The sequence below is a fragment of the Thioalkalivibrio sp. XN279 genome, assembly GCF_011089885.1.
GTDB lineage: Bacteria > Pseudomonadota > Gammaproteobacteria > Steroidobacterales > XN24 > XN24.
Window position 1 is genome coordinate 54,657 of the sequence record NZ_JAANBD010000028.1, and the last position, 114,263, is coordinate 168,919.

102 protein-coding genes, 2 pseudogenes and 2 riboswitches (2 of these 106 cut by a window edge) are annotated in these 114,263 nt (G+C 64.5%); of the genes and pseudogenes, 36 read left to right on the forward strand and 68 right to left on the reverse strand.

Features of this window, described 5'->3' with window-relative positions; translation table 11 throughout:
• The 15 genes from rnhB to rpsB all read right to left on the reverse strand — a co-directional run.
• Nucleotides 1-506, reverse strand: partial view of a ribonuclease HII gene (gene rnhB / locus G8346_RS09925; RefSeq protein WP_166051862.1) — the 5' portion only. Its footprint begins 67 nt before the window's first position; the window shows 506 of its 573 coding nt (coding positions 1-506); it begins with the start codon at nt 504-506; its stop codon lies off the left edge, out of view.
• Between the two features lie 29 nt (nt 507-535).
• The gene (gene lpxB / locus G8346_RS09930; RefSeq protein WP_206202687.1) at nt 536-1,756 is read right to left on the reverse strand and encodes a lipid-A-disaccharide synthase; all 1,221 of its coding nucleotides are present in this window, start codon (nt 1,754-1,756) and stop codon (nt 536-538) included.
• An 11-nt stretch (nt 1,757-1,767) separates the two neighbouring features.
• The gene (lpxA, locus tag G8346_RS09935) at nt 1,768-2,538 is read right to left on the reverse strand and encodes an acyl-ACP--UDP-N-acetylglucosamine O-acyltransferase (RefSeq protein ID WP_166050786.1); all 771 of its coding nucleotides are present in this window, start codon (nt 2,536-2,538) and stop codon (nt 1,768-1,770) included.
• The gene (gene fabZ, locus G8346_RS09940) at nt 2,535-2,993 is read right to left on the reverse strand and encodes a 3-hydroxyacyl-ACP dehydratase FabZ (protein WP_166050788.1); all 459 of its coding nucleotides are present in this window, start codon (nt 2,991-2,993) and stop codon (nt 2,535-2,537) included. The genes lpxA and fabZ overlap by 4 nt, the downstream gene beginning before the upstream one ends.
• Nucleotides 2,986-4,014: a UDP-3-O-(3-hydroxymyristoyl)glucosamine N-acyltransferase gene (gene lpxD, locus G8346_RS09945; RefSeq protein ID WP_166050790.1), complete on the reverse strand. Its 1,029-nt coding sequence runs from the start codon at nt 4,012-4,014 to the stop codon at nt 2,986-2,988. Before lpxD ends, fabZ begins: the two co-directional genes overlap by 8 nt.
• A 15-nt stretch (nt 4,015-4,029) precedes the next feature.
• Nucleotides 4,030-4,551 carry an OmpH family outer membrane protein gene (locus G8346_RS09950; protein ID WP_166050792.1) on the reverse strand — a complete coding sequence of 174 codons (522 nt, stop codon included), beginning with the start codon at nt 4,549-4,551 and terminating at the stop codon, nt 4,030-4,032.
• 60 nt (nt 4,552-4,611) lie between these two features.
• Nucleotides 4,612-6,993, reverse strand: coding sequence for an outer membrane protein assembly factor BamA (gene bamA, locus G8346_RS09955; RefSeq protein WP_166050794.1), 2,382 nt, complete (start codon nt 6,991-6,993; stop codon nt 4,612-4,614).
• A gap of 7 nt (nt 6,994-7,000) precedes the next feature.
• Nucleotides 7,001-8,368, reverse strand: a complete 1,368-nt coding sequence (rseP, locus tag G8346_RS09960) for an RIP metalloprotease RseP (protein ID WP_166050796.1) — start codon at nt 8,366-8,368, stop codon at nt 7,001-7,003.
• Between the two features lie 53 nt (nt 8,369-8,421).
• Complete coding sequence (ispC, locus tag G8346_RS09965; RefSeq protein ID WP_166050798.1) at nt 8,422-9,603, reverse strand: 1-deoxy-D-xylulose-5-phosphate reductoisomerase; 1,182 nt, start codon at nt 9,601-9,603, stop codon at nt 8,422-8,424.
• 10 nt (nt 9,604-9,613) lie between these two features.
• Entirely contained in the window at nt 9,614-10,414 is an 801-nt protein-coding gene (locus tag G8346_RS09970) for a phosphatidate cytidylyltransferase (RefSeq protein WP_166050800.1), read from the reverse strand.
• The gene (uppS, locus tag G8346_RS09975; protein WP_370520596.1) at nt 10,408-11,154 is read right to left on the reverse strand and encodes a polyprenyl diphosphate synthase; all 747 of its coding nucleotides are present in this window, start codon (nt 11,152-11,154) and stop codon (nt 10,408-10,410) included. The genes G8346_RS09970 and uppS overlap by 7 nt, the downstream gene beginning before the upstream one ends.
• A gap of 27 nt (nt 11,155-11,181) precedes the next feature.
• On the reverse strand, nt 11,182-11,739 hold the full coding sequence (gene frr / locus G8346_RS09980; RefSeq protein ID WP_206202730.1) for a ribosome recycling factor: 558 nt from the start codon (nt 11,737-11,739) through the stop codon (nt 11,182-11,184).
• Nucleotides 11,740-11,758: 19 nt separating this feature from the next.
• On the reverse strand, nt 11,759-12,499 hold the full coding sequence (gene pyrH, locus G8346_RS09985; RefSeq protein WP_166050803.1) for a UMP kinase: 741 nt from the start codon (nt 12,497-12,499) through the stop codon (nt 11,759-11,761).
• A 137-nt stretch (nt 12,500-12,636) separates the two neighbouring features.
• Nucleotides 12,637-13,512, reverse strand: a complete 876-nt coding sequence (tsf, locus tag G8346_RS09990) for a translation elongation factor Ts (RefSeq protein WP_166050805.1) — start codon at nt 13,510-13,512, stop codon at nt 12,637-12,639.
• Between the two features lie 3 nt (nt 13,513-13,515).
• The gene (rpsB, locus tag G8346_RS09995; RefSeq protein WP_166050807.1) at nt 13,516-14,403 is read right to left on the reverse strand and encodes a 30S ribosomal protein S2; all 888 of its coding nucleotides are present in this window, start codon (nt 14,401-14,403) and stop codon (nt 13,516-13,518) included.
• A 254-nt stretch (nt 14,404-14,657) separates the two neighbouring features.
• Between rpsB and map the strand changes: the two genes are divergently transcribed.
• The 4 genes from map to dapD are packed head-to-tail and all read left to right on the forward strand — an operon-like array spanning nt 14,658 to nt 20,169.
• Nucleotides 14,658-15,428, forward strand: coding sequence for a type I methionyl aminopeptidase (gene map / locus G8346_RS10000; protein WP_166051868.1), 771 nt, complete (start codon nt 14,658-14,660; stop codon nt 15,426-15,428).
• A 5-nt stretch (nt 15,429-15,433) separates the two neighbouring features.
• Entirely contained in the window at nt 15,434-18,103 is a 2,670-nt protein-coding gene (gene glnD, locus G8346_RS10005; RefSeq protein ID WP_166050809.1) for a [protein-PII] uridylyltransferase, read from the forward strand.
• On the forward strand, nt 18,100-19,299 hold the full coding sequence (gene dapC / locus G8346_RS10010; protein ID WP_166050811.1) for a succinyldiaminopimelate transaminase: 1,200 nt from the start codon (nt 18,100-18,102) through the stop codon (nt 19,297-19,299). The genes glnD and dapC overlap by 4 nt, the downstream gene beginning before the upstream one ends.
• Before the next feature lie 45 nt (nt 19,300-19,344).
• Nucleotides 19,345-20,169, forward strand: a complete 825-nt coding sequence (dapD, locus tag G8346_RS10015; RefSeq protein WP_166050813.1) for a 2,3,4,5-tetrahydropyridine-2,6-dicarboxylate N-succinyltransferase — start codon at nt 19,345-19,347, stop codon at nt 20,167-20,169.
• 507 nt (nt 20,170-20,676) lie between these two features.
• Here the strand turns inward: dapD and phoU (G8346_RS10020) are convergent.
• From phoU (G8346_RS10020) to G8346_RS10040, 5 genes are all read right to left on the reverse strand, one after another.
• Nucleotides 20,677-21,423: a phosphate signaling complex protein PhoU gene (gene phoU, locus G8346_RS10020; protein WP_166050815.1), complete on the reverse strand. Its 747-nt coding sequence runs from the start codon at nt 21,421-21,423 to the stop codon at nt 20,677-20,679.
• Between the two features lie 19 nt (nt 21,424-21,442).
• A complete protein-coding gene (gene pstB / locus G8346_RS10025) occupies nt 21,443-22,255 on the reverse strand; it encodes a phosphate ABC transporter ATP-binding protein PstB (protein ID WP_370520642.1) in 813 nt (270 codons plus the stop codon).
• 106 nt (nt 22,256-22,361) lie between these two features.
• Complete coding sequence (gene pstA, locus G8346_RS10030) at nt 22,362-23,672, reverse strand: phosphate ABC transporter permease PstA (protein WP_370520597.1); 1,311 nt, start codon at nt 23,670-23,672, stop codon at nt 22,362-22,364.
• Entirely contained in the window at nt 23,656-25,044 is a 1,389-nt protein-coding gene (pstC, locus tag G8346_RS10035) for a phosphate ABC transporter permease subunit PstC (protein ID WP_166050818.1), read from the reverse strand. The genes pstA and pstC overlap by 17 nt, the downstream gene beginning before the upstream one ends.
• A gap of 118 nt (nt 25,045-25,162) precedes the next feature.
• Entirely contained in the window at nt 25,163-26,209 is a 1,047-nt protein-coding gene (locus G8346_RS10040; RefSeq protein WP_370520643.1) for a PstS family phosphate ABC transporter substrate-binding protein, read from the reverse strand.
• A gap of 207 nt (nt 26,210-26,416) precedes the next feature.
• Here G8346_RS10040 and dapE point away from each other — a divergent pair, with 207 nt between their 5' ends.
• On the forward strand, nt 26,417-27,544 hold the full coding sequence (gene dapE, locus G8346_RS10045) for a succinyl-diaminopimelate desuccinylase (protein WP_166051874.1): 1,128 nt from the start codon (nt 26,417-26,419) through the stop codon (nt 27,542-27,544).
• A gap of 384 nt (nt 27,545-27,928) precedes the next feature.
• Here dapE and G8346_RS10050 read toward each other — a convergent pair whose 3' ends face one another.
• Both G8346_RS10050 and phoU (G8346_RS10055) read right to left on the reverse strand, forming a co-directional pair.
• On the reverse strand, nt 27,929-28,435 hold the full coding sequence (locus G8346_RS10050; RefSeq protein ID WP_240901430.1) for a disulfide bond formation protein B: 507 nt from the start codon (nt 28,433-28,435) through the stop codon (nt 27,929-27,931).
• Nucleotides 28,428-29,150, reverse strand: a complete 723-nt coding sequence (gene phoU, locus G8346_RS10055; RefSeq protein ID WP_166050820.1) for a phosphate signaling complex protein PhoU — start codon at nt 29,148-29,150, stop codon at nt 28,428-28,430. Before phoU (G8346_RS10055) ends, G8346_RS10050 begins: the two co-directional genes overlap by 8 nt.
• A 101-nt stretch (nt 29,151-29,251) precedes the next feature.
• On the opposite strand from phoU (G8346_RS10055), the gene G8346_RS10060 reads away from it, so the two are divergent.
• Entirely contained in the window at nt 29,252-29,722 is a 471-nt protein-coding gene (locus G8346_RS10060; protein WP_166050822.1) for a CYTH domain-containing protein, read from the forward strand.
• A 9-nt stretch (nt 29,723-29,731) separates the two neighbouring features.
• On the opposite strand, the gene phoR is transcribed toward G8346_RS10060, so the two are convergent.
• The 7 genes from phoR to G8346_RS10095 all read right to left on the reverse strand — a co-directional run bounded on the left by phoR (nt 29,732) and on the right by G8346_RS10095 (nt 37,899).
• Nucleotides 29,732-31,024 (reverse strand): phosphate regulon sensor histidine kinase PhoR, encoded by a 1,293-nt coding sequence (gene phoR, locus G8346_RS10065; RefSeq protein WP_370520598.1) that lies wholly within the window; start codon nt 31,022-31,024, stop codon nt 29,732-29,734.
• A complete protein-coding gene (gene phoB, locus G8346_RS10070) occupies nt 31,021-31,719 on the reverse strand; it encodes a phosphate regulon transcriptional regulator PhoB (protein WP_166050824.1) in 699 nt (232 codons plus the stop codon). The genes phoR and phoB overlap by 4 nt, the downstream gene beginning before the upstream one ends.
• A gap of 79 nt (nt 31,720-31,798) precedes the next feature.
• Nucleotides 31,799-32,473, reverse strand: coding sequence for a tRNA (adenosine(37)-N6)-threonylcarbamoyltransferase complex dimerization subunit type 1 TsaB (gene tsaB / locus G8346_RS10075; RefSeq protein ID WP_166050826.1), 675 nt, complete (start codon nt 32,471-32,473; stop codon nt 31,799-31,801).
• Nucleotides 32,470-34,416: an ATP-dependent DNA helicase gene (locus tag G8346_RS10080; protein ID WP_370520599.1), complete on the reverse strand. Its 1,947-nt coding sequence runs from the start codon at nt 34,414-34,416 to the stop codon at nt 32,470-32,472. Before G8346_RS10080 ends, tsaB begins: the two co-directional genes overlap by 4 nt.
• Complete coding sequence (locus G8346_RS10085; RefSeq protein WP_166050828.1) at nt 34,413-34,895, reverse strand: hypothetical protein; 483 nt, start codon at nt 34,893-34,895, stop codon at nt 34,413-34,415. The genes G8346_RS10080 and G8346_RS10085 overlap by 4 nt, the downstream gene beginning before the upstream one ends.
• 44 nt (nt 34,896-34,939) lie before the next feature.
• Nucleotides 34,940-37,327 (reverse strand): penicillin-binding protein 1B, encoded by a 2,388-nt coding sequence (gene mrcB, locus G8346_RS10090; protein ID WP_166050830.1) that lies wholly within the window; start codon nt 37,325-37,327, stop codon nt 34,940-34,942.
• Nucleotides 37,324-37,899, reverse strand: a complete 576-nt coding sequence (locus G8346_RS10095; protein ID WP_166050832.1) for a hypothetical protein — start codon at nt 37,897-37,899, stop codon at nt 37,324-37,326. The genes mrcB and G8346_RS10095 overlap by 4 nt, the downstream gene beginning before the upstream one ends.
• Before the next feature lie 81 nt (nt 37,900-37,980).
• Between G8346_RS10095 and G8346_RS10100 the strand changes: the two genes are divergently transcribed.
• Entirely contained in the window at nt 37,981-38,496 is a 516-nt protein-coding gene (locus G8346_RS10100) for a phasin family protein (protein WP_166050835.1), read from the forward strand.
• 62 nt (nt 38,497-38,558) lie between these two features.
• Here the strand turns inward: G8346_RS10100 and G8346_RS10105 are convergent, their stop codons facing one another.
• Together G8346_RS10105 and G8346_RS10110 are read right to left on the reverse strand one after the other, a co-directional pair.
• Nucleotides 38,559-39,464, reverse strand: coding sequence for an adenylate/guanylate cyclase domain-containing protein (locus G8346_RS10105; protein WP_166050837.1), 906 nt, complete (start codon nt 39,462-39,464; stop codon nt 38,559-38,561).
• Nucleotides 39,465-39,573: 109 nt separating this feature from the next.
• The gene (locus G8346_RS10110) at nt 39,574-40,575 is read right to left on the reverse strand and encodes a class I SAM-dependent methyltransferase (RefSeq protein WP_240901431.1); all 1,002 of its coding nucleotides are present in this window, start codon (nt 40,573-40,575) and stop codon (nt 39,574-39,576) included.
• 116 nt (nt 40,576-40,691) lie between these two features.
• Here G8346_RS10110 and G8346_RS10115 point away from each other — a divergent pair, with 116 nt between their 5' ends.
• Nucleotides 40,692-42,119 (forward strand): M28 family peptidase, encoded by a 1,428-nt coding sequence (locus tag G8346_RS10115; protein ID WP_166050839.1) that lies wholly within the window; start codon nt 40,692-40,694, stop codon nt 42,117-42,119.
• 62 nt (nt 42,120-42,181) lie between these two features.
• Entirely contained in the window at nt 42,182-42,640 is a 459-nt protein-coding gene (locus G8346_RS10120) for a bacteriohemerythrin (protein ID WP_166050841.1), read from the forward strand.
• 10 nt (nt 42,641-42,650) lie between these two features.
• Here G8346_RS10120 and dusA read toward each other — a convergent pair whose 3' ends face one another.
• Genes dusA through G8346_RS10135 form a run of 3 tightly spaced genes read right to left on the reverse strand, consistent with a single transcriptional unit; the run spans nt 42,651 to nt 44,565 of the window.
• Entirely contained in the window at nt 42,651-43,634 is a 984-nt protein-coding gene (dusA, locus tag G8346_RS10125; RefSeq protein ID WP_206202731.1) for a tRNA dihydrouridine(20/20a) synthase DusA, read from the reverse strand.
• The gene (locus G8346_RS10130) at nt 43,634-44,200 is read right to left on the reverse strand and encodes a hypothetical protein (RefSeq protein WP_166050845.1); all 567 of its coding nucleotides are present in this window, start codon (nt 44,198-44,200) and stop codon (nt 43,634-43,636) included. Before G8346_RS10130 ends, dusA begins: the two co-directional genes overlap by 1 nt.
• A gap of 14 nt (nt 44,201-44,214) precedes the next feature.
• A complete protein-coding gene (locus G8346_RS10135) occupies nt 44,215-44,565 on the reverse strand; it encodes a helix-turn-helix domain-containing protein (RefSeq protein WP_166050847.1) in 351 nt (116 codons plus the stop codon).
• Nucleotides 44,566-44,812: 247 nt separating this feature from the next.
• Here G8346_RS10135 and G8346_RS10140 point away from each other — a divergent pair, with 247 nt between their 5' ends.
• The 3 genes from G8346_RS10140 to G8346_RS10150 all read left to right on the forward strand — a co-directional run bounded on the left by G8346_RS10140 (nt 44,813) and on the right by G8346_RS10150 (nt 46,786).
• Nucleotides 44,813-45,352 carry a hypothetical protein gene (locus tag G8346_RS10140; RefSeq protein ID WP_166050849.1) on the forward strand — a complete coding sequence of 180 codons (540 nt, stop codon included), beginning with the start codon at nt 44,813-44,815 and terminating at the stop codon, nt 45,350-45,352.
• A gap of 24 nt (nt 45,353-45,376) precedes the next feature.
• A complete protein-coding gene (locus G8346_RS10145) occupies nt 45,377-46,000 on the forward strand; it encodes a hypothetical protein (RefSeq protein WP_166050852.1) in 624 nt (207 codons plus the stop codon).
• Nucleotides 46,001-46,207: 207 nt separating this feature from the next.
• Nucleotides 46,208-46,786, forward strand: a complete 579-nt coding sequence (locus G8346_RS10150; protein ID WP_166050854.1) for a DUF4136 domain-containing protein — start codon at nt 46,208-46,210, stop codon at nt 46,784-46,786.
• 32 nt (nt 46,787-46,818) lie between these two features.
• Here G8346_RS10150 and G8346_RS10155 read toward each other — a convergent pair whose 3' ends face one another.
• The 4 genes from G8346_RS10155 to typA all read right to left on the reverse strand — a co-directional run bounded on the left by G8346_RS10155 (nt 46,819) and on the right by typA (nt 54,322).
• Complete coding sequence (locus tag G8346_RS10155; protein WP_166050856.1) at nt 46,819-47,955, reverse strand: carboxylate-amine ligase; 1,137 nt, start codon at nt 47,953-47,955, stop codon at nt 46,819-46,821.
• A gap of 1 nt (nt 47,956) precedes the next feature.
• Nucleotides 47,957-48,817 (reverse strand): N-formylglutamate amidohydrolase, encoded by an 861-nt coding sequence (locus G8346_RS10160; protein WP_206202689.1) that lies wholly within the window; start codon nt 48,815-48,817, stop codon nt 47,957-47,959.
• Between the two features lie 43 nt (nt 48,818-48,860).
• Nucleotides 48,861-52,409, reverse strand: a complete 3,549-nt coding sequence (locus G8346_RS10165; RefSeq protein ID WP_166050858.1) for a PAS domain S-box protein — start codon at nt 52,407-52,409, stop codon at nt 48,861-48,863.
• 86 nt (nt 52,410-52,495) lie between these two features.
• The gene (gene typA, locus G8346_RS10170; protein ID WP_166050860.1) at nt 52,496-54,322 is read right to left on the reverse strand and encodes a translational GTPase TypA; all 1,827 of its coding nucleotides are present in this window, start codon (nt 54,320-54,322) and stop codon (nt 52,496-52,498) included.
• 296 nt (nt 54,323-54,618) lie between these two features.
• On the opposite strand from typA, the gene galE reads away from it, so the two are divergent.
• The 7 genes from galE (at nt 54,619) to G8346_RS10205 (ending at nt 61,674) form a co-directional block, all read left to right on the forward strand.
• Nucleotides 54,619-55,605 carry a UDP-glucose 4-epimerase GalE gene (gene galE, locus G8346_RS10175; RefSeq protein ID WP_166050863.1) on the forward strand — a complete coding sequence of 329 codons (987 nt, stop codon included), beginning with the start codon at nt 54,619-54,621 and terminating at the stop codon, nt 55,603-55,605.
• A gap of 480 nt (nt 55,606-56,085) precedes the next feature.
• Nucleotides 56,086-56,691: a PEP-CTERM sorting domain-containing protein gene (locus G8346_RS10180; protein WP_166050865.1), complete on the forward strand. Its 606-nt coding sequence runs from the start codon at nt 56,086-56,088 to the stop codon at nt 56,689-56,691.
• A 177-nt stretch (nt 56,692-56,868) separates the two neighbouring features.
• Nucleotides 56,869-56,954, forward strand: a riboswitch (cyclic di-GMP riboswitch).
• Nucleotides 56,955-57,107: 153 nt separating this feature from the next.
• Nucleotides 57,108-57,195: riboswitch (cyclic di-GMP riboswitch) on the forward strand.
• Nucleotides 57,196-57,369: 174 nt separating this feature from the next.
• The gene (locus G8346_RS10185; protein ID WP_166050867.1) at nt 57,370-59,232 is read left to right on the forward strand and encodes a putative Ig domain-containing protein; all 1,863 of its coding nucleotides are present in this window, start codon (nt 57,370-57,372) and stop codon (nt 59,230-59,232) included.
• A 438-nt stretch (nt 59,233-59,670) separates the two neighbouring features.
• Nucleotides 59,671-60,225, forward strand: coding sequence for a PEP-CTERM sorting domain-containing protein (locus G8346_RS14645; RefSeq protein WP_206202690.1), 555 nt, complete (start codon nt 59,671-59,673; stop codon nt 60,223-60,225).
• Between the two features lie 378 nt (nt 60,226-60,603).
• On the forward strand, nt 60,604-60,987 hold the full coding sequence (locus G8346_RS10195) for a fibronectin type III domain-containing protein (RefSeq protein WP_166050870.1): 384 nt from the start codon (nt 60,604-60,606) through the stop codon (nt 60,985-60,987).
• Nucleotides 60,988-61,101: 114 nt separating this feature from the next.
• Complete coding sequence (locus G8346_RS10200) at nt 61,102-61,356, forward strand: plasmid stabilization protein (protein ID WP_166050872.1); 255 nt, start codon at nt 61,102-61,104, stop codon at nt 61,354-61,356.
• 6 nt (nt 61,357-61,362) lie between these two features.
• Nucleotides 61,363-61,674: a PIN domain-containing protein gene (locus G8346_RS10205; protein ID WP_166050874.1), complete on the forward strand. Its 312-nt coding sequence runs from the start codon at nt 61,363-61,365 to the stop codon at nt 61,672-61,674.
• A gap of 65 nt (nt 61,675-61,739) precedes the next feature.
• Here the strand turns inward: G8346_RS10205 and purU are convergent, their stop codons facing one another.
• The 3 genes from purU to G8346_RS10220 all read right to left on the reverse strand — a co-directional run bounded on the left by purU (nt 61,740) and on the right by G8346_RS10220 (nt 64,607).
• The gene (purU, locus tag G8346_RS10210; RefSeq protein WP_166050876.1) at nt 61,740-62,606 is read right to left on the reverse strand and encodes a formyltetrahydrofolate deformylase; all 867 of its coding nucleotides are present in this window, start codon (nt 62,604-62,606) and stop codon (nt 61,740-61,742) included.
• Nucleotides 62,607-62,702: 96 nt separating this feature from the next.
• Nucleotides 62,703-63,509, reverse strand: coding sequence for a PEP-CTERM sorting domain-containing protein (locus tag G8346_RS14650; RefSeq protein WP_206202691.1), 807 nt, complete (start codon nt 63,507-63,509; stop codon nt 62,703-62,705).
• A 213-nt stretch (nt 63,510-63,722) separates the two neighbouring features.
• Nucleotides 63,723-64,607 carry a glycosyltransferase family 32 protein gene (locus G8346_RS10220; protein WP_166050878.1) on the reverse strand — a complete coding sequence of 295 codons (885 nt, stop codon included), beginning with the start codon at nt 64,605-64,607 and terminating at the stop codon, nt 63,723-63,725.
• 172 nt (nt 64,608-64,779) lie between these two features.
• Between G8346_RS10220 and G8346_RS10225 the strand changes: the two genes are divergently transcribed.
• Nucleotides 64,780-65,577, forward strand: a complete 798-nt coding sequence (locus tag G8346_RS10225) for a WecB/TagA/CpsF family glycosyltransferase (RefSeq protein WP_166050880.1) — start codon at nt 64,780-64,782, stop codon at nt 65,575-65,577.
• A gap of 29 nt (nt 65,578-65,606) precedes the next feature.
• Here the strand turns inward: G8346_RS10225 and G8346_RS10230 are convergent, their stop codons facing one another.
• Nucleotides 65,607-66,236: a hypothetical protein gene (locus tag G8346_RS10230; RefSeq protein WP_166050882.1), complete on the reverse strand. Its 630-nt coding sequence runs from the start codon at nt 66,234-66,236 to the stop codon at nt 65,607-65,609.
• A gap of 449 nt (nt 66,237-66,685) precedes the next feature.
• On the opposite strand from G8346_RS10230, the gene G8346_RS10235 reads away from it, so the two are divergent.
• Nucleotides 66,686-67,663: a glycosyltransferase family A protein gene (locus G8346_RS10235; protein ID WP_166050884.1), complete on the forward strand. Its 978-nt coding sequence runs from the start codon at nt 66,686-66,688 to the stop codon at nt 67,661-67,663.
• Here G8346_RS10235 and G8346_RS10240 read toward each other — a convergent pair.
• Both G8346_RS10240 and G8346_RS10245 read right to left on the reverse strand, forming a co-directional pair.
• Nucleotides 67,611-69,116: a radical SAM protein gene (locus G8346_RS10240; protein WP_166050886.1), complete on the reverse strand. Its 1,506-nt coding sequence runs from the start codon at nt 69,114-69,116 to the stop codon at nt 67,611-67,613. The two genes, G8346_RS10235 and G8346_RS10240, sit on opposite strands and share 53 nt — an antisense overlap.
• Nucleotides 69,117-69,414: 298 nt before the next feature.
• On the reverse strand, nt 69,415-70,284 hold the full coding sequence (locus G8346_RS10245) for a glycosyltransferase family 32 protein (protein ID WP_166050888.1): 870 nt from the start codon (nt 70,282-70,284) through the stop codon (nt 69,415-69,417).
• A gap of 603 nt (nt 70,285-70,887) precedes the next feature.
• On the opposite strand from G8346_RS10245, the gene G8346_RS10250 reads away from it, so the two are divergent.
• The 3 genes and pseudogenes from G8346_RS10250 to G8346_RS10260 all read left to right on the forward strand — a co-directional run bounded on the left by G8346_RS10250 (nt 70,888) and on the right by G8346_RS10260 (nt 73,777).
• On the forward strand, nt 70,888-72,054 hold the full coding sequence (locus G8346_RS10250; protein ID WP_166050891.1) for a polysaccharide pyruvyl transferase family protein: 1,167 nt from the start codon (nt 70,888-70,890) through the stop codon (nt 72,052-72,054).
• Nucleotides 72,055-72,442: 388 nt separating this feature from the next.
• Nucleotides 72,443-72,610, forward strand: coding sequence for a Coenzyme F420 hydrogenase/dehydrogenase, beta subunit C-terminal domain (locus G8346_RS15145; protein WP_166050893.1), 168 nt, complete (start codon nt 72,443-72,445; stop codon nt 72,608-72,610).
• A 47-nt stretch (nt 72,611-72,657) separates the two neighbouring features.
• Nucleotides 72,658-73,777: pseudogene (locus G8346_RS10260) on the forward strand (IS3 family transposase).
• A 160-nt stretch (nt 73,778-73,937) separates the two neighbouring features.
• On the opposite strand, the gene G8346_RS10265 reads toward G8346_RS10260, so the two are convergent.
• The 6 genes from G8346_RS10265 to larE are packed head-to-tail and all read right to left on the reverse strand — an operon-like array spanning nt 73,938 to nt 80,221.
• A complete protein-coding gene (locus G8346_RS10265) occupies nt 73,938-74,957 on the reverse strand; it encodes a glycosyltransferase family 2 protein (RefSeq protein WP_166050895.1) in 1,020 nt (339 codons plus the stop codon).
• Nucleotides 74,958-74,979: 22 nt separating this feature from the next.
• Nucleotides 74,980-76,329, reverse strand: a complete 1,350-nt coding sequence (locus tag G8346_RS10270) for a lactate racemase domain-containing protein (protein WP_166050897.1) — start codon at nt 76,327-76,329, stop codon at nt 74,980-74,982.
• 23 nt (nt 76,330-76,352) lie between these two features.
• Entirely contained in the window at nt 76,353-77,543 is a 1,191-nt protein-coding gene (locus G8346_RS10275) for a hypothetical protein (RefSeq protein WP_166050899.1), read from the reverse strand.
• On the reverse strand, nt 77,540-78,745 hold the full coding sequence (gene larC / locus G8346_RS10280) for a nickel pincer cofactor biosynthesis protein LarC (RefSeq protein ID WP_166050901.1): 1,206 nt from the start codon (nt 78,743-78,745) through the stop codon (nt 77,540-77,542). The genes G8346_RS10275 and larC overlap by 4 nt, the downstream gene beginning before the upstream one ends.
• Entirely contained in the window at nt 78,720-79,397 is a 678-nt protein-coding gene (gene larB / locus G8346_RS10285; RefSeq protein WP_206202693.1) for a nickel pincer cofactor biosynthesis protein LarB, read from the reverse strand. Before larB ends, larC begins: the two co-directional genes overlap by 26 nt.
• Nucleotides 79,397-80,221: an ATP-dependent sacrificial sulfur transferase LarE gene (gene larE, locus G8346_RS10290; RefSeq protein ID WP_166050903.1), complete on the reverse strand. Its 825-nt coding sequence runs from the start codon at nt 80,219-80,221 to the stop codon at nt 79,397-79,399. The genes larB and larE overlap by 1 nt, the downstream gene beginning before the upstream one ends.
• 919 nt (nt 80,222-81,140) lie before the next feature.
• On the opposite strand from larE, the gene G8346_RS10295 reads away from it, so the two are divergent.
• Nucleotides 81,141-82,088 (forward strand): hypothetical protein, encoded by a 948-nt coding sequence (locus G8346_RS10295; RefSeq protein ID WP_166050906.1) that lies wholly within the window; start codon nt 81,141-81,143, stop codon nt 82,086-82,088.
• 13 nt (nt 82,089-82,101) lie between these two features.
• On the forward strand, nt 82,102-83,271 hold the full coding sequence (locus G8346_RS10300) for a glycosyltransferase family 4 protein (RefSeq protein ID WP_166050907.1): 1,170 nt from the start codon (nt 82,102-82,104) through the stop codon (nt 83,269-83,271).
• A gap of 690 nt (nt 83,272-83,961) precedes the next feature.
• Here G8346_RS10300 and G8346_RS10305 read toward each other — a convergent pair.
• The 4 genes and pseudogenes from G8346_RS10305 to G8346_RS10325 all read right to left on the reverse strand — a co-directional run bounded on the left by G8346_RS10305 (nt 83,962) and on the right by G8346_RS10325 (nt 88,486).
• Nucleotides 83,962-84,123 (reverse strand): hypothetical protein, encoded by a 162-nt coding sequence (locus G8346_RS10305; protein ID WP_166050911.1) that lies wholly within the window; start codon nt 84,121-84,123, stop codon nt 83,962-83,964.
• A gap of 268 nt (nt 84,124-84,391) precedes the next feature.
• Nucleotides 84,392-85,735: a hypothetical protein gene (locus G8346_RS10310; protein WP_166050913.1), complete on the reverse strand. Its 1,344-nt coding sequence runs from the start codon at nt 85,733-85,735 to the stop codon at nt 84,392-84,394.
• 307 nt (nt 85,736-86,042) lie between these two features.
• A pseudogene (locus G8346_RS14825) lies at nt 86,043-86,541 on the reverse strand (transposase); the annotation flags it as partial.
• A 151-nt stretch (nt 86,542-86,692) separates the two neighbouring features.
• The gene (locus G8346_RS10325) at nt 86,693-88,486 is read right to left on the reverse strand and encodes a hypothetical protein (RefSeq protein WP_166050920.1); all 1,794 of its coding nucleotides are present in this window, start codon (nt 88,484-88,486) and stop codon (nt 86,693-86,695) included.
• A gap of 494 nt (nt 88,487-88,980) precedes the next feature.
• On the opposite strand from G8346_RS10325, the gene G8346_RS10335 reads away from it, so the two are divergent.
• On the forward strand, nt 88,981-89,607 hold the full coding sequence (locus tag G8346_RS10335) for a hypothetical protein (protein WP_206202694.1): 627 nt from the start codon (nt 88,981-88,983) through the stop codon (nt 89,605-89,607).
• Nucleotides 89,570-89,851: an integrase core domain-containing protein gene (locus G8346_RS15150; protein WP_370520601.1), complete on the forward strand. Its 282-nt coding sequence runs from the start codon at nt 89,570-89,572 to the stop codon at nt 89,849-89,851. The genes G8346_RS10335 and G8346_RS15150 overlap by 38 nt, the downstream gene beginning before the upstream one ends.
• On the opposite strand, the gene G8346_RS10340 is transcribed toward G8346_RS15150, so the two are convergent.
• Nucleotides 89,848-90,420 (reverse strand): serine O-acetyltransferase, encoded by a 573-nt coding sequence (locus G8346_RS10340; RefSeq protein ID WP_166050922.1) that lies wholly within the window; start codon nt 90,418-90,420, stop codon nt 89,848-89,850. The genes G8346_RS15150 and G8346_RS10340 overlap by 4 nt on opposite strands.
• A gap of 223 nt (nt 90,421-90,643) precedes the next feature.
• On the opposite strand from G8346_RS10340, the gene G8346_RS10345 reads away from it, so the two are divergent.
• Nucleotides 90,644-91,240, forward strand: coding sequence for a GNAT family N-acetyltransferase (locus G8346_RS10345; protein WP_166050924.1), 597 nt, complete (start codon nt 90,644-90,646; stop codon nt 91,238-91,240).
• Here G8346_RS10345 and G8346_RS10350 read toward each other — a convergent pair.
• From G8346_RS10350 to G8346_RS10380, 7 genes are read right to left on the reverse strand one after another with little or no spacing between them, the layout of a single operon-like run.
• Nucleotides 91,208-92,218 (reverse strand): NAD-dependent epimerase/dehydratase family protein, encoded by a 1,011-nt coding sequence (locus G8346_RS10350; RefSeq protein ID WP_166050926.1) that lies wholly within the window; start codon nt 92,216-92,218, stop codon nt 91,208-91,210. The two genes, G8346_RS10345 and G8346_RS10350, sit on opposite strands and share 33 nt — an antisense overlap.
• Nucleotides 92,215-93,330 (reverse strand): Gfo/Idh/MocA family protein, encoded by a 1,116-nt coding sequence (locus tag G8346_RS10355; RefSeq protein ID WP_166050928.1) that lies wholly within the window; start codon nt 93,328-93,330, stop codon nt 92,215-92,217. The genes G8346_RS10350 and G8346_RS10355 overlap by 4 nt, the downstream gene beginning before the upstream one ends.
• Complete coding sequence (locus G8346_RS10360) at nt 93,323-94,444, reverse strand: GNAT family N-acetyltransferase (protein ID WP_166050931.1); 1,122 nt, start codon at nt 94,442-94,444, stop codon at nt 93,323-93,325. Before G8346_RS10360 ends, G8346_RS10355 begins: the two co-directional genes overlap by 8 nt.
• Nucleotides 94,416-95,516: a peptidoglycan bridge formation glycyltransferase FemA/FemB family protein gene (locus G8346_RS10365; protein WP_166050933.1), complete on the reverse strand. Its 1,101-nt coding sequence runs from the start codon at nt 95,514-95,516 to the stop codon at nt 94,416-94,418. Before G8346_RS10365 ends, G8346_RS10360 begins: the two co-directional genes overlap by 29 nt.
• A gap of 45 nt (nt 95,517-95,561) precedes the next feature.
• Nucleotides 95,562-96,686 carry a DegT/DnrJ/EryC1/StrS family aminotransferase gene (locus tag G8346_RS10370; protein ID WP_166050935.1) on the reverse strand — a complete coding sequence of 375 codons (1,125 nt, stop codon included), beginning with the start codon at nt 96,684-96,686 and terminating at the stop codon, nt 95,562-95,564.
• A complete protein-coding gene (locus tag G8346_RS10375; RefSeq protein WP_166050936.1) occupies nt 96,674-97,612 on the reverse strand; it encodes a glycosyltransferase family 2 protein in 939 nt (312 codons plus the stop codon). The genes G8346_RS10370 and G8346_RS10375 overlap by 13 nt, the downstream gene beginning before the upstream one ends.
• Nucleotides 97,609-98,568, reverse strand: coding sequence for a polysaccharide deacetylase family protein (locus tag G8346_RS10380; protein ID WP_166050938.1), 960 nt, complete (start codon nt 98,566-98,568; stop codon nt 97,609-97,611). The genes G8346_RS10375 and G8346_RS10380 overlap by 4 nt, the downstream gene beginning before the upstream one ends.
• A gap of 282 nt (nt 98,569-98,850) precedes the next feature.
• Between G8346_RS10380 and G8346_RS15155 the strand changes: the two genes are divergently transcribed.
• Entirely contained in the window at nt 98,851-100,140 is a 1,290-nt protein-coding gene (locus G8346_RS15155) for a glycosyltransferase family 4 protein (protein ID WP_206202695.1), read from the forward strand.
• A gap of 29 nt (nt 100,141-100,169) precedes the next feature.
• Here the strand turns inward: G8346_RS15155 and G8346_RS10390 are convergent, their stop codons facing one another.
• Both G8346_RS10390 and G8346_RS10395 read right to left on the reverse strand, forming a co-directional pair.
• Nucleotides 100,170-100,964, reverse strand: a complete 795-nt coding sequence (locus G8346_RS10390) for a hypothetical protein (protein WP_166050944.1) — start codon at nt 100,962-100,964, stop codon at nt 100,170-100,172.
• Nucleotides 100,955-101,908 carry a polysaccharide deacetylase family protein gene (locus G8346_RS10395; protein ID WP_166050946.1) on the reverse strand — a complete coding sequence of 318 codons (954 nt, stop codon included), beginning with the start codon at nt 101,906-101,908 and terminating at the stop codon, nt 100,955-100,957. The genes G8346_RS10390 and G8346_RS10395 overlap by 10 nt, the downstream gene beginning before the upstream one ends.
• A gap of 228 nt (nt 101,909-102,136) precedes the next feature.
• On the opposite strand from G8346_RS10395, the gene G8346_RS10400 reads away from it, so the two are divergent.
• Nucleotides 102,137-103,954, forward strand: coding sequence for an ABC transporter ATP-binding protein (locus tag G8346_RS10400; RefSeq protein ID WP_166050948.1), 1,818 nt, complete (start codon nt 102,137-102,139; stop codon nt 103,952-103,954).
• A gap of 19 nt (nt 103,955-103,973) precedes the next feature.
• On the opposite strand, the gene G8346_RS10405 is transcribed toward G8346_RS10400, so the two are convergent.
• Nucleotides 103,974-105,491, reverse strand: a complete 1,518-nt coding sequence (locus G8346_RS10405; protein WP_166050950.1) for an exosortase C-terminal domain/associated protein EpsI — start codon at nt 105,489-105,491, stop codon at nt 103,974-103,976.
• Between the two features lie 171 nt (nt 105,492-105,662).
• Between G8346_RS10405 and rfbB the strand changes: the two genes are divergently transcribed.
• Genes rfbB through G8346_RS10430 form a run of 5 tightly spaced genes read left to right on the forward strand, consistent with a single transcriptional unit; the run spans nt 105,663 to nt 110,473 of the window.
• Nucleotides 105,663-106,733 (forward strand): dTDP-glucose 4,6-dehydratase, encoded by a 1,071-nt coding sequence (gene rfbB, locus G8346_RS10410; protein ID WP_166050952.1) that lies wholly within the window; start codon nt 105,663-105,665, stop codon nt 106,731-106,733.
• Nucleotides 106,730-107,608, forward strand: coding sequence for a glucose-1-phosphate thymidylyltransferase RfbA (gene rfbA, locus G8346_RS10415; RefSeq protein ID WP_166050954.1), 879 nt, complete (start codon nt 106,730-106,732; stop codon nt 107,606-107,608). The genes rfbB and rfbA overlap by 4 nt, the downstream gene beginning before the upstream one ends.
• Nucleotides 107,605-108,144 (forward strand): dTDP-4-dehydrorhamnose 3,5-epimerase, encoded by a 540-nt coding sequence (rfbC, locus tag G8346_RS10420; protein ID WP_166050957.1) that lies wholly within the window; start codon nt 107,605-107,607, stop codon nt 108,142-108,144. Before rfbA ends, rfbC begins: the two co-directional genes overlap by 4 nt.
• Nucleotides 108,141-109,070, forward strand: a complete 930-nt coding sequence (rfbD, locus tag G8346_RS10425; RefSeq protein WP_166050959.1) for a dTDP-4-dehydrorhamnose reductase — start codon at nt 108,141-108,143, stop codon at nt 109,068-109,070. The genes rfbC and rfbD overlap by 4 nt, the downstream gene beginning before the upstream one ends.
• Complete coding sequence (locus G8346_RS10430; protein ID WP_166050961.1) at nt 109,067-110,473, forward strand: undecaprenyl-phosphate glucose phosphotransferase; 1,407 nt, start codon at nt 109,067-109,069, stop codon at nt 110,471-110,473. Before rfbD ends, G8346_RS10430 begins: the two co-directional genes overlap by 4 nt.
• A gap of 36 nt (nt 110,474-110,509) precedes the next feature.
• Here the strand turns inward: G8346_RS10430 and G8346_RS10435 are convergent, their stop codons facing one another.
• The 3 genes in view from G8346_RS10435 to G8346_RS10445 are tightly spaced (each overlapping or abutting the next) and all read right to left on the reverse strand, a layout consistent with a single transcriptional unit that may run on beyond the window.
• Nucleotides 110,510-111,940, reverse strand: coding sequence for a TIGR03016 family PEP-CTERM system-associated outer membrane protein (locus G8346_RS10435; RefSeq protein WP_166050963.1), 1,431 nt, complete (start codon nt 111,938-111,940; stop codon nt 110,510-110,512).
• Nucleotides 111,903-112,991, reverse strand: coding sequence for an XrtA-associated tyrosine autokinase (locus tag G8346_RS10440; RefSeq protein ID WP_166050965.1), 1,089 nt, complete (start codon nt 112,989-112,991; stop codon nt 111,903-111,905). Before G8346_RS10440 ends, G8346_RS10435 begins: the two co-directional genes overlap by 38 nt.
• Nucleotides 112,988-114,263 carry the 3' portion of an XrtA system polysaccharide chain length determinant gene (locus tag G8346_RS10445; RefSeq protein WP_166050967.1) on the reverse strand. 275 nt of this gene lie beyond the right edge of the window, so 1,276 of the gene's 1,551 nt are visible here — the last part of the coding sequence; its start codon lies off the right edge, out of view — the gene reads right to left on this strand; its stop codon occupies nt 112,988-112,990. Before G8346_RS10445 ends, G8346_RS10440 begins: the two co-directional genes overlap by 4 nt.

Consider the following 114,263-nt stretch of genomic DNA (forward strand, 5'->3'; position numbering starts at 1 on the left):
CCGAGCCTGCGCAATGCGTCCCGGTGTGCCGCTGTGGGATAGCCCTTGTGCTGGGCGAAACCGTAGCCCGGGTAGCGAGGTTCGAGGCGCTCCATCCAGGCGTCGCGCCAGGTCTTGGCGAGGATGGACGCAGCGCTGATGGCCGGCACGCTCGCGTCACCGCCGATCACCGCCTCGACCCGCAGCGTGGCCGCAAAGCGCGGGCAGCGGTTGCCATCCACCATCACGTGCTGCGGCGCCGGCGCCAGCCGCTCCACGGCCCGGCGCATGGCCAGCAGGCTCGCGGCAAGGATGTTCAAGGCGTCGATCTCCGCGCTGTCGGCCCACGCGATGGCCCAGCCGGCCGCACGCGCCCGGATCAAGGCGGCGAGCTCGATGCGATCCGCGGCGGCGAGGCGCTTGGAATCGGCGAGCCCGTCGATCTCGCACTCCGGGTGCAGGATCACCGCCGCCGCCACCACGGGCCCCGCCAGCGGTCCCCGGCCCGCCTCGTCGACGCCGGCCATGCGCCGCGCAACAGCCTGCAGCGGCACGCTCACGGGCTCGTCTCCGGCGCCGTGGGCGGCCACCGTCCTGCCATCGCCAGCACGGCCTCGGCCGCCTGGCGGTCCGCATCGCGGCGCAACAGCTGGTGCAGGTCGGTGAAGCGGGCCTCCAGCCGCGCCCGGCGCGGCGCGTCGTCCAGCAGCGCTTCGGCCTCGCCCGCGATCCGCTCCGGCGTAGCGGCGTCCTGGATCAGCTCCGGCACCAGCATCTCGCCGGCGAGGAGGTTCGGCAGCGCAAAGCGCTCCGTCTTCATCAGCCGCAGCCCGCGCACGATCCCGGCCGTCAGCGGTGCCACCCGGTAAGCGACCACCATCGGCCGCTTCAACAGGGCCGCCTCCAGGGTGGCCGTGCCGGAGGCCAGCAGCACGATATCGGCGGCCGCCATCACCGTGCGCGAGCGCCCTTCCACCAGGCGCACCTCCACGCCCGGGGCGTGCGCCGCAAGTTGCGCGCCGAAACGCGCGCGCAGTGACGGCGAGGCCATGGCCGCGATGAAGCGGATTCCGGGCCGGCGCGCTGCGAGCAATCCGGCGGCCGCAGCCAGCAGCCCGCCGACGCGTTCCACCTCGCCGTGGCGGCTGCCCGGCAGCAGCGCCACCAGGGGCCCCTGCCCGGCCTGGTCGACACCCAGTTCGAGCCGCGCCGCCGCGTGGTTCGGCTGCAACGGGATGTCGTCCGCCATGGGGTGGCCGACGAAGCGGGCCGCCACCCCGTGGGCCGCGTACAGCTCCGGTTCGAAGGGCAGCAGGCACAGCACCTCGTCGACGGCGCGCGCGATGGCGTGCACGCGCCCGGGGCGCCAGGCCCAGATGGAGGGACTGACGTAGTGCATGGTGCGCACGCCGCGCGCACGCAGGCGCCGCTCCAGGCCGAGGTTGAAGTCGGGCGCGTCGATGCCCACCACGACGTGGGGGCGAAAGCGCTCGAAGGCGCCTAGGAGCCCGCGTCGCAACGCCAGCAGGCCAGGCAGGTGGCGCAGGACCTCGGCCAGGCCCATGACGGAAAGCTGCTCCATCGGCGCCCAGCTCCGTACGCCCGCGGCCTGCATGGCCGGCCCCGCGATACCCTCCAGCCGGGCATCCGGATAGCGTCGGAGCAGCGCCCGCGCGAGGCCAGCGCCGAGCAGGTCGCCGGACGCCTCGCCCGCGACCAGGCCGATGCGCAGCCCGCCGGGCGGCCAGGAAGATGATTGAACGCCGTGGCCAGGCATTGCGCGCCCGGCTAGCGAACGATACTGCGGTTGGAATCGCGGATCGAGGCGACGAAGATCTCGAGCTCGGGCTGCTCCGCGGCGAGCCGTTCCAGCTCCGCCAGCGCCTCCGCCAGCTTCAGCCCGCTGCGATAGAGCACCTTGTAGGCGTGCCGGATGTTGGCGATCTGTTGCGCCGAAAATCCGCGTCGCTTGAGGCCCTCGCTGTTGATGCCGTGCGGCGCCGGCGGCGTGCCGGCCACCATCACGTAGGCGGGCACGTCCTGGCTCAACCCGGCGTACTTGCCGAGGAAGGCGTGCGCGCCGACGCGGCAGAACTGGTGCAGGCCGGAGAAGCCGCCGAAAATCACCCAGTCGTCGACGTGGCAATGGCCGGCGAGGGCCACGTTGTTGGCGAGAATGATGTTGTTGCCCAGTACGCAGTCGTGGGCGATGTGCACGTAAGCCATGATCCAGTTGTCGTTGCCGATCACGGTCTCGCCCTGGTCCTGCACCGTGCCGCGATTGATGGTCACGCACTCGCGGATGGTGTTGCGGTCGCCGATCACCAGGCGCGTCGGCTCCCCGGCGTACTTCTTGTCCTGCGGTTCGTCGCCGATGGAGGCGAACTGGAAAATACGGTTCTCGCGGCCGATGACGGTCGGCCCGCGGATGACGACATGCGGGCCGATGACGCTGCCGGCGCCGATCTCGACGTCGGCGCCGATGACGGTGTAGGGACCGACCTCGACGTTCTCGTGAATGCGGGCGCTGGATGCGATGACGGCGGTGGGATGGATCACTGCTGCCCGCCCTCCGGCGCGATCATGATCTCGGCCGAGGCCACGCGGCGGCCGTCCACGAAGGCCTCCGTGCTGAAGCGCCAGATGGTGCGGATGCGACGCCCGTAGGTGGCCTTGAGCACGAGCTGGTCGCCGGGACCGACCGGCGCGCGGAAGCGGGTCTTGTCGATGCCCACGAAGTAGAAGGCGAAACTCTCGTCAGGCTCGACGCCGGCGGTACGAAAGGCGAGCACGCCCGCCGCCTGGGCCATGGCCTCGACGATGAGCACGCCGGGCATCACCGGGCGGGAGGGGAAATGGCCCTGGAAGAACGGCTCGTTGATGGTGACGTTCTTGATCGCCGTCAGGTCCTTGCCCGGGGTGTGCTCGAGCACCCGGTCGATGAGCAGGAACGGGTAGCGATGCGGCAGGTAAATCATGATGCGCTGGAGATCCAGCGCGCTGTCTTCAGTCATCCTCGGCCTCTCCAGTGCCGCGCTCCAGGCGCGCCACGCGTTTTGCCAGCTTGTCCAGCTGGCGGAACCGTGCCGCGTTGCGGCGCCACTGCGCGGCTTCGTCCAACGGCAATGCCCCCGAGTATACGCCCGGCTCGCGGATCGAATGGCTCACCATGCTCAGGCCCGTGATCACCACGCCGTCGGCGATTTCGATGTGCCCCGCAATGCCCACGGCGCCGGCGATCATGCAGTTGCGACCGATGGTCGTGCTGCCCGAGATGCCGGCGCAGCCGGCCACCACGGTGTGCGCCCCGATGCGCACGTTGTGGGCCACCTGGATCTGGTTGTCGAGCTTGACGCCGTCCTCGATCACGGTGTCCTCGATGGCGCCGCGATCGATGGTGGTGTTGGCGCCGATTTCCACGTCGTCGCCGATCACCACGCTGCCGACCTGGGGCACCTTGATCCAGCCGGCCGGCTCGCGTGCGATGCCGAAGCCGTCGGCACCGATCACCACGCCCGGGTGCACCAGCACGCGCGCGCCGAGACGCACGCCGTGGCACAGCGTGACGCTGGCGACCAGGCGGCTGCCCGGGCCCACCTCGGCGCCCGCGCCCACCACGCAATTCGGGCCGATCCAGGCGCCCGCACCGACGCGCGCTCCGGCCTCGATCACGGCACCAGGCGCGACCCCGGCGTCGGCGGCCACCTCGGCGCCTGCAGCGACGTGGGCGGCCGGGCTGATCCCGGGGGTGAACTCCGGCGCCGGGTGCAGGTCCGCGGCAATACGCGCATAGGCGGCGTAAGGATTCTGCGCCACCAGCACCGGCACTGCGCACTCGTCCGCAAGGGCCGGCTCGAGGACGACCGCCCCTGCGCGCGTCGTGGCCAGGTACTTGCGATAGCGCGGGTTGGCGAGAAAGGACACCGCGTCGGGGCCGGCGCCGTGCAGCGTACCGACGCGCTCAACCCGCGCGTCCGGGTCACCGCGCAACTCGAGGCCGTGGCGGACGGCGAGCTCGGCCAGGCTCCGGCTCATGCGCGTCGGTCGCGCTCAGCCGCCCTGGTGGCGTCGCTGCAGGACCTGCAGGACCTGCTGCGTGATGTCGAGCGAGTCGCTGGCGTGGATGAAGCCCTCGACCAGGACCAGGTCGAAACCCTGTGCCTGCCCGTAGGACTGGATCTCGGAAATGAACAGGCGCTGCAGCTCGCCAAGACGCTCGTTGCGGCGCAGGTTCACGTCCTCGACGAACTCGTTCTGGGCGCGCTGGAAGTCACGCTGCCCGTCGCGGAACTGCTGCTCCAGGCGACGGCGCTCCTCGTCCGACATGAAGTCGTCGGACTTCTGCAACCGCTCCTGGATCCCCACCAGCTCCTCCTGCTTGGCGCGCAACTCGCGCTCGCGCGGCGCGAACTCCTCGGTGAGAGAGCGCTGCAGGGCCAGCGCCTGCGGCGCCTCTTCGAACAGCCGGTTGAGCTTGACCACGCCGATGCGTGCCTCCGCGGCCGCCGTGACCGGGACCGCGACCAGCGCCGCCAACAGCAGCGCAGCGAAAATACGAGTGAATGCGTTCATGCTTGTGCGTTCCTTAATTGCAAATCTTGCGGGTCGTCTCGGACCCCTGCCGGCCCGGCTTCAGAAGGCCGAGCCCACGGTGAACTGGAAGCTTTCCGTCCGGTCGCCCGGCTCGTCGTTGATCGGGAAAGCGTAACTGAACCTGAACAGCCCCAGCGGCGCCAGCCATTGCACGGATACGCCCGTGGAATAGCGCATGTTGGAGAAGTCGAAGGTGTTGTCGATCGGCTCTCCGGTCACCCGGTCAAAGAACGGCGTCGTGTCGGTGGAGAATATATTACCGGCGTCGAAGAACAAACTTAAACGCGTGGTATTGCCGACCTCGCCCGGCAGGGGGAACACCATCTCGACTTGCGAACTGACTTCGAGGTTGCCACCGAAGGGATTCTGGTTGGTGTCGCGCGGGCCGAGCCAGCCTTCGCGGAAGCCGCGCACCGAGCCGGGGCCGCCGCCGAAATAGCGCCGGAAGGGCGGGATTTCAGTGGTATCCCCGAGGGCCTCCGCGTAGGCCACTTCGCCGTTCCACTCGAGGAAGGTCGGACCGATGAAGGGGAAGTACTGCAATGCGTCCAGCCGGACCGTGTAGTACTCCACCGAGCTGCCGGGGACGGTGTAGTTCAGCGAGATGCGATGACGCGCCCCGCGATCGGCGAAGAACACGCGGTTGCGTGTGTCGTAGATCCAGCCCAGCACCAGCTCATAGGACTGGAACTGCGTCTCGAACAAGGTGCCGCCGCTGACGTCCCGCTCCCTGGAGTCGCCATTCAGCTGCACCCAGCGCAGGGACTGGAAGGGACTGGAGGCGTTGGTCAGGAGGCGCGAGTCATAAAGCTGCATGCCGAAGCGCAGGCGCGTGTACTCCGAGATGGGGTAGCCGTACTCGAGACCGAGCGACGCCGTCTTGGTGCCGAACTCGGACGCGCCGGAGACGAACTGCGTGATGTCGCGGTAGGATGCGGACACGGTGCGCGAGACGCCGTCGGGCGTCACGTAGGGATCGGTGTGCAGGAAGCTGTACACGGTCGAGAAGCGGCCGGTGTTGAGGTCCGCCTCGATGCGATTGCCGGTGCCGAGAAAGTTCGTGTGCACGAAATTGGCGTTGAAAATGACGCCCTGCAGGCCCGAGTAACCGATGCCGCCGCCGAAGCTGCCCGGCAGTCCCTCCTTGACCGCGAACTCGACGTCCACGAGGTCGTCGCTGCCGGCCACGGGATAGGTCTCGCGCTGCACGTCCTCGAGGTACGGCAGGCGACGCAGGCGCTGCTCGGAACGCTCCAGGGCGCGGTTGGACAGGTACGCGCCCTCCAGCTGCCGCATCTCGCGACGCAGCACCTCGTCGTTGGTCGAACTGGTGCCGGCGAAACTGATGCGCCGCACGTAGGCCCGCTTGCCCGGCTCGATGTAGAACGTGACCGAGACCTCGTTGGTCCCCGGCGTGACGGTCGGCACCGGGTCGACGCGGGCAAAGGCAAACCCGTCCTCGCCGAGACGGAAGGTCATGAGCTCCGCGGTCTGGGTGAGCTGGCGCCGGGAGAACGTGTCGCCGGGCTTGGTCAGTATCAGGGCGCGGAGCTGCTCCTCCGGTACCGCCGTCTTGCCGGCGATCCTGACCTCCGAGATGCGATGCGGCTCGCCCTCGGTGACGTTGATGGTGATGAAGATGTCCTGGCGGTCGGGCGAAATCTGGACCTGCGTGGAATCGACCTCGAAATTGGCGTAGCCGCGGTCCATGTAGAAAGACTGCAGCGTCTCCAGGTCGCCCACCAGCGACTCGCGCGCGTAGCGGTCGTCCTGGCGATACCAGGACAGCCAGTTGCGCGTGCGCAGCTGGAATTCATCCAGCAGCTCATCGTCGCTGAAGACCTCGTTGCCGACGATCGCCACCTGGCGGATGCGCGCACGCTCCCCTTCCTGGATGTTGATGCTGATGTCGACCGTGTTCTCGGCCTCGTTCTCGACCACCTGCGTGTCGATGATCACGCCGTACTTGCCGCGGCTGTAGTACTGGTCGGTCATGAAGCGCTCGACCTCGTCCAGCACCGGCCGGTCGAAAGTGCGCCCGCGCGCGAGGCCGACGCCTTGCAGCGACTCCTCCAGGTCCTCGGTCTTGATGTCCTTGTTGCCGCTGATGGTGAGACGGCGGATGGAGGGGCGCTCGCGCACCGCGATCACCAGCGTGTCGCCGTCGCGACGGAACTCGACGTCGGAAAACAGCCCGGTGCCGAACACGGCACGGATCGCCTCCTGCACGCGCGCGCTGTCGATCCGGTCCCCGATGCTGATGGGCAGGTAATTGAACACCGTGCCTTCGGCGATGCGCTGCAGTCCCTCGACGCGCATGTCGCGCACCGTGAATGCCTCGCTGTCCTGCGCCGCCGCGCCGCCGGTCCATCCCAGCACCAGCAGGCACGCCAACAGCCCTGTCCGCAAGAGTTGCTTCACTGTCACCTCAGCCGGCAGCAATGCGCGCGATGTCGTTGTAAAAGGCGAATGTCATCAGCATCAGCAGCAGCGCGATGCCCACCTGCTGGCCCACCAGCTGGGCGCGCTCCGACACCGGGCTGCCCTTGGCGAGCTCGATGCACTGGTAGACGATCTGGCCGCCGTCCAGCATGGGGATGGGCAGCAGGTTGATGATGCCGAGACTGATGCTGACGATGGCCAGGAAGCTGGCGAAGGCCGTGAGCCCTGCCGCCGCGGTGAAGCCGGCGGCCTGGGCGATATTGATCGGCCCGCTGATGTTTTTCACCGACACCTGTCCCATCACCATCCGCGCCATCATGGTCACGGTGAGCGCGGACATGCGCCAGGTCTCACCCATCGCCTTGCCGACCGCAGCCACCGGACCGTAGCGCTGCTCGGTGCGTACCGGGTCCCAAAGCTCAGGCGTCACTTGCGGACCCGCGCCGATGCGGCCGACCTGCTGCCCTTCCTCGTCCGCGGCGCCGATGAACAGCTCGACCCGCTGCGGCTGCCCGTCGCGCTCGATGAGCAGGGCCACGGTTTCGCCGGGGCGCTCGCGCACGAAGGTCACCCAGCCGGCCCAGTCCTCGATCGGCTCGCCGGCGGCACTGACCACCCGGTCGCCGCCCTGCAGGCCCGAAGCGGCCGCGGTCCCTTCCGGCAAGAGCTCACCGATCACGGCAGGAATGCGCGGGCGCCACGGCGCCAGTCCGAGCTCCGGGAACATGGCCCCGGGCTCGGTCAAGGCTTGCGTGTCGCCCGCGTAGACCAGGCGCGCCTCGCGCTGCAGCCCGCTCTCGTCCTCGACCAGCAGGGTCGCACGTCCGCCCGGCACCATCGCCCCGAGCAGCTCCAACTGCGCGTCCATGAGCGTTGCCGTCACCACGTCGTCCACGGCCACGATGCGGTCGCCCTGCTCCAGCCCGGCCTCGGCTGCCGGCGAGCCCGGCGTGATCTCGCCGACCACCGGCTGCACCGCGGGCACGCCGGCGACGAACATAGCCCAGTAGGCCACGATGGCGAAAAGAAAATTGAAGGCCGGCCCGGCGAACAGCACGGCGATGCGCCGCTGCGGCGACTGGCGGTTGAAACAGCGCGGCAGGTCCTCGGGCGCCACCCCACCCTCGCGCTCGTCGAGCATCTTCACGTAGCCGCCCAGCGGGATGGCGGAGATCCAGTACTCCGTGCCGTCGCGCCCGGTGCGTTGCCACAGCGCATTGCCGAAACCGATGGAAAAGCGCAATACCTTGATGCCGAGCCGGCGCGCCACCCAGAAATGGCCGAACTCGTGCACCGCAACCAGCACGCTGATCGCGACCACGAAGGCCAGCACTGATGTGAGTATTTCGCTCAACTTGTCGTCCGGTTCACCAAGAGGATCCCGCCGCGTCGCTGCCGCGGGAAGGTTTAGAGTGCCAAAGTCCTGATTTTCTCCGCGGCCGCATCCCGGCTGTGCACATCCAGCGCGAGGATGGAATCGAGGTCGCGCGGCTCAGGCCCGGCATATTGTGCCAGAACCGACTCGATCACCGCGGCAATGTCGGTAAAGCCGATGCGCCCCTCAAGGAATGCGGCCACCGCGACCTCGTTGGCCGCGTTCAGCGCCACCGGTGCGCCGGCGTCGCCCGCGGCGGCCTGCATGGCCAGCGCGAGACACGGGAAACGTACCGGATCCGCCGGGCGGAAACTGAGCTGGCCGCGCGCCGCCAGGTCCAGTGGCGCGACGCCGGAGTGGATGCGCTCCGGCCAGGCCAGGGCGTGGGCGATGGGCGTGCGCATGTCGGGATTGCCCAGCTGGGCGAGGACCGAGCCGTCGCGGTACTCGACCAGCGAGTGGATGATGCTCTCCGGGTGCACCACCACCTCGACACGCTCCACGCCGACGCCGAACAGGCGGCAGGCCTCGATGATCTCCAGCCCCTTGTTCATCATCGTGGCCGAGTCCACCGAGATCTTGCGGCCCATCTCCCAGTTGGGATGGGCGCAGGCCTGCTCGGGCGTAACGGCGGCGAGCGCCTCCAGCGGGGTGTCGAGGAATGGCCCGCCCGAGGCGGTCAGCAGCAGCCGCGTGACGCCGGCCGCGTCGGGGTCCGCGTCGCCACTCGGCGGCAGGCACTGGAACAGCGCGTTGTGCTCGCTGTCGATGGGCACCAGCTCGCCCCCGGACTCGGCCAGCGCCGCCCGCAGCAGCCCGCCCGCCATCACCACCGCCTCCTTGTTCGCCAGCAGCACGCGCTTGCCGGCACGGGCCGCGGCCAGCGTCGGCAGCAAGCCCGCGGCGCCGACGATGGCGGCCATGACAAACTCCACGTCGGGCCGGGACGCGGCCTCGGCCAGCGCCTCGGCGCCGGCGTGGACCTCGACCGACAACCCCTCCGCCGCGACGGCGGCCCGGAGTTGTCGCGCGGCCTCCGGGTCCGCCAGCACGGCCACGTCCGGCTGGAAGCGCCGGCATTGCTCGAGCAGCAGCGTCCAGTTACGGCACCCGGTGAGTGCGCGCACCGCGAAACGCCCGGGATTGCGTGCCACCACGTCCAGGGTGCTGACGCCGATGCTGCCGGTCGCGCCGAGGATCGCCAGTCCCTTCACGCGCCCGCCCTCACGCCGGCACCAGCCAGCGCACACCGAGCACGAATACCGGGATGGCCGCCAGCAGGCTGTCGATGCGATCGAGCACCCCGCCGTGACCGGGGAAGACCTGGCCCGTATCCTTCAGGCCGGCCGTGCGCTTGAGCATGCTGATGCCGAGGTCGCCGACCACCGAGACGCCGGCCGCCGCGAGCGAGAGGGCCACCAGGGCCAGCGGCGGCACCTGGAACCACCAGGCCGCGCCGGTCGCCACCAGCGCCACCAGGCAGAGTCCGCCGACCAGGCCCTCCCAGGTCTTTTTCGGGCTGATCTGCGGCGCCAGCTTGACCCGGCCGAGGAAACGGCCGGCGAAATAGGCGCCGACGTCCGCCGCCGCCACCACGACGAACATGTACAGCACCCATTGCGGGCCTAAGCCGCGGGTCTTCAACAGCCAGGCGAAAGCGAGCCAGGCGAGGGGCAACAGCACCAGGCCGCCGGCCAGCACCACCGGCCGCGGCAGGCGCAGCGGGAAGCGGGTGAGCAGCAAGGCCACCACGCCCCACAGCGCCAGGTGCACCCAGAGCAGCCCCTGCGGCATGTGGCCCGTGGGCATCCACCACGCCAGCCAGCCGATGACCAGCGCCATGGCGAAGGTATAGGCCGCACGCGGCACCCCGCCGCTCACCTCGGCCAGCCCCGACCATTCCCAGGCCGCCACCAGCAGCAGGATGCCGAACAGCACCACGCCGACGTCCTTGGAGGCGAAGAACAGCACGGTGAGCAGTGCCGCGACCAGCAGCAAGGCGGTGATGATGCGTTCCTTCAGCATGCGTCCTCGCCCTCTTCCGCCACCAGTTGCTCCGAGGTCAGGCCGAAGCGCCGCTCCACGGCGGCGAACCGCGCCAGGGCCGCGTCCAGCTCCGCCTCGCCGAAGTCAGGCCACAGGCAGTCCGTGAACCAGCATTCCGAGTACGCCAGGTTCCACAAAAGGAAATTGCTGATGCGATGCTCGCCGCCGGTGCGGATCAGGAGGTCGGGATCCGGCATGCCGGCCAGCGCCAGCCGCTGCGCGAGGTGCGCCTCGTCCACCTGGTCCGGGGCCAGCTCGCCCGCCGCCACGTCGTCGGCCAGCGCGCGCGCCGCCTGGGCGATGTCCCAGCGCCCGCCGTACGCGAGGGCCACGACCAGCACCAGGCGCGCATTGTCGCGCGTGCGTTCCTCGGCCGCCGCCATGCGCGCCTGCAATTCCGCAGACAGGCTGGAGCGGTCGCCGATGAAACGCAGGCGCACGCCGTTGCCGTGCAGCTCGTCGACCTCGCGTTCCAGCGCCTCGAGGAACAGCCGCATCAGGGCCCCGACCTCGCGCTGGGGACGACGCCAGTTCTCGCTGGAGAAAGCGAACAGGCTCAGGTGCGAAATGCCGCGCCGGGCGCAGGCCTCGACCACGGCGCGCGCAGCGCGTACGCCGGCGCGATGGCCGGCCTGGCGCGGCATCATGCGCTGTCGCGCCCAGCGGCCGTTGCCATCCATGATGATGGCGACGTGGACGGGCGTGGCGGTAGGGTTCACTTGTGGAGACGCGGGGCCGCCCGGGCCTCAGACCTCGAGCAACTCCTGCTCCTTCTCGGCCACCACCTTGTCGACGAGCTCGATATGCTTGTCGGTGAGCGCCTGCACCTCGTCGTGGGCGCGGCGGTCGTCGTCCTCGGTGATTTCCTTCTCCTTCAGCAACTCCTTGACGTGATGCAGGGCATCGCGGCGGATGTTGCGGATGGCCACCTTGGCGTTCTCGCCCTCGTGGCGCACGACCTTGGTCATGTCCCGGCGCCGCTCCTCGGTGAGCGGCGGCAGCGGCACCCGGATGACTGTGCCCGCCGTGTTCGGATTGAGGCCGAGGTCGGAGGTCATGATGGCCTTCTCGACCACCGCCACCATCTGGCGCTCCCAGGGGGTGATGGTCAGGGTGCGGGAATCCTCGACGCCGACGTTGGCCACCTGGCTCAGCGGCACGTCGCTGCCGTAGTACTCCACGGTGATGTGGTCGAGCAGGCTGGTGTGAGCGCGTCCCGTGCGCAGCTTCTTCAGCTCGCCGCGCAGCGATTCCACGCTCTTGTCCATGCGCTCGTTGGCGTCTTTCATGATCTCCTGCAGCATGCTCATGCTCTGGGTCCTCTCAGGCTTCGGCGCCGGGATCGGTCACCCGCGTCACCAGGGTGCCGACATCCTCGCCATTGACGATTCGCAGCAAGTCGCCCTTGTTGTGGACGTTGAACACGCGCAAGGGCAGGTCGTTGTCGCGGCACATCACCACCGCGGTGGCGTCCATCACGCCGAGACGCTTGTCCAGCACCTGGTCGTAGGTGAGCGTGGGATAGTGCTCTGCGTCCGGCACTTTCTTCGGGTCGGCGGAGAAGACGCCGTTCACCTTGGTCGCCTTCAGCAGCAGGTCGGCGTTGATCTCGATCGCGCGCAGGCTGGCCGCGGTGTCGGTGGTGAAGAAGGGGTTGCCGGTGCCGGCGGCGAGGATCACCACGCGGCTCTTCTCGAGATGGCGGATGGCGCGACGGCGGATGTAGTCCTCGCACACGTCGTTGATGCGGATCGCGGACATGACGCGCGCGTGCACGCCGAGCTTTTCCAGGGCGTCCTGCAGCGCCAGCGAGTTGATCACCGTGGCGAGCATGCCCATGTTGTCGCCGGTGACGCGATCCATGCCGGCCTGCGCCAGCCCCGCGCCGCGGAAGATGTTGCCGCCGCCGATGACCACCGCGACCTGCACGCCGAGCTCGCGTACGTCGCGCAGCTCGCCCGCGATGCGGTTGATGACTTCCGGGTCGATGCCGTAATCGACGCCGCCGAGAAGCGCCTCGCCGCTGAGCTTGAGGAGTATTCTTTTCGGAACTTTCCGGCTCATTTCGCCCCCTGCGATCAAAACCCCGGCACTGCCGCCGTAAATAAAGAACCCCGCTGTGCGCGGGGTCCTCGAGTTTACCTCATCTCGGGACCGCGCGGCGGTTGTCCGCCTGGCCCCATGCTGCGTTGCGCCGGGCCTCAGCCACCGCGCACCTGGGCCATCACTTCTTCGACGAAGTTGTCGGCCTTTTTCTCGATGCCCTCGCCCACCTCGAAGCGCACGAAGGACTGCACGGTGGCGCCGTGCTCCTTGAGCAGCTTGCCGACGGTGGTGTCCGGGTCCTTGACGAAGGGCTGGCCCACCAGCGTGATCTCGGCCAGCTGCTTGCGCAGGCGGCCCTCGACCATCTTCGCCACGATCTCGGCCGGCTTGCCCTCGCCCTTGGCCTGCTCGACGAGGATCTCGCGCTCCTTGTCGAGGTAATCGGCCGGGACCTGGGTCTCGTCGACGTACTGCGGACGCGAGGCGGCAATGTGCATGGCGATGTCGCGCGCCAGGCCATCGTCGCCACCCTCGAGCGCCACCAGGACGCCGATGCGGGTGCCGTGCAGGTAGCTGCCGATGAGGCCGGTGGACTCCATCAGCGCGAACCGGCGCACGCCGATGTTCTCGCCGATCTTCGCCACCAGGCCGCGCCGCGTCTCCTCGACGGTGGCGCCGTCCATGTCGGCCGCCAGCAGGGCCTCCAGGTCAGCCGGGCGCTGTGCCAGCACCAGTTCGCCGACGCGCTGCGAGAAGTTCCTGAAGTCGTCGCCGCCGGCGACGAAGTCGGTCTCGCAGTTGACCTCGAGCACCGCCGCCGCCTTGTGGTCCGGCGTCGCGGTGATCACGACCAGGCCTTCGGCCGCGATGCGGCCGGCCTTCTTGTCGGCCTTGGCGAGGCCCTGCTTGCGCATGTGCTCGACCGCCGCCTCGATGTCGCCGCCGGTCTCAACCAGCGCCTTCTTGCACTCCATCATGCCGGCGCCGGTGCGCTCGCGCAGTTCCTTTACCAGGGATGCAGAAATCGTCATGCCTTATTCCTCCTTGGCTGCAGGCGCCTCGGGTTCGGCCGCCGCGGGCTGCGCTTCAGCCGCGGGGGCCGTGGGGACCGCGGGGGCCTCTGGCTGGGCTGCGGCAGCAGGCTTGGCGGCCTTCGGGGCCGGCTTGCGGGCCGGTTTCCGGGCCGGCGCGCCCTCGTCGACCTCGACGAAGTCGTCCTCGCCCGCCGGCACTTCCGGCACCTGCGCCCTGCCCTCCAGCACGGCGTCGGCGATCCCGGCGCTGTAGAGCTGGATGGCGCGCATGGCGTCGTCGTTGCCGGGGATGACGTAATCGATACCCTCGGGCGAGCAGTTGGTGTCGACCACCGCCACGATGGGGATGCCGAGCTTGTTGGCCTCGGCCACGGCGATGCGCTCGTGCTCGATGTCGATGATGAACAGGGCGTCCGGCAGGGAGCCCATGTTCTTGATGCCGCCCAGGCTGCGCTCGAGCTTCTCCATCTCGCGCTTCAGGCCCAGCACTTCCTTCTTCGACAGGCTCTCGAAGGTGCCGTCCTCGGCCATCGCTTCGAGGTCGAACAGGCGCTTGATGGACTGCTTGACGGTCTTGTAGTTGGTCAACATGCCGCCCAGCCAGCGGTAGCTGACGAAGGGCATGCCGCAACGCTCGGCCTCGCGCTGCAGCGACTCGCGCGCAGAACGCTTGGTGCCGACGAACAGCACGCTGCCGCCGTCGGTGGCGAGCTTGCGGATGAAGTCCTGCGCCTTGATGTACAGCGGCAGGGTCTTCTCGAGATTGATGATGTGGATCTTGTTACGTTCGCCAAAGATGTAGGGTGACATCTTCGGGTTCCAGAAGCGGGTCTGGTGGCCGAAATGAACGCCGGCCTCCAGCATCTGGCGCATGGAGATAGAAGCCATGTTGTACTCCTTCGGGTTAGGCCTCCACGCATCCCACCCGGCAACCCCTGTCCACTCGGGAAAGAAGGCACCCAGCCGGGCGTGACGATGCGTGTGTGGGATTAATTGCGATTAAGGCGCGCGCTTTATACCATAGGCGCCGCCTGCGGACAATCACTGGAAAACCCTGGCGACAGGGGCTAAGTGATTGAACCGCTATGAAGTTCTCCCCCTTTACCGTTCCTGAACACGCGGCTCGGGAGGCCGCCAACGCCATGGCCGTGACCATCAAGACGACCGAGGCCGAGCGCGAGGGCATGCGCCGCGCCGGCCGCCTGGCCGCCGAGGTGCTCGACATGATCGGCGCGCACGTCCAGCCGGGCGTGTCCACCGAGGCGCTGGACGCCATCTGCCACGAGTACATCACCGGCAAGCAGGACGCCGTGCCGGCGCCGCTCAATTACCGCGGTTTCCCCAAGTCCATCTGCACCTCGGTGAATCACGTGGTGTGCCACGGCATCCCCGGGGAACGGGTGCTGAAGAAGGGCGACATCGTCAACATCGACATCACGGTGATCAAGGACGGCTGGCACGGCGACACCAGCCGCATGTTCTTCGTCGGCGAGCCCACGGTCAGCGGGCGGCGCGTGAGCGAGGTGTCGCACGAGGCGATGCGCCTCGGCATCGAGATGGTGCGCCCGGGCGTGCGCCTCGGCGACATCGGCTATGCCATCCAGCAGTACGTCGAGGCACAGCATTGCTCCGTAGTGCGCGAATACTGCGGCCACGGCATCGGGCGCGAGTTCCACGAGGACCCGCAGGTGCTGCATTACGGCAAGCCGGGCACCGGCATGGCGCTGCTGCCGGGCATGACCTTCACCATCGAGCCCATGGTCAACGCCGGCAAGCGCCACGTGCGCCTGCTGCCCGACGGCTGGACCGTGGTCACCAAGGACCACTCTCTCTCGGCACAATGGGAGCACACCATCCTGGTCACCGAGGATGGTCACGAGGTGCTCACGCTGGGCGCCTCGGGCCAGGTCTGAGCCCCATGGAAACCGCCGCCCGGCCCGCCGCCACCGACGAACCGCAGCTGCCGGAGATCGGCGCGCCGCCCGGCCCCGACGCCATCCGGCGCTTTCGCCAGGTGCTGGAGCACGGCGACCAGGCGCTGCGGGCACGCTTCAGCACCGACGAACCGGTCGAGGTGCTGGTGCGCGAGCGGGCGCGGCTGATCGACCTGGCCCTGGTGCGCGCCTGGCGCATGCACCTCGGCGACGCTCACGATGAGCTCGCGCTGGTGGCCGTCGGCGGCTACGGCCGCGGCGAGCTGCATCCTTGCTCCGACATCGACGTCATGGTGCTCATGCCCGCGGGCGACGACGGCCCGTGGCGCGAGCGGGTGTCGGCCTTCCTCACCTTCCTGTGGGACATCGGCATGGAGGTCGGGCACAGCGTGCGCTCGGTGGCCGACTGCGAGCGCGAGGCCGAGGCCGACGTCACCGTGGTCACCACGCTGATGGAGTCACGCCTGCTGGATGGCGCCCAGCCGCTGTTCGAGGCCATGCAGGCCGCCACCGCGCCCGACCGGGTGTGGCCGCCGGCAGAGTTCTTCACCGCCAAGCGCGACGAGCAGACCGCCCGGCACCATCGCTACCACGACACCGCCCACAACCTCGAGCCCAACATCAAGGGCAGTCCCGGCGGGCTCAGGGACATCCAGGTGGTGTGCTGGATGGCGAAACGCCATCTCGGCATCGGCAGTCTGCACCAGCTGGCGCAGCAGAGTTTCCTTACCGACTACGAGTACCGCCGCCTGCTGGCCGGGCAGAACTTCCTGTGGAAGATCCGCTGGGCGCTCCACACCGTCACCGGGCGGCGCGAGGACCGCCTGCTGTTCGACCACCAGGTGAAGCTGGCCAAGCTGTTCGGCTACGAGGACGCGAGCTACACGCTGGCCGTCGAGCAGTTCATGCAGAAGTACTACCGCACGGTGCAGGAGCTGGCGCGCCTCAACGAGATGCTGCTGCAGCTGTTCGAGGAGGCCATCCTGCTCGATCCCGCGGCGCCGCCGCGGACGCTGAACGCGCGCTTCCAGGTGCGTAACGAGTTCCTCGAAGTGACCGACGAGGAGGTGTTCGAGCGCACGCCCTCGGCGCTGCTGGAGATCTTCCTGCTGCTGCAGCAACAGCCCGGCCTGAAAGGCGTCAGCGCGCGCACCATCCGCCTGGTGCGCCGCGCCCTGCCGCTGATCGACGAGGAGTTCCGCCAGAACCCGCGCCACCATCGCCTGTTCATGGACATCATCAAGGCGCCCGAGGGCGTCACCCACGAGCTCAGGCGCATGAACCGCTACGGCGTGCTGGGCCGCTACATCCCGGCCTTCGGCCGCGTCACCGGGCGCATGCAGTTCGACCTGTTCCACGCCTACACCGTGGACGCGCACACGCTGTTCGTGGTCTCCAACCTGCGCCGCTTCGCCCTGGCGCGCTTCGACCACGAGATGCCCATGTGCAGCCGCATCATGCAGGCACTGCCGAAGCCGGAGCTGGCCTACCTCGCCGGCTTGTTTCACGACATCGCCAAGGGCCGCGGCGGCGACCACTCCGAGCTGGGCGCGGTGGACGCCGAGGCCTTCTGCCTCGAGCACGGCCTGTCGCCCTACGATGCCCGCCTGGTCGCATGGCTGGTGCGCCACCACCTCACCTTCTCCATCACGGCGCAGAAAAAAGACATCCACGACCCGGCCGTGGTGGCGGAGTTCGCGCGCACCGTGGGCGACGAGAACCGGCTCGACTACCTCTACGTGCTCACCGTGGCCGACGTGCGCGGCACCAGCCCGAAGCTGTGGAACGCCTGGAAGGCCTCGCTGTTCGAAGAGTTCTACGACAGCGTGAAGCGCGCCCTGCGCGCCGGCTTGGAGTCGCCCATCGACTCCGAGCAGCTGGTCGCCGAGACGCAGGAAGGCGCGCTGGCGCTGCTCGCCGCGCGCGGCATCAAGGCCGACCGCGCGCGCGAGGTCTGGAGCGGTTTCGCGCCGGAATACTTCCTGCGCCACACGCCCGAGGAGATCGCCTGGCACATCCGTGTCCTGGCCGGGCTCGAGGACCGCGGCGAGCAGTCCGCGGTGTCGGTGGAGCAGCAGACCGGGCGCGGCGGCACGGCGATCATGGTGTGCACCCTCAGCGGCCAGCACAGTTTCGCGCGCGCCACCGGCGCGCTGGACGAGCTGGGGCTGAACATCCTCGACGCGCGCGTGGTGCCGGTGGGCGACGGCCGCAACGTGCACACCTACGTGGTGCTGGAGAGCGACGGCTCGCCCATCGACGACCACGAGCGCCTGGTGCAGATCGAGAACGCCGTGCGCAAGGCGACGCTGGAGCACGGCGGCCGCATGCCGACGGTGATGCGCCAGCCTCCGCGCCAGGTGCGGATGTTCGCCACGCCGACGCGCCTCGCCTTTTCGCGCGACGCGGCCAACGGCCGCACCGTCATGGAACTGGTGGCCGCCGACCGTCCGGGGCTGCTGTGCGAAGTCGGCAAGGCCTTCGTGGAGTGCGGAGTCTCGCTGCGCGCCGCGAAGATCATGACCGTCGGCGAGCGCGCCGAAGACGTGTTCTACATCACCGAGATCGAGGGCGACATGCTCGACGAGGCCGGCTGCGCAGCGCTCGAGCGGCAACTCAAGGAGCGGCTCGACCAGCCGGCAAGCACGCCATGAACCCCCTGCTGCAGCGCCTCCATCCCTATCCTTTCGAGCGCCTCGCCAGCCTGCTGGCGGATGCAGCGCCGCCGGCCGACCGGCCGCACATCGGGCTGTCCATCGGCGAGCCGCGGCACGCGCCCCCGGCCTTCGTCGGCGCCGCCCTGTGCGCGCACCTGGAACGGCTCGGCACCTACCCGACGGCGGCGGGGCTGCCTTCGCTGCGCGCGGCCTGTGCGCGCTGGCTGGAGCGACGGTTCGATCTCGGCGTCCACGCAGTGGACCCGGAGACGATGGTGCTGCCGGTCAACGGTACGCGCGAGGGCCTGTTCTCCTTCGTGCAGGCCGCGCTGGATGCCGCGGCCGGCGGGCTGGTGATGATGCCGAACCCCTTCTACCAGATCTACGAGGGGGCGGCGCTGCTGGCCGGCGCCGAGCCGTACTACCTCGACACCACCGCGGCGACGGGTTTCCTGCCGGACCTGGACGCCGTGCCGGCGGAAGACTGGGCGCGCTGCCGCGTGCTGTTCATCTGCAGCCCCGGCAACCCCACCGGGGCGGTGATGGACGAGGGCTATCTCGCACGTGTCCTGGCGCTGGCCGAGCAATACGATTTCCTCGTCGCCTCCGACGAGTGCTATGCCGACATTTACCTGGACGAGGACCGCCCTCCGCCGGGACTGCTGGGCGCCGCGCTGCGTGCCGGCGACACCGGCTTCCGGCGCTGCGTGGTGTTCCACAGCCTGTCCAAGCGCTCCAGCGTGCCCGGGCTGCGCTCCGGCTTCGTCGCCGGCGACCCAGAGGTCATGGCGGCCTTCCGCCTCTACCGCACCTACCACGGCTGCGCGGTGCCGGAGATGGTGCAGCTGGCGAGCATCCCCGCCTGGGACGACGACGCGCACGCCGCCGCCAATCGGCGCCTGTACCAGGAGAAGTTCGATGCCGTGGTGCCGATCCTGTCCGAGGTGATGTCGGTCGAGCGCCCCGAGGCGGCCTTTTACCTGTGGCTGGCGGTGCCCGGCGACGACGTCTCGTTCACCCGCGGACTGTACGGCGCCGAGAACGTCACCGTTCTGCCGGGCCGCTACCTGTCGCGCGACCACGTGGGGGGCAACCCCGGCGCCGGCCGCATCCGCGTCTCGCTGGTGGCGGAACCCGCCGAGTGCATCGAGGCCGCGCGCCGCATCGCGCGCTTCGTGGCCGCGAAACGCTAGACTGCATATCGTACCGACCAACCGGCACCCGCCCTGGACACGCCCATGAGCACGCTGCAGGAAACCATCGAGTCGGCCTTCGAGGCACGCGCCAGCTTCTCCCCGGACAACACGCCCGACGACATCCGCCAGGCCGTGGCCGAGGCCATCGACGCCCTCGACGACGGCCGCGAGCGCGTCGCCGAGAAGGTCGACGGCGCGTGGCGCGTCAACGAGTGGCTGAAGAAGGCCGTGCTGCTGTCCTTCCGCATCGAGCGCAATCGCCTGGTCGAAATGGGCGCGCTGCGCGGCTGGGACAAGGTGCAGCTCAAGTACTCGGGCTACGACGAGACCGCCTTCACCCACGCCGGCGCGCGCATCGTCCCGCCCGCCACCGTGCGGCGCGGCGCCTTCGTCTCCGCCGACGCCGTGCTCATGCCCAGCTACGTCAACATCGGCGCCTGGATCGGCCCCGGCACCATGGTCGACACCTGGGCCACGGTGGGGTCCTGCGCCCAGATCGGCGCCAACGTGCACCTCTCCGGCGGCGCCGGCATCGGCGGCGTGCTCGAGCCGCTGCAGGCCAGCCCCACCATCATCGAGGACAACTGCTTCATCGGCGCCCGCTCCGAGGTCGTCGAGGGCGTGATCGTCGAGGAAGGCGCGGTGGTCTCCATGGGCGTGTTCATCGGCCAGAGCACCCGCATCTACGACCGCGAGCGCGACGAGGTCACCTACGGCCGCGTGCCGGCCGGCGCCGTGGTCGTGCCGGGCTCCCTGCCCTCCAGCGAGGGCAAGTGCAACCTGGCCTGCGCGGTGATCGTGAAGCGCGTGGACGCGGCGACGCGGGCCAAGGTCGGCATCAACGAGCTGCTGCGCGCGGCACGCTGACACCAGTCCAAGCCTTCCCCCCAGCCTCTATTCGTGCCGCGCTGGTCGCAGCGCGCTGCGGTGCAGGCCGATGCGGGGACGCCGTGAATACGTCCCTGTAGGCTCGCTCGCGCACGTCCCTGTGCGCGAGCGCCCCGCATCGGCCTGCACCACATCACGCAGCTGGTCGCGTGCCGGAAGAGCTGCTGCCCTGATGCAGCGCACCGACCGCCACCGCGCATGGCGCAACGCGGCGGCGACGCGGCTACGGCCGGACTGGGGACGGGTCGCGGCGAAGCGATCACGGACGGAGCGGCGACAAGGGCTCGGCGCGAGGCGCTTCGCCGGCACTCAGGGGCTGCGCCGCGGGCGGTGTGGCATGGGTGTATGCGGGGCGCTCGCGAACAGGGACGTTCGCGAGCGAGCCTACAGGGACGTATTCACAGCGTCGCCGCAAACACCCATGCCGCGGCGCCCGCGACCCGGCAGCGGCGCAGCGCCCGGCGCATACGCCCTGCCGCAGCCAGGTCAGGCGTCCTTGCCGGGCGGCGGCGGCACCTCGGCGCCCATCTCCTTCGCCAGCTGCTTGGTCTTGACGTGCCGCACGTCGCGGCCCTGCACCACGTAGATGACGTACTTGGCGATGTTCTTGGCGTGATCGCCGATGCGCTCCAGGGCCTTGATGACGATGACGATCTCGGCAGCGTGCTCGATGTGCGAAGCGTCCCGCGCCAGCGACTCGTGCACCAGGCGCAGGCACTGCTTGTATTCCCAGTTGAGGTGCCGGTCCTCGGCCGCGACGCGAATGGCCTTGTCAGCGTCGAACCCGTCCAGTGCTTCGAGCACTTCACGCAGCAGCTTGCCGGCCAGTTCCGCCATGCGGTCGATGGCGCGGCTGAACTCGGGCACCGGCTCGACCTCGTCCACCGTCAGGCGTCGTGCCGTCTTGGCGATTTTCTTGGCCTCGTCGCCGGCGCGCTCCAGGTCGGTGATGGTGCGGATCATGGCGAGCACGATGCGCAGGTCCGTGGCGATGGGCTGCCGCCGCGCGATGAGACGGAAGGCCAGCTCTTCACCCGCGGTGTCGAGCTGGTTCACCTCGGTCTCGCGCGCAACCACCTTGCGCGCCATCTCGTCGTCGCGCTCCCTGAGCGCCCGGCGTGCCAGTGCGATCTGGTCGACCACCAGGCCGCCGAGCTTCAGCACCAGCAACCGCAGCTGGTCCATCTCGTTGTCGTAGGCCTTGACTGTATGAGTCTCGGAGAGCTCTGTCATAGGAGTTTCCTTTGGCCTCTCAGCCGAAGCGGCCCGTGATGTAGTCCTCGGTCAGCTTGTGCGAGGGCGTGGTGAAAATGTGGTCGGTCGGCCCCACTTCCACCAGGATGCCGAGGTGGAAGTAGGCAGTGCGCTGCGAGACGCGCGCGGCCTGCTGCATGGAGTGTGTGACGATGGCGATGGTGTAGTTCTGCTTGAGTTCGTCGATTAGGTCCTCGATGCGCGCCGTGGCGATGGGGTCGAGCGCCGAACACGGCTCGTCCATCAGCACCACCTCCGGGTTCACCGCGATGGCGCGCGCGATGCACAGGCGCTGCTGCTGCCCGCCGGAAAGGCCGGTGCCCGGCTGATCAAGGCGATCCTTCACCTCTTTCCACAGGCCGGCCCGCTCCAGCGAGTTGTGCACGATTTCCTCGAGGTCCGTCTTGTCGCGCGCCATGCCGTGAATGCGCGGGCCGTAGGCGACGTTCTCGAAGATCGATTTCGGGAACGGGTTGGGCTTCTGGAACACCATCCCGACGCGGGCGCGGAGCTGCACCACGTCCAGCTTCTTGTCGTAGATGCTCTCGCCATCGAGGAGGATCTCCCCGGTCACGCGCGCGATATCGATGGTGTCGTTCATGCGATTGAGGCAGCGCAGGAAAGTCGACTTGCCGCAGCCCGAGGGGCCGATCATGGCGATGACCTCGTTGCGTCCCACGTCGAGCGAAACGTCCATCACGGCCTGCTTGTCGGCGTAATAGACGTCGACGTTGCGGCAGGTCATCACCGGGTCGGGATGCGTGTAGTCGCCGATGGTCTTGCCCGGGACGGCCTCGGTAGTGCCCTCCATGCGCGGCTTCTCGGAGATCGCTCGGTTCACTTCAGCTGGCATTACAACCCCTTTCTCTGGCGGAGTTTTCCTCAGTACTTCGTTCATGTCTGTATATCCCGCTCCGCTACCAGCGGCGCTCGAACTTGCGCCGCAGGAACACCGCGAGCAGGTTCATCACGAGCAGGAACCCCAGCAGCACGATGATCGCGGCGGAGGTGCGCTCGACAAAGGCCCGCTCGGGGCTGTCCGCCCAGAGGAAAATCTGCACCGGGAGCGCCGTGGAGGGGTCAGTGAATCCCTGCGGCACGTCGACGATGAAAGCGACCATGCCGATCATCAGCAGCGGTGCGGTCTCGCCCAGCGCCTGCGCCATGCCGATGATGGTGCCGGTGAGCATGCCGGGCATGGCCAGCGGCACCACGTGATGAAAGGTGGTCTGCATCTTCGATGCGCCCATCCCGAGCGCCGCCTCGCGGATCGAGGGCGGGACGGCCTTCAGCGCGGCGCGGCTGGCGATGATGATGGTCGGCAGCGTCATCAGCGACAGCACCAGCCCGCCGACCAGTGGTGCTGAGCGCGGCATGCCGAAGTAGTTCAGGAACACGGCCAGGCCGAGCAGGCCGAAAACGATCGACGGCACCGCGGCGAGGTTGTTGATGTTCACCTCGATGAGGTCGGTCCAGCGATTCTTGGGCGCGAACTCCTCGAGATAAACAGCCGCGGCGATGCCGATGGGGAAACTCAAGATAAGCGTCACCAGCAACATGTAGAAGGAGCCCTTCAAGGCCCCGAGGATGCCGGCCAGCTCGGGATCGCGCGAATCGCCGTTGGTGAACAGCGCAGTATTGAACTTCAGCTCGAGGCGATCCCTGGCCGCCATGGCGTCGATCCAGCCGAGCTGCTTGTCGCTCAGCCGCCGCTCGCCCTCGGGAACGTCTGCGGAAATCCTGCCCTTGCGGTACATGTCGACGTCGTCGTCCGCGGGGACCCACATCTGGATGGTCTGCCCCACCAGGGAGGGGTCCGCCAACACCATGTTCTGCAACTGGTACATCGCACCGGTGCTCACCAGGCTGCTAAGCGCACGCCGCTCGCTGCGACTGGTCACCTCGGGAAAGAGGTCGTAGAGACTGTTGCGCACCACCGCAAGGTAATTGCCGGCGCGCAACGAGGCTTCCGAGCCGTCGCCGTCCGGATCCACCACCTCGGCGTCGAGGTTGAACTCGAGCTGCATGTAGGTCTGCTGGAAGGCGGTGTACCCGTTGCTGATGATGCTGGTCAGAAGCAGGCCGAGAAAGCTGAGGGCCAGCACCAGGGCGATGATGCCGTAGGCCTTGAAGCGCGCCTCGGCACGATAGCGGCGCGGCAGGCTGGCGCGCACCACTTCCAGGACCGGGGAGCGCCCCTCCCCGCCTGCGTTATTCGTACTGTTCACGATACTTCCTCACCACGTGCAGGGCGATGACGTTGAGAATCAGGGTGACCACGAACAGCACCAGGCCCAGCGCGAAGGCCGCCAGGGTCTTGGCGCTGTCGAACTCCTGGTCGCCGACCAGCAGCGTCACGATCTGCACCGTCACCGTGGTCACCGCCTCGAGCGGGTTGGCGGTCAGGTTGGCCGCCAGGCCGGCTGCCATCACCACGATCATGGTCTCGCCGATGGCGCGCGAAACCGCCAGCAGGAAGCCGCCGACAATGCCCGGCAGCGCCGCCGGGATGATCACCTGCTTGATGGTCTCGGCCTTGGTGGCGCCGAGCGCATAGGCGCCGTCGCGCATGGCCTGCGGCACGGCGTTGATGACGTCGTCCGAGAGCGACGAGACGAAGGGAATGATCATGATGCCCATCACCAGGCCCGCGGCGAGGGCGCTCTCGGAGGCCACGTCGAGGCCGAGGGTCACGCCCATGGCCCTCACCTGCGGCGCCACCACCAGCGCGGCGAAGAAGCCGTACACCACGGTGGGCACGCCGGCGAGGATCTCCAGCAGCGGCTTGGCGACTGTGCGCATCTGCCGCGGCGCGTACTCGGCCAGGTAGATGGCCACCATCAACCCGATCGGGCCGGCCACCAGCATGGCGATGAAAGAGATGAGCAGCGTGCCGGCGAACAGCGGCACGGCGCCGAAAGCGCCGGAAGCGCCGACCTGGTCGGCGCGTAGCGCCGTCTGCGGGCTCCAGTTGAGGCCGAACAGGAACTCGGTGATCGGCACGCGCTGGAAGAAACGGATGGACTCGAACAGCACCGAAAGCACGATGCCGAGCGTGGTGAAAATGGCCAGTGTCGAGGAGGCGATCAGGAAGACGAGCGCAAGATTCTCGACCCGGTTGCGGGCGCGCAGCGTCATGGAGATGCTGCGGTAGCCGAAGGCCAGCCCGCCGATGGCGAGGGCGAACACCAGCACGGTGCGCAGCGTGGCGCTGGCGCCTTGCAACTCGACATACCGCGCCGCGGCCGCCTGGACGGCCTCCGACTGCTGCCCGGTGACGATATTGCCGACGACCGCGTTGCGCACGTCGTTCATGAACAGCCCGAGACGAGCGGCCTCGAGCGCCTGGATTTCCGCCGGCAGGTCGGCGATGACCAGCCGCTCGAAGACCACGGGCTCCGCGACACGCCAGGCGAACAGGAACAGGATGGCCGGCACGCCGACCAGCACGGCGGCCCAGGTGCCGTAATGCGACGGCAGGGAGTGCAGCCCCCGGATACCACCGGCGGCGTCCGCGAGCGCAAGGGAGCGTCGCTTCCCCAGCACGAAGGCGGCTGCGCTCATGACGAGCAATACGAGGACGACCGTGGAAAGTGGCATGCGGGACTCGTATCCGGCTCAGGCCGGCTCACAGTCTAGTGAGTTGCGGGGGCGACGGCCAGCCCGGCCGCCGCCCCCGACGATACCTCCGATGAGAGGCCCGGGCTTGCGCCGGCGATTACATGGCCTCGAGGTTCTTCACCCGGTTGGCCACCGCCTTGCGATCGGCCTCCGGCAGGGGAATCAGGCCACGGTCGACGAGGTAGCCCTCGGGACCCACGGCCTTGTCACTGGTGAACTCGGCCAGGAATTCGCGCATGCCCGGGATCACGCCCACGTGCGCCTTCTTGGCATAGAAGAACAGCGAACGAGAGATCGGGTAGCTGCCGTCGGCGATGGCCTCGAAGGTCGGGGACACGCCATTGATGGCCTTGCCCTTCAGTACGTCGCTGTTCTGGTCGAGGAAGCTGAAACCGAAGATGCCCAGTGCCTGGGGGTTCGCCTGCAGCTTCTGCACGATCAGGTTGTCGTTCTCGCCGGCCTCGACGTAACCGCCGTCCTCACGGACGGTGTGGCACACGGCCTTGTACGCGTTCTTGTCGGCCGACTTCATCGCGGCGATCCACGGGTAGGTCTTGCAACCGCCCTCCATGGCCAGCTCGACGAAAGCGTCGCGCGTGCCGGAGGTCGGGGGCGGGCCGAGCACCTCGATCTTGATATCGGGCAGCGCGGCATTGACCTGCTTCCAGGTCATGTAGGGGTTCTTCACCAGCTTGCCGCTGTCGGGGTTGGCCGGGTCCGGCACCTCGGCAGCCAGCGCCAGCCAGACGTCCCTCAGCGACAGGTCGTAGCTGGGACCCGCCTTGGAGTTGGACATGACGATGCCGTCGAAGCCGACCTTGACCTCGATGATCTCGGCGACGCCGTTCGACTTGCACAGCTCGACCTCGCTGCTCTTGATGGCGCGCGAGGCATTCGTGATGTCCGGATGCTCGACGCCGACGCCGGCGCAGAACAGCTTCAGGCCGCCGCCCGAGCCGGTCGACTCGACCTTCGGGGTCTTGAAGGCGGTCGAGCGACCGAAGTTTTCGGCCACCACGGTGGTGAACGGGTAGACGGTCGACGAACCGACAATGAAGATAGAATCACGGGCAGACTGGGCGTGGGCGGAGCCGGCCATGAGCAGCACAGCAGCGACCGAGGCCGTCGTCAGGGTCTTCTTGATCACAGGTATCCCCTCGGGTTGGGTTGGTTTGACTGGCGCAAGTTATACCGGCGACGTGTTACAGCTTTGTTGCAGCGAGTCCCGTGCCGAGGCCTCGAGCTGCAAGCCAATTCTCCGCCACAAATGCTTTTTTTACGTAGAGTTACAAAGGCTATTTCGCGCAATGTGTAATATTTCTGACAGCCCCGCGGTCGTGGCGGTATGAGTATAGGACAGGTCCTCGAGCTGGCCCGCGAGCTGGTACGCCGTCCGTCGGTGACGCCCGAGGATGCGGGCTGCCAGGCCCTCATGGCGGAGCGCCTCGAGCGCCTCGGCTTTCACCTCGAGCACCTGCGCTTTGGCGAGGTGGACAACTTCTGGGCGCGCCGCGGGAGCACCGGCCCGGTGCTGTGCTTTGCCGGTCATACCGACGTGGTGCCGACCGGGCCGCTCGAGTCCTGGACGCACGAACCCTTCGCTGCCGAGGTCCGGGACGGCCTGCTGTGGGGCCGCGGCGCGGCGGACATGAAGGCCAGCCTGGCCGCCATGGTCGTCGCCTGCGAAGAATTCGTCGCCGCCCACCCTGACCACAAAGGCTCGATCGCCTTCCTCATCACCAGCGACGAAGAGGGCCCGGCCCAGGACGGCACCAAGGCCGTGATGGAGACCCTGGAAGCCCGCGGCGAAAAGATCGACTGGTGCCTGGTCGGAGAGCCGTCCAGCAAGGCCCGCCTGGGCGACATGCTGCGCATCGGCCGGCGCGGCTCGCTGTCGTGCGACCTCGTTGTCCACGGCGTACAGGGACACGTGGCTTACCCGGAAAAGGCGCTCAACCCGTTGCACCAGCTGGCGCCCCTCATGGCCGCGCTGGTAGGGCTGGAGTGGGACGCGGGCAACGAGGCCTTCCCGCCAACCACGCTGCAGCTCACCAACCTGCACTCGGGCACCGGTTTTCGTAACGTCATCCCGGGCTCGGCCGAACTGAAGTTCAACATCCGCTACTCGACCGAGCAGACCATGGAAGGCCTGCAGGCGCGCATCACCGCGCTGCTGGAGCAGCACGGGCTCGACTACGAGGTGAGCTGGCGCGATGCCGGCCGTCCCTTCCTCACCCCGCCCGGGACTTTCCTCGAGGCCGTGCGAGAGACGGTACGCAACATCGCCGGCGTGGACCCGGAACTCTCCACCGGCGGCGGCACCTCCGACGGCCGCTTCATCGCCCCCACCGGCGCGGCCGTGGTCGAACTCGGGCCGATCAACGCCAGCATCCACAAGATCGACGAGCACGTGCGGGTGGACGACCTGGAGCCGCTGAAGGACCTTTACCTCGGGATCATGCGGCGGCTGCTCGGCTGACCCGGCCCGGCCGTGCCTGCAGCCCCGGGCCGGCTCCTTTTCGCCTGTCCGCGGGGCCGCGCCGTGCAACGCTCCCTTCGTTCGGAAATCTTTATCTCACTCAGTGAGCGTTGCACGTCCCGGCCCCGCTGCCTTGCCGCAGGTCCGACCGAGCGGGTGCAGGAACGGCGGGACGGGCCACCGGGCCTGCCGCCCGGGACCGGGTTGGCGCTGGTAGTGCCGGCCTGACCTCCGCGGCCGCGGCTCACCCGGGCCGCCACCGCGCCACAAAGGCAGCGTGCCCGGACCGCACGATGCCCATCGAGCGATATAAAGATTTCTTGAGCGAGAGGGGCATCGCGCGGTCCGGGCGCGCGGTCAATTCCGTGGCCGCGGTCGGGGCAGTCAGCGCCGGAAGTTGTTCCAGGCCGCGACCAGCGCGAATGCCGCCATCCAGACCAGCACCCACCCCGCCATGCTCAGCCCGAGGAAGGTCCAGCCCATCTCGGCGCAGTCGCCGGAACCCTCGAAGATCATGGACAGCGCCTCGTGCAGCGGGAAGACGTCCATGATGTAGTCGTAGCCGGGCCCGCAGGCGGGCACCTGGTCGGCGGGCAGGCCCTGCAACCAGACCTGGCGCCAGGCCAGCGCGAGGCCGGCGCCGGCGGCGATGATGGCGAGGACGCCGTACACGGCGGCGCCGGTGCGGCCCGGGTTGTGCGCGTAGGCGGCCAGGAACACGAAGCCCAGCGCCAGCACGGCGATGCGCTGCAGGACGCAAAGGGGGCACGGCTCGTAGCCCATGGCGTGCTCGGCAAACAGGGCGAAACCCAGCAGCCCACCGCACAGCAGTGCGCAATAGCCGTTGATCATGCGGCGGCTGAGCCAGCCGCGGGACGCGCTTTCAACCATTCTCGTTCCTGACCTGTCTCTCGGCATCGTCGAGGTCCACGTGGCGGATGTCCTTGCCGTGCACCATGTAGACGACGTATTCGCAAATGTTCTTGGCATGGTCGCCGATGCGCTCCAGCGCACGCGCCACCCAGAGCATGTCCAGCACGCGGCGGATGCTGCGCGGGTCTTCCATCATCATCGTGATGGCCTGGCGCGACAGTGCCTCGTATTCCTGGTCGACGGCCTTGTCGTCGCGCACCACCTGCATCGCCAGCCCGGGGTCGAGTCGAGCGAAGGCGTCGAGGGACTGGTGCAGCATGCTGCCGACGAGGTCGCCGATGTGGCGCAGCGCGCGGTAGCGGTCGACGGGGCGCTCTTCCAGGGCAAGTCGCGATGCCAGGTAGCCGATCTTCTCGGCCTCGTCGCCGATGCGCTCGAGGTCGGTGATGGTCTTGATGATGGCCATGATGAGCCGCAGGTCGCTCGCGGTAGGCTGGCGCCGCGCGATGATGCGGCTGCACTCCTCGTCGATGGCCACTTCCAGGCGGTTGACCTTGTGGTCGTCGCGCACCACCTCCTCGCCCAGCTCGCTGTCGCCTTTTTCCAGCGCCTGCACGGCGCGGCGCAACTGCTCTTCGACCATGCCGCCCATGGTCATGACGTTGTTGCGCACGGCCTCGAGTTCCGCGTTGAAGCGGCGCGACCAGTGGTGGCTGATGTCCTGGTGTTCCATCGAGTGGCTCGGACCTGCGGCGGGGATGAAGGTTCAATGTTCGCACCCCGAATCGATTTTGAACAGCAACGCGCGCTGCGGACGGCGCTAGAATGCTCGTCATGCCACATGAGATCGAGCGCAAGTTCCTGGTGCGGGACGACAGCTGGCGTGACGGGGCCGAAGGCAGGCGCATGCGCCAGGGTTACCTCTCGCTGGATCCCGAGCGCACCGTACGCGTGCGCATCAGCGGTGACCGGGCCTGGCTGAACGTGAAGGGACGCACGGACGGTGTGCGGCGGCTCGAGTTCGAATATCCCATCCCCGTCGACGATGCGACGGCGCTGTTGGCGCTGTGCGGCGGCGCCGTGGTCGACAAGACCCGCTACCTGGTGCGCCACGGCGCCCACACCTGGGAAGTCGACGAGTTCCACGGCGACAACGAGGGCTTGCTGGTGGCGGAAATCGAGCTGGCGCACGAGGACGAGCCGTTCGTCCGCCCGCCGTGGACCGGGTCCGAAGTCTCGGGTGAGCCGCGCTACTACAACGCCAGCCTGGCGCAGCACCCGTTCAAGGCCTGGCCCGGCGCCTGAGCCCGGCCGTCAGCTCTTGCGCCAGACGCGCTCCGCCGGGAAGCGGCAGCGGAAGGTGCTGCCCTCGCCCAGGACGCTCTCGACTTCCAGGCGGGCGCCGTGCCGCTGCAGCACGTGCTTGACGATGGCCAGTCCCAGACCGGTGCCGCCCGAGGCGCGGTCGCGGCCCTTGTCGACGCGATAGAAGCGCTCCGTCAGGCGCGGGATGGCTTCGTCCGGAATGCCGACGCCCGTGTCGCTGACCGACAGGCAGGCCGTGTCGCCTTCCGGGTACCAGCGGATGTGGACGCTGCCGTCGCTGGGCGTGTACTTGAGCGCGTTGCCGATGATGTTGGCGAACGCGGAATAAATCTCGGACTCTGCGCCCCACAGGCCGAGGCCGGACTCCACGTGCAGCTCGATCACCGCGGGACGCTGCGGGCGCGCCAGCGCCTCCTTCTTCAGCGACGCCAGCATGCCCTGTACGTCGACCCGCTCGCGCTCTGCCTCCGCACCCGAAGCTTCGAGCCTGGACAGCGTCAGCAGGTCCTCGATGATGCGGCGCATGCGCTCGGACTGGCGCGCCATCTCCTGCACCGGTTCGCGCCAGTGTTCCACCAGCTCGGGTTCTTCGACGAGCGCATCGAGATAGCCGCCGATGACGGTGAGCGGCGAGCGCAGCTCATGTGACGCGTTGGCGACGAAGGTGCGCCGCACCGTCTCGAGGCGGGTCGCATGGGTGATGTCGCGCGCAAGCAGCAGCCGCTGGTTGTCGCCATAGGGCACCACCTGCAGCGCGAGGCGCATGTCGTCGTCGAGCGGCGAGGAGAGCCGCATGATGCGTTCGGCATCGTCTGCACGCAGGAACGCCGCGAACTCGGGTGCACGCAAAAGGTTCTCGATGCGCTGGCCGCGGTCTTCACGCCGCAAGCCGAGCAGTCGCCCGGCCGCCTTGTTCAGCCAGACGATCTCGTGGTCCGCGTCCAGCACCACGCCCGCGTCGGGCAGGGCCTGGGTGGACTTGCGAAACTCCTTCAGCACGCGCGCCAGTCGTTTCTTGCGTGCCCGGCTTTGCAGCCGCACGCGATGCAGGTGCGCGTAGACGTCGCCCCACAGTCCCGGCGCATCACGCGGCGGCTCGCCGAGCTTCTTGCGCAGCCAGGACTCGAGCTGCCACAGGTGCCAGAGGTGCCAGCCGAGGTAGGCCAGCAGGAACGCCGAGAGCCAGGCGAACGGGCGACCGAACAACAGGCCGAACAGGACCGCGGCGGCGACGAGCGCCAGGAAGCGCAACAGTACGTAGCCCCACGGCCCTGGACTCACCCGGCGACCTGCTCGGAGAAACGGTAGCCCGCGCCGCGCACGGTCTGCACCAGGCAGTCGCAGCCGGAGGGCTCGAGCGCCTTGCGCAGGCGGCGGATGTGCACGTCGACGGTACGTTCCTCGACGTAGACATTGCCGCCCCAGACGCGGTCCAGCAGCTGGGCGCGGCTGTAGACGCGCTCGGGATGGGTGATGAAGAACTTCAGCAGGCGGAACTCGGTGGGACCGAGCGACACCACCTCCTCGCCGGCCGTGACGCGGTGGCTGGCGGCATTCAGAGTCAGGCCGCCCAGCGTGTACACCTCGTCCTCGTCGTCGGCGCCGTGGCGGCGCATCACGGCCTTGATGCGCGCCAGCAGTTCGCGCGGCGAGAACGGCTTGGTGATGTAGTCGTCGGCGCCGCCCTCGAGCCCGCGGATCTTGTCCTCTTCCTCGGCGCGCGCCGTGAGCATGATGACCGGCACGTCCTTGGTCGCGGGGTCTTTCTTCAGCAGGCGGGTCAGCTCCAGCCCGCTCATGTCAGGCAGCATCCAGTCCGCCAGCACCAGGTCCGGCGCCTGGTCGGCCACCTGGATCCGGGCCGTCTTGCAGTCCTCGGCCTCGCGCACCTCGTAGCCGGCGCGCTTGAGCCCGAAGGCGATCATGTCCCGGATCGGCTTCTCGTCCTCGACGATCAAAATCTGCTTGGCAGTCATGGCTCAGCCCAGTTATATGACCGCAACATTACAGCAATGCCATGTGACAGATTCGTTAAAACCTCGCGGCAACGGGGTTTCAGCGCCCCTGCCACGCCACCTGTTCGCGCAGGTAAACCGGCAGCGCCTGGTCCGCGCTCACCGTGCGTCCGGCGGCCACCATGGCCGCAGCCGGGCCCAGCAGGTCCCGCGCGACGGGTTCGACCAGCGGGTCGCAGCCGGCCAGGCCCAGCCGACCGGCCAGCTCATCCCAGGCCGCGAAGCCGGAGCCGGCGCCGAACCAGGCGCCGACGCCCGCCGGGGGCGCCAGCGCGGCCGGCACGACCAGCTGCTCCGCGCCGCTCAGCGCGGGCAGGCCGGCGTCGTCGATGCGGTAAGCGGCCGCGTACAGCTCGTCCATGCGTGCGTCGAAAGCCGCCAGCACCTGGCGCCAGCCGTGCTTGCGCCACGCCGCCACGGCCGCCGCCGCGAGGTTGGACACCGGCGCCACCGGCAACCCGGCGCCGAAGGCGATGCCCTGCGCCACGCTGGCGGCGATGCGCAGCCCCGTGAAGCTGCCGGGCCCGCGCCCGAAGGCGACCGCATCGAGGTCCTTGAGGGTGAGCCCGGCATCGGCAAGGCAGGCTTCTGCCATCGGCAGCAGTGCAGCGGCATGCCGCCGCGGCTGGGTCTCGATGCGCTCGATGACATCCTCGCCCGCCTGCAGCGCCACCGAGCAGGCGTTCGCCGCCGTGTCCAGCGCCAGGATCTTCATCCCGCCGCCTCCAGCGCAGTCAGGCCGAGCCCGACGAGGAAATCCACCGCCTCCTCCTCGCGCCGCACGATGGGCATGCGCGGCAGGCTGCCGAGAAACACACGGCCGTAGCCCTTGCCGAGCAGGCGCGGGTCGCACACCACGGCGAGCCCGGCGTCATCGACGTCGCGAATGAGCCGGCCGATACCCTGCTTCAGGCTCAGCACGGCCTGCGGCAGCTGCACGTCGCGGAAGGGATCGCGGCCGTCCTCGCGCGCCGCCTCGAGCCGCGCCTTGAGCAGCGGATCGTCCGGCGCGGCGAAAGGCAGCTTGTCGATCAGCACCACCGACAGCGCCGGTCCTTTCACGTCCACGCCTTCCCAGAAACTCTGCGTGCCCAGCAGCACCGCGTTGCCGAGGCGGCGGAACTCCGCCAGCAGCCGTGCGCGCGGCTCGTCCCCCTGCACCAGAACGGGGAAGCCGAGTTCATCTGCGCGCGCGCGCAACTCGCGCGCCGCCAGCTGCAGCGCCCGGTGGCTGGTGAACAGCAGGAAGGCGCGCCCGCCGCTCGCCTCCAGCAGCGGCAGCGCGGTCGCCACGACACGGCGGGTGTAATCAGGCGCAGAGGGCTGCGGCAGCCCTTCGGGCACGTACAGGCGCGTGCGTGCTGCGAAATCGAACGGGCTGTCGAGCTTCAGCGTCTCGGCCTCGTCCAGCCCGAGCCGGTCCATGAAGGCGCCGAAGTCCTCCCCCACCGCCAGCGTGGCCGAGGTGAAGACCCAGCCGCATTCGCGCCCCGCCAGCTTTTCCGCCAGCGCGCGCCCGGCATCCAGCGGCGCGCCGTGGAAACTGGCGCTGCGCCGGTGCGTCTCCGCCCAGCGCAACTCGCAGCCCTCGCCGCCTGCGCCCAGCTGCTTGAGTCGCGCCGCCATGGCGCGGGCCCGGCGCGTGACCGCATCCAGCCCTGGGGTGGCGCCCTCGAGGCCGTCGCAGGCCGCCGCCAGCGCCGCCGCCGCATGTTCCCAATCCGCCAGGCGGTCTTCCATGGCCGGCGGCAACTCGGGCCAGGACACGCGCGGCGCCGCGCTGCCCAGGCCGACGGCGGCCTCGCGCGCCGCCTTCTCCAGCGCATCCACGGCCTGCTCGACAGCGGGCTGCCAGGCGCCCGCCTGCAGCGCCTCGCTGCGCGCGTCGCTCACCAGGCCCATGGCCTGGCGCGTGCCCACGCCGATGGCGAAAAAACGCGCCGCGATCTCGGGCAGCTGGTGCGCTTCGTCCACCACCACCGCATCCGCGCCGGGCAGCAGCTCGCCGAAACCTTCTTCCTTCAGCGCCAGGTCCGCCAGCAGCAGGTGATGGTTGACCACGACGACCTCGGCCTTGAGCGCCTCGCGTCGTGCCTTCACCACGAAGCAGCGCTGGAACTCCGGGCATTCCTGGCCGAGGCAATTGTCCGCGTTCGAGGTGACGCGACCCCACAGGAGCGCGTCCTCGGGAATACCGGGCACCTCTGCGATCTCGCCGCGCGCCGTAGTCGGCAGCCAGGCCTGCAATCGGCCCAGCCAGCGCCCGTCACGCCGACTGGCGGTACCCTCTTCCAGCGCCAGGTTGAAGCGGTGGCGACAGAGATAATTGCTGCGGCCCTTGAGCAGGGCGACGTGCACGGGTCGGCCCAGCGCGCCCGACAGCGCCGGCAGGTCGCGGCGGAACAGCTGGTCCTGCAGCGTCTTGGTGCCGGTCGAGACCACCACCTTGAGCCCGGCCTCGAGCACGGGGGCGAGGTAGGCATAGGTCTTGCCGGTGCCGGTGCCGGCCTCGACCAGCAGCACTTCGCGCGCTTCCAGGGCCGCCGCGACCGCCTCGGCCATGCGCCGCTGGCCCTCGCGCGGCCGGAAACCCGGCAGCGAGCGCGCCAGCGCGCCGTCGGCCTCGAACGCCGCGCCGATGCGCTCGGCCAGGCTCACCGCCCGGCACCGGACTGCTGCAGCAACCGGGTCGCCGCCTCGCGCGCTTTACGATCGACGCTCGCCAGGCTGAGTGCCTTGCGCGCCATGCTCTCCGCCGCGGTGTCCTGGCCAGCCTCCAGGCGCAGGTAACCGAGTTCTATCCAGATCCAGGGATTGGCGCTGTCGATGCGCAGCGCCCGCTCCAGCGTCGAGCCCGCCGCGGCGGCGTTGCCGAGCATCGCCTCGCGGCGCGCCTGCTCCACCAGCGCCTCGCCCGCGGGGTGATAGCTGGGGGCGATCTCCGGCTCCGGCTCGGGCAAGGGCTGCGGCGCTGCACGCGGCTCCGGCACCGCCTCGGGCGGCGGCATCAGCTCGGGCTGGCGCAAGGCCGGTTCTGCCTCGGGCGCGGGCTCGCGCACGTCCGGCGGCGGCAGCTCCTGCACCGGGAACGGGGCGCAGCCGGCCACGAACAGGGGCAGCCATGCCAGCGCCAGCACGCGGCGGCACGCATGAACCCTGCCTGCCCCGCATGACTGCGGGACTACCGTTCGCCCTGGAACAACCTTCGCAACCATTCCATTCCCTTCTCGCCCAGGGTCCCGGCGTCAGGCTCGCAACCCCGCATGGCGTACAACGTCGCATCTTCCGGCACCGGCACGAACACGGTGTCGGCGCAGCTGCCGCGAGCCAGCAGGCCCGAGGCGTAGTCCATCTCGACCTCCACCAGGCCCTCCGCCGCGCCCGGCACGAACCCGGCCGCGCCCAGCCCAGCCATGATATCCGCCCAGATGGGCAAGGCCCCAGTGGCGCCGGTGAGGCCGGTGGGCGCGTTGTCGTCGCGCCCCACCCAGGCCACGGCCAGAGTATCGCTCCCGAAGCCCGCGAACCAACTGTCGCGAAAGTCGCCGGAAGTACCGGTTTTGCCCCCATAGTCGCGCCCGCCGAGGCGGCGCAGCGCGCCGCGTGCGGTGCCGCGCTCGAACACATGGCGCATGGCGTGCTGCAGCTGCACCACCGCTGCGGGGTCGGCCACCGCCTCGATGTCCAGCGGGTAGCGCGACAAGGGCTGGCCGTCCGGGCCGAGCACTGCGCGCACCGAGCGCAGCGGGGCACGGAAGCCGCCCGCGGCGATCGCACCGTAAATCTCCGCCACGGTGAGCGGCGGGTACTCTACCGAGCCGAGCAGCAGCGAGGGATAGGCCGGCGGGGCCGCTTCCCCGGAGAGCCGGGCAAGTCGTGCCGCGACCTTGTCCACGCCCAGTTCGAGGCCCAGGTTGACGGTGGCGAGGTTGAGCGACTCGGCCAGCGCGCGCAGCAGCGACACCGGCCCGCGCGCCTGGTGGTCGAAGTTGTCGGGCCGCCAGGTGTCGCCGTTCTCCAGCGTGACCTCCACTGGCCAGTCCTCCAGTGTCGAGGCCAGGGAGTACTCGCCCGACTCCAGGGCCGCGAGGTATACCGCCGGCTTGACCAGCGAGCCGATCGGACGACGCGCATCCAGCGCGCGGTTGAAGCCGTCGAAATTGCCGTCGGCGCCGCCGACCAGGGCCAGCACCTCGCCGGTGGCCGGGCGCGTCACCACCGCCGCACCCTGCACTGAAGCGGTCGCCTCGCCGCGCCGCCGCAGCTCGGCCACGCCCTCGCTGACCGCAGCCTGGGCGACGCGCTGCGTCAGCGGATCGAGCGTGGTCAGCACCACCAGCCCGGCCGAGTCGAGGTCGGCGTCGCGGTAATCGCGCCTGAGCTGGCGCCGCACCAGGCCGAGGAACGCGGGCTGGTAACCGGGGCCGGCGGTGCTGCTGGAACGCAGGCCGAGCCCCCGTCGCGCGGCCGCCTCGGCCTGCGCCGCGTGGATCACCCCCTGCTCGGCGAGCAATTCGAGTACCAGGTCGCGCCGCTCCCGCACCCGCTCCGGATGCCGCCAGGGATTGTAGTAAGAGGGCCCGCGCACGATGGCCACCAGGGTGGCGACCTCCGCGGTGTCCAGCTCGGCCAGCGGCTTGCCGAAATAAAAGGCCGCGGCGAGCCCGAAACCGTGGATGGCGCGGGTGCCGTCCTGGCCCATGAACACCTCGTTCACGTAGGCGGTGAGGATGTCCTCCTTGTCGTAATGGCGCTCCAGCAGGATGGCCATGAAGGCCTCGGTGATCTTGCGCCCGAGCGTGCGCCGGCTGTCGAGGAAATAGCTTTTCACCAGCTGCTGGGTGAGGGTGCTGCCGCCCTGGCGCACGGCGCCGGCACGCAGGTTCACCATCAGTGCGCGCCCGATGCCCTCCGGGTCGACCCCCAGGTGGCTGCGGAAGCGGCGGTCCTCCACGGCGATCAGCGCGTCTTCCAGCAGCGCCGGCACTTCGCCCGGCGCCAGCACGATGCGGTCTTCGCCGTGCACCGGGAAGATGCTGCCGATGCGCATCGGGTCCATGCGCAGGAACGGCAGGTCGCGACCCTCCAGGTCGCGGATGCGGCCCACGCCGGCGGCCGTGAAGTCCACCTGCGCCACGATGGGCGGCTGCTCGCCGTCGGCGAAACGGAACGGCCGCGTCATCAGCCGCACGCTGGCGCCTTCGCGCCACCAGAAGCCCGCGCGCGGCGCGCTGCCGTCGGCCTCACGATACCCCTGCGCACGCAGCAGCTCGATGAAGCTGTGGATGCCCAGCGGCAGGCCGGCATAGAGCTCCACCGGCTCGGCGAAGACCTGCGCCGGCTGGTCCCAGCGCCGGCCCTCGAACTGGGTGGTGATGCGCGCGTCCAGCCAGAACAGCCACGCGGCCAGCGCCACCACGCCCGCCAGGCCAAGCCACAGCAGGGCCCGCCCCAGCCGTCGCCACCCGCTGGGCGGCCGGCTGCGCGTCCTGCGGCGCCGCGCCGACGCCGGCTTGCGCTGCGTCTTGCCCGCGGCTCGCGTCGAACCCTTGCGGCCGGACTTGCTCACGGCGCCTCTACCGCCTCGGGGTCCGGCGCGCCCGCAGGGACGGCACGGAACGACACCAGGCCGCGCGTGCCCGGGTCGAGCGGCCCGGCGATGATCCAGCTGATCCGCCTGGCCGCGGCGTCATATTCGACCTCGGCGCCGGGACCGGTGGCGCTGCCGTCGACGTAGTCGAGATCGACGGGGACCGTGCCCACGATGCGCAAGGCCGGGGCCGGGGCGTCGCCCTCGTACTGGAAACGGATGGTGCCGAGGCGTATGGGCGTCACGCCCGGCGGCGGCTTGTCGGTGAGCAGCTCGCCCCGGGCGGTACTGTCATCGGTGCGCGCGGCGCCAGGTTCGGCGTCAGGGTCGACGTCCGCGTCCACGCCGGCCTCAGCAGCGGCGACGGCGGCCGGCACGATCCAGGTCCACTCCACCGCCGACGCCGGCGCCACCAACTCCACGGCCGGCGGCATGGCCGGAACCTCGGCCGGGACCGGCGCGGTGTCGTCGGCCAAAAGGGCCGTGACGGCCCCCTGCGCCGCCAGGCACAGCAGGAAATAAGCAGGGAATCCACGGGAAATTGATCTCACCGGGTTGACTCCGGGCCTACTGAGGGTATATTGTGCATTGCATCAATTGTTGCACCGCACCATGGAACCGAGGTTAAAGACATGATGAACCGAATCGAACAATTTGCCGATAACCTGAAGTCGGAGTCGCGCCTGCTGGCCGACCGCGCGGTGTCCGGGCTGCGGACCGCCGGTCTCGAGACGGCCGGCTTCATCAGCCGGACCAAGGGCCCGGTCGACGCTTTCGCCGACACCGCCTTGAAGCTGAACAAGCAGTCGCACAAGAACATCGAGAAGCTGCTCAAGCAGCAGGTCAAGATGCTCGACACGCTGATCGACGAGAGCGCGAGCCGCATCGAGAAGGTCGCCAAGGCCAAGGACGTGTCCGACCTGAAGGACGTGATCGAAGTCGACTTCTCCGCCTTCGGCATCCAGAAGAAGGCCCCGGCGCGCAGGAAGGCCACCGCCAAGAAGCGCACGACCAAGAAGGCCGCCGCGAAGAAGCGGACCGCCAGCAAGGCGACGGCGAAGAAGCGCACCACGCGCAAGGCGTCGACCCGCAAGGCCAGCGCCAAGAAGGCCGCGGCCAGCAAGCCGGCGAGCGCGCAGGCGGCCTGAGCCCGAAGCGTAAATGACGACACTGCGAGGCCCTCTCCGGAGGGCCTCGTTGCATCTGGAGTTCAATCTTCCTGGATGAAGGTGATGGCCTGGGACGAGCCGGGCTGCACCACCCGGCCGAGGCCGATCACGCCCTCGCCGCTGATCTGCACGCTGTCGCGCCGCACGAAGAGCTCTTCGCCCTTGCGCGTGACGATGAAGGATCCGTTGGTGGACTGGTCCACCAGCAGGAAGCGGTCGCGGCTCATCTCGATGCGGGCGTGCAGGCGCGAGATGAGGTTGCCCTTCACGACCAGGTCGTTTTCCTCGCTGCGGCCCAGCGTCGCCGTCGGTCGCGAGGGATCGACGACCACTTCCTTGCCGAGATAGCGGATGCGCATGCGGCCGCGCGCCTTGTTCTTGTGCTCTTCGCCCCACTTGATGGTGGGCAGCATGCTGGTGATGTCCTCGGACTGCCATAGCGCCTCGTACATCGCCACTTCGCCGCTCTTGCCCTTCAGGGGCGCGAGGTCGATCTGGCGCACGGCCGAGCGCCACTCGGCGCCGAGGTTCGCCACCATGTTCTCGGTGATGAGCACCTGGGCCGCCTTGGCCTGGCTGGTGACGCGGTTGGCGGTGTTCACGGTGGAGCCGAACACGTCGCGCTCCTCGGGAATCACCGGCCCGAAGTCGCAGCCGACGCGGATAGCCAGCGGCGCGCCGCCGCCCGAGACCACCTCGCCCTTGCTGATCGCCACCTGCATGTCGCGCGCGGCATTCATGGCGCCGTCCGCGGTGGGGAACGTCGCCATGACCTCGTCGCCGATGGTCTTCACCACCCGGCCGTTGTAGGTTTCCGTCGCGCGGCGCATGACGTCGATGCAACGGCCCACCGTCTCGCGCGCCTTGAAGTCGCCGAGGACCTCGTAGAGCTCGGTGCTGCCGACTACGTCTGCAAAGAGGACGGCGACTGAATTGTCCCTGGACATGTTCCCTCGTCCCGTGGTGTCCGGCATGCCCGAAGTCGGGCATATCCGCGGCGAGCATACTCGCTGCGCGGCGGCCGGTTCAACTCGTTATGTTAATTAAAGCCCGCGCTCACTGGCCACGCGAGGCGCCCGGCTTCAGCGCCGCCACGTAGACGATCCACGCCGGATCGTTCTCGCCCTGCTCCACCGGCGCGAAATCGCCGCTGGGTTCGCCGTCCTCGTCCTCGCCCTGCCAGTAGACCACGGTACGCGCGAAACCGGCCTCGAGCAGCAGTTCTTGCAGTTCCGGCAGCGTCCACAGGCGCCAGTCGTAGCTGAAAGCTCGGGGCATCTCGGAGCCGTCGGGGAAGCGGAAGTGGATGTAGCAGCGGTAGCGCGCGCTGACCGGGTCGAAGCTGTGCTGGTCCCAGACGTAGGTGAACAGCGAGTACTCCGTCTCCTCTTCCTGCTCGACATAGGCGTCGGCGCCGCCGTAGATGTCGAGCATGAAAACGCCGTCCTCGGCCAGCGCGGCGTATACGGCACGAAAGTAGTCCACCAGCTCGGCGCGGGTCTTGAAGGTCCACCAGCTGAAGTTGAAAGCCACGGCGATGTCGGCCGCACCGTCGGCATTGCTCGCCCCGGGGAGTCCGGCCAGGGACGCGCGGGTGTCGGCCGTGCGCACGTCGCCCTCCACCAGCGCCAGCCGGTCGCGCGCCTTGGGCTTGAGCCTGGCGGCGTGATGCGCCCGGCCCCAGCCCAGCACCTCGTGGTCGATGTCTACTGCCACCGCGCTGCGCTCGCGGCCGCGGCGCACCCAGGCGCAGGCCGCCGCCGCCGTGCCGCAGAAGTCCTCGCGCAGCGCCAGCGCCTTGCGCCCGGTGAGCGCCTTGAAGGACGAGGCGAGGAATTCGATCTCGTGCTCCACGCTTTGCACCGAGGCCTCGTAGAGCTCGTGGCGGTCGGCCAGGTCGGCCATGGTCACGCGCGGCTTTGCCGCGGCATTGTCCCTGGACTTGCCCTTCGGCTTGCCCTTCGACTTGCCCTTCGGCTGCCCCTTGGACTTGCCCTTCGGCTGCCCCTTGGACTTGCCCTGGGACTGCCCCTTTGCCTGGTGTTTTTTCTTTGCCATGTCCGCCGCGCCTGTCCTGAGCGAGCGCGCCATTCTACACAGGCGCAGCCTCGCTCGTGGGCCGTGGCGCGCATGGTGTACCCTTATGCGCCCCCTCACGACCCGGAGCCTTGCCGATGGCCCGCTGCCTTCCTGCCGCCCCCGCCGCGTTGCTGCTGAGCTGCTTTTCTCTCCTGCTGGGCCTTGCCGCACCGGCAGGCGCCGCGGCGCCCAAGCCCGGGCTGCTTAAGGAAGCAAGCCAGCTGCGGGATCGCGCGTTGGCCGACAGCGATGCCTGGCAGCACGCCTGGTCGCTCACCACCGAAGTCGGCCCGCGACCGGCCGGGTCCGCGGGCGATCGTGCGGCCGTGACGTGGGCGCTGACCCGCCTGGCAGAGATCGGCTTCGACGAGATCCGGCCGCAGCCGGTGGAAGTCTCGGCGTGGGAACGCGGCACGGCAGAGGCGCGGATCATCCGGCCGTTCCCCCAGCCGCTGGTCGCGACCGCGCTGGGGCGCAGCGTCGGCACGCCGGAGGCCGGCATCGAGGCGCCGGTGGTGCGTTTCGAGAACCTCGCCGCGCTCGAGGCCGCCAAGCCGGAAGAAGTGCGCGGACGCATCGTGTTCATCGACGAGCGCATGGAGCGAGAGCGCGACGGCAGCGGCTACGGCCCCGCGGTGCAGAAGCGCACCCGCGGCCCGTCGGTCGCGGCCGCGCGCGGCGCGCTGGCGCTCGTGATTCGCTCCGTCGGCACCTCCACGCACCGCTTTGCCCACACCGGCGCGACGCGCTATGAAGAGGGCGTGCGGCCGATCCCCGCCTTCGCCATCTCCAACCCGGACGCCGACCTGCTGACGGCGCAGTTCGCGGCGGGCGAGGAAGTGGAGCTGTACCTTCACTCCAGCGCACGCAACCTGTCGCCGGCCCGCTCGGCCAACGTCATCGCGGACATCCGCGGCGCCGGCAAGCCGGACGAGATCGTCATCATGGGCGCACACCTCGACTCCTGGGACCTCGGCACCGGGGCGCAGGACAACGCCACCGGCGTGGCGATTCTCATGGAGACGGCGCGCTTCATCGCCATGATGCCGCGCCGCCCGGAGCGCACCGTGCGCATCGTGCTTTATGCCAACGAGGAGCGGGGCCTGGACGGGTCGCGCAGCTACACGGCCGCCGCCCTGCAGTCTGAGCAGCGACACGTGATCGGTATCGAGGCCGACGGCGGCGCGGGACTGATCTATCGCTTCGACAGCGGCGTGGACGAGGAGGCCTTCCCGGTGATCGACGCCATGCGCGAGATCCTGGCGCCGCTGGGCATCGAGGGCGGCGACAACAGTGCTACCGGCGGCGCGGATCTTTCCACGTTGCGCGCCGAGGGCATGCCCGTGCTGTCGCTGCGCCACGACGCGAGCGAGTACTTCGACCTGCACCACACCGCCAACGACACCCTCGACAAGGTGGATCCGGAGGCGCTCAAGCAGGCGGTGGCGGCCTATGCGTCGGTGGTGTGGATCGCCGCGAATGTCGCGGGTGATTTCGGCGCGACAGTCCCCGCCGGGGAATAAGTCACTCAAGTTGTGGCCGTCCCGGCCGATCACCCTGGCAGGCCCACTCGGGAGAAGGCGCCTTGCCCGTTGTCTGGCGTGAACGCATGCGCATCGGTCATGAACTGATCGACGCCGACCATCGTTACCTCCTGTCGCTGTTCAATTCCGTCGAGCTGTCTCTGCGCGTGCCGGACACGCTGCGCTACCTGCCGGTGTTCTTCGGACAGTTCCTGGACTATGCGCGCGAGCACTTCGCGCGGGAGGAACAGGTGCAGTTCAAGATGGGATTTCCCGGCTACCTCGAGCACAAGCTGGAGCACCAGCGGATCGCGGCGAAACTGGCCGAGCTGCAGGACCGCATCTCGACCGAGCTCGACGCGATGCCCGAGGACGAGGAAGCCGTCGCTGCGCTGCAGGAGCAACTGCGACCCGAGATCCTCGAACTGGCGCGCACGTGGGTCATCGATCACATCCTGCAGACGGACGGGAAGATGCGCCCCTGGTTTACGCCAGATCCTGCTGCGATTCGGCCCGACTGAGCGCCGCTAGCTAGCGCGCGCCGTCGCTGGCGGGCAGGCTCTCCATCGCGGCACGCACCACCTCGAGCCCGGCGCCCGGGCGGCAGGCCCCCTCCGCCAGCTGCCGCCGCCAGCGCCGCGCGCCCGGTTGGCCGAGATACAGGCCGAGCACATGGCGCGTCATGGCCGACAGCCGCACCCCGCGCTCCAGCTGCCCCGCCATGTACGCCATGAACCGAGTCATGATCTCTTCCCTTTTCGGGGGTCTGACCCCCGTAAGTGCTTGTTCCAGCTGGGTGAGGAACCAGGGGTTGTGGTAGGCCTCGCGGCCGATCATGACGCCGTCGACATGCTCGAGATGCGCGCGTACCGACTCCAGGTCGCGCACGCCGCCGTTCAGGACCACGGTCAACTGCGGAAACTCCTGCTTCAGCCGGTACACGAACTCGTAGCGCAGCGGCGGGATCTCGCGGTTCTCCTTCGGCGACAGCCCGCCGAGGATCGCCTCGCGCGCATGCACCACGAACACCTCGCAGCCCGACTCGGCCACCGTGCCGACGAAGTCGCGCAAAAAACCGTAGTCCTCGAGCTCATCGATGCCGATGCGGCTTTTCACCGTCACCGGCACCTCGACCGCCCCGCGCATCGCCGCCACGCAATCCCGCACCAGCCCCGGCTCCGCCATCAGGCAGGCGCCAAAGCGCCCGGACTGCACCCGGTCGCTCGGGCAACCGACGTTGAGGTTGATCTCTTCATAGCCGTAATCCGCCCCGACCCGCGCCGCCTCCGCCAGCACCTCCGGCTCCGAGCCGCCGAGTTGCAGCGCCACCGGCTGTTCGAAAGGATCGAATCCGAGCAGCCGTTCGCGGTCGCCGTGCCGGATTGCCTGGGCCGTCACCATCTCGGTATAGAGCAACGCACTCGGAGACAGCAGCCGCAGGAAATAGCGGCAGTGCCGGTCGGTCCAGTCCATCATCGGCGCAATGGAAATCATCGGACGGCTGGCTATCGGCATCATCCGCACTCCTGACCGAACCGGGAGAAAAACACCTGGACGTTGCGGTCCTGTGCAATGCCCTCCTCCAATACCCATTGCTTCAGGAAAGGCCAGTCGATCTTGTCGGCCTGAGCCTCGGCCACCATCACCGCCTGCTGCATCGACTGCGGCTCCTGCCAGACGGCCGCGGCAATCAGGCGGTCCATGACCGAGTGCGTGGGAGTGATAAGGCGCACGTTGCCGATTGGCGTCGGCATGAGAGCGCATTCTTCCGGATTAATGTACCGGCTGCCGAAGCTGATCGGCGCAGGCGGAAACTCGAGGTACCAGCGCGTAGATGGATGGGTGAACACCGACATCCGCGGGCGCCCGGAGTGGACAAAACCCAGTGGGGCGAGAGCGCCAGCAAGCTCCCGGACCAATGCACTGGTGACGAAATCCAGGTCCTCGGACATGTACCGGTTGTTGGTGTACAGAGAGACCGCCGCACCACCAGACAGCGTGGCAATGATGCCATGGCGCTCAAGCGCCTCGGACACGATCGCAGCCAGTTCCTGCAGCGAGGTCTTCGCAGTGATCTCCATGCGATTTCTCGTCGTCAGGGCTTGCCGAAGCGGCGGGGACGACGCCGCTCCATGAAATAGCGTTCCAGCGTTTCCGGTGGCAACCGGGCGAGCATTTCCCGAAGAAAGACGCGCAACGCATCCGTTACAGGGCTCGGGCGAAAATAAAACACTCGAGCACCAGCCTCCCGCCGGCTCACCAGCAAACCGACATCCTCGAACTTGCGCAACTGGTTCTGCACCTGGCTCAGAGAAAAGCCGAAGGCCTTCGCCATCTTGGACGCGTAGCCCTGGCCATAATTTTCCAGGTACATCAGGACACGATAAGCCGATTCGCTACCGAACAAGCCTATGAGCGGACCCTCGGAAATTTCTGCTGGCGCCATGACATGTCACCTTGAATTTCGGTGACTTTACCTATCTTTTAGGTTACCTGTCCAGCGCGCGCCGCCTGATCAGCGCCCGCAAGAGCCAGCACACCGTCTGTGGGGGTGCCTGCGGGGTCCGACCCCCGTAACTGCCTGATCTAGCGAGACCGGCACCAGCGAGTCGGGCACTCCGGTCGAGTTCACGAACCTTGCCGGCTCTTTCTCGCGGGTCCTAGACGGCAATGCGTCCGGCAACGTCACGGATGTGTTCGGGCGCCTTGTGGTCATCCCCGATACACCAATCCTTGAAGTCAACAACCCCGGTCTCGGTGCCACCCCTGCGACTGACGACGAAAAAGCTATTTTGGTGGCAAAAGGGGCAGACCAAATCCTGGAACTGCGGCACATTAAGCAATACGTGTACACCAGGGTCACCGACGGCACCCTGGTCGACATCGCGCGCGTCGAGGTCACCGAGGATCGCGAATACCCGACCATCAATTTCGAAGACGGGGGCTCCCTTGATCTCGCCACGGCGTTCGTTGCCGATGTGCGGGTCTCCAGCGACTCGACCCTTCGCTCCAGCCTGGACATCGAGCCGATCCCGTTCACGAGCAACTGTACCGGGAGCAGCCGCTCCGCTTGTGCTGCCGGCGTCTGGGGCGGCCTGTTCCGGCACCAGCAGTCTCCGGGCACGTCCGGTTTCAACGGCTACGTCTTCCCCCCTGGCTCCTATGGCGACATCCTCACGATCTCACAGGGCGGCGCCGCGGCAGGCACGCTGGGTTCGTCTGCTTCCACCTGAACCATCGGGGCTGCTGGCGAACTGGTGATCGACTACGGCGACGGCTGGACCCAGAAGATGGAATTTCTTGACGAGCTCAATGGCGAGTACGGGATTTTTTCCGAATACAACAACTCTGGCTCGGGGGATCGCTATGCGACTTACAGCGTCTACTCCCGCGCAGAGACAAGACCTGTACTGTCTGAGACCGAGGTGCAGAGCCCAGAGGGCAGTTACTTCCAGGGCGAGGTCAACAGCTGGATCCCAGGCAGCTTCCTGGAGAACGGCCTCCACGCGCCTTTCTGTCGCTTTGGTTGGATTTTCCGCGACGGCGGCAGCGGCGGCTTGTTTGAAGCCTTGGAAGGTGAAGACCTTGTGCGGAGATTCGACGGGGTTTCCGAATGCGGACTGATCTACTACATCCTGGGATCCAACTGGCAGCTGACTTCTGGTGGCGCCATCCAGATCGATTACTCCCACTTCGGCCAAACCCGAACCCGAACCTGGTACCCGGCTGCTGAGGCCACGATCGACGGCACTCGAGTGTGGTATGTCTTGATGGTGGAGAATTTTGGCGATGCCAGCGTGCGCATCGCGCCTCGCCTGGATATTCAACGGCAAACACCGTTCCAGACCGACTACTGCGCGAGTTTTGACTTCACCCAGTAAGATTTCTTGCCGCTTGTTTTTTCATTTGACCCCGCCTCATGGCGGGGTCTTTCTTTGCGGCTTTCTCCCATGGGAAGGCCATTTCAAAGTGATGCAAACATGGCGACCGACACGTCATGCACGCTGCCATTCGTGATCAATCCCGGGTTGCCGCTGATGGTGCCATAGTCTAGCGTTAGGGCAACAGCGGCTTACAAGGACCATGCCATGAAATCTAGCAAGCTGATGCTCATTGTCCTGGCGGCATTCTTCGCGACGGCCTGCGCCGTCTCCCCCGACTATCGCGTGGATTACGACCCCTCGGCAGACTTCACGGCCTACCAGACTTTCGGCTTTTTCGACCAGCTCGGCACCGACCAGGCCGGCTACTCCTCCCTCGTCACGCAGCACTTCAAGAACGCTACCCGTCGCGAGATGGAGAAGCTCGGCTACACCTACACCGAGACCAACCCCGACCTGCTGGTTAACTTCAATGCCAGCTCGAGCGACAAGACCGAGGTCCGCACGCGGCAGGTGCCCTCGATGGGCTACGGCATGACCGGCTATTACGGTTACCGCGGCATGCTGTACTCACCGTTCCCGTTGTACGAGACCGAGGTCGAGACCGTGAACTACAAGGTCGGCACGGCCAACATCGACGTGGTCGATGCCGAGCGCAAGGTGCTGGTGTGGGAAGGCCTGGTTGAGGGCCGGCTGACCAAGAAGGCGATGGAGAATCCGCGCGCGGCGATCGACGCCGTGGTGACGGAACTCTTCACGCGCTACCCGACCGCCGCGGGCCAATAACGGGGTCTGACCCCCGAAAGTTATTGAAATTATTAGACGCGGGTCTCCTCGATCAGCATGTCGACCACGGCCATGAGCGCTTCCTTCTGCGCGGCGCCCGCCGCCAGGGCCCGCTCGTAAGTCGCCACCTGGCGGTGCGCGCTGGTGCCGCGCTCGAGAATCTTCCAGGCATGCTCCACCTCGGCGGTGCAGCCCAGCGCCTCGGCGTCCTCGCGAATCAGCTCGATCAGCTCGCCGAGGTTCTCTGCGTGCGGCACGATCGCGCCGCGGCCCAGGTCCACCAGGCCCTCGTCGAAGCTGTAGCGCATGGCGCGCCAGCGATTCTCCATCAGCAGCATGCGCGCGTAGGTGCGCCAGCGCTGGTTGGAGCGGCGCAGCCGGAACAGCATGCGCAGCAGGCAGACGTTGATGGCGGCAATGCACACCGCGTCGTCGATGCGCGTGCACACGTCCATGACGCGCGTCTCCAGCGTCGGGTAGCGCGCGCTCGGGCGCACGTCCCACCAGATCTTGGTGCCGTCCTCGATCAGCCCGGCCTCGACCATGACTTCGATGTGCCGCTCGTACTCGGCCCAGCTGGCGAACGTCTCCGGCATGCCGGTGCGCGGCAGGGCGTCGAACACGGTAAGGCGGAAAGACTTCAGCCCGGTGTTCTCGCCTTCCCAGAACGGCGATGAGCAGGACAGCGCCAGCAGGTGCGGCAGGAAGTACGCGAACTGGCTCATCAGGTCGATGCGCGTCTCCTCGTCCTCGATGCCGACGTGCACGTGCATGCCGCAGATGAGCAGGCGCCGCGCCGTGGCCTGCAGTTCGCGGCCGAGGCTGTCGTAGCGCTCCTTGTCGGTGTGGCGCTGGTCGAGCCAGCGCGCGAAAGGATGGGTCGAGGCGGCGATGGGCGCGCAGCCGTGGCGCTCCGCCACCTTGATGACGCAGTCGCGCATGCGCCCGAGTTCTTCGCGCACCTCGGCGATGCTGCTGCACACCTTGGTGCCGACCTCGATCTGCGCGCGCAGGAACTCGGGGCTGACCTGGCCGCGGGCCTCCATCGCATGCTCACAGTCCTCGATCATCGACTCCGGCATGTCGGTGACGAGGTCGCGCGTCTCCCGGTCGACCAGGAGGTATTCCTCCTCCACGCCGACCGTGAAGCTCGGCTCCTTGTAGGTCATCTCACCCCTCCCCGAATCTCCGGTACAAGTGCTCGTCCGCAAGGATCTGCCCCAGCGTGTCGCCGAGGATGCGCGCCCAGCGCGCGACCCCGTCGGCATGGTCGATGAGGTCCTGGCGGATCTCGATCGACACGTGCGGCAGTCCCCCGCCCTCGGCATGGTGGTCCACGGTGTGATCCGCGGGCGCCTTGCCCGAGTACGGCTCGTTGTCGCCCACCGTGATGCCCTGCGCGCGCAGTGCCTTCATCAGCGGCACGGGAATGCGCGGATCGGTATCCCAGAGGATGCCGATCTGCCACGGGCGACGGACGTTCTTGAAGATCGGGGTGAAACTGTGGATGGCCACGAAGGCCGGCACGATGCCGCGCCGCGCGAAGCTGTCGAGGCGGCGGGCGATGGCGTCGTGGTAGGGATGGAAGAACTGGCGCGCGCGCTCGGCTTTCTGCTCGTCGTCCAGGCCCTGGTTGCCCGGGATGAACTCGCCGTCGCTGACCGCCAGGATCGAGGTCGGGTCATTGAGGCCGCGGTTGCAGTCGACCACCAGGCGCGAATAGCTCGCCAGCACCGCCGGGGCATCGAGCTGCGCGGACAGGCGCTCCGTCACCTCGCCGGCGCCGATGTCGCTGGCAATGTGGCGCCCGAGGGCCAGTTCGTCGAGGCCGAGGTTCTCGAGCGGGGAAGGAATGCGGTTGCTGGCGTGGTCGCAAACCAGCAGCAGCCGGGCGCGCCCATGCGGGTTCATGACGCGGAACGGCCCCGGTTCTCCGGGCCCGATCAGCGGCGTGTGATGGCCGGCCGCCGGGCCGGACTGCGTGACAGCCTGTCCCTCGGCGCCGGGCATGCTGCCCGCAATCCTGCTCATGGACCGAGTTTAACCAAAAGACGGGTCGGCTGGGGACAGTCTCTCAGGCGAGCTTGAGCTGTGGACGGCCGCTGCGCGTAGCCAGGCGGGGGAAGCGCTCCACGGAGGCGGGGGCGGCGATGTGGTAGCCCTGCACGAACTCGACGCCGATCTTCTCCAGCACTTCGAGCGCCTGGCGCGACTCGACGTGCTCCGCGATCATGCGGATGCCCATCGCCTTCCCCACCCGGTGCATGGCGTCGACCATGCACTGGTGCACGTGGTTCGAGTTGATGTTGCGCACGAAGTTACCGTCGATCTTGATGTAATCGACCGGCAGGTTCTGCAGGTAACTGAAGGACGACAGGCCGTTGCCGAAGTCGTCCAGCGAGAATTCGCAGCCGCGCGCCTTGAGCTCGTGCATGAAGTGCGCCGCACGCTCCAGGCGCTGGATGGCGGCTGTCTCGGTGATCTCGAAGCAGATGGTGCCCGGCGCGGGCTGGTACTCGTCGATGGCCTGGATCACGAACTCGAGGAACTTGTCGTCGTTCAGCGAGGTGCCGGAGAGGTTGATGGCGAGCAGGTAGCCTTCCTGGTCGTAGCCCTGCTCCGGCCGGAACGCCAGCGTCTCCAGCGCCTGCCGCACGACCCAGCGGTCTACCACCGGCATCATGTTGTAGCGCTCGGCGGCGGGGATGAAGGCATTCGGCGGCACCATGCGCCCGTTCTCGTCGCGCATGCGCACCAACAGCTCGTAGTGGCCGCGGCGGTCGGGGTTGTCGCCGATCGGCACGATGGGCTGGAAGTACAGCTCGAGGCGGTCGTCGTCGATGGCCCGGGTCACGCGCGACACCCACTGCATCTCGGCATGGCGTTCCGGCGCCGCGCCCTGCTGGTAGACGTGCACGCGGTTGCGGCCCAGGTCCTTGGCGGAGTAACAGGCCACGTCGGCGGCCGAGAGCAGGCTCTCGATGTTGTCGGTGTCGGCGTCTATGGCGACCAGGCCGATGGAGGCGCCGATCTCGAAGGACGCATCCTTGGCCACGAAGCGATAACTGCGGATGGCGGCGCGCATGTCGTCGGCAATCTCGATGGCGCGATCCAGCGAGCACTGCTCCAGCAGCACGCCGAACTCGTCGCCGCCGAGGCGCGCCACGGTATCCGAATTGCGCACCAGGCCGCGAATGAGCGACGTGATCTGTTTCAACAGGTGGTCGCCCGCGGTATGGCCGCAGGTGTCGTTGACCACCTTGAACTGGTCGAGGTCGATGTACAGCAGCACGTGCTCCGCGCCGGACTTCGCCGAGGCCAGCGCGTTCTCCAGCCGCAGCTCGAACTCGCGGCGGTTGATCAGGCCCGTGAGCGAATCGTGCGCCGCGTGGTGCGCCAGCTGGCGGCGCAGCTGCCGCTCCTTGCTGACGTCGTGCACCACCAGCACCGCGCCGGCGAGCCGGCCGCCGCTGTCGCGGATCGGCGCGGCCGAATCCTGGATCGGGATCTCGCGCCCGTCGCGAGAAATGAGCACGGAATGCTGGCCGACTTCCGTCACCCGTCCCTCGCGCAGGGAAACCTCGGCCGGGTTTTCCAGCGAGTGGCCGTGCGTCTCGTGCCGCAGCATGATGATCTCGCGCACCGGCCGGCCGCGCGCGTCGGCCAGCTTCCAGCCGGTCAGGGTCTCGGCCACCGGGTTCAGGTAGTCGACGACGCCTTCGTTATCCGTGGTGATGACGCCGTCGGCGATGGAGTTCAGCGTGACCTGGGCGCGCTCCTTCTCGGCGCGCACCTCGAGCTCGGCGCGCTTGCGCTCGGTGATGTCGGACAGCGTGCCCTCGTGGCCGATGATCTTGCCGTGCTCGTCGTAGATGGTGCGGGCGTTCTCCAGCACCACGATCTCGCGCCCGTCCTTGCGGCGCAGGCGCAGCTCGGCGTTGCGCAGGTTGCCTTCGCGGTTGAGGGCCTCGACGAACACCGCGCGCTCCTCCGGGTCGACGTAGAGCGCGGCGGTGCTGGGCAGTCCCATCAGCTCCGCCTCGGAGTCGTAGCCGAGCATCTGCACCAGGCTCGGGTTGCAGGCGATGAACCGCCCGTCCACCGACACCTGGTAGACGCCGTCGAGCACTTTCTCGAACAGCCCGCGGTAGCGCCGCTCGCTGGCGCGCAGCGCGCGCTCGTCGCGCTTGCGTGCGATGGCGATACCGGCCAGCTGGATGATGCGATCGAACAGGTCGAGGTGATGCATCACCGAGATGCGGCTGTTCTCCAGGTACAGGGCGAAGGCGCCGAGCACGCGGCCGTCCGCGTCGCGGATGGGCGCCGACCAGCAGCCTTCGTAGCCGTAACGCGCAGCCACGGCGCGATGCCCGGCCCACACCGGCGCAGTGCCGATGTCCGCCATGCAGACCGTCTCGTCCAGCGAGCGCGAGGACGTCGACTGGTGCTCCAGCTCGGCGAAGCGGATACGTCCGACGGCCTCGCTGAACCCCTCGGGCACCCCGGGGGCCGTCACCAGTTCCAGCACCTCGGCGCCGTCCTCCAGCACGTAGAAGGCCGGATGCACGCTGGGCACGATGGCCATGATGGTTTCTGCGCCGGTGGCGAGGATCTCCGCCAGCGGGGCATTCGCCGCGATGCGCTCGAGCAGGCCGCGCTCGCCGGAAGACTGCAGCTCGGCGCGCTTGCGCTCGCGGATATCAATGATGGAGCCGCGGATCATGACCTTGCCGTCGAACCGCACCGGCACCAGGCGCACCTCGCAGGGAATGATCTCTCCCCTGGCGTCACGGTGCAGCCATTCGACACAGTCGCCACGCCCGGCCAGGGCGTCGTCGATCACGGCACGCACGGCATCCTCGGAGCGGCGGCCGTCGCCCTGCTCGGGCGGGCTGAACTGGCCCGGGCCGCGCCCGATCAGGCGCGCGCGGCTGGTCTTGAACAGCTTCAGCGCCTTGTCGTTGGCGTCGATGAACTGGCCGTTGACCGGGTCGAGCACCACGATCGCTTCCGGCGCGCTGTCCACCAGCGAGCGGTAGCGGGCCTCGCTCTCGCGCAGGGCGCGCTCGGCCTCGAGCCGTTCGCTGTTGTCGCGCACGGCGAGCACGTAGATCTTGCGCCCTTCGACTTCCGTGGCGCTGGCCACCACGTCGAGCGGGAACTGGCGCCCGTCGGCGCGGCGGCCCTTGCCGGCGCTGGGCGACAAATCGAGCTGGGTGTTCTCGCGCACCCGCGACAGTTCCTTGAGGTAGTCGCCCTCGCGACGCGCGCCGGGCACCTCGATGATCAGGCCGAGGCTCTGGCCGACCAGCTCGTGGGCCTGGCGGCCGAACATGCGCTCGGCGGTGACGTTCATGGAACGGATGCGGCCGAGCGCGTCGACCGAGATGATCCCGTCCTTGATGTTGTCTAGCAGGACCTGCAGGCCGCTGTCGCCTTCGACTTCCAGCCGGGCGACGGCCTTCTTCTCGGCGGCCGCGACGCGGTCCTCGAGCGCCATCAGCTCCTTCTCGTAGCGCCGGTACTGCTGGTGCACGGACTGCACCAGGGCCTCGAGGCGCGCCTTCTCAGGCGCCCCCTGGCCGAGGGCTGCGCGCAGCTGCTGTTGCAGTATCGGATGCATGGAATCCCTTCGTCCGGCGGCTGGACATAATCCAGCCTGGGAGACGAACTATAGAGATTTCAGCAGCATGCAAAGCGTGATTCAGCTCACGCTTTAACAGTCGGAGTGGACCTGTCCGCGCGCTTCCGTTCGTGTTCCTTGAGATAGCGCTTGCGCACGCGGATCGCCGCGGGCGTGATTTCGACCAGCTCGTCGTCGTCGATGAACTCCATCGCCTGCTCCAGGGTGAGGCGGATGGCCGGGCTCAGGTTCAGGTTCTCGTCCTTGCCCGCGGCGCGGATGTTGGTGAGCTGCTTGGCCTTGAGCGGGTTCACCGTGAGGTCGTTGTCGCGGCTGTGGATGCCCACGACCTGGCCCTCGTAGACCTCGTCGCCGGGCGCGGTGAACAGGCGGCCGCGCTCCTGCAGGTTGAACAGCGCATAGGCCAGCGCCTTGCCGGTGCCGTTGGCGATCAGCACACCGTTGGGGCGCTGTGCCAGCGGGCCGGACTTCACCGGCGCGTAGCGGTCGAAGACGTGGTGCAGCAAGCCCGTGCCCGAGGTCATGCTGCGGAACTCGGACTGGAATCCGATCAGGCCGCGGCTCGGAACGCGGTAGTCGAGGCGCACGCGCCCCGCGCCGTCCGGGCGCATGTCCAGCAGTTCGCCGCCGCGCTCGCCGAGCTGCTCCATGGTGGCGCCCTGGTGGCGCGTCTCGACGTCGATGGCGACGTGCTCCCACGGCTCCTCGGTCACGCCCTCCCCCGTCTCGCGCGTGATGACGTGCGGGCGCGAGACGGCGAGCTCGTAGCCTTCGCGGCGCATGGTCTCGAGCAGCACGGACAGGTGCAGCTCGCCGCGACCGGAGACCAGGAAGCGCTCGGGGTCTTCGGTGTCCTCGACGCGCAGGGCGACGTTGTGCACGGCCTCGCGCATGAGGCGCTCGCGCAGCTGGCGGCTGGTGACGAACTTGCCCTCGCGGCCGGCGAAGGGCGAGTCGTTGGTCTCGAAGCTCATCTGGATGGTCGGCTCGTCGACCGTGAGCGGCGGCAACGCCTCGGGCTTCGCCGGGTCGCACAGGGTGTCGGAGATGAGTGGGTGCTCCATGCCGGCGAAGGCGACGATGTCGCCCGCCTCGGCCTCGGGCACTTCCACGCGCTTCAGGCCGAGGAAGGAGTACACCTGCATGACTTTCTCGCTGCGCTTCGTGCCGTCGGCGGCGACCACCGTGACGGGCATGTTGCGCTTGAGGCGGCCACGCTTGATGCGGCCGATGCCGATGGCGCCGACGTAGCTGGAGTAGTCCAGCGCGCTGAGCTGCAGCTGCAGCGGGCCCTCGGGATCGACGTCGGGCGGCGGGCAGCGGCTGACGATGGTTTCGAACAGCGGCTGCATGTCGGCGGCGAGGTGCTCGGGGTCGAAGCCGGCGCGGCCGAGCAGCGCCGAGGCGTAGATGATGGGGAAGTCGAGCTGCTCGTCGCTGGCGCCGAGGCTGTCCATGAGATCAAAGGTCAGCTCGACGGCGCGGTGCGGCTGGGCGCCGTCGCGGTCGACCTTGTTGATGACCACGATCGGCTTCAGGCCGTGGTCGAAGGCCTTGCGCGTGACGAAGCGCGTCTGCGGCATGGGGCCGTCGACGGCGTCGACGAGCAGCAGCACCGAGTCGACCATGGAGAGCACGCGCTCGACCTCGCCGCCGAAGTCGGCGTGGCCGGGCGTGTCGACGATGTTGATGCGGTAGTCGTTCCAGCGGATCGCGGTGTTCTTGGCGAGGATCGTGATGCCGCGCTCGCGCTCCTGCGGGTTGGAATCCATCGCCCGCTCCTGCAGCTCCTCGCGGTCCGCGAGGGTCTGGGACTGCTTCAGCAGCTTGTCCACCAGGGTCGTCTTGCCGTGGTCGACGTGGGCAATAATCGCGATGTTGCGCAGCTTCATAGTTTTTCGGGGGTCTGACCCCCGTAGGTTGTTGATTGAAAAAGAGTATGGGTCAAAAAAAGCCCCTCTGCAGGGGCCTTGCGTGACAGCAAACCGGGCGTTGGCCGTAGCGTAAGCGCGGCGGCGCATTGTACTCGGAATTCGGCCCCGTGCCTTCAATGGCGGTTTTCGCGCGCCCAGGCCGCCCGAATGCCCCCATTTGCGACCTGTTTCACAAATAAAACATATGCTTACCGGGGTCAGACCCCGAAAGGGGTATGATCGCGGCGCTAAAACCACACGGAAGAGTCTCCCCGATGGCCAACGGAATCCTCGTCACCGGCGGTGCCGGTTACATCGGCAGCCATGTCGTGCGCCAGCTCGGCGACGCCGGCGAACGCGTCGTCACCCTGGACAACCTCTCCACCGGGTTCGCCGCGGCCGTGACGCACGGCGAGCTCATCGTCGGCGACACTGGCGACCGCGAGCTGGTGCAGAAAGTCCTCGCCGAGCACGAGATCGACACCATCATGCACTTCGCGGCGCACACCATCGTGCCGGAATCCGTATCCGACCCGCTCAAGTACTACCGCAACAACACCTGCGCCACGCGCAACCTCTTGCAGTGCGCATCCGAAGCCGGCGTGAAGCACATCGTGTTCTCCTCCACCGCCGCGGTGTACGGCATGCCGCCGGGCGGGATCGCCCGCGAGGATTCCCCCAACGCGCCGATCAACCCCTACGGCACCTCCAAGCTCATGAGCGAGTGGATGCTGCGCGACCTGGCCGCGGCGGGCGGCCCGCGCTACGTCGCCCTGCGCTATTTCAACGTTGCGGGGTCAGACCCCGAAGGACGCATCGGCCAGTCGACGCCGCAGGCCACGCTGCTCATCAAGGTCGCCGCCGAAGTCGCCACCGGCAAGCGCGAGGCGCTCACCATCTTCGGCACCGATTACGACACGCCCGACGGCACCGGCGTGCGCGATTACATCCATGTCGAGGACCTCGCCACCGCCCATCTCGACGCCCTCGCCTGGCTGCGCGACGGCGGCGCATCGCAGGTACTCAACTGCGGCTACGGGCACGGCTACAGCGTGCGCGAGGTGGTACAGGCCTTCGAACGGATCACGGGCGAGCCACTACAGGTGCGCGAGGCCGAGCGCCGCGCCGGCGACCCGCCGACCCTGGTCGCCGACGCCCGCCGCATCCGCGAGCTGTTCGGCTGGACGCCGCAGCACGACGACCTGGACCGCATCGTGTCGTCGTCGCTGGCCTGGGAGCGTGCGCCGAAGTACGGGCGTTGAAGCCACAGCCATATACAGAATCCCGACCGTCCCGGCCACCCTGCACGCCCTCAGCCGGGCCTTTCCGATCATGTCGGTAAACTTGACATAACTTCCGGCAGCGGATGCCGCTTACCCAAGGGCATTTGCGCCAAAAAAAAATTAACAATTTTTCTAGGTATTACTCATAACCTACTTATTTAAATGTTTTTTGTTCTCTGTCATCGCGCGCCGAGACCGGGCGCATCACCCTGGCCCCAAGCCTGCGTACGGACCTCCTCGCATAACCCACGTCAATAAATTTGACGCCCTCATCCCACGCCTCGGGCCGCGCCTGAGACCCTGTGTCCAAGCAATTGTTTGAAAACCGGTTTTTTCTCCCTGGCGCGACCAGCAAAGCTGGCATGCGATATGCATCTCTCCTGGTGAGGGCTGGAGTTTCCAATCTCGAATAACAAACGCTCCGACCCGCGGTTAAAGGACAGACCGGAGGGTCACTTCATGAAAACCAGGACGATGATCTTTCAATGCATGCTCGCGGGCGTGGCGCTGCTGCTTTCCGGCCACGCGCTGGGCGCCTTGAGCCCGATCTCATGTGATGGGACGCCAGGCGCGAAGGCCAATACTGAGATGCCCGATTCATGCGCGATCGGGACGCTCAGCAACGATTCCGTCGCCTCCGAGACCAGCGCCGTCAATGGCCTCTTCCAGGGCGCGGGCGACCCGCTCCTGTTCGTCGGCAAATACGACCAGAAGACGGGGTATGACGAAGTGGTGCCGGGCTTCACGCTGAGCGCCGGCATATCTGACGACGAGGACTGGGATTATTTCTTCTCGCTGGTATCCATTTACTCCGGCACGGTCGATTTCGCGCTCATGGTGAAGCAGCCGGACGAGAATAGCCCGCCGTTGAACGAGTATGTGGCCTACTACTGGAGCGGCCTCACCCTCGACATCGAAGGGTTCTACAACAGCTTCAAGGGCGATTACTCCCACATCTCCGCCTTCATCCGCGGCGTGGACGTGCCGGTGAGCGAGCCGGCGCCGTTGGCGCTGCTGGGATTAGGGCTGGTGGGCGTCGCGCTACTGCGTCGTCGAGCCACCTAGGCTCAAGATTCGAGACGAACCACAAGCGCCTCCAGGAAATCCCTGGAGGCGCTTCTCTTTGCCTTTCAATAACTTTCGGGGGTCAGACCCCCCAAACCACCCGATAAATGCAGGAACCGTGACGCGGGTCACGAAAAACCTTTGCTTTTCGGCGCGCCGCTCTGCTACTTTCACCCTCGCTGACAAGGGCAAACCCGCCGAAAGGTGGGGACGCAAAGCCACCGGTCTAAGGGACGAAGTCCTACGACAGCGGGGTTGCCAAGCTGAGGTGCCGCCACACTCCCCTCCCCCCGGCGCCCTCGACTCCCCAGGCAACCCCCTGCACAGACGCCGCCCAAGGACCACGCCTCGAGGCGGTTTGCCCTGTGTCGGTAAGACCCGGCGACGGGATCTGTGAAGACAACAGAAGTAGGGGCCACTGAAAAAGGCAAACTCACCGAAAGGTGAGGACGCAAAGCCACCGGTCTAAGGGACTCCAAATCCTACGATAGCGGGGCTGCCAGGAATCATGGAAAGAATCGGCACACAATTGAGGCTGACACACCGGCAACGGTTCAGCAGCCACTTTCCAAGCCCGGCGCGTTCTCGCCGGCGCAGCACGACGCTACGCCATACGCACTGCACTGCCTCCCGTGAGTTGAACTTTTCCGTGGCCATGTTGCGAAGCGAGGTTTCGCCATGGCTATTCGGACCGAACATGTAAAATCAGCGCTCGGCGCGCTGGCCGTCTCTCTCCTGATGACCGTCGTTGGTTGCGGCGGTGAGGACGGCGGCGGGACTGGCAGCCTCATTTCCTCCGTTGCCAACCCGCCGCCGTCGGGCGTGAACCCCGACGAGATTTACGAGACCCGCGTCACCGGCAGCGTCGGCGATGGGCCGATCGTGGGCGCACGCATGCGGGCCCGCTCCAGCTCCGGGCAGTTGCTGCTGGAGACCGAAAGCAGCTCCACCGCCGATTACGACATCGTCATCAAGGCGCGCGGCAAAGACTACGCGCTGACAATAGAAGCGGACCAGGGCATCGACCTGGTGACCGGCATGGCGCCGGACTTCCGGCTCGTGACCGCGATCTCGCGCCCGAACAACCGCACCGTCAGCAACCTGAACCCCTTCACCACGCTGATCTTCGGCGCCGCCCAACGCGCCGGCGGTCTCAACGACACCAACGTAGCGACGGCCCGAGAGGCCGTGGTCAAGCGCTACGGCTTCGGCCTCGACGCTGCGATCGTCCCGGATCCCGCGGAAACCCCGATTGACGAGAACAACGTCCACGTCATCGTCAAGACCAGCGAAACGCTTGGCGAAATGATACGCCGCACTCGCGACGCCATGGTCGTCACCGGCGCCAACATCGACGGCGACACCGTGGTGGACCGCCTCGCCGCCGACCTGGTCGACGGCTGGATCGACGGCCAGGGCGCCTCGGGCGTCGACGCCCGCACGGCCGCGGTGGCGAACGTGGCGAGCGCCGCCGTGCTGCTGCAGGCCATGACCAATCGGCTGCACGTGTACGGTTACGATGCGACGACGGCGATGGACAGTGCCATCCAGCAGGTGCGTCCCGATACCCCCGCCGCAAACAACAGCGCGAACGTTGCCATCCCCGCCTCCGCCCTCGAGCAGGCGATGCGCTCGCTGCGGGCCGCGAAGGTGCTGAGCGACGACCCGCGTATCGACGAGACCATCGTCGTGCTGCAGGCCGTGGCGCCTGGCGCGCTGCCCGCCGACCTGGCCGCCGCCCTGCCCGCCGAGATCGACACTGTGCTGGAAGTGGCGACGCTCGACGCGGCCTATGCCGACGAGACCCAGCTGAGCGCCATCAATGCCGCCGGCCGCAGCGAAGCCCCAACGAACAATACCGAGCCCGAGCCGGACCCGAACGAGTCCACCGATCCGACCGATCCGGGCGACCCCACGGATCCTGGCGACCCGGCCCCAGAGCCCGACCCGGAACCGGCTCCTGAGCCTGATCCGAATCCGACGCCGGCACCGGCGAACAACCCGCCGACCATCTCCGGCACGCCGGGCACCAGCGTCGAAGTCGGCACGGCATGGAGCTTCCAGCCCACCGCCTCCGACCCGGATGGCGACGCCCTGACTTTCTCGGTGAGCAACAAGCCGGCCTGGCTGAGCTTCGACAGCAACACCGGCCGCCTGTCCGGCACGCCGAGCTCGAGCAACGTCGGCACGCACCTGCACATCATCATCAGCGTCACCGACGGGCAGCAGAGCGTGAGCCTGCCGGCCTTCGACCTGGTGGTGAGCGAGGCCCCGCCGCCGGCGACCGGCTTCGCCAAGCTCAGCTGGACCGCGCCGACCGAGCGCGAAGACGGCACGCCGCTCGAGGGCGTCGGCCACTTCACCATCTATTACGGCACCAGCAGCAGCAACCTCAGCCAGTCGGTGCGCGTCGACGGTTCGCTGACGAGCCACCAGATCGACGACCTGCCGGCCGGCACCTGGTACTTCGCCGTGACGGCGACCGACACCGCCGGCCTGGAAAGCGCCAAGTCGGCCGTGGCGAGCAAGACGATCGGATAACAGGACAACTTCCCAGTTCCGGGAGCAGTGCAACCGCCGCAAGGCGGGTTCCCTTCGACGGGCCGCGCAAGCGGCCCGTTTTTTAATGCACTTACGGGGGTCAGACCCCCGTAAGTGATTGTGACCTATGTCATGTCGAGGGGTCTTACATACGCGAAACGCCCCGCAGCGCCCTGCCGGCGTCCCGAAACGCGGAACCCGCGCAGGACACGTGACGCCCGTCACAAGTCGCGCGCCGGTTTCGTTTCGGTAGCGCGCTCGGGGCCGAATCGGGGCCGTCGGGCAACCTGACAAACGCATTCCGACAGCCGGCTCAAGACCCCGGGAATGCCTGGGTTTTGTGGCTACTCGCCGGTTGGCACGATCCCTGCAGTTCCCTACCCAGAAACCAAATTCATCGGCACGCCCCGAGCCCGAATCAAGCTGGAGACAATGGAAATGAAGAGCCTTCGCACCCTGGGAATCGCCTGCGCACTGACGTTCGCCGCATCGGCCGCACACGCCGCGGTCATCGTGGACCTCAACTCCACCACCACCAACGGCCCGAACGACATCAACAACGGCGTGACGTTCAACACCGCGCTGACTGACATCATCGATGTCACCCAGATCGGTATCCTGGACGGCGGCGCCTACGACGCCTGGAACGCCTGGGGGCGGAACGAGAACTGCAACAACGACGGCATCTGCACCAAGGGCTGGATCAACAACTGGTCCTACTTCATCAACGGCGACACCAGCACCGCCACGCTGGTCTCGGATGGCGTGCGATACGCGACGGCGGCCGCGGCGCTGGCCAACGCGGTGCCGGTCGCACCATTCACCGGCATTTCCAGCATCACGTTCTTCATCTCGGACAGCTATTACAAAGACAACGTCGGTGGGATCTCGCTGAGCGTCGATGTCATGCCGGCCAAGGTGCCGGAGCCGGCCACCCTCGCCCTGCTCGGCGCCGGGCTGCTGGGCTTCGGGCTGCGGCGGCGGAAGAACTGAGGTGGATTGACCCTCGCTTGGGGGAGGGGGCCTGACCCCCGTCGGCGCGAGCCGGCGGGGGTTTTTCTTTGATTTGCGCAAATCCCGCGCAACCCGCTCGATGGCCGTCGGGACGGAACGGCGCTGCCGCCTTTCAGTTTTACATATTCTGACCAAGCTGATCCGTGCGATAGCTCACCAAGACTCTGAACCCGAGCGTCCGAATCTCGACAAATAATCAGGTTAATTCTCCAACCAGCTGTTTCCAAACGATCTACCCGAGCCTAGACAGCCAGTGATCGACGCTATGTACGCAAGAAACAGTTGTTTGACTTCTCCGGCGCTGGTCCAATCCGCGGCTTTTCCACGCCCGACAACCGCTGGAGAACCCCCGAGCCTATGTACCAATCTACAGCCCGGATCTTGCTCTTCCCTGCCCTGCTGCTGGCGCTACTGTCCCTCCTCGCCTGCGACGCCGATATCCTCCCCCCTGAAACCGACCTCGCGACCCACAACCCGACCGGGACGGGCAACGCCACGCTGAGCTGGCAGCCGCCGACCGAGCGCGTGGATGGCTCGCCGCTGACGAAGCTGTCCGGCTACCGGATCCTCTACGGCCAGCAGTCGCGCCGCTACAGCTACAGCATCGAGATCACGAACCCGGGCCTGACGCGCTACTTCATCGACGGCCTGAGTGAGGGGTGGTGGTATTTCGCCATCGTGGCGATTGACAGCCAGGGGCTGGCGAGCGCGGAGTCGGCGGAGGCGAGCACGAGGATCTGAAGCGCCACGGGCCGAGCCCCTCTCGCTCACATCGGCATCAATTCGGCTTCTTGACATTTGCATGCAAAAAGACAAATTGCATGCATCGCTTCTGCCTGCCGCGAGGCCCCGATCATGGCCATGATCACCGTCCGCAACCTGCCCGACGCCGTGCACCGCGCCCTGCGTGCACAGGCGGCACGTCATGGCCGCAGCACGGAGGCCGAAGTCCGGGCCATCCTCGAAGACGCCGTAAAGCCGGGGGTACGGGTCAAGCTGGGCGCCCTGCTCGCCGAGATCGGCCGGGAAGCGGACTTGAGCGAGCGCGAATTCGCCACGCTGGAGGAAGCCCGGGGCCGGGCGCCTGCCACGCCGCTGTCGATCAACTGAGCCGTAATGATCCTGGTCGACACCAACGTCATCTCCGAGCCGTTGCGCAATGCGCCCGAGGCACGTGTCGTCGCGTGGATCGACGCCCAGCCGCTGGAAACACTGTTACGGTCCACGATCACCGTCGCCGAACTGCGCTTCGGCGTGGCTTCGCTGCCCGCAAGCCGACGGCGCGACACCCTGCGCGACAACCTGGAAACTCGAGTCCTGCCGCTGATCGCGGCGACGGCCCTCGCCCATCGCATGATGGTGGCGACGCGCGACACCGCCCCGTTCGAGGCCGCTTGCGTGGCCGTGCTCAATCCCTGGATGGGCTGACCCCGCGACAGAACCCCTCTGGGGATCAATGGCTTTCGGGGGTCAGACCCCCGAACCACCCCGAATCAGTCGAACACGACGGTCTTGTTCTGGCTCACCAGGATCCGGTCGTGAACGTGCATGCGCACGGCGCGCGCCAGCACGGTGCGCTCGAGGTCGCGGCCCATGCGCTTGAGGTCGTCCACTGAGCAGCGATGGCTCACCTGCACGACGTCCTGAGCGATGATCGGCCCGTCGTCGAGCACCTCGGTGACGTAGTGGCTGGTGGCGCCGATCAGCTTCACGCCGCGCTCGTAGGCCTGGCGGTAGGGGTCGCCGCCGGCGAATGCCGGCAGGAAGCTGTGGTGGATGTTGATGATGCGGTTCTCCCAGCCGTGCAGCATGGCCGGCGAGAGCACCTGCATGTAGCGCGCCAGCACCACCAGCTCGACCCCCTCGCGTTCCAGCAGCTCGCGGATCGCCGCCTCCTGCGCTGCCTTGTCGCGATTAACGATCGGCAGATGGTGGAACGTAATACCCGCATGCGCAGCGATCGGCCGCAGCGCGTCGTGGTTGCTGATGATGGCCGGGATCTCGATCGGCAGCTCGCCCGCCTGATAGCGCCACAGCAGATCCTGCAGACAATGCGGCAGCGTGCCCACGAGGATGGCTACGCGCATCGGCTGGCCGTCGAAGCGGACGCGCCAGGACATACGATGCGCCGCCGCCAGCGGGGACCATGCGGCGGCGAAGTTACCCGGCCCGAGGTCGCACTCGGTGAGGTCGAACTCCACCCGCATGAAGAACTCGCCGTGCTCCCGGTCAGTGTGCTGGTCGGCGTCGAGCAGGTTGCCGCCGTGGTCGGAGATGAAGCGCGCCACCGCCGCAACGATGCCGCGGGCGTCGGGGCAGGCGATCAAGAGGCGGGCGGTGGATGGGGCTTCAGTGGGCATGGCATTGAGCTTTTCAATAACTCGCTTCGCTCAGCGCAAAAGAAAAGCCCGGCACAGGGCCGGGCTTTTCAAGTCATAGCGACTCAGCTGGACTGCTTAGGCAACCCGGCGCCGACGCGCCATGCCAAAGCCGACCAGGCCAAGACCCAACAGGGCCAGAGTGCCCGGCTCCGGCACCACAAACGTTCCGTCGGTTATGCTCAAACGCACGACGAGATCATCGTGGTTATCGTCATTCTGGGCGCCACCGTCATCGAGGAACAGGAAAACGGAGGTTCCAGAACGGCGGGCACCATCAGTCGTATCGGTGTCTAAGACGTAATTGTCGTCAAACGTGATAAAGAAGTTCGGATTCGCGTTCAAATCATCATTGTTCGCGCCGTTGCAGAACGAAATAGCGCCCGAATTCACGCTGAAACAGAAGTCCAAAAGCCCCGGACCGGCCAGCGTTGTATCCGACTCAAGCGCATCGCTCGAACCAAGGATGCCATCGGCATCAGCAAATGTCGCCGTTTCACTACCCGTGTGCGTGAAGCTCACATCATCACCGAAGGTGAAGCTGTTGGTGAACCCCGCCTCGGCACCAAAGATCTCAACCGTAATGGTTATCGGTCCGCCGCTGCTGAGGTAAAGGTTGCCGCCGTACCACCCTTGCACCTCTCCAATCCCGTACTGCTCGAGAAAATCGTTGGTTTCGCCAGGCTGGGGGATCGTCCCGGTGTAAAGGGCGGCGCTGGCGGGAGCGGCCGCAAGCGCTACCGTGGCCAGGAGACCGCTGGCGATAATTGATCTAAAAACTTTCATGTTGTCGTCCTCTGGATGGTTAACTTGCGACGATTCAAAGCGCCGTGCCTGAAGTAATGCAAGCCCCATGCCAAGTCCATACAACAGCAATTCGAACAACAGGTTACCACTGCCTCGCCCCATGACGCGAAAGTCCTGGTGCCGGATATGTAAGAGAAACCGACAGCCTTTCCCGTCCATCTTAAGTTATTGGTGCCGGGTGTGTAAGGGAAGCCGACACATCTGCCTCCCTACGCGGCTCAATAGCGAAGTGGTCCACCCAAGGTTGGCGAAGATGGCGCCGACGCCCCTCGCTCATTCGAACGAAAAAAATCAACTGCGGCGACCACTTAGCCTGCGGCGAAGCACTTTTAGACCGTAAAAAAGGCGGTACTCGATCCTAGCGCGTGTCCCTAAACGTACCACCGGGGAACGCAATTCAGTGTAATGCCGGCCGGTCAGGTGTCTGCGATGTCCGGCGCCGCACTCGAAGATCGAATAGCCAATCCCGAGGTCCTGATATCTGACGAGTCGATGTGGATACTGGGCCCGTAGAGGGTGGATCGCGAGCGAGTAGGCGATGGGCACCGTGACGTTCAGTACTCCGGCCCGGCCGACGCCATGCAACGCCGGCCGATACATGTCGATGTTGCCAAGAACGTTTTCAATCACGGCCCTAAGGAAGGGATGGCCCGGCGCACATGCGATAAACCATTGAATATATTCCCCGTCGTCAACATCAGACAACGCGCTGGCCCGCCCCCAGCCTGCCCCGCTCGCCATGCCATCCCATTGCGCGATTAGGAACCTGTCGGCGGGCCCCAGAACTTCATCCAGCGACCGCTTGGTGGAGTTCTTGATGTCCAGGTAGATTCCGCCTTCGGCATACAGCAGGCAGTACCTGAAAAAATCGGCCCTCGCGGCGCCATACTCCGGGTTGATCTGCAGAAACCGCCCCAGGATATCTGGGCCAAAGTGCTTCTCAAGCAAAACGGAAATATCGGAGTCATCGTGCAGCGAATATCGCCAGCCACGGTTGCGTTCCCGGATTATTTTTACGTTCTGTTCTATCTGCGGCGACAGATCATTTTTTGACCTGACGGTCTGATGAATCAGACGAGGAATCCCCGAGCCAAACTCCTTTGGGTCAATCCGATAACGTGTTGGAGCAACATTCAATCTCGGGAGAAACTGCTTGAGCAAGCCGATAATGTTCATCGAGGCGCCAGAAGCGGTGCCGTGATTTTCTCAAGCGGCTCCGAACCGCCGGGCTGATCCCTGGAGGCCCAAAAGCTACACTGGCGCAAGATCGGAAACATGATGGAAATCTCGATGTCGAGGGCCCAGCTGGGATTATGCTAGTGACCACTCGTAAATATCAGCAGAACGGATGATCCCTGAACAACACACCCCACGGAACAGCATCGAAATCGCCGGCCTAGAAATCCAGCACCTTGGTGAAAAAGATGTTATTCAGAATATATTCGCGGCCCTTCACTCTCGTGAGGGCGGCTGGATCGTGACCGCCAACGCCGACATCGCCCGCCAATGCCACCAGCATCCCGACCTTCAACGCATGATCGCGGATGCCGACCTCATCGTCGCAGACGGCATGCCGCTAATCTGGGCGAGCCGAATTTTGAGGCAGCCCCTGCCCGGCCGGGTCTGCGGCTCGAACCTGGTATGGAGCATTGCCGAGCGGGCGGCGCAGGAGAGGTTCTCCCTTTTTCTGCTTGGCGGCGGACAACCAGAAACTGCCTCCAATGCGGCCAGTATCCTGCGGGAGCGATATCCCGGCCTGAACATCGTCGGCACGCACTATCCGCCGTTCGGCTTCGAGTCCAGTTCGGATGAGATGGCGAGATTGCGGGCAGCGCTGGATGCCGCGGCACCGGACGTGGTTTACGTGGCGCTCGGATTCCCAAAGGCCGAGCGGCTGATCCACCACCTCCGTTCCGAATACCCCAAGACGTGGTGGATCGGAGTCGGGATCAGCCTGAGTTTCATAGCCGGCGAAGTCGCACGAGCTCCGGGCTGGATGCAAGGGATCGGGCTGGAATGGCTACATCGGCTGCTGCAGGAACCCGGTCGGCTGGCAAAGAGATATCTTTGGCACGACATCCCGTTCGTAGTCCGGCTGCTGGGCGGAGCCATACGCCAACGCTTGTTGGGACCCCGAGCCGAGTAGGCCGCGGCAATCCGCGGGCCGGTTATGGTTCACCATGCCACGGCCATGTCGAGCTTGATCGCATGGTCGCCGGTGACGGCGTTGCTCCGAGAACGCGCCTCGAACCATTTCCACTGCATCGACACCTGTGGGTTCACGTCCGGGACAACCGATGCAACGACTCGCGACAGGTCGAGGCGCATGTCGAACCGATGCTTCCTCTGGCCGATCTCGGGCAAAAACCACATCGGATCGGCGCTGTGCGACCAGTTGGCGCTCAAGGATACGGCTGGCAGGTGCCGCGTCAACCCAATGTTTGCCGTCCAGTAGACGTCCTCAGCGCTGACATCGGCGCCGGGCTCGTTTAAAGACGCGGCGAGGTCCCAGGAAGGCGCATAACGCATCCCAACCAATGCTTCCGTTTTCCAGTCGCCATGCGTCCTGCGATGGCTCACACGAAATTCGTAGCTGGCATCGATTTCCTGGAGGGTCGCTGCCTCGTTGCCCGGGTCCTGGCCGACGCGCTGGCGACCGAAGTGTTTAGGCGCCGCTGTTAGCTCGGCGCACACATCGCCCAGCTCCATCAGATAACTGGCTTCGTAGTGCAGCGGCGTGTGATCGTCCCCGATGTCGACGCGGCCAGTGAGCAGTGCATCTCTACCAGGGTCGACCAGCAGCAACCCTCCCCTCGACACTGACCTCTACACCGCCCACAAGCTTGGCATTAGTGCATCTAGATGCGCCCAAGGGGTGGGTAGATGCACAGCCGGCCATTAGCGCAGCTGCCGAGAAGGCAGTTACCCGAAATCGCACTGTGAACTGAAGCACGTCCTCTCCCGTCGCGCGCCTGGTGGCTAGGTCGCGGCGGTTTATACCGCCGCGACCATTCCACCCTTTGTCGCATGTACCTGCTAGTGACTTGTTCACATTAACAATCGACGGCGACGAAGCAACAACCCTGGCTCGCGGTGCAGTCCTATAGCTTGCAGACGATCACTCTGAACGGGACATCGGGATCGTCGCGAATGAAGCCGCCGTGGGCCTTTGGGTTATGACATATTTCGTCGATGGAACCGTTCTGTGACGGACTGCGAGATTTCTTGAGCAAGCGATTGAATATACTGAACCGATGTCAATTTCACCCGGAACCCAGGCCCGGCACACGCCGTCCAGGCGCTATGTCCTGATCTCACCCTGCCGCAACGAGGCGCAATACATGCGGCAGACCCTGGACAGCGTCATCGCGCAGTCCGCAGCGCCCACGAAGTGGGTGATTGTGGATGATGGCTCGACTGATGAAACTCCATCGATCCTGGCGGAGTACGCGGCCAAGTACCCCTGGATCCAGGTGGTGACCCGCAAGGACCGCGGACGCCGCGCGGTCGGGCCCGGAGTGATAGAGGCCTTCTACGACGGCTATGCCGCCATCACCCCTCACGACTTCGACTACGTCTGCAAGCTGGACCTCGACCTTCGCCTGCCGCCGCGATACTTCGAGATCCTGATGGAGCGCATGGAAGCCGACGCGCGCATCGCCACCTGCAGCGGCAAGGCCTACATCGAACGCGACGGCGAGCTGCTATTCGAGCGCCACGGCGACGACACGTCTCTCGGCATGACCAAGTTCTACCGGGTAGACCGCTTCGAGGCCATCGGCGGATTCGTACGAGAGGTGATGTGGGACGGGATCGACTGTCACATGTGCCGGATGCACGGCTGGATCGCCTGCAGCTGGGACGGGCCGGAGCTCCGGTTCGTGCACCTGCGGCCGATGGGTTCCAGCCAGCAAGGCATCTACACCGGCCGCATGCGCCATGGTTACGGTCAGTACTTCATGGGCACAGGATTCGTTTACATGCTCGCGAGCGCAGCGTCTCGGCTCAATGAGAAGCCATATGTCCTCGGGAGCTTGGCGATGATGTTGGGCTGGCTGCAAAGCGCCCTCAAGCGCGCGCCGCGTTACGAAAATCTGAAGTTCCGCAGGTTCCTGCGGCGCTATCACTGGCGGGTGTTGACGGCGGGGAAACAACGGGCCATCGAGGAACTTGCCGCCGTCACATCACCCCCTCGAAATCCCTCGCCACCTCCAGGATCGGCCGCCGATTAATCGCGTGCACTTCGCTCAGCACGCTGTCGACGGCCCGCAGATACTTCCGGGACGCAGCCGCAAGTAGGCGATGCTCCATCTGCGCCATACGGTGATTCGGCCGGACATCTGCAACGCCGGGGAAAGCCTGCGGACGTTTCATCCACTGGCGATGAAACACCGTGCCGGTCATGATCTGAAACCGGTTCAGGTTGATGCGGTCGATGCAGTCACGATGCACACGCAAGAAGTCTCGCGTCGTCTCGAGATCCTTAGGCGTCTCTCCCGGATACCCGATGATCATCGTCGTCCGCACACTGATCCCGGCGTCACGCGCGTCCCGAAGACGTGCTGAGGTCACCTCCAAGTCGGTGCCTTTCTTCATCGCGTCCAGAAGACGCTGGCTGCCGCTTTCCAGCCCGGTCGTCAGGCGTACCATCCCGGCCCGCGCCGCCCGCAGCGCCTCGCCGCTAAGGCCGTTAGCGCCCTGGGCGTCGATGTGTACCGCACCGATCCAGCGCGCGCCCGGCACCACGGCCTGGAAACGCTCGATAAGTGCATGCCACAGCTCGAGGTTCGAGTTGAGCTTCAGGTCGGTGAAAGCGAACAGCTTGGTCCCGTAGCGCTCCGACTGGACGCGCAACCCCTCGAGCACGGACTCCGGCGAGCGCGAGCGGTAGGTGCGGCCGGCGGCCGTGACGATATCCGAACAGAACGTACACACGCCCCAACCACAACCTCGCCCGGTGATCACCGGGATGATCCGATTAGGATACCGATCCCAGGGAAAATCCGAAAAATCCGGAAACGGCACCCCATCGAGGTCGCGTCGTGGCGGGGCTATGCCGTCCCTAGGCCCGCCCTCGCCGCGTAGCCACAGCCCCTGGAACTTCGCAAGATCGTCGCCGAGCAGCATTGCCTCCAGGATTGCCGGCACTTCCGTCTCGAGCTCTCCTGCAGCAAGGGCCGTCACACCATTGATCGCCAGCCACTCTAGCGCCACGTTCGGCTGGGTGAACCCGGCGCTGCCGAGCAGCAAAGGTATGCCGCGTCCCCTACATGCGGCTGCCATCGCCTGGCACAAGGGAAGATACATCAGGTAGGTGGAGACCAAGACCGCGTCCACACGAGGTTCCTGGTCGAGCCGTTCCTCGAAAAGCCGGGCGACGCGACGCGTTGCCCGGGCCAACTGGGGAGCAAGCAAGGACGCCACTCCGGCACGGATACGCTTGGCCCAAGGACGCGGTGACACGGCGCAGCGATACCCCAGCCGCGCCGCCAATAGGCTCCATGGGCTGGCCGGCTGCTCACGCACCACCCCGGACACACCGGTCAAGAAGGGCGAGAAGACATCGACGTCCCACCCGGCGCCGCGCAGCACAGCCACAAAGTACCCAACTGAATGGGTCGGGTAGCGGGCAGAGTTATTCAGATCGGCGACCAGCACCCGCCGGCGGCGCTTATGTCCATTCATTGTTTCGCAGGCATCCTTTCCCACAATCGACCAACGCTCAGCTCGTCACTCGCACCGGCCGTCGCGCTCAAGGACCACCCGATGCTCCATTGAGCCTAAGTAAACCGCAACTGGACTCAGTCTGCCAACCCCCGACAATCTGATCGGCACCGGCTTCGAGTCTCGTCCCGCTACTTCGTTTCGTGTACTGGTACAGATCGGGCAAGTGATTGCGCTTTACACTGGAAGTTGCCCGTGCCGGAGGGCTGCGACATATTGGAGAGGCTGCCAGGCGAAGAGATGCCTGTAGATTCGGGGCTCATCCAGCCTTTCGACGAATGCTTCGGGCGCGTAGACGTCGGCCAATGGATGCCACGAGCGGAATCTTGGTAAGTGCGGGGATGGCCCTGGCCAGCAAATCGATGCCGCGCGATGTTTCGATGATCGGACCCCTGAGGTCGCCGTAGTGCACACCCCGCCCGAATACCTTTCGGTGATCGACGCCTTGATCGAGGCCGGAATAAACGAAGCCCCGTTCATTAGCGCTCATTGGGCCGCTATGCGGATGACAATCACGGATGGCGTCGATTTCCAGTGAATACGCGATCGGCCCCGTCAAGCGTAACGTCCCCCCACCAGCCATACCAAGACGGAAAGGCGAGTAGCTATCGATGTTCTGGAGCACGCGGTCGATCACTGCGCGAAGATACGGGTGTCCGGGCACTGTGACGATTACCCATTGCGCGAATTCCCCGTTCGGCAAGTGAGCGACCTCGGGCAGAAACGATCTCAGGAAGGCGTTGGCACTAGGGGTTCTCGAACCCGCCATCATGTGTGGAAAATGTAACAATAAAAATCTGTCTTCGGGGCGAATCGCCGAGTCGAGGGGGCGGTCGCAGGTCGACTTAATGTCGAGATAGACACCGCCCTGTGCGTAGAGGGCCAGATAGCGAAGCAGATCGGATCGTGCCGCATAATATTCCGGACGGATGCGACGATAACGCGAGAGGATCTCCGAGCCGTAGGTCTCTCCGATGAACGCTTCTGCCCGAGGCGAATCCCAGAAGCTATAGATCCAATGCGGATTGGCCGCGCGCAAAGCATCGCGCACGGCGCGTACCGGTGCAGGGATGGCTGCCTCTCCTATCAGGAAATGCTGATGCAGTATGCGCGGGATCGACCCACCCATGGGAACGTCCGGAAGACTGAAGTATTTTCTCCGCATGGTCTTGGCCTGCTACGGTGTCACCTGAAACTAGGCCTCTAGAATTTCCTGGGGCCGTTTGCACTGACAATTTTCGAATAATGCACACTATGTCAGGTAGCCCAGCGGCGAATGTAGCGCAACTACCAAATTTCAATTTTCCGCCTATCCCCCCGAGGCTCAGGAACTGGTTCACAATCAAGCAATCGAGCCAAGGATATACGTCAGACGACTCCATATGCCCTTGATCCAATGGATTCCATCGTCGCGCGAAGTCGAGTCTGATACCCTGCTCCCCGACCCATTGTTCGAAGGCTTTCCATTGTTCGAGGGCTTTCGCGAGAGGCTCGGAGCCGTGGTCCACTCTCACCGATGTCGGTTGGGGGCCGTGCCGAGCATCTGCGCCAAGACCGCTGGAACCTTATAGCCCGTGAGCCGGAAGCCGAATTCAATTGGCGGAATCCCGCGACTCAAGTCATATACTGCCCAGCATACGAAATGGCCCACCACCAAAGTTCGTTTGACGAGATCGGTTGACGGAAGGGTGGAGTGAAAGCCTAGACGTCTGCCAACGTTGCAAAAGTGATCATGGACGCGCACAAAAATACCCCCAACCAAAAGCGAGATCAACGATTGGGCCTTCTCGGTCGAGCAGTGATCATCACGCCTGCAGGAGCCGGTGGCCTTGGGGATCAGGCCATGTTGGATGTAGCCGCTCAAGAATTGATCCAACAAGGTTATAGCGTTTCGCTACTCCCAAATCCCACCTCCATTCGCGCGTCGGTTACGCAGCTTTCGATCAAGGGCGGGATCAAAGAAAAACTAAGGATCGTAGCCACGATGCTGCGGGCCCGCCGTGTCATCGTTATCGGCGCGGATATCATCGACGGCGGATACGGCGCCACGCAGATCCTTCGAAGATTGCGATTAGCCCGTCTCGCCAGCCTGTTTGGCGGTCGTACACGCGTGATCGGCAGCAGTTTTTCGGCCAATCCCAACCCCGATGTCATCGCCTTCATCAAAGAAGCTAATTGGCTTGAGATATTCGCTCGAGAACCGTTGTCGCAACAGCGAATGGAGCAATTTCTTGGGCGTAAAGTGACCATGGTGGCCGACAGCGCATTCCTTCTCCGTCCGGAAATCTCCTGCGATGTGGCCAAAGCTGCCATGTCGTTCATGAGCGAGCAAAAGGCGAAAGGCCGTCGCATAATCTGCCTCAATGCAAGCGGCCTTGTCTTCACGAAAATCGCTCCGGGTGCACTTGAAAGGTTCAGCACCACTATTGCGGATTGGATCGCCCGGACGCCCGATATTGTGCCAATCGTCCTCGCCCATGATCGGCGGCCTGGAAAGGCCGGCGACCTAGAGAGTTGTGATGTGCTTGCCGCTGCAGTTAAGGATAAAGCCCCCGAACGTTGCTATTACGTACGCGAGAATATTTCGGCATGGGATGTGAAGGCGCTCGCCGCACAATTCGATATGGCTTTGGTTTGCAGAATGCACCTAGCCATCGCGTGCCTGGGGCAGAGCGTCCCGCCCCTTTCACTAGTTTCGATGGGCAAATTCGAGGGGCTGATGTTGCACTTCGGGTTGCAAGGCCTCACGCTTGACCCGGCCACCGTCGCAGGCGATATGTCCACGCTGACTGAAGCCCTAAACAACCTGTCCCGCCGTGCACCCGCGCTCCGGGATAAAATTCAGGATGCTTTAGCCGCCGTGCGTGCACTGAGCGAGAAAAATTACGAGCATTTGTGAGGGCGCTAGATCTGAACTATTGCACTAGAGCACGCTAATAGAAGCACTTTGGGAAATCCGTTGAGAGTGATCCGTTGAGAAATCCAGGTGACGGCGGGATTGCCAACGTCGTAAGAGCAGGTTTGTGTGTAGGCTGTGGTGCCTGCTGCGTTGTGCAGCCATCTTTGCGCATGAAACTCAACGAGATAGCGAGTTGGGTGCCGTCTGACACTCCCGGGCATGAATCTGACTCGGTTTGTCCGTTTTCCGATCACACACCAAACGAAGATAAGATCGCACAGGCGAAAGGCTTCGACATGTTCCCCCGTCATGAGAAAAGTCGAACTCCGCACATGACGTACAGACAAATGCCAAAACAAGTTATTACCCTGTTTCTTTCGACAGGGCTTTGGCACAAGTTAAGAAAGATCGAAAACGGTTTGTATTCGTCGGCGTCCCCTGCCATGTAAAAACACTTAATGCACTGATGCGACAGGATGCAGACGTAAAGAATTTAGCCGTAGCAACCGTCGCAATTTTCTGTGTGACGTCCCCCCAGTTTTCGACGCCATTTTAGAACTGGACTAAGCTGGCTTCTTGGGTCCTCCAACCGGAGATGAGGACATGAAGAAGTCGCGGTTTACGGAAGAGCAGATCATGTACGCCCTGCGCCAGGCCGAGGGCGGCACGCCGGTGGCAGATTTGTGCCGGCAGCTGGGCGTCAGTGAGGCGAGCTTCTACATCTGGAAGAAGAAGTACGCCAAGCTGGACCTGACCGAGCTGCGAGAGTTGCGACAGCTGCGTGACGAGAACGCCCGATTGAAGCACGTGGTGGCGGATCTGGAGCTGGACAAGCACATCCTGAGCGAGGTAGTGCGAAAAAGCTCTGAAGCCGGCCAGGCGCCGTGCGCTGGTCGGCTGGATCAAGGAACGCTACCAGGTGAGCACCCGCAGGGCCTGCCACCTGGCGTAGTTTTCTCGTTCGACGTACAGCCGCAGGAGCCAAGCCAAAGACCAGACGGCCTTGCGGCGACGGATCCGGGAGATCGCTGAGGTCCGACCGCGGTTCGGCTTTCAGCGGCTCCATGTGATGCTCCGGCGGGAGGGCTGGCACGTGAACAAGAAGCGCGTGCGACGCTTGTATCGGCTTGAGGGACTGCAGCTGAGGATGCGGATCCGGCGACGCAAGCACATGTGCCTGCATCGAGGTCCGGTGCCGCAGCCCGCGGCCCCCGGAGAGCGCTGGAGCATGGATTTCGTGCATGATCAGTTGTTCGATGGCCGGCCGTTTCGCATGCTCACGGTGGTCGATCAGTTGAGTCTCGAGAGTCCGCTGATTGAGGTGGATTTCTCGCTGACGGGACAGAGGGTTGCTGCGGCCCTCGAGCGGGTGCTCGGCATGGGCCCAACACCCGTGTCACTGACGGTGGATCACGGGACCGAGTTCACCTCCAAGGCGCTGGAGGAATGGGTCTGGCAACGCGGCATTCAGCTCGACTTCACGCGGCCTGGAAAGCCCACAGATAACGGGCACATAGAGTCGTTTAACGGGCGTTTGCGGGACAAGTGTCTGAATGTGAATCAGATCCTGTCCATCGATGACGCGAAGGCCAAGATCGAGACGTGGCGGCTGGACTACAATCACCACCGGCCACACAGTTCACTCGGGCACCTGACACCGAGCGAATTCATCCAGAGTCGTCAGGAGAAACGGGCCTTGGGGACGCCGGCAGTCCAGTTATAAGTGGCACCAAAACGGGACCAAGGACAGGCTGGTCAGTGAAGAGTCAGATGACTGCGGATCTGTTGACTGTGATTTAGATGATGGAATCCGCGCTTCACACAAGCACGGCCGGCTCAGAGAGGTGCTCACCAGGTAAATCAATCTCCCTCGCGAGCTGACGTCATTCAGCCGAGGACATGGCTCGACCGGGTCGTGGCGACCTGGCCCGTCGGAACCTTTCGCGGAAATAGCCCAGGGCATAAGGCAGCTTCCGAAGGACCGCATAGACGGCATACACAATTGCATCTACCAGGCGCTCTCCGCCTCGAAGCTGCGCCCGAATGATCCTAGCAACGAGAGTCACGGACCCCACGGCCGCCAAGCCCGACAGCCACAAGAAGCGCGTGTCCCAGGTGGCGAGAATCGCGCCGGCAAGAGCTACGGTCGGAACAACCGCGACCCAGACAAAGACGCTCCGGATCTCCTTGCATTGCTGATTGCTCAAGGTATTCGCCAAGACATCGACTTGGATAGCGTCTCCGCGACCTCCCCACACAGCGCGCGTCCACCAATCGCGAAACCCGACCAGCCCCGAGTCGTGGTCCGCCATTGCAATGGGCAAGCGGACGATCCTGTATCCGGCCTGCCGAACACGGGCGCACAGGTCTGCCTCCTCGCCGGTCAGTAGCTCGGCGCGGAATCCACCGGCATCCTGGTAGGCTTGGAGACGGGCCAGGAAAATACCCCCGCTGGCCGACACATCGCCGGTCTGTACTGAACGCCATCGGGCCGCATTGAACCGGTTGTAAACCGATCGTTCCGGGTAGCGCTCCTTCAGCAGCCCACACACGATTCCGACATCGGGGTTTGAATCGAGAAACGCCACTGCGGCTTGAATCCATACTTGCTCGAGGCTGCAGTCGCCATCGAGGAATTGTATGTAGCGCACCGCCTCGAACTCCGCGAGAAGAGTCTCCACGCCTTCCCGCCGCGCGCGTGCTGCCGAAAACGGCACGCTACGATCCAACTCGAGAACATGGACACCAAGTCCACTCGCAATCCGCACGCTGTCGTCCGTGGAGCCCGAATCCACATAGACGACCACTGTGGCTTGAGCTGGAAGAGACCCCAGGGCATCGGTCAGGTTGTCTGCCTCGTTTTGTCCGATCACGACGATCCCAACCGCACTGGGATGACTCATCAATGGGCCATTCCCCCTAGACTCAGCCAACGTTTCGTGACTCCGATGACGATTGGATCGGAAACAACATCGGCGCGCAACGATAAACAGACACCTTCACGCGCTCGTGGGCGCCGACATGTTGCAACAGGTCGCCAACAACACGATCCCAGTCATACTCCACTGGCGCACCGTCGATCAGGGCGGGCCTGCGCTGGCTCGAGCTCTCGACGAAGGGCACGAACACGATGTGACCTGTGCGCCACTTCAGGCCCGGGTCACGCCGCAGCGCGTTGCGCCTCCGGTTCAGCCGCAGCCAACGCTTCAGCCGCGTACCGCCGGACAGGCGTTTCACGGCCTGCAGGAAGCGCTCCCGCAGGCTTGTCGCAAGTGGTACGCGTCCGAGCGGGCAATCACAAAGCGCGGTCACCAGCACACGACATGCTTGCGCCTTGGCGTGCTTGAAGCACCAGCGGCTCTTGCCAAGGACGCACAGCGCGGTGTCCATCGGATAGGCATTCGCGATGACGATATCTGCCTCGGGGTCGGCAACCGTGCCGAAGGCCTGCCGCGCATCCGCAACTGCCGCGCGCAACGCACTCCTGAAGTCGCCACAATGCAGCGCCGCGACCTGCTTGTCCTGGTTGACCAGGCAGTTGATGCTGTAATGCAGCCCAACGAGCTCCGCGAGGTCTTCAAGGTCGCGACGAAACGCCGTGTCGACCTCGCCTCCCCGCTGCACCAAGCCATGCCGACGGTGGATGCGCGAGATGGTCTCGAGTGCAAGAATCCCGATCAGGATCTTCGCACCCCCGCTGAACGAAACCTCGTCATGCGGGTAAACACCACTGATCGCGATCCTCGAGTCGGCCTCGACGAGCGCCTTGTGTATTTTCACCGGGACGCCACTGGGCAACTCGCCGCAGTATTGAAACTGCCTATACTCGCAACAGTCTGGGACAATGACCTCGACATCATAGGGGATCATGCCGAGCTTGCGATCGAGCACCCGCCGGTCATCGAACTCGTGGGTACCGACTGCAACGAGTATCTTGATGTTTGACGGCTCGATCCCGATTTCGACGAGCGCGTCCAGGAGCGGGACCAGGAGTTGGTTCACGGGGGTCGGGCGGGAATGGTCATCGACCACAATCGCGATTTTGCATCGATCCAAAGGCTGATCATGCCCGCCTAGTATCGTACGAACACCGCCAATATGCACCCGGATTTCCTCCTCGCTCAGCGCCCGGCGGGGCTGCATATCATGCACGGTGATATCCCAATGGGCGGGCAAGGCAAGGGTGACGACCGAATCGGAGCACCAGGACCCGGTCTGGAGCGTGACGGACACTGACCTAGGGTTGTGTGGATGCGGCGACACCGGTTCCTTCATCCTTCCGATTTCATTCACAAGCCTCATGATCCAGCCGCGAATTTTCGACGGATGGTCGCAGCGAAATCACGGACATAGTTTGCATACCCGACGACGAACGGCAACGGGTCGGTGACGGAAAAAAGGCCAAAAGCACGCGATCTCCAGAGACCCGCAAGCTCGCGTGCTGCGGCCGACCACTGCCCGCGCCGGGCTCGCTCCACGGCGCCTCGCAACTCGTTGCGCAAGTGCAGCCAGTAGACATCGTCTATCTGTTCCACGACCGCAACCTGCTCGGGCTCCACGCCCGTGAGGTCACGGTAGGCGAGCAAAGCGAAATTGATGCCACTCGCCGCGAACAGGCTGTTGTACCAAGGCAGCCTGGGGTTGATCTCGATGAGATAAAAGTGCCCGTCCGCACTGCTCTGCTTGAACTCCACCGAGGCGAAGCCCGTGTAGCCTACGGACTCAAGCAGGCGCGCAGTCTCCTCGACCAGCGGTGGATTCCAGCGGGTGCGCCCGAATGACATCGTTCCAAACCCCACGGGTTGCTGGTGAAGCTTCTGCACGGTGCAGAACTGCGTCGGCACATCCTTGCCGATGTAGACATTGCACTGGTAAATACCGCTCTCGGGACCGGGGATGATCTCCTGCACCAGGGCGTAGGGCACAAGCTCGGGCCAAGTGTCCAGCACCTTCTCGAGGTCCGCTGGGGCGTGAGCAGTGAAATTCTTCCAGGGAAATGCGACGGTGTAGGAATCGCGCGGCTTGACCAGCGCGGGATAGCCGAATCGGTCCACGAGAGAACGGTCGTCGCTGAACTCGGCCAGGGGCACCAAGGATGGCGCACGGATTCCGCAGCGCACCGCAAGGTCGTGGCTCCCGATCTTATCAGTCACCATGAACAGCGTGTCGTCATCCACGATATTGAGAATGCAGGATTCACTCAACCGGTCCCGGTTCCGCGCGATGAACTCGACAAAAGCATCACTGCTGGCGAACAACGGTACCGGTCCCCGGTCCGGCCTGGACAACGAGATGATCGCGTTAACGAGGCGAGCCTCGTATTCGCCCCCCTTGGGCACCACGATCGCCGATGCATACTTCGAATGGGCGGCCGGCTCAGAACGGTGGGCACATATCACATTGACCAGGATGCCCGCACGCCCTAGCGCTCGCACCTGCCCGAGCCCGTTCACATCACCTCCAAGGACTATGGCGGGACGCAGAGTCATGCGCCGTTACCCTTGAGCGCAGCCGTGTATACCTCGAGCACCGCCACCCCGGCCGCCTCGGCCAGCTGGCGACAGGCCTCGAACTCGGGTGTCACCCGGGTCCGACCGGACGGCAGCTGGACCATCTTAACCGCCACGTTGCCAAACGGCGTGCCGACGATGCCCTGTGACCGCGCCAGTGTGATCCTGCTCACTGCGCTCATCCGCACGCCGATGGTGCTCGTCGACTCGAGGAGCAGGTTCGCAATGTCCTCGACATACGAACGATCCACGAGTATCTCCAGCACATGCCCGGGGCGCCCTTTCTTCATGATGACCGGGTAGATCGTCACGTCCCGCGCACCGTGGTCCAGCAGGTGCGCAACTAGGTCAGCGCCGAGCAATTCGCCCGGCAGGTCATCGAGATTGCAGCGCAACTCCATGATAGTATCCGACCGCGACTCGTTGAACGCCCCGCCGCGGGTCTCGGCCAGGCGCAAGCGCAAGACATTAGGCCGCTCCGCGATATCACGGCACCCGCCGCCATAGGCGGACGCCATGACCGTGTGCGCCGGCCAATCGAACTCCACCCCGAGCTCGGCCAGGATCAGCGCGCCGGTGGGAGTGGTCCACTCTCCACCGATCTTACCCGTCACTGTCGGCATGCCGTGCAACAGCCGCTCCGTCGCGGGTGCCGGCACCGGAAGCCCACCGTGCGAAGCCTGCGTCATCCCGCTGCCCACACAGATCGGCGTGCTGAATGCCGCCCCGACACCCAGCCGCTCAATGCACAGCGCTGCAGCCACGATGTCCATGATGGAGTCCAGTGCGCCAATCTCGTGGAAATGAACCTCCTCGAGGGCGATGCCGTGGACCCCGGCCTCGACGGCGCCCAGCCGCTCGAACATCCGACTCGCACGACCCTTTATTGCCTGATCGAGCGTCGACTGGTCGATCATCTCCAGGATCTCGGCCAGCGAACGGTGCTTATCTGCTCCACCCTCGTCCTCGAGAAAGTCTCCTCCCCAAAGCACTTCGAACCGCCTGCACAGGATGTGCGACCGGCGGGCATCCGAAAAACGGCAATTCACCCCGCGAAGCCCGAGGACTCCCGGCAACGACAGGACCTCCTGCTCGCATCCGGTCAACGCCGAAGCTGCGGCGACAAACATGTCGCCGCTGATCCCGCTGTACGGCTCAACGAGCAGCGCGCGCACGCTCATCCGCTGCCAGTTGATGAAGAATGCGCGCCGCAGAGGCCGCTGCCCCGCAGCCGTTGTCGATGTTGGTGACGGTGACGCCACTCGCGCAACTCGCCAGCGCCGAGTGCAGGGCCGCCCGGCCGCCCTCCGCCACGCCGTAGCCCACGCTCGTCGGAACGGCGATCACGGGCTGGGGGAAAAGGCCGCCGACGACCGACGGCAGCGCGCCCTCGAAACCAGCGAAACAGATGATCACCTGGCAGCGCGCCAGTGACTCCTGGTGTGCAAGCAGGCGATGAATACCTGCCACCCCACAATCCCCGATTTCCTCGGCGGTGCCGCCAAGGAACTCAAACGTGACGATGCTCTCCCGCACCACCGGCAGATCGGAACTGCCGCCGTAAACAAAAGCCACCCTTCCAGGGATCGCCTGCGGCGCGCTGCGAATCATGCGGAAGGTCCTGGAGACTGGATCGTAGATTCCGTCGATCCCGGTGACTTGGCCAGGTTCACATCGCGTGACGAGCATGTTCGCTCCGCGAGCCTCGTGCAGCCGCGCGATCTCGACGAGCTGTGCGGGTGACTTGCCCGCACCGTAGATGATCTCAGGCAGTCCGATACGCTCGGCACGGGCGAAATCGAGGTCGATATCGGCATGAAGCATGGCCTGCATCAGTCGATTCCAATAGCGCGATTCAGCTTGCCTGACACCAGGCCCTCCGGGTCCATTTCCACCTCCGAAAACCCAAAATCGAGAAACGCCCGGCATAGGTCCGGCCACAGTTTCGCCAGATCGTGAATTCGAACCTGCGGGACTTCCACGCGGGCGAGACTGCCGTGATGCCGGACCCTGCAGACCGCGAAGCCTCTCTCGAGCAGCCACCTCTCGGCGGCCTCTATCTGCGCGAGTTTGCCACGGGTCACCGACTCACCGTAAGGGATCCTCGAGCTCAAGCAGGGACTGGCGGGCTTGTCCCAGACCTCAAGACCATTCGCACGGGCCAGCTCGCGGACCAGCGACTTGCCGATTCCGCACTCGAGCAGGGGATGACGGACGGAGTGATGGCGAGCCGCAGCCAGTCCTGGGCGATAGTCGCCCAGGTCGTCCAAGTTTGCGCCACTGCAAATCCACCAGTGCCCAGCCATGGCGGACAAGCCGGCCGCAATGCTCGTGTAAAGAGATGTCTTGCAGTGGTAGCAGCGATCCGGGGGATTGCTCGCGTAGTTCCGATCATCGATCTCGCCGGGATTCACTAGCACCAACGGGATGTCGTGCCGAGAACAAAACCACCGCGCCACGGCGAGGTCGCGGCGCTTGAGACTCGGCGAGTCCCCTGTCCAGGCCGCGCATCGGTCCCGACCCAGCACCTTGCGGGCCCAGAAGGCTACGAGTGCCGAGTCCACCCCCCCTGAAAAGGCTACTGCAACCCTTGTTGCCCCGCCAAACCAGGCGTCAAGCTGTTGCATCACTTCAAGATGGACCTCAGGACGCGACATCGAATTCTCTGCCGGAGGGAGTCATACTCCGGACGAAGATGACCGAACAGAGCGCCGCCTAACGCCAAGAATCCCAGTCAAATATGTAACCTGCATACAGTAATTTGAACGCGGAACCAAGACATTTGGCAAAATGGCCCGGTCCTGCGGCGACACTCCAAGGCTCTTCCGGGATGTCAAGCGTAACCCATGCCGACGAGGCCGAGAAGTGTGAGGGTCGTGGGACTTGGCACCGGGGTGACCGTCATGCTATTGATTTCAATTACTGTGGATTGGTTCAAATAGATGCCGCTCGTGTTCGTGGTCTCCATGAACAGCCTCATTCCACCCATTGGGCTTCATAAATTCATTCTGGCAATTCCAACTGGTTGGTAAAATGTATAGGGCACTGTTTGACACACTCACCCTACTTTCCTTGTCGTCGGCATCCGGCCTACAAGGATCGAATGTTGCAAGAGACAAACCGCCCTGATTGAACGCTTCTCAAATAACACGCACTGGCCACCATAGAGAACTCACTAATGCCATGATCAGTCTACGTCGAACTCTAGAGCAAGCTCGGATGAGAATTCGCCGGCCACAGACATCAATGGTATTTGCGACTCGCGGAGGGTGGCTTCATATCGCCAAGTCCACCAGCCGTCACGGCACAGCCTAAACCAATCCGTGCCCACGAGGGGCGGTTCACAATCTAGTCATCTGGAACTGATGCATGCATGGAAAATACGCAACTTGGACGAAATTAATACCCGCTTACCTCTACCGTCAGGTAGTCCGGCAGAGGATCAAAAACCTCGTGGAGTGGCCAGTGGCGCCGTGCCCAGGAGAGGGATGCACAATAATAATTGGGATGTGTTCACGACTGCCAAACGTCCTGCTCGGAAATCTTCGACTTTTGGCCAAACTAAATTGGCCCGACTTGACTAAAGTCATTGTGGTCGTTGATGGGCCTGCGGGATGCATCGACCCTGCCATCGAATCCCAAGCGACAGCAGTATTGTCGGGGACCCCGTTGAAGTTCTTTTATTACTCTGCGCGTCAATCTGCCATCGCCGAAAAACTATGTCTTCCCTATCTGTATTCGTGGCTATCTTGGAGTATTGGAATAAGCCATGCCACCACGCGCCATATCCTGTTACATGACTATGATGCGCTACTTCTCGATAATTCCATTACAAACCGCTTCTCACTATTCAAAGAATCCAAAGCGAAGGTGCAGGGAATTTCATGGTACAACGTTAATGGGATTTGCAGGGACGACCGACTTGCAACCACGTTTGAAGCATTTGTGGATTTGGAATGGCTTCTGGGATTCCCTCCAATAAAAATGTTCAATCAGATCGGTTACAAGAGCGGACACACACGAGACTACGATACGCTCCTAGAACTTCAACACAAACATCTTGAACCCGAGAAGCGCGCAATCGTACCAATGAACGAAGAGTCCTTGGTGCACCCGACGCAGATGATTCATCAATACACCATGTTTCGGCGCGACCCACATAAAGCGATGCCCTGTGGCTCGTTACCGATGATTCCGTTTTTCGAATGGCTATCCGGCGCAGACTCTGCAATTCGCGCCGTTACCCAAAGAATTAATTCGTCAGCCAATCCCGCAGCGGTCGACTTTTTCGGTGATGGACGCATGCTCAATTTCAGCTTGCTCCACATTGACTCCGTCGACTGGAACTTAAAGCAAATGGTTAGGGTGTGCGCTCGCCTGAAGATTGCCCCGTACAAGCCCCTAATCGATTACGGGCATAGTTTATATCGCTTGGTTTCCGCACCAAACGACCGTATCTGGCGAGGCGACTTCACCGAAGAACAGCGACGCTGGATCAATGCCGTAATGCCCCGATCTGCATAATTGATTTTGCCACATGAAGATTTTGTTCGTAACCTACCATATGCCTTTTCCACACGTAGCTGGAAGTATGCAACGCACAGCTTTGCTTATCGATGCTTTAAGGCGTAATCACCAGGTCGATATTTTCCTGCTTCGCGGTCGTGGGCAGGCTGAGTTTCTTGCAGACAACGGATACCATGTAGCAGGATTTTCACCTTTACCGGAATTCCCGCTTTGGAAGAAAGCACTTGATCGGATGTTTAAGCACATAGAATATGAATACCGATCGAACCACAGAATCTTCAGCGCCCTAAAACAAGTCTTCGATGGAGGTGGATATGACCTCGTTATTGGACGCTATCTCAAGGCCAGCGAAGTTGCCGGGGTGTCATCGCTTGCCCCCTCTCTGATTGATCTTGACGATTTGGACACGTCAGTGTTGGCGAATCGCCTTTCGTCGCCAGGCACTCCTCGTTGGCAACGACCTTTAGTCCGCTGGAAACTTCGGCAGCTGCAGGTCGAGTTCGATAAGTGGGTGAACCGCTATACCAGGTGCTGGGTTTCTAGCGAAAACGACTTGGCTCTGTTGAAACGCGATGGTGTAGACGTAGTCCCCAATATCGCGTGGCAGATGGATCCAAGGCCACCATATCAGCCATCGCCCGATACCAAGCAACTCTTATGGGTTGGTTCGTTTAACCACCCTGTCAATCTGGCGGGCCTAAATCGTTTCATAGAGCAATGCTGGCCGGCAATTCATCAAGCCGAGCCAACAGCCGAGCTTTGTGTTGTCGGCTCGTCATTACCAAAAACACATCATAAAAAGTGGTCGAGAATCCCCGGCATCAACGTCTTGGGATTTGTCGAGAACCTCGATAGACATTATATGGAATCAACGTGTTCGATCGTACCGCTTTGGGATGGGGCGGGCACAAAGATTAAAGTCATCGAAAGCCTTTCCTATGGTCGGACTGCCTTAGTCACTGCTCATTCTGCCCGGGGTTATGAGAACACACTTAAACACAATGAATCTTTATGGGTGGCAAATAATGAGCAAGATCTCATCGAGGGAGCCCTGTTATTGCTGAACGGGAGAGATTTGCGGCACATGCTTGAGAAGAACGGCAGGTCCATCGTTGAACAACTGCATAATATGTCAGCTTTCCAACGGCAGGTTGATGCTTCAATTGCTAGATTTCAATAAACTTTTTGACTTGACTGCAATTGCTCGCCAGCCCTCTTCGGACTCTTGACGTCAGGGGCGGTCTTGGTTGATTGGACAGCGTATCGGGGAAGATAAGTGAGCGTCATCGGTCGTCACGATTGAGGCCGCTTCCCTCAGCCCGCTGGTCTGGAAGTAAACCTCATCCTGGGCCCGGCTGCCAAGCGACTGGTGCGTCCGGCAGGTGTTGTAGAAGGCGAAGTATTTCTCAGGCGGGTCAGAGCTCGCCGTTTCGGAGGCCTGCCGGTAGTTGCCGCGCTCGAAGGTATATCGGTTTGACTGTGGGGACAGAGCCAGCGAGCCGTCACCGAAATGTTTGGGATACTGGCGCAGTTTGCGCTTGATGACATATGCAAGGCGCTCGCCAGCCGGCAATACGCAGCCCAAGTATCCCTACGGGGCGCTGTCGAGCCCCGACACGGATTCCTGAACGATGTTGTCCTCGGGGTTGGCGACTTGCTTCAACTCTTCAAGCCGAGCGATCAACTCCGCTGGAGATTCCACGAACTTGGCCGTTCCGCGAATGGCGGAGCGTCCGGCATGCGCCCAGCGCGGCTTGAGGATTACGGGGTGGATCTCCCGATGGCGTTCACCCGACGCGACCAGGGCGACATTAGCGAATGCGGATACCGAAATTTCGCATGCCTGAGCAGCTTCGCACTGCGCCTGCTTCTACAGGATCGTCTCGAGCGACTGCAGGGGCGCCGTCAACGAATGAAAATCAAAGTCTCCCGATTCTGCCCGGCGAGCGATATAGGGTTGCCAGTCGTCGGCAGAACCAAGCTGGACGGGCACGATTCCACCAGCCCGCAGCTTTTGGAGAACGGCATCCATCGCGCTTCCCCCCCGGGATCTGCTCACTCGCTTGTCACGGCAGCTCGATGTGCCGCGCCTAACGGCTGTGAAAGGTCGGTCCGGGTCTGGCGTCGATCCTGAGAACCCGCACACCGCATCGACCGAAGCTGCGCGCATAGCTCAGACCGTTGACTGCGGCGCCGAGGATCACTCCCGGTGACAGAGTTCCCTCGGAGAGATAAGACATCAGTGAATCCGACTGAGAATAAGAGAATGGTCAATCGTAGGCTTTCATTTGGGTATTCCGTTACGGCATTCGGTGTGGATGCACGCCCGGTCGTCGGGAAATCGAACCCCGAGTCTCTGCTTTAGGTCGCCCTTCATGCGCCACCGCATGTTGGTACCGCCCGGCGAGCGCACCGGCCACCAGCCAGAAAATCGGATTGCGGAAATCATTTGGTATCAGGTAGATAAGTGACAGCGCCATAATCATGGCAAGCGCGGCGGTGGCGGGCTCCACAGAGCCTGGACTGCGCCGCTCCAATCGCCAGATCATCAAGAGAGGCAGCGCCATGAGGCCGAACTGGGCGATGTACCCAAACCAGCCATAGGTACCGATCACAATCACCCAGGCCCCGTCGGTCACGCTCAAATCCGCACCCGTCCTTTCATCATAAAGACGGTTGCGTCCCCACCCCCCCCATCCGACGAGGGGCTTCTCCTGCGCCCGCGCAAAGAGCGCATCTTCATGCCCAAACCGAAATTGCAGGGATTCGGCACGGCGAGGATCTATTTCGGCTGCGACATTCACAATGGTTTCTATAGGGAATAGGTCGGCGCCGCGCAACAAGGGAAACGTGAGGAAAGTCAACGCGACCAGCGCCGACACAAGCATCTGCTTGCGGACTTTAAACAACAAGACCACGGGCAAGAACAGCAAGGCCAGCATTTCCGCGGCCAAATTACGGGAAAGAAAGAGCGCCAGCCCGATCCACAATGTCGTGACGACCCATGGAAATCTGCCAAATCGCGTCTTTGCCGCCTCCCGCCATCGCTCGGAGGCCGCAACCATCGCCGTCGCCAGAAACAACCCGACGGCGAGGCCGTGCTCGAGGAACACGATGGGACGAAAGCCCCCGCCCCGTATGTGTTGTACCCAGCTGTGCTGAAAGAATCCATATATCCATATGTGAAGCCGGGGACTCATCCGAACCTCAAAAAGAACCAGGAACGCGTAGAGCGCACCGGATATCGCGAGCGCAGTGACCAGGTAGCGGTGCTGGTCCACAGCCGCCAGGAACCTCATGCCAAGCAAAAAAGGCACAAGTGCGATGAATAGATTGACCGACATCGACACGCCGTCATAGGGTCGTAATCCCGCGATGAACCGGGGACCCGCCATCACGCTATCGCCGTTCTGCAGAACTGTCAGGAAAGGAGAAAGTAGCACCGCGAGGAAAAAAATGAAGAAAACCCGAGTACCAGTTGCCCCGTTGGACAGGCCAGGCGCCTTCGATGAACGAGAATTTCCCTCAGGCCCTAGGGCGGAACGCTTCGCGCGGCCGTTAATGGTCGGCTTTTTTTGTGTCCGCTTTACAAGTGTGAAGCATAAAACAAGGGCCACGAGAGCCGTTACCGAGGCTTTGTCCAAGGGCGGCACCATCGGAAGGTCAACTGCGACCCCTGATGGAAGCAGTAAGTAGCCGCCGAGAATAGAAAGTATGAGTGCCTTATATGGCGGTAGTGCCTTAAAAAAGGCCAACATGGCTAAAGGCCAAGCAAAGAGCACTAGGAATGCAAAGGAATTCGGCATTTGGCGCAACGATGGCTACGTGGGGCGACCGAACACAGGATACCCAAGTTGGCACCGGAGACAACCGGAGCGTGTCACAGATTCGCCGATGTGTCGGCAGTTCCGGGAGCTAAAGAAATTCTGCTTGTGAGCCGTTGTTCCAATGTTAACTGCTCATCACGAACCGGCTGCCAAACTGGACGGCCAGATGGGCTTTGGCAGCACGCCATTCTTTCGGTGGCCTTTCCCACTTGGCGATGATGTTCCTGAGCGCCAGGAAGATCAGCTTGGTGGCGGCCTCATCGCTCGGGAAGTGTCTCTTGTTGCGCACAGCCTTGCGAACCTGGCTATGCAGCGATTCGATCGCCTTGCTGGTGTAGAGGATTTTCCTGGCCTCCGAGAGGGCGAAAAACGGGATCACCTGCGGCCAGCGACGCCGCCATCTAGCGACGTTGGCGGCCTTGTAGATCGTTCATCACGCGAGGCCAGAATTTGGCGCCCTCGGTCTGCTCCAGCCATAGGCCGAGCACGTCCTTCTCGCGGTCGCCGAGGATACCGATGGCCAGATAAACCGCCTTGTTGCGAACCAGACCCTCGTCGCGGACCTTCACCCTGAGCGCATCGAAGTAGACCACCGCGTAGGTCGACTGCAGCGGCCGGTTCTCCAAACGGTCAGCCAGTTGTACGGTCGAAAAGGGGGCCACTCCACAGCAACTGGAAATATTTTAACGGAAGGATACCTTCGCTTCCCAAACGCGACGAAGCGCTGGAAGCGACCATGAATACCCTCACATCGACGCGCTGCATTTCAACATATTAATTTGAAACACCGAATCCCTCGCGCACGTAAGAGTTAAAGGCATTAGCCGTAAAACGAGTTTGCCAATTTGAGCGCGACTGACCCAATGCTCGGAGAACGAATGCTCCCGCATCTCCAGAAAGACCTAACGAACTCATATAGGTCTCTACTGTCCGCCCAGCATCAGGATATGCCTGTTGAGCAAAAGTAGCTCCGACCTCACCACTCTTAGTAATCCAGCCTGCTAACGTGTCGCCCGGCGTAAACAGCCCCGAGCTTGAAGTACTGTAATAATTATTACCGGAGTAAGAAAAGCCGGACAATCGCGCATCACCCTCAACCCAACCTTGGTAAAAAATTATGTCGGTCGCTCCCGAAACGAACTGAAATTCATTATCCCTGACGACTAGATTTGCCACATCGGTAAGAGCTGAACTAATGAAGACCCCATAAGTAGGCTGGTTGGTTGCGCTACGAAAACCGTACATTATGTTCTCCGCAATCTCGATGTTCCGGGCGATATAGGTCTGCTCAGTGCCCGCAATGTACACACCGAGAAACTCCCCGATTCCCCGAGGATCAGTCCATACATTTCCGACAATTTGCCCGCCGTCGATATTAATCATCTGGATCAGATTCGATCCGTTAGTGTTCGGCGTGCCCTGAGTAAATACATTTCTGACAATCTCAGCCGACTGAATCGAGTTGCCACTTCCACCTCGCCCGCCCACTATGAGGCGATCAACTTGGAGGAATAGATTATTTTCTATACGGCCGCCAGCGCGGAAATCTGCTGATTCTCTTTCTCCGCGAAAGAAAATATTACCGCGCAAAACTAAGTTTGGAAGACGGCTTGGGCCAGTGTAATCGCCAGGATTTAGATACAAGAACCTCCCGAACCTACTCTGGTCCGGGTAAGTGCGTTGGAACGGCTCAGAGAATACATTTTCTTCGAATAACAGCTTATCTGTAGCGGCAGCATAAAATTGCCCATCGTGCGCTTGCCCACCAATGAATATTGATCGCCTAATGACGATATTCTGTAAGCTACCGCCTTGTATGATATTGACTTGGTTATCAACCTTTATGTCCTCTACGAGAATATGGCTCGATGTGCCGCGAATATCTATGGCGCGGTCAGCCACAAGCCAGTCATTGGCGAAAAAATGCAAGCCAGAAATAATAATGAAGCTGGTATCGTCGTTGTCAAAGGAAACGCCTGAGTCGTTTCGCAGCCGGGGCCTTTTACCCGAGCCATAAGAAGCTATGATATGACGCTCTTCGCTCGAACGCCCAGCGGGCGCACGCCCGCCATCACCCGTTGACCAACGCTCATTAGTCCATTCATCACCACGTTTTAACAGCAGGACATCGGGATACCCTGCACGCATCTCTGAGTTTGCGGCGAGAATTGTCTTAAAGGGCTTTATCTGTTTGTTAGGCTGAAACATCCCGTTTTGGTCAAAAGACAAATCGGAAACGCCATAGACTAACCCCGTAGCGTCATCCCCAAGGCTCTCGGAAACAAACACCACGCGTGCGTCCTCGTAACCCGAGGCAATCACCGCTTGGAAGTCGGTCCAGCCGTTTTCATCGAGCGGGAGCCCAGTAAAATCGTGGATCAGCCGGTGGGGCTCGTTATCGATGGCGGTCAGGGCAGGGGCCTTCGGAGGCGACTGTGCCAACACGCCGCCACAGGCTAGAGTCAAGGCTGTTGTCACCATGCCAATATGAAACAGCCTCAAAGGGTGAGTGAGATAGAAAGACCAGCGAGATTTGCTTGTTTCATTGGCAGGGCGGCTGAAGGACATTAGAGGAACTCCTAGATAACACGATTCGGCCAATAACTTGGATCATATGATCGATCTTAGGGTCCCACAATAGCGGTAACACTAGATTGTAAAATGTGGAGCAGGTCACAATGTCGGACTCGCCTGATCAGGCCCGCCGTTACTTAGAGGGACTCCAGCCGTTTTGCAGCCACCGCTCTTGGCTCAAGTGGAATGACCCAGTAATTTCCAAGTCTAATCTTGCGGGAGAGACACCAATGAGCGTTGTGATGTACGAAGAGATCAAGCGTTGGACGGCGCGGCGCAAGTCGGCGCTAGTGCTGGAAATCGTCCAGGGGAAGACGACCATCGCCGAGGCGGGCCGGCAGTTCGATCTGACGCCCTGAGAGATCGAAAGCTGGGCCGAAGAAGGCAAGCGCGGCATGGAGAAAGAGCTCAAGCCGCGGCTGGAGGATTTGCGTGAGCAGTACGAGCGCTAGCTCAAGGATCTGCAGGAAGCGTATGGCGAAGCAATATTGGAGCTGCGCGCACGAGAAAAATTGGCGTCCCCTGCTGGGCAAGGACGAGAGCTGATCCTCTCGATCCAGCAGGGATTGCAGGCAGAGGGCTTTACGGTCTCCGTTAGCCAGCTGTGTCGCTGGTTCGGTGCGCCTCGTCCGACGTTGTATTACCGGCCGACCAAGGCGCTGCCAAAGGTGCGGCCTGAGTTGGCTGGCCGCACACGGCCACGCATCGAGGCGTCGCCGTCGATGGCGACGGCGCCCAACCAGCGCTGGGCCACGGTTTTGCGTCGGGTCTGGGGCGGCCGGGACGGCTGGCTGATGCTGACACTGGTGATCGACCGCCATAGCCGGGAGCTGCTTGGCTGGCAGCTTTCCAAAAGCGGCAAGGCCACGACAGCGGCCGGCCTTGGGGCAAGCGCTTTTATCGGTCGCCACGGCAGCCGGGGACGCGTCCAGACGCAGTTCCTGCTGCGCTCTGGTAAATGGCGTGGTCTTCACCAGCCAGCATTGCACGCGGCTGGTCCGCAGCTATGGATTGAAACAGTAGTTCATTACGCCGCATCGCTCGCAGCAGAACGGCCTGGTCGAGCGCGTCATCCGGATGTTGGAGGAGCAATGCGTGCATCGTCACCGCTTTGACACCCAGCAGCATGCAATGCGGGTCATAGCTGACTGGATCCAGTTGTATAACCACCGGCGCCCTCACCAGGCACTCGGAATGAAAACCCCCTGCTCAAGCGTATGGTCTAGCAGCGTAACCTGCGCAGAAACCGCTGGGCCATTCAGTACGGCCAATCTCATCAAATTTTCTCAGAGCAGAATCCATGTCAACACGGCGTTATTTAAATCCCTCAAATCTGCTGTTTGGATATCCCTAAACTAAGCACCAAAACGGCGAACTATCTTCCCAGGAATCCCGACCACGGTACAGCCATCTGGGACATCGTCCAACACCACAGCGTTTGCACCGATTCTTACATGATCTCCGATCTTGATACCGCCGAGTATTTTTGCACCAGCACCAACGTCAACATGGCCACCTATAGTAGGCACGCCATCTTTCTTTCCGCCACACCCTAAAGTTACTTGCTGGAATATCAGGCAGTTGACGCCAATTACACAATTGGGATGGACAACGACCCCATTCGGATGAGTGAGCCGTAGACCACCGCCAATACGGGTGTTTGCTGGAATGTCCGCCCCGGTGACGGCAGACCAAAATCGGTGCCTTAATGTAGCGAAACGTTTGAAAACCGCCGCCAAAATCCCCCTTTTTTTTGCATAACGTTGATAACTACGGATTGATGCAATCAAGCGTTTGTCTGGCTCCCAATAGCGTCCGGCTCTCTCACGACTCCAGTCCGGTTGGGTAGCGGAAACCTGCCGACGGACTGCAGCAACCTCAGGGGACACTGATCCTATAGATAAATCTTGATCTTTGTTCCGGTTCATCTAAATTAATCTCATGGGACTTCCCGCGGTATGGTCAGGTGGCCCCGAAATGTGATGAGTGACGCCTCTTGGAATTCTTCAACGGATCAAGTAAATATCACGAGGATACTTTTTCGAGTACGCGTTAAGAAGCGAACAGAGCTGACTCTTAGCGCGCACGGTTGTTGCATGTTTTCCAAAAAGCCAAGCTAGGATACCGATTTTCCAGCGAAAGACGTTCTAAATGCTCAGCCATATCCTCAAATTTCCATACCGCGTCTGGAACCGAGTCATCTGGGCCTATCGGGGCCGTTTCCAAAGTGACCATCACGTATTTGTCCGCAACGGTCCTTACCCGGTCGAGACTCGCCCCGAGATTAAATTTTTCCGCTTTGCGCACTTCGCGGACGTTCCGGCATTTGTGCGAGAGGCAATTGTAGAGAATCAAGGACACGGGGCACTCGAAACCGACGCTCGGGAATTGAAAGATCACTCGCTCATGTGGGTCGCGATGTTCGACGATACCGTAGCTGGCGTATTGCATTCACGTCGAGGAAAGCATTTTCTCAACTGGTTCGTGCCGCTCCGGGACGAAGATATTGTCTTTTTCCGCGTCCGCACTTACCCACAATTCCGTGGACGGGGCATCTGTCCGTCGATGTACCGCTACATCATGCACCAGGAACTTCCTGACGACGCCCGAGCATTCGCCGATTGTGCGATCTACAATAAGTCATCGCGACGAAGCTTGGAAAAAGCCGGCTTCCAGACAATCGCCATCGCTAAACCTATCACGCGCGAATGGGCCCTAAAGGGAAAGACCGATTCCAGAGTTCGCTGAACGCTGCAATCCATTATCCCAAGAGCGTTTTGTAGTCCAGTTGATCTCTTGGATGGCTACAGCATTCCCAAACCGCATGGGCTTGCACCTTGCATGGAGCCGGCTCGACACCAGCAGCCCGGGCAACTTCGCACTACCTCGAAAGAACACCCTGTTGAACAGCGACGCTGTCCCCGCCATGACGCGCAATAAGGCCCAGGGCACCGGAACAATGCGAGCGCCCTGCCCCGCTTCCTCCCGGAACTGCTTCAAATAAGCCCAGTGTGTCGGCAGATCGTCGTCCACAAGATTCAGCGTAAGCCCATCTGGTGAGCCACCATGGTCCACGGCCAGCGCTACAGCCTCGGCGCAATTCTCGACATAGCACAGTGGAACCGTACTGAAGGGGGCGGTGCAAACCCACCAGCGATCATTGACAGGAAACCCCACCCGCCCATTCCAAAGATTGTCCCGCCCGAAAATAACCCCGGGCCGCAGCACGACCAGGGACCATTCATTCGCCGCAGCAGCACGCCGCACGAGTTGTTCCTGTAGTAACTTGGTCCGGCAATACTCGTCGCGGACTTCCGGATCCTGCGCTAACGGGGAGTCCTCCGCGATCCGGCTCCTCGCCGGCCGGCGCAGGTATTCGTAGACGGAAAAGGAACTGATGAGGACGATTCTATTAACTCGCGCCTCGTGCATTCGATCGATGAGGTTTTCCGTGGCTATCACGGTCCCGCCCAACTGATCGTAGAAGTCCCCGCTCTTGGCGGCCGCCAGGTGCGCCACGCAGTCCATGCCGATGCACAGATTTTGCAAACTCTCGCGCGACCTGAGATCGCCGCGATAAACCTCAATCGAAGACTGCTCCAACCAATCCTCGGGCACGGATGACCCGGGCCGGACCATGGCACGCACCGTGTGACCGCGCGCAACCAGGGCGCTGACGACGTAGCGCCCCAGGAACCCCCCTGCTCCCGTCACCAGCACCTTCACAGCCTATTCTCCTCAGCCAGTAGCCGGTCGATCAGTCGACTCGTCCGGTCCATCTGCTGGTATGTAACCGGCAGCTCATTGCCACTGCGCAAGGACTGGTACGTCTCCGCCAGGAACGCCTGCAAGCCCTCGTATGCGGTGCGGTTGCGGATCTTTTTCCAGATGCTGCCGAAACCCGCACCGACGAGACTACCGGCGTTCGCCATGGCATTCATCAGCGGAGACAGGTGCTGGCCGCCCGGGCGTTGTTTCACCAGCATGACCGTGGGATGGAATAATTCTGCGCTCGCCACTCCTTGTGAGCCTCGCAGGGTTATGGAGAAGCCATCGGGCCACTGGTGAGCGGAGAACCTGATCCGGCCGTGGGCCGGACCCGAGAGCACGAGCGCGTCTAGGGCATCGTATTTGAAAAGATCCCCACCACCATGATTCCGCCACGCCGCGGCAATCTCCATCGCATCACGCTCATCCACCGGCAGGAAGTTAAGCAAAAGGTAGGCGAGGTGAGAAATGAACTCATGCACCACGCCCGCCGGCAGGCAGTGGCTCGGATGCGGGAGGTTCTGGTCGGCGTAGCGCCCCCCGCCGCGGATGCCAAGGACCATCCGGACTTCGACTTCCTCGAGTGTTCCGATCTCACCCTGCGCGACAATGGCCTCGAGCCTGCGAATCGGCGCGTTGAATCGGTAATTATGGTTCTCGACCAGCCTGAGACTTCTGGACTGTGCCAGGTCCCACAGGTCGTTGAAGCCCTCGTTGGACAGGGCAATAGGTTTTTCGACGATGACGTGACATCCCCGCTCCAGGCAGTCCCGCACGATCCGATCGTGCGTGGCGGGTGGCGTAAGGACGTGCACCACATCAACCTCGTCCTGCTCGAGCATAGCGCGGTAGTCCGTGTGCCATCCGGCCACCCCAAACCGCCCGGCAGTGTACTCGGCCAACGCTGGCGAGAGATCACAGATTCCCTGCAACCGGACATCCCCAGCCTGTTGCAGTCCAAGCAGATGCTGTTCGGCGATCTTGCCGCCCCCGATCAGGGCCACGCGAGGTCGGGGCAATGGCCTGAAGTTGCCGGTGGAATCACCCAAGCCAATCTCCTGTTCAACCATAGCGGCGTCGGCGCTCCTGCTCTTTCAGCCAGCGGCCGGGCGCCTGGAGCAGCGGCCGCAGCGCGGATTGCCGTGCCCATGCCTCTGAGCGCGTGCGCAGTTCATGAATACTGTTGATGATCGAAGGCCGCGTTGCGATCCCTTCTGCCACGGGAATCGATCCGGACATGAAATTTTCCTTGTATGGCGCCATGCCCTTACCTAGGTCTATATGGGCGAGGCCATCCTCGCACGCATGCTGGATCATGTGCACCAGCAGGATCAGCCCCGGGGCATATTGGCGGAACTCGTCATCATAGGCGGGGAACCAGGAATGCCACACGGTGCGGGAGCGCATGGCAAAGTGCACGGCAGCCAGCCTGTCACCAACGTATAGAGCGGACAGCGTGCCGCCAAACTCTTGGCTGTCCTGTTCATGGATACGCTTTATCAGCTCAACCGTCCAGGGCAGCGCGAAAAAGTCTACTACACCTGTTGCCTGGCACTGCTCACGTTTCCAGCGCACCATGGCGTCGAACACGGTCGGTTCACGCGTATTGGAGACGTAACGGATCGGCCCACGCTCCCTCTCCAGCTTGCGCATGCGCCGAAGCGTGTCCTGAAGGTGCTTGCGCTGGCTCTTCGTCCTGTCCGCCTCGTAGGCCTCGTACCCGTCGATAGTCTCGATGATCGGCGAGGGGTCGACCTGCCGTATATAGGGCTTCCACTCCCCCTGCCCGGCCACCAGGTGATCGAATTCCCAACGCACCAGGCCAGAACCGCGCAATAAATCCAGCACCGTCCATTCCGCATCTCGCTCGACAACCACGCCGTGATGGTCCGACAGTTTCAGTCCCGCAGGGCGACCGACACCTCCACGGCCATAATGAAAAGGGAAGAAGCCCACAACGCGGCCATAGTCCTCGAGCAGACAGATTCTCAGGTCGTCGCGGACGGCCGCGAGGGCCTGCGCAAACTCTGGACGGAAGTATGGACTCGCAAAGATCGTGCCTGTCGCCTGGATCGCGCTCCAACGTGATGCCAGTGCGTTATCCAGCTCCCGTGTGAGGATAACCGTGTACTTCATCGGGTAGAAACCCAGCGGCTCACCATGGCATTGTCTCGTGTAGCCCAAGACGCCGCCCTGCCCTAATGACGAGGTTGCGTAAAGTCGGCATGGACCATGCGACCTGGGTAGCGGTGGAACGTACAGACGCCAAGGGGCCATAGTACTTCCACATGGTGACAGGCCAGCGGAAATGCTCCGGTGCTATGCGGGTCTTGAAGCGAGTCAGGCCACCGGTGCTCGTTTCGGAAATTCCCAGCAGGTCATAGAACCGGCAGCCGTGGTCGCGCGCCCACTGCATGGCCTTAAAATGCAGCAGGTACCCGGCCATGAGCTTGCGGACATCGTCGCTCCGATCGACGCCGCCCCATCCGTACAACATATGCTCACCGACGACAGTGTTGAAAAGCGCGGCGACCGGACGGTTGTCATGATACGCAACGAACTGCTGCACGCGCCCAGACGGTCCGAACACATCCAGCAGGTACTCGAAGTACGCCCGATCGAACATCCCGAATCCCTTGTGCGCCGCGCTCATCGAATACAGAGCATAGAACTCGTCCAATGAGTCCCGGCTGCCAGTTCTTACTTCGACCCCCAAGCGTCGGGCGAGGCGAATATTGTATCGTCCCTTCGGTTTCATCCGGGCCAGCACATCTTGATCAGAGCCGGAGACCTCGATCCGCGAAGTCAAGTGCTCGCCCCACCAGTCTGTCCGTGACTCGAAGCCTTTGGCAACCAGCACTTCTCGAGCAGCATGCTGCTGCGCAAAGGTCTCGACACGGAGTATCGAGATCCGATGCTCACGAGCAAAACCGTCGAGTTGGTCCATCACCTGGGCCAGCAGGCCGGCATCGTCGTTCAGGCTCAACGGGCCGCGCTGCACGATGCCGATACGGCCTATCGGCGTGCTTCGCCACATTACCTGCGCGCCGCCGACGACCTCTCCACCCTGCTTCAGGATGACCCGGTCGGAATCGTAACCGTATGCAGACCGCAGCTGCCCGTACAGGCTGGATTGTTCGTGGTGACCGAAGGGATGCCGGCCAAGAAATGCGTCCCACGCGGCTTCCCGTCCGCCCTTGGGTCGCGACAGGTCGACATCGCGAGAGGGAGCTTTGTTGGCCGCTGCCGTCGTCATTGACACAGGCTAATCGATGATCGCATCGGGTGGTCTGGAATCCGGTCACAATACTTGAAGCCGGCGCTCCAGCGCGGCCTCGTCCATCGCCTGGTGGACCGGGAAGCACACCAGGCGCTCCCAGAGGCGCATCGCAGGGCCGTCCTCGGCCACGACGCTTTCCGGCATTGTCGGCCACGAGTGAATGTCCACGCCCTTGCGGTGACCCCGCTCGAACCAGCGACGGCTTTCCTCGGCTGATTGCGACAGCGCAGGATAAACCAGCGGCATGGACCCAGGCTCGAGCTGCGGGAAAAGCGGCTTGAGCCCTTGCGTCTCGCCCCATTTCTCCCATCTGCGGTAGATGCGCTGCCGCACGATTCTCACTTCGTCGATATTTTGTTTCTCCAGCAAGTGCTGTGTCGCCTGGCTCATGCCGTAGTCGAATCGCAGAGCCGGCTCGCGGAAAGTATCCGGGATGTGGTAACCGGGCGGCGGCCCCGCACGGCGTTGCTGCTCACGCCACCGGCGTAGGTGACGGACCAGTGTTCGCGCGACGGGAAGCCGCTCGGCGGCTTGCCGAAGCGACATCTTCAGGTGGCGACCAGACTTGCCAGGCAATCTCAGCCCGGAGAGGTCTACCGAACAGGTGCCCCCCAGGTAAAGCCAGGCGCCGTTCTCCAACGGGAAAGACTTGCGCGGCGCACTGATCCCGGCCTCGCCGAAAGTACCCAGCAATCGCCCCGAATACTCGGCACCATGACCATGGGCATTGTCCTCGATCAGCATGAGGCCGTGAGTTTCTGTAAAAGCAATACAGCGCTCCATCGGCTGCGGCTGTCCAAAATAGTGCAGTACCAGCAGAGCCCGCGTGCCGCCGGTGATCAGGTGCGGAAGCTGATCCCATTCCGGCACGAGACCCAGCCCCACCGGATAATAGACCGGCGTCACACCGAGCTGGTCCATGGGTTCGACCAGCGATTCGCAAAGGAAGTCGGGCACGAGGACTTCATCGCCATGCGTGAATCCGAGCGCTTTGAGGCCATATTTTAGGGCTGTCCTGGCGTAGGCGAATGGATACGGACTGGCGATGCTGGTCGCCAGCAGTTCACCACCCGGCCGTATACCCGACCTGCCCGGATGACGGTCGAACCGGATGTCGAGTTCGCTCGGATCGCCTAATCCACGCATCGACCGCGATCCTCCGGCTGCGCCGGCTGTTTGAGTATTGGCGCACGCCATCTCAGTCCGAGATTTGGATAAGGACGTCCGCGAAGCCGCTCGATCAGGGCGCGCAGGCTCATCGCACACAGCTCGCCAAGCTCCGCAGCAACCGCGGGCACCCGGCCATGATGCTTTACGAGGTAATAAAATCGACTCTCGAAAAAATGCTTGGCGATGGCTCCCTGGACCAGGCTTTCACCAGTAACTCCGGCCGACGCGCCAGCGACGTGTCGGCACGTCGCCTCGCCCACCGTCCAGATCTCCCAATCGGCCTCGGCGGCACGTTTACACAAGTCCGTTTCTTCGAAATAGAGGAAAAAACGCGGATCGAATCCGCGGAGCTCATCGATCATCGGGCGGCGGATCAACATGATGGAGCCGCAGATCCAGTTAGTGCGCATCGGCGATTCACCCGGCTCCACGGATCTCATTCTCGGGCCAGCAAGCCTCGGCAGAATGGGTTTGAGCATGATGCTCACGGGGGTGAGCATGGCTCCTGACAGCTGCAAGCGTCCGGACCCCTCCACGACCGCCGGCCCGCATAAACCGGCCTTCTCGTGGGCGTCCATGAACCTGACCAACGTGTCGAGCGCCTCCACCTCGACGACCGCATCTGGGTTCATCACCAGCAGATACGGCGTATTCGCCCGCTCGAAGCCGAGGTTGCAACCACGTCCGTAGCCGAGATTCCCTCCGCTGTGGACCAGCGTCGCCCATGGATGATTGCGCGCCACCTGCTCCGGCGTGCCATCGCTGCTGGCATTGTCCACTACGATCGCTTCGAGCATGCCGGCTTCGTAGCCAAGCCGCAACGCCCTTAAAGCCGCGTCAATGGTATCGGATGACTCGTAGGTCACGATGACCGCAGTCACCCTGGGGGCTGCTTCGCTCAACGACCCAGCCTCCGCCAAGCGCCACGGTTGGCAGGATCGAGGGACATCTGGAATCGCGACAAATCCGCCTGGGCCGCAATGCGGGGCAAATACAAGGGATCATGGGCAGCGGTAACGAAAGGACCGCCAGCACCGCTGCCAAACGCGGCCTCGATCCCGAGTTCGGGCAAGAGGGCACGGAGTGCGCCCGAATTGCGCCCGTAACAAAAGGAAAAATAGCGTGGCGCGCTGCCGGTCATCTCTTCGATACGCCCCTTGCAGACGGCAAGCTCGTCACGCGCCGCGTCGAGAGATACCGTCGTCAGGTCCGTGTGCTCGACGGTGTGGCCGCCCAGGCTGAAAGGGGCCGTGCCAGTCAGCTCATTGACCTCGTCCCAGGTCAGCGTGAGGCGCGGCGGCACAGCAGAGGGTCTCAGCTGATTCAGTAGATCTCTCAGCTTGCGGCGCCGCTCATCCGGACCAGCCACAAGCAGGTCCTCGCATACTGCCTGGTAGGCCTGCTCGCGACTTGCGGGATCCTCGAGCGAATACTCTCGCGTCACCCTCTCTCCCCAGTGGAGCAAGACGACGCTGCGGTGCTGAAACGCCGTGTAGGCCTGGTCCACCCACTGTGTTTCACCGCGGTCGATGTAGCCGGTCGGCAGGAACAGCGTGGCTGGCAGGCCGAATCGTTGCAGGATGGGTGCCGCCACCGTGAGGTTGTCCCGGTAGCCGTCGTCGAAGGTGATTACGATCGTCCCCTCCTCGACGTCACCGCCGTCCCTGAGGATTTCCACGAGCCGCGCCAGGGAGATGACCTTCCGGTGCTCGGCAAGCCACTTCATTTGTTGCTCGAAGACGTCGGCAGCGACATGATTACTCGGATCGATCCAGGCAGCCTCCTCGCGATCGGCCACACTGTGATACATGAGAACGATCGCCCCGGCCTGCCCACGAGAACGACCGGTCATGGCCATGACCCCGGTGCGCCAGGCAATGTGCTGCAGGCCGGGCCCAAAACGACGCCGGAGCATTGACTTTATACCCATCTTATGGCGCTCCATCGAGAGTTACGGTGGATACGCATGGAAAGTCGGAGGTTCATCGCAAACATGTGAACTGGGTGCTATCTCTTGCGATCCTGCTAGGCGAAGTTACCTAGTGTAGTTTGTTGAGGCTTTCTCGACGATACATATGTCACAATCCTGCCCATTTTCTGCTTTGCGATAAGGTCGCAACCCCCCATGCCGGACGATCCAGTGAGCGAGAAAGCACCGGAAGAACTTCGCCTTGCCTATCTTTGCGGCGAGTACCCTCGGGCGACCGATGGGTTCATCCAGCGCGAGGTCGCCACTTTGCGAGGTGACGGCATCCACGTCCGCACGATCTCAGTGCGGCGGCCGCCGACACGCGAACGCGCGCTCGGCCCGGCCCAAAACGAAGCCGAGAGCACCCTCTACCTGTTGCCGGCGAGTCCCTGGCGCTTACTGGTGGCGCACGGGCGTAGCCTGTTCTCTTCGCCCCTGCGCTATGTGCGGTCTCTGGCGCTGGCGCTGGTGGTGCGACCACCGGGGCTGCGCGCCATCGTCTACCAGTGCTTTTACTTTGCCGAGGCCGGACTCGTCGCCGAAATCATGCGGCGGGAGCGCCTCCAGCACCTGCACAACCATGCCCCGGATGCCAGCGGCTTTGTCGCCATGATCGCCGCCGAAATGGCGGGTTTCACGTACAGCATGACTCTGCACGGCTTCGGCATCCTTTCGGAACCCACGCGCTGGCGCCTGCGTGAGAAGATTGAGCGCGCGCTGTTCACGATATGCATCAGCTGGCAGGCGCGCAGCCAAGCTATGATTTCCTGCGACACGGATGTGTGGAGCAGGCTGCATGTCGTGCATTGCGGCGTGGAGCCGGGTCCGGATCCGAGGCCGGCAAGCGCCACCAGCGGTTCGGGCGCTCGCCTCATCTTCGTCGGGCGCCTGGACCCAGTCAAAGGATTGCCTATTCTACTGGAGGCGTTCGCCCGATTGGTGGCAACCCGTCCCGACAGCCGGCTCGACATCGTCGGCGACGGCCCCCAACGCGAGGAACTGGAGAGCAGCGTCGCGCGCGACGGCCTCGGTGATCGCGTGACCTTCCACGGCTACCTAGAGCCGTCGGCCGTGCGCGACCTCCTCGTCAGGGCCGATGTGTTCGTAATGTCCAGCCTCTCAGAAGGGATCCCCGTGGTGTTGATGGAAGCCATGATCGCCGGGGTGCCCGTAGTAGCCCCACGCATCACCGGTATCCCGGAACTGGTCCAAGATGAGCGCACGGGGCTGTTGTTCACGCCGGGCAACCCTGCTGAGATGGCACAGGCAATGCTGCGGCTGCTAAGCGACACTGCTTTGCGGCAAACCCTGGTTGCGCAGGGCTGGGAGTTCGTTGCGGAAGAGTTCAACCTCACCAGAGAGACGCAGCGGCTCGAGGCCGTCATCCGGGCACGTCTCTCCGGCGCGGAGGCGCCGATAAGGCCAGCCGCCGCCGCGCCAGAGCGGAGTCGAAAAACTTAAAGCCCGCGTTCACGCGAGACTTGGCAGGCTCACCAAGGTAACGTCACCCTGGAGTCGATCCCGTTATGCTCCCGCTGCCTCTGCATAATTGCATCCAACCATGATCGGGCCGAAGCGAGAGTAGCAGAATTTGGTGCAAGGGCCTCAGCGATTCGACTTGCAAATTGTTCAGTCCTTATTACGTTTGGCTGACAAGCAAATACGTGGCTTGCAAGCAAATGGCCAAGCATCGCTCCGTAGGCTTCGGAGGGAAGCACTCGGAATCGCCAACGCCTGGCACATTCCAGATCGAGACGGTAAAGTTCGCCGGAGGCCGTTACGCCGAAGTTGTTCAGCTTATTGTCGACATCCAACGTACCGCTACGCACCATCCGTAGAGTATTGGAGATCACTTCCTCCTCAAGCCAGCGGACAGCGTCCTCGTCGGCCCGCTTAACGCTGCATTTCAAGTAGTCCAGCGCGTCGGTAACACGCCCCAGATCCTGTACGGCGATCAACTCATACGGGCCGCTGTTTCCCCATCCTGCTCGGTATGCGAAAGGCTCGGGGACGCGCACTCCGGAGACATGCAGGTAGCGATGCACCCGCCACTCACGCCGGGTATTGCTCATCCAAGCCAAGCGCTTCAAGCGATCTGGGCCGCCATTCAGTATCCAGGTCTTGACAATGACCGATTGGCCTGCAACGAAAGGCAATCGCAGGATCACGCCGCGGCCGCCACCGCGTTGGTGCACTACAGTAGCGTCGCTCCGGAGTTCCCCCCTATCCAGGTAATTCCGGACCACCGCCTCCAGGCGCGCCAGTTCCGTGCGCGTCACCGCCATGTCGAGCGCAGGCCAGAGTTTTCGGTGCGAAAGCCGAGCAGCGAGTGCGCACCATCCGGGCCAAAAACGCGTCGCATCGCGATAGGGCGGCGCTTGAGTCGGAAAGCGTCTTCGCCGGGGCGATTGAGCCCCTCAATGGTGCTGCAGGCGTACCTGTATCCGGCGGCACGGGCCGCGGCAATGACGCGTGGATCGGAATCGCCGTTCGGATAACAGAATCCGTTCACGTCGTGACCCAGCCAGTCTGACAGCGCGACACGGGACGCCCGAAGTTCATGAGCCAACGCGGTGTCGTCGAGCAACGGCAGGATCGAGTGGCTGACGCCATGCGATGCGACCTCGTGGCCGCGTCGGTCGAGTTCGACGAGTTGTTCTCGAGTCATGGCCCGAAAACGTGTCGCATCGAACTCGCCCTCGACACGCGACCGGGCCATCTCCACACATCGGTCTCTTTCGGTCACCGGTACCAGCTTGAGTGCGCTCATCCACGAGGCGAGATCTGCACCGCACTTTGCTTTGCGTGAATCCTGACCCCAACTGCTGCTCAGATCCTCGAGCAGACGCATCCTGGCACCGTAATCCAGCCGGGTCCATGCATCCGCTGCCACGTCGAACCAGAAGGGGAACCCTCTTCCCACAAAGTCAGTGGCGACGAAAAAGGTCCCGCGCAATCCGTTCGACTCGAGCACGGGGGCGGCATGCTCAAAGTTGTCGGCGTAGCCGTCGTCGAACGTGACGGAGACCAGCGGCTTTACCGAGGCTTCGCCACCGGCCAGGCGCTCCAGCGCCTCGGCGACCGGGACTACCTCGGCGCTGCGGGACAGCCACGCCACCTGCTGCTGGAAGGCTTCTAGTGGCATTACCAGCGACTCGAGCGGATAATCAGCACAGTCACTCCGCGGCAGTACCCGATGGTACATCAGGATGGTCAGGCCTGCTCGCATTCTCCACTCATAATATGAGAGCACGCCAAAAGCTAGGCATCCCAGGTCAACCAGGCTGCGGAGGCGATGCTTGATGGCTCGGGGAGACATAGGGGCTCGTTTTAGCTCGTTATCATCGCGGCCGGGCAAGCTTAACGGCACCGATGAGGATTTCGTTGCGCAAGCTCACAGTTTGGTGGGGCGAATATCGGTTAAGTTGGTAGTTTAGCGGCTCGAGCGAATGGAGTAATGCGCGAAATTTACCGGAAAATCTACCAGGTACTGGATCCGCACGAGCGGCGCCGATCCGTCCTGCTGCTGGGTCTCTTCCTGGTGCGCGGATTCACCGAGATGGTCGGGGTGGCTTCGGTAATACCTTTCATGGCGGTCGCCAGCAACCCCGACATCATCGAGTCCAATCAATACTTGGCCATGGTGTACTTATGGTTAGGCTTCGAAAGCCACGACTCGTTTCTGATCTTTCTCGGCATTGTAATGTTCTTCCTCGTCGTCGGCAGCCAGCTGTTCGGTGCCTTCACGGAGTGGTTCCTACACCGTTTCAACCAGATGTGCGACTATCGCATGAGCGTGCGGCTGTTGGGGAATTACTACGCACGTCCCTACAGCTGGTTCCTTAACCGCCACAGCGCAGATCTTGGACGCACGGTCGTGTCCGAGGTACAGCACATGGTGGCGCATGCGATCCTTCCGGCGACGCGCCTGCTATCCCGGCTGTTTCTCGTGATGTTCCTGCTCGGGCTGGTGATCGCGGCCAACCCAACCATCGCCATGACGGCCGTAACGACGCTTGGCGGCAGTTACGTGCTGATCTATTTCACGGTTCGACGCCATCTCGTACGGCTCGGCCGCGTGGCCTGGCAGACAAATGAGGAGCGCTACCGGGCCTCCCAGGAAGGCCTTGCGGGCATCAAGGACGTCAAAGTGTCCGGGCTCGAAGCCGCATACCTCGCGCGCTACCGCACCCCTGCCCTGCTTTACGCCCGCAACCACGCCAACCAGCGCATCATTGGCATGGTGCCCAAGTACCTGCTCGAGGCTATAGCTTTCGGCGGGATCCTGGCCATTGTCGTGGTGCTGTTGACGGTGCAGGCCGAGGGGCTGGGGACGGCACTCCCACTGATCGCCGTTTACGCCTTCGCCGGTTACCGGCTGATGCCGTCCATGCAAATGATTTACCACGACCTGACAAAAATGAAGTTCGGTACGCGCAGCCTTGATCGGATCCATGATGAGCTTGTTACGAGCAAGCAAGCCGAGATACCCAAGGACAGTTCTGCCGACAACGTACAGGGACCAAGCCTGCCACTGCGGGAGAAACTCGAACTTGTCGAACTGGGTTTCAACTATGAAGGCGCCGAGCGGCGCGCCCTCGCGGACGTCAGCCTGGTGATCCGGGCCAACACGACGGTCGGCTTCGTCGGCGCCACTGGTGCCGGCAAGACGACTATTGTGGACATAATTCTCGGTCTGCTCGAGCCGCAGGAAGGACAGGTCTTGGTCGATGGGGCGGCCATCACCGGGTCCAACCGTCGTGCCTGGCAGCGCTCTCTAGGCTACGTGCCACAGCAAATCTTCCTGGTAGACGACAGCGTGGCTGCGAACATCGCCTTCGGCCAGAAAGCAGCCGAAATCGACATGGACGCCGTAGAGCACGCCGCGCGGGCTGCTGAACTCCACGAGTTCGTCGCGACCCAGTTGCCCGACGGTTACCAGACACGCGTGGGCGAGCGCGGCGTGCGGCTCTCCGGGGGCCAGCGCCAGCGCATCGGCATCGCCCGGGCGCTTTACCGCGACCCCAGCGTACTGGTGCTCGACGAGGCCACCAGCGCGCTGGACAACATCACCGAGCAGGCCGTCATGTCGGCTGTGCACAACCTGGGGGGGAGCAAAACGGTCATCATGATCGCGCATCGTCTCAGCACGGTGCGCAACTGCGATACCATCTTCCTGCTGGAGCAGGGACGGCTGGTCGATTCCGGGACGTACGAGGAGCTGTCCGAGCGCAGCGACCGGTTCCGTGCGATGGCCCAGGCCGCGGCCAGCTAGCGGGACTGCACCTCCTCGGTCAATCCGGCTGCCAGCGCAACTCCGCGCCGGCCGCGCTGAGAAAGGCATAGAGCCGCTCGCGCGCCCCTTCGCAGCCAGCCTCGCACTCAGCTGAGACTGCAACAACCACACCGTCGTTACGGCCCCTGAAAAAAGCCTGTGCCTCGACCAGCTTCGCGCCGAGCCGTGTGGCCACCGGTCTCCCGGCCACTTCGTACCAGGCCCAGATGACGCGCTCCCGGCCGGCGATATAGCCGCGGTATTCGTTCACTCTCACGATCTCGCTGCCGACGCTGGCGTTCACAAGGCGATGGTCCACCGGTCTCCATCCACGGCCGAACAAGGCCTCGCGATTGCGGAACAAGTGGCGGGTGCGGTCCTGTTCCGGATACACGGCCCGAAAAACTTCGACGGTGCTGCCGTCAAAAAGATAAATCGCTGCCCCTTCACGCGCATTGCGGAATTGCGGCTGCCAGGCGCCCTGCTCGGCCGCCTTGCGTGCAACGCCTGCGATCTGCTCGGGCAACGGCAACCGATCAATGGTGTAGCCCGCCGTGACCTCGCTGGCGAACAGGCGCGGGATAGCGAGAAGCAACGCGCCGACGGCGGCGGCCCGCAACATGCGCGTGCCGGAGAAGTCGCGTGCGCGGGGAGGAGGCGCCTGGGCTGTCTCTTCCAGCTGCGCCCGCCGGCTCTCGCGTATTTCCCGCTTCTCCAGGAGAGTCGCGAAAAACAGCACGGGTGTGAAGAACAGAATAAACAATACCCAGCCGTATGAAAGATGGTCGTTGATGAGCCAGTGCTGCAATTGTGTGGCCTGGCCAATCAGAATGATCGTCCAGATTCGCATCCAGTTCGCGAACAGGGCCGCCGCCATGGCTGCCGCAACCAGTAGCAGGCGGTGCGACCAGTGCTGCAGGTACATTGCACTGAAGTACACCGTGAGCACAGTACCCGACACCAGGAAGCTCAACCCGCTGCAGCCACTGGCGATCTCGAAAGTGCCGGCCGGGATGTGGACGAAATTACCCTCTATCAGGAATGGTGTGCCACTAAAGCTCATCAAAAATCCGACCGCTCGAGTAGCGATTTCCTGCAGCATGGGATTGAACATCCAGAACGGCAGCAAGGCCGAATAAATGAACAGCGCCGGCAACAACAGGACACGCGCCGCGCCGAAACCGAACACCAGCGCTGTCGCGGCCAGGAACAACAAGGGCAACAGCATGGCGCGGGTGGCGCCGATGTAAAGCAGCTCCATGGCCGACATGGCGAGCACGAGCAGCACGAGCGGCGCCAGGGCGCGCCAGTCGGGACCGATCTTCGCGGGGGGGTTCCGGCGCCAGAAAACCCAGCCCATCCAGATGGACAGCCCGAGTGCCAGGTAGCCGTGGGAATAGACCCCCTGGCCGAAGAAGGAATACCAGACGCTACCCACCCAGGCGAGGATCGACGACATCCCGACCACCGCCCCTGCCAGGAGGATGGCTATCGGCAGCAGGACTTTTGGCTCGATTCTTGGCGTCAGCACGTGCATCCCTTCAACAGCTCGCGGCAAGAAAGCATCTTACTGGCTTCACCGCCAAAAAATGCGAACGTAGTCTCATTAAATCCTTCCTAACTTCCTCAAACTTCGAAATTAATTGCTGATGCTGTATCCTTGCCGGCCCCAGCCTGGATGGGGTGGCACACAGCCTAAAGAGGGTAAATGGATACCATTCTCGTTACTGGTGGCGCCGGCTTCATCGGCTCCAACGTCGTGCGGCATTTCCTCGACGCCGCCGATACCCGTATCGTCAACCTGGACAAGCTCACTTACGCCGGCAATCCCGAGAGCCTGGCGGACGTCGCGGACTCGCCACGCTATGCCTTCGAGCAGGTCGATATCTGCGACGGCCCGGCTCTGGCGCAACTCTTCGCCCACTACCAGCCCGACGCGGTCATGCACCTCGCCGCCGAAAGCCACGTGGACCGCTCCATCGACGGCCCGGGGGCCTTCGTGGACACCAACGTGGTCGGCACCGGCGAACTGCTCGGCGCCGCCCTCGCCCACTGGCGCGGCATACCTGCGGGGCGACGCGAAGCATTCAGATTCCTGCATGTCTCAACCGACGAGGTCTACGGCGACTTGGGTCCGAACGGCACGCCGTTCACCGAGACGACGCCCTACGCCCCGAGCTCACCCTACGCCGCCACCAAAGCCGCCTCGGATCACCTGGTGCGGGCCTGGCACCGGACCTACGGCCTGCCCGTGCTGGTCACGAACTGTTCGAACAACTACGGCCCCAACCAGTTCCCCGAGAAGCTTATCCCGCACATGATCCTCAATGCCCTCGCCGGCCGCCCGCTGCCCGTCTACGGCGACGGCCGACAGGTGCGTGACTGGCTCTACGTCGAGGATCACGCCCGTGCGCTGTGGACGGTCCTGCGCCACGGCCGGGTCGGCGAGACCTACAACATTGGCGGCTGCAACGAGGTCGAGAACATCGACGTGGTGCACCGGATTTGCGCCCTGGTCGCGGAGCACGCCCCGGAGGCGGCTAAGGGCCGCCCGCTCGAGGAGCTCATCACTTTCGTCACGGACCGCCCCGGCCACGACACCCGCTACGCCATCGACGCCAGGAAGATCCAGCGCGAGCTGGGCTGGGCGCCGCAGGAGACCTTCCAGACCGGCCTCGCCCGCACGGTGCGGTGGTACCTGGAGAACCGCGACTGGTGGCAGCGCGTGCTCGACGGCAGCTACCGGCTGGAACGTATCGGGGCGGGAGACGCCGCATGAGCCGCAAGGGCATCATCCTCGCCGGCGGCTCCGGCACGCGCCTGCACCCGGTCACGCTCGGGGTCTGCAAGCAGCTGTTGCCGATCTACGACAAGCCGATGATCTATTACCCGCTCAGCACCCTGATGCTGGCGGGGATTCGCGAGGTGCTCGTCATCTCGACCCCCCAGGACAGCCCGCGCTTCGCCCAGATCCTCGGCGACGGCAACCAATGGGGCATGGACATTCAGCACGCAGTGCAGCCGAGCCCGGACGGCCTCGCCCAGGCTTTCATCATCGGCGCCGACTTTGCGGGGTCTGACCCCGTGACGCTGATTCTCGGCGACAACCTGTTCTTCGGCCCCGGCCTGACCGGCCAGCTCAGGGCCGCCGCCGCCCAGGCCGAGGGTGCGACCGTGTTTGCCTATGGCGTTTCCAACCCGAGTGCTTTCGGCGTGGTGGAGTTTGATGCGGGGGGCCGGGCCATTTCCATCGAGGAGAAGCCCGCCAGGCCGAAGAGCCGGTTCGCGGTCACTGGACTATATTTCTATGACAATGCGGTGGTGGACATCGCACGTGAACTGAAGCCCTCGCCGCGCGGCGAGCTGGAGATCACGGATCTCAACAACGTGTATCTCGCGCGCGGCCGGCTGGAGGTGCAGCGCATGCAGCGCGGCATGGCCTGGCTGGACACCGGCACCCACGATTCCCTGATCGAGGCGGCACACTTCATCCAGACGCTGGAGAAACGCCAGGGCCTGAAGGTCGGCTGCCCTGAAGAAGTGGCCTGGCGGCAGGGCTGGATCAGCGACGAGAAGCTCAAGGACCTGGCGCGGCCGCTGGAGAAGAGCGGATACGGGGATTACCTGAACCGGCTGCTGGAGTTCGAGCGGTGAAGATCACCGAGACCCGGCTGCCCGGTGTGCTCATCTTCGAGCCGAAGGTGCACGGCGACGCGCGCGGGTTCTTTGTCGAGACCTTCCGCCAGGAGGCCTGTCGCGCCGCCGGCATCGAGCTCGATTTCGTGCAGGACAATCACTCGCGGTCGCGCCGCGGGGTGCTGCGCGGCCTGCACGCCCAGGCCGTCCGGCCCCAGGGCAAGCTGGTGCGCTGTTCCCGCGGCGAGGTGTTCGACGTCGCCGTGGATATCGACCCCACGTCGGCCACTTTCGGCCAGTGGGTCGGCGTCACGCTGTCGGACGAGAACCACAAGCAGATGTGGATTCCGCCCGGCTACGCCCACGGTTTCGTAGTCCTCTCCGAGATCGCCGACTTCGAGTACAAGTGCACCGATTACTACGCGCCCGAGCACGAGTTCGGGGTGCGCTGGGACGATCCGGAGATCGGCATCGAGTGGCCTTTGAAAGACCCGCTCTTGTCCGCGAAGGATGCCGCCCTGCCCTCCCTGCGGGCGCTGGCGGCCGCTCGATGAGCACCCGCCCGATGAGCATCGTCGTGCTCGGCAGCAGCGGCCAGCTGGCCCGTCACCTCGCCAAATCCCTGGCGTTGACCGCCCCCGCTGTGACGTTCTGGGGGCGGGACACCGCGGACCTCACCGAGCCGGCACGAGTCGAGGCTGCGCTGCTCGAGGCAGCGCCGCAGACGATTATCAACGCCGCGGCCTACACCGCCGTCGACAAGGCGGAATCCGAGCCCGCGCTGGCGTGGGGCGTCAACGCCGAGGCACCGGCGGCGGCGGCCCGCGCGGCCGCGCAGCTCGGCGCCGCGCTGGTGCATGTCTCGACCGATTACGTGTTCGACGGCGAGGCCGAGGCGCCCTACGCCGAGGATGCGCCGACGCGGCCGCTGGGCGTGTACGGCGCCACCAAGCTCGCCGGCGAGCTCGCGGTGCGCACACTGTGCCCGCGGCATTGGATTCTGCGCACCAGCTGGGTGTTCAGCGAGCACGGCCACAACTTCGTCAAGACCATGCTGAAACTGGCTGGCGAGCGATCCAACCTCCGCATCGTGGACGACCAGTTTGGCCGGCCCACCTACGCCGGCCACGTCGCCGAGTTGATCGCGCGCCTGGTCGCGACCAGCGACCCGGCCGGGGACAGCCCGCAGCTGCCGTACGGGACCTGGCATGCCACCGGGGGCGAAATCACGACCTGGAAACGATTCGCGGTGGAGATTTTTGCCACGGCGGTCGAGGCCGGCCTGCTCGACCGCCCCCCCGAGGTCGATGGCATCACGACCGCGGACTACCCCACTCCGGCAAGGCGCCCCACGCGCGCCGTGCTCGCGCCGAGTGAAGAGCTGCTTGCGCTGGATAACGCGCCCGACTTCGACTGGCATGCCGGGCTCGCCCGCGCGCTGTCCGTCCTGGCGGAAAAAACAAAGGCAAGGACGCCATGACCGAGCCGGTGATGTTCAACAAGGATCTCCGCCTGGCCGCGATCGCGGCGGTGCAACGCGTGTTGCCGGCGATTCTCGTCGTGCTGGTACTTTATTGGCTGACCAGTTACTACGGCCAGGTGTTCGACCACTACTATCGCGCCCTGGCCGTGGCGGCCGGCGGTCTCAGCCTTCTCTTGCTCCGAGTCAAGCGCAACGGCCGGCCGCTCATGCTCACACCGCTGCCGACGATTGTCATGAAGCTCGCCGGGCGCTGGGCAGGGATTCTTGCCGTGCTCCTGGTCGCCGGGCTACTGTCGGGCTTCAGCGACTTTTACCCCCCTGAATTGCTGTGTGCCTGGGCCTTGCTCTCGCCCCTCTTGTTCATACCCGCTACCCTGGCGTTGCACGTTGTGAAACGCCGCCGCGTCAGCGCCGAGGAAAATGCCCGCTCCGCGGTGTGCCTGGGCTTCACCGCGCATAGCAACCATCTTGCTGAGCAGCTCACCACGCATCCGGCGCTCGGTACCCGGTTTCTCGGCTTCTTCGATGATCGCAGCCCTGACAGGCTCGAATTCAATGGAAATATCACGCTTCTCGGCGGTCTCAAGGACCTGGCGCGCTACGTGCGCGAGCACAAGGTCGACGTGATCTTCATCGCGTTGCCGATCCGTCATCTCGACCGGGTGATGAAGCTGATCGACGACCTGCATGACACCACCGCGTCGATCTACTACCTGCCGGACGTGTTCGTGTTCGACCTGATCCAGTCACGCCCCGGCGAGATCATGGGCACGCCGGTGATCTCCCTGTGCGAAACGCCCTTCCATGGCTCGCGCGGCGTGCTGAAGCGGGTGACCGATATTGTGCTCACGCTGCTGGCCATGATCCCGGCGCTGCCGGTAATGGCCGTGCTGGCGCTTCTTGTGCGCTTCACCTCGAAAGGGCCGGTGATATTCAAGCAGCGCCGCTACGGACTGGACGGCCACGAGATCGTGGTGTGGAAGTTCCGTTCCATGCGCGTGCTGGAGGACGGCGAGGAAGTGGTGCAGGTATCCCGCGAGGATCCGCGCGTCACACCGATCGGCCGCATCCTGCGCAGCTATTCGCTGGACGAGCTGCCCCAGCTGTTCAACGTCCTGCAGGGGCGCATGAGCCTCGTGGGCCCGCGCCCGCACGCGGTCAGCCACAACGAGCAGTACCGCAAGCTCATCAAGGGCTACATGCTGCGCCACAAGGTGCTGCCCGGGATCACCGGGCTGGCGCAGGTGAGCGGTTGCCGCGGCGAGGTTGAGAAACTGGAGGACATGGAACGGCGCGTCAGCTACGACCTGGAGTACCTGCGTCGCTGGTCGCCGCTGCTGGACCTGAAGATCCTGTTCCTCACCGTCGCCCGCGTGTTCAAGGACAGCAAGGCGTACTGACCGATCGCGCCTCTTGCTGCAGTGGCGCGACTGTCCTCAGAAACGGGCCTGGACCGAGAGGGACACCCGGTTCACGTCATAATCTTCCGCGCCGGCCGAGTCCCGCCTGAAGTGCGAGGCTGACAGCACGCCCGACAGGGTGCGAGTGATCTCGCGAGACAGGCTGGCCGTCAGCTCCCAAAAGTCATCCTCGCCTGCCGGGTCGGCGAAGTCGCGCCGCTCCCACTCCGTGCGCAGGCCGGCACGCATGCGGGCCGCCAGCTGCCAGTCGTAATCCAGGCCGACGCCGTAGTTGCGCTCGGTGTCGCCTGACTGGTCCTGGTAATCGCGCTCCTCGCCGAAGACGCGGGCTGCGATCGTGGAACGAACCAGCTCGTAACTTGCCCGCGCTGAAAATCGTTTGCGCAGGAACACGCGCGTGTCGAGTTGAGGCGTACCCCCGGGGCCGAAGTCTGGTTGGAACCCACCGTCTTCACCGAGCACGCCGCTTGCCGTGGTCGGCTCTTCGGTGTATTCGACCCCAAGCTCGCCGCGCGAACCGCGCCGCGTCCAACGCAACTCGTAGGCGCTGCCGTAAAAACGGTCGCCGACCCGGGCTTCCAGCGTCTCCCGCTCGCTGGGCTGCCATTCCACGCCCACGAACCAGAAGGACTCGTCCAGCCCACCGGCTGTGCGGTCCGTCACGACGTCGGACTCCTGGCCCGCCGTGGCAGTGAGGCGCGTGCGCAGCCCGACCGGCACGCCGATGTCCAGCGCCGCGCGATCATAGGCAAAGTCCGGCGCTGCGTCGTACTCCGTGGTCGCCGTGCTGCCGCTGAGCCGCCAGCTGAAGCCGCGGCGTTCACGGGGAGAACCTAGCGACGCGGAAGCCGAGTTCGTTTCGGAATCCTCCAGGTTGAAGACGTTCTCGTCGAAATTGCTGTAGCGCACGCCTTGGTGCTGGAGCCGCAGCAGGCTCTCGCCCCACTCGCCCCAGCGCCCGACATGGTAAGGGCTGACCGAGTACACGAACGTGTCAGCGCGGTTTCCCGTGTTGAACAAATTGCTGTTCACCAGGCTCCGCGCCGGGTCGATGTTCTGCTGGTCGAAGCGCAGGAAGCCGTCGAGGAACAGCTGGCGCTCCAAGAGCTCGAAGGTGCCTCGACCCAGTGCCTGGTGGTAGATATCGTCGAGGTCGTCGTTGTCGGCGAACCACAGTCCCTGCGCATCATAGTCAAGGCGCGCATCGACGCGCGGACTTGCGCCGACCACGCTGAAACCTGGCTTCAGCTCCAAGATCGTCTCGGACTCCTCAAGGCCCGACGGCGCAAGGTCGACATTGTCCAGCCAGGTGAGGCCCAGGCTGGCGCGCGGCTCGAACTTCCAGTCGGCTGCCGTGGCTGGCGGCGCGGCGCACAGCGCGGCAACCGACAAGGCGAGCAAGCGGGCCTTAGCCCGGCGGCGGTGCTGCGTTCGCCCCGTACCCATAGCCATATCCTCCATAGTAAGCACTCCTGGCGGCCACGCGACTCTTGTTCAGTATGGCGTTGACTGCCCTGTTCTCGTCTATCAACGACAACGCGGAACGCACGTCGTCGCGCGCGGTCAAGTTCTCCGCGACCACCAGGACGACCTGGCCGACGTTGGCGGCAATCGCCTGCGCCTCGGTGGCGGCCAGCATCGGCGGCGAGTCGAACAGGATGATCCGGTCCGGGTACCGCGACGCGAGCTCGTTGCACAAGGCGCGCATGCGGTCGCTCGAGAGCAGTTCCGTCGCCTGGGCATGCCAGCGACCTGCGGGGAGGATCGACAGGCGCGGGATATCAGTGCGCACCAGCACGTCCTCCACTTGCGGAGGCTTGTCCCCGAGTACATCCAGCAGGCCGGGCTCCTTGTCGATGCCGAAAAGGCGGCTGATGTGAGGCTTGGGCACGTCGCCGTCGATGAGCAGGACCGTGCGGTCCCGTTCCGTCGCCAGGCTGAGCGCGAGATTGATGCAGGTGTGGGTCTTGCCTTCTCCGGAGACCGCGCTGGTGACCAGGATCAGGTTGCCCTTCTCCACCTGGGTCGCACCCAGGCCGAACGCATGCGCGATCAGGGGCCGCTTGATACGGCGGTACTCGTCCGCCATGCGACGCTCGTATTCGTCGGGTGCGAGAAAACCCTCTTCCCGCAGGCGCAGACGATCCACCGCGACGATTTTCGTTCCGGGGCGCGGGGGGCCTGGCTCCTCTCCTGCATGCTGCGTGGCGTGATCCTGAACCTCAGCCGGCGTTGCAGGCGCGGTTGCGCTTGGCGGTGCGCTGGCAGCTGGAGCCGCGGTGGCGGTTGGCGTTGGCGGTCCGTCTTGCTGCGCAACGCCTGGATCGCCTTGTGCAACAGGGGGCACGGTGGCCGCGGGATGTGCCGCGGGTATGGTCTCCGCGGATGCTTCTGCATCCAGGGCCGCCTGGCGCTCACGAATGTCCAGCTGGCCCAGCGGGACCATCGGCTTTTCCTGTTGCTTCAGGCGCTTGAGTGCCTTCTCTACGAAACTCATCCTTTCAGCCCCTGCACCACGTCGAGCGCCCATGGCATCGCCAGAATCACCACGCCGAACACTGCTGCCAGGGCCACGATCCCAACCGCGAACACGGCTTCGGCCCCGCGCCGACGGCGCCGTGCTCGTGCGGTCCAGGCCATGGACACCGCGCCGAGCACTGGCAACTGCAATTCCTGGTAGATGGCATCAGCCGAGATATAGACCGGTTTTGTCATGTGTAACAGGTAGGCCGCAGCGCCGCCCGCGCCGAGCGCGGCGGCCAGCACGACCACAAGCAGAAAGAATCGGTTTGGCGCAACGGGGGCGCTGGGCGCCAGCGGCGGCTCGATGATGCGAAACTCGAGCTGGCGACCCTGGCGCTTGCGGTCGATGTCGAAGCTCAGCTGCTCGCGCCGCTGCAACAGGCCCTCGTACTGGTTTTGCAGCACGGTATGGTCGCGGATCAGGCCGGCATAATCGGCCTCCAATTGGGGCGCGACGTCGATCTTCTGCTGCAGTTCTTCGATGCGCTGCGCCAGGTCACGCTCCCGCGCCGCCAGCTCTGCGACCTCGATCTCGGCCTGCGTGAGCGCAATGCGGACATTTTCGATCACGGCTCCCCCGGCCCCGGCGCCGATCAACGGCCCGAGCTCGTCGCGCCGCTGCTCGAGCCGGCCGCGCAGTGCCTGCACGGTTTCCTGTGCCGAGATGACCGCGGGGTGCGCGTCGGTGTAGATGAGCCGCAACTCGTCCACCCGCTTCTCCGCCTCCAGCACTTGGCTCTCCAGCTCCACCAGGCTGGCCGCCCCGCCGTCACCGCCGCCCTCGGCTTGGCTCGCGACCTGTGCGGCCAGTGCAGCACGCTTGTCACGCGCGATGCGCAGGCTGGTGCGTACTTCCCGCAGCTCTTCCTGCAGCGTCGCGAGGCGGGTGAAGAAGCCGCCGCCGTCACCCGGGGCCAGCCCGGCGTTGCGGCGGCGGAAGTCCGCCACGCGGTTTTCCGCCTGTTCGAGGCGCCGCCGGTAATCCGTCATCTGGTTGTCGAGGAAAGCGAGCGCCTGCAGGTCGTCACGCAGGTCCCCTTCCACGGAACGCTCCTGGAAGCTGTTCAGCAGCACCTGCACCACGCGTTCCGCCGCCCTACGGTCCGGGTCGCGATACTTGATCTCGTACAGGTTCGCCTCGAAGCCCCGCGCCCCACCCGGTCGCACTTCGATCTGGCTCTGTAGCTCGATAATCAGGTTCTCGAAGCCTTCCGGCGTGTCCACACGCAGGTCCAGGTCCGTCTCG

What these genes read in the sequence shown, in the direction of transcription:
- fabZ (WP_166050788.1), bottom strand. Translation starts at nt 2,993, where the DNA reads ATGACTGAAGACAGCGCGCTGGATCTCCAGCGCATCATGATTTACCTG.
- G8346_RS10100 (WP_166050835.1), top strand. Translation starts at nt 37,981, where the DNA reads ATGATGAACCGAATCGAACAATTTGCCGATAACCTGAAGTCGGAGTCG.
- G8346_RS10390 (WP_166050944.1), bottom strand. Translation starts at nt 100,964, where the DNA reads ATGGCGGTGACGCGCACGGAACTGGCGCGCCTGGAGGCGGTGGTCCGG.
- lpxB (WP_206202687.1), bottom strand. Translation starts at nt 1,756, where the DNA reads ATGCCTGGCCACGGCGTTCAATCATCTTCCTGGCCGCCCGGCGGGCTG.
- G8346_RS10050 (WP_240901430.1), bottom strand. Translation starts at nt 28,435, where the DNA reads ATGGTTGAAAGCGCGTCCCGCGGCTGGCTCAGCCGCCGCATGATCAAC.
- galE (WP_166050863.1), top strand. Translation starts at nt 54,619, where the DNA reads ATGGCCAACGGAATCCTCGTCACCGGCGGTGCCGGTTACATCGGCAGC.
- G8346_RS10275 (WP_166050899.1), bottom strand. Translation starts at nt 77,543, where the DNA reads ATGACTCTGCGTCCCGCCATAGTCCTTGGAGGTGATGTGAACGGGCTC.
- G8346_RS10405 (WP_166050950.1), bottom strand. Translation starts at nt 105,491, where the DNA reads ATGCACGTGCTGACGCCAAGAATCGAGCCAAAAGTCCTGCTGCCGATA.
- tsaB (WP_166050826.1), bottom strand. Translation starts at nt 32,473, where the DNA reads ATGAAGATCCTGGCGCTGGACACGGCGGCGAACGCCTGCTCGGTGGCG.
- G8346_RS10135 (WP_166050847.1), bottom strand. Translation starts at nt 44,565, where the DNA reads ATGGCGCCAGCAGAAATTTCCGAGGGTCCGCTCATAGGCTTGTTCGGT.
- G8346_RS10150 (WP_166050854.1), top strand. Translation starts at nt 46,208, where the DNA reads ATGAAATCTAGCAAGCTGATGCTCATTGTCCTGGCGGCATTCTTCGCG.
- G8346_RS10165 (WP_166050858.1), bottom strand. Translation starts at nt 52,409, where the DNA reads ATGCATCCGATACTGCAACAGCAGCTGCGCGCAGCCCTCGGCCAGGGG.
- dapC (WP_166050811.1), top strand. Translation starts at nt 18,100, where the DNA reads ATGAACCCCCTGCTGCAGCGCCTCCATCCCTATCCTTTCGAGCGCCTC.
- G8346_RS10185 (WP_166050867.1), top strand. Translation starts at nt 57,370, where the DNA reads ATGGCTATTCGGACCGAACATGTAAAATCAGCGCTCGGCGCGCTGGCC.
- glnD (WP_166050809.1), top strand. Translation starts at nt 15,434, where the DNA reads ATGGAAACCGCCGCCCGGCCCGCCGCCACCGACGAACCGCAGCTGCCG.
- G8346_RS10115 (WP_166050839.1), top strand. Translation starts at nt 40,692, where the DNA reads ATGGCCCGCTGCCTTCCTGCCGCCCCCGCCGCGTTGCTGCTGAGCTGC.
- G8346_RS15150 (WP_370520601.1), top strand. Translation starts at nt 89,570, where the DNA reads ATGTTGGAGGAGCAATGCGTGCATCGTCACCGCTTTGACACCCAGCAG.
- G8346_RS10300 (WP_166050907.1), top strand. Translation starts at nt 82,102, where the DNA reads ATGAAGATTTTGTTCGTAACCTACCATATGCCTTTTCCACACGTAGCT.
- lpxD (WP_166050790.1), bottom strand. Translation starts at nt 4,014, where the DNA reads ATGAGCCGGAGCCTGGCCGAGCTCGCCGTCCGCCACGGCCTCGAGTTG.
- G8346_RS10130 (WP_166050845.1), bottom strand. Translation starts at nt 44,200, where the DNA reads ATGGAGATCACTGCGAAGACCTCGCTGCAGGAACTGGCTGCGATCGTG.
- G8346_RS10245 (WP_166050888.1), bottom strand. Translation starts at nt 70,284, where the DNA reads ATGGGTGGGTCGATCCCGCGCATACTGCATCAGCATTTCCTGATAGGA.
- phoB (WP_166050824.1), bottom strand. Translation starts at nt 31,719, where the DNA reads ATGACTGCCAAGCAGATTTTGATCGTCGAGGACGAGAAGCCGATCCGG.
- G8346_RS10265 (WP_166050895.1), bottom strand. Translation starts at nt 74,957, where the DNA reads ATGAGTCATCCCAGTGCGGTTGGGATCGTCGTGATCGGACAAAACGAG.
- G8346_RS10110 (WP_240901431.1), bottom strand. Translation starts at nt 40,575, where the DNA reads ATGGCAAAGAAAAAACACCAGGCAAAGGGGCAGTCCCAGGGCAAGTCC.
- G8346_RS10340 (WP_166050922.1), bottom strand. Translation starts at nt 90,420, where the DNA reads ATGAACCGGAACAAAGATCAAGATTTATCTATAGGATCAGTGTCCCCT.
- G8346_RS10325 (WP_166050920.1), bottom strand. Translation starts at nt 88,486, where the DNA reads ATGTCCTTCAGCCGCCCTGCCAATGAAACAAGCAAATCTCGCTGGTCT.
- G8346_RS10220 (WP_166050878.1), bottom strand. Translation starts at nt 64,607, where the DNA reads ATGAACATTATCGGCTTGCTCAAGCAGTTTCTCCCGAGATTGAATGTT.
- rfbA (WP_166050954.1), top strand. Translation starts at nt 106,730, where the DNA reads ATGAGCCGCAAGGGCATCATCCTCGCCGGCGGCTCCGGCACGCGCCTG.
- pyrH (WP_166050803.1), bottom strand. Translation starts at nt 12,499, where the DNA reads ATGAGCCGGAAAGTTCCGAAAAGAATACTCCTCAAGCTCAGCGGCGAG.
- G8346_RS10355 (WP_166050928.1), bottom strand. Translation starts at nt 93,330, where the DNA reads ATGGTTGAACAGGAGATTGGCTTGGGTGATTCCACCGGCAACTTCAGG.
- G8346_RS10060 (WP_166050822.1), top strand. Translation starts at nt 29,252, where the DNA reads ATGCCACATGAGATCGAGCGCAAGTTCCTGGTGCGGGACGACAGCTGG.
- G8346_RS10240 (WP_166050886.1), bottom strand. Translation starts at nt 69,116, where the DNA reads ATGAATGGACATAAGCGCCGCCGGCGGGTGCTGGTCGCCGATCTGAAT.
- G8346_RS10250 (WP_166050891.1), top strand. Translation starts at nt 70,888, where the DNA reads ATGGACGCGCACAAAAATACCCCCAACCAAAAGCGAGATCAACGATTG.
- G8346_RS10440 (WP_166050965.1), bottom strand. Translation starts at nt 112,991, where the DNA reads ATGAGTTTCGTAGAGAAGGCACTCAAGCGCCTGAAGCAACAGGAAAAG.
- G8346_RS10155 (WP_166050856.1), bottom strand. Translation starts at nt 47,955, where the DNA reads ATGACCTACAAGGAGCCGAGCTTCACGGTCGGCGTGGAGGAGGAATAC.
- G8346_RS10235 (WP_166050884.1), top strand. Translation starts at nt 66,686, where the DNA reads ATGTCAATTTCACCCGGAACCCAGGCCCGGCACACGCCGTCCAGGCGC.
- G8346_RS10430 (WP_166050961.1), top strand. Translation starts at nt 109,067, where the DNA reads ATGACCGAGCCGGTGATGTTCAACAAGGATCTCCGCCTGGCCGCGATC.
- rfbD (WP_166050959.1), top strand. Translation starts at nt 108,141, where the DNA reads ATGAGCACCCGCCCGATGAGCATCGTCGTGCTCGGCAGCAGCGGCCAG.
- larB (WP_206202693.1), bottom strand. Translation starts at nt 79,397, where the DNA reads ATGCAGGCCATGCTTCATGCCGATATCGACCTCGATTTCGCCCGTGCC.
- G8346_RS10105 (WP_166050837.1), bottom strand. Translation starts at nt 39,464, where the DNA reads ATGTCCAGGGACAATTCAGTCGCCGTCCTCTTTGCAGACGTAGTCGGC.
- G8346_RS10370 (WP_166050935.1), bottom strand. Translation starts at nt 96,686, where the DNA reads ATGCGTGGATTAGGCGATCCGAGCGAACTCGACATCCGGTTCGACCGT.
- G8346_RS10395 (WP_166050946.1), bottom strand. Translation starts at nt 101,908, where the DNA reads ATGCGAGCAGGCCTGACCATCCTGATGTACCATCGGGTACTGCCGCGG.
- G8346_RS10400 (WP_166050948.1), top strand. Translation starts at nt 102,137, where the DNA reads ATGCGCGAAATTTACCGGAAAATCTACCAGGTACTGGATCCGCACGAG.
- map (WP_166051868.1), top strand. Translation starts at nt 14,658, where the DNA reads ATGGCCGTGACCATCAAGACGACCGAGGCCGAGCGCGAGGGCATGCGC.
- G8346_RS10365 (WP_166050933.1), bottom strand. Translation starts at nt 95,516, where the DNA reads ATGACGACGGCAGCGGCCAACAAAGCTCCCTCTCGCGATGTCGACCTG.
- G8346_RS09970 (WP_166050800.1), bottom strand. Translation starts at nt 10,414, where the DNA reads ATGCTGAAGGAACGCATCATCACCGCCTTGCTGCTGGTCGCGGCACTG.
- G8346_RS10305 (WP_166050911.1), bottom strand. Translation starts at nt 84,123, where the DNA reads ATGGATGCCGTTCTCCAAAAGCTGCGGGCTGGTGGAATCGTGCCCGTC.
- G8346_RS10205 (WP_166050874.1), top strand. Translation starts at nt 61,363, where the DNA reads ATGATCCTGGTCGACACCAACGTCATCTCCGAGCCGTTGCGCAATGCG.
- rfbB (WP_166050952.1), top strand. Translation starts at nt 105,663, where the DNA reads ATGGATACCATTCTCGTTACTGGTGGCGCCGGCTTCATCGGCTCCAAC.
- frr (WP_206202730.1), bottom strand. Translation starts at nt 11,739, where the DNA reads ATGCTGCAGGAGATCATGAAAGACGCCAACGAGCGCATGGACAAGAGC.
- G8346_RS10200 (WP_166050872.1), top strand. Translation starts at nt 61,102, where the DNA reads ATGGCCATGATCACCGTCCGCAACCTGCCCGACGCCGTGCACCGCGCC.
- G8346_RS14645 (WP_206202690.1), top strand. Translation starts at nt 59,671, where the DNA reads ATGAAGAGCCTTCGCACCCTGGGAATCGCCTGCGCACTGACGTTCGCC.
- G8346_RS10270 (WP_166050897.1), bottom strand. Translation starts at nt 76,329, where the DNA reads ATGAAGGAACCGGTGTCGCCGCATCCACACAACCCTAGGTCAGTGTCC.
- pstB (WP_370520642.1), bottom strand. Translation starts at nt 22,255, where the DNA reads ATGGAGGGCACTACCGAGGCCGTCCCGGGCAAGACCATCGGCGACTAC.
- phoU (WP_166050815.1), bottom strand. Translation starts at nt 21,423, where the DNA reads ATGACAGAGCTCTCCGAGACTCATACAGTCAAGGCCTACGACAACGAG.
- larC (WP_166050901.1), bottom strand. Translation starts at nt 78,745, where the DNA reads ATGAGCGTGCGCGCGCTGCTCGTTGAGCCGTACAGCGGGATCAGCGGC.
- rpsB (WP_166050807.1), bottom strand. Translation starts at nt 14,403, where the DNA reads ATGGCTTCTATCTCCATGCGCCAGATGCTGGAGGCCGGCGTTCATTTC.
- typA (WP_166050860.1), bottom strand. Translation starts at nt 54,322, where the DNA reads ATGAAGCTGCGCAACATCGCGATTATTGCCCACGTCGACCACGGCAAG.
- purU (WP_166050876.1), bottom strand. Translation starts at nt 62,606, where the DNA reads ATGCCCACTGAAGCCCCATCCACCGCCCGCCTCTTGATCGCCTGCCCC.
- dusA (WP_206202731.1), bottom strand. Translation starts at nt 43,634, where the DNA reads ATGCCGATAGCCAGCCGTCCGATGATTTCCATTGCGCCGATGATGGAC.
- G8346_RS10380 (WP_166050938.1), bottom strand. Translation starts at nt 98,568, where the DNA reads ATGGCCATGACCGGTCGTTCTCGTGGGCAGGCCGGGGCGATCGTTCTC.
- G8346_RS10225 (WP_166050880.1), top strand. Translation starts at nt 64,780, where the DNA reads ATGATCCCTGAACAACACACCCCACGGAACAGCATCGAAATCGCCGGC.
- G8346_RS10160 (WP_206202689.1), bottom strand. Translation starts at nt 48,817, where the DNA reads ATGAGCAGGATTGCGGGCAGCATGCCCGGCGCCGAGGGACAGGCTGTC.
- G8346_RS10180 (WP_166050865.1), top strand. Translation starts at nt 56,086, where the DNA reads ATGAAAACCAGGACGATGATCTTTCAATGCATGCTCGCGGGCGTGGCG.
- phoU (WP_166050820.1), bottom strand. Translation starts at nt 29,150, where the DNA reads ATGGAACACCAGGACATCAGCCACCACTGGTCGCGCCGCTTCAACGCG.
- pstC (WP_166050818.1), bottom strand. Translation starts at nt 25,044, where the DNA reads ATGCCACTTTCCACGGTCGTCCTCGTATTGCTCGTCATGAGCGCAGCC.
- G8346_RS09950 (WP_166050792.1), bottom strand. Translation starts at nt 4,551, where the DNA reads ATGAACGCATTCACTCGTATTTTCGCTGCGCTGCTGTTGGCGGCGCTG.
- G8346_RS10345 (WP_166050924.1), top strand. Translation starts at nt 90,644, where the DNA reads ATGCTCAGCCATATCCTCAAATTTCCATACCGCGTCTGGAACCGAGTC.
- larE (WP_166050903.1), bottom strand. Translation starts at nt 80,221, where the DNA reads ATGTCGCGTCCTGAGGTCCATCTTGAAGTGATGCAACAGCTTGACGCC.
- dapD (WP_166050813.1), top strand. Translation starts at nt 19,345, where the DNA reads ATGAGCACGCTGCAGGAAACCATCGAGTCGGCCTTCGAGGCACGCGCC.
- tsf (WP_166050805.1), bottom strand. Translation starts at nt 13,512, where the DNA reads ATGACGATTTCTGCATCCCTGGTAAAGGAACTGCGCGAGCGCACCGGC.
- G8346_RS10435 (WP_166050963.1), bottom strand. Translation starts at nt 111,940, where the DNA reads ATGGGTACGGGGCGAACGCAGCACCGCCGCCGGGCTAAGGCCCGCTTG.
- G8346_RS10195 (WP_166050870.1), top strand. Translation starts at nt 60,604, where the DNA reads ATGTACCAATCTACAGCCCGGATCTTGCTCTTCCCTGCCCTGCTGCTG.